This window comes from Burkholderia sp. AU31624, from assembly GCF_020420065.1.
Lineage (GTDB): Bacteria > Pseudomonadota > Gammaproteobacteria > Burkholderiales > Burkholderiaceae > Burkholderia.
Map to the genome: position 1 here is coordinate 1 of NZ_JAIZRT010000014.1, position 109,920 is coordinate 109,920.

Annotated in this window: 102 protein-coding genes and 1 tRNA gene; 50 read left to right on the forward strand and 53 right to left on the reverse strand. The window is 66.2% G+C overall.

The genetic code is table 11. The features are described 5' to 3' along the window. The 3 genes from LGM89_RS35255 to LGM89_RS35265 form a co-directional block, all read left to right on the forward strand. Nucleotides 1–377: hypothetical protein (locus LGM89_RS35255; RefSeq protein ID WP_226275563.1), on the forward strand; the 377-nt coding region annotated here is incomplete at its 5' end. A 4-nt stretch (nt 378–381) separates the two neighbouring features. Continuing rightward, nucleotides 382–1,050 carry a M35 family metallo-endopeptidase gene (locus tag LGM89_RS35260; RefSeq protein ID WP_226275564.1) on the forward strand — a complete coding sequence of 223 codons (669 nt, stop codon included), beginning with the start codon at nt 382–384 and terminating at the stop codon, nt 1,048–1,050. Then, entirely contained in the window at nt 1,010–1,453 is a 444-nt protein-coding gene (locus LGM89_RS35265) for a hypothetical protein (RefSeq protein WP_226275565.1), read from the forward strand. The genes LGM89_RS35260 and LGM89_RS35265 overlap by 41 nt, the downstream gene beginning before the upstream one ends. 216 nt (nt 1,454–1,669) lie before the next feature. Here LGM89_RS35265 and LGM89_RS35270 read toward each other — a convergent pair whose 3' ends face one another. The 4 genes from LGM89_RS35270 to hemE form a co-directional block, all read right to left on the reverse strand. Next, complete coding sequence (locus tag LGM89_RS35270) at nt 1,670–2,809, reverse strand: branched-chain amino acid ABC transporter substrate-binding protein (protein ID WP_089493821.1); 1,140 nt, start codon at nt 2,807–2,809, stop codon at nt 1,670–1,672. Nucleotides 2,810–2,893: 84 nt separating this feature from the next. After that, entirely contained in the window at nt 2,894–6,826 is a 3,933-nt protein-coding gene (gene putA, locus LGM89_RS35275; protein ID WP_226275566.1) for a trifunctional transcriptional regulator/proline dehydrogenase/L-glutamate gamma-semialdehyde dehydrogenase, read from the reverse strand. Between the two features lie 397 nt (nt 6,827–7,223). Further along, nucleotides 7,224–9,485 (reverse strand): primosomal protein N', encoded by a 2,262-nt coding sequence (locus LGM89_RS35280; RefSeq protein ID WP_226275567.1) that lies wholly within the window; start codon nt 9,483–9,485, stop codon nt 7,224–7,226. A gap of 454 nt (nt 9,486–9,939) precedes the next feature. Further along, the gene (gene hemE / locus LGM89_RS35285) at nt 9,940–11,034 is read right to left on the reverse strand and encodes a uroporphyrinogen decarboxylase (RefSeq protein ID WP_319001531.1); all 1,095 of its coding nucleotides are present in this window, start codon (nt 11,032–11,034) and stop codon (nt 9,940–9,942) included. Nucleotides 11,035–11,183: 149 nt separating this feature from the next. On the opposite strand from hemE, the gene LGM89_RS35290 reads away from it, so the two are divergent. Then, the gene (locus tag LGM89_RS35290; protein WP_226275569.1) at nt 11,184–11,984 is read left to right on the forward strand and encodes a transporter substrate-binding domain-containing protein; all 801 of its coding nucleotides are present in this window, start codon (nt 11,184–11,186) and stop codon (nt 11,982–11,984) included. Between the two features lie 722 nt (nt 11,985–12,706). Here LGM89_RS35290 and LGM89_RS35295 read toward each other — a convergent pair. The 19 genes from LGM89_RS35295 to LGM89_RS35385 all read right to left on the reverse strand — a co-directional run bounded on the left by LGM89_RS35295 (nt 12,707) and on the right by LGM89_RS35385 (nt 33,907). Next, nucleotides 12,707–14,434, reverse strand: coding sequence for an AMP-binding protein (locus LGM89_RS35295; protein WP_226275570.1), 1,728 nt, complete (start codon nt 14,432–14,434; stop codon nt 12,707–12,709). A gap of 254 nt (nt 14,435–14,688) precedes the next feature. Next, a complete protein-coding gene (locus LGM89_RS35300; RefSeq protein ID WP_006477288.1) occupies nt 14,689–15,114 on the reverse strand; it encodes a F0F1 ATP synthase subunit epsilon in 426 nt (141 codons plus the stop codon). A 151-nt stretch (nt 15,115–15,265) separates the two neighbouring features. Continuing rightward, nucleotides 15,266–16,660: a F0F1 ATP synthase subunit beta gene (atpD, locus tag LGM89_RS35305; protein WP_011350527.1), complete on the reverse strand. Its 1,395-nt coding sequence runs from the start codon at nt 16,658–16,660 to the stop codon at nt 15,266–15,268. Nucleotides 16,661–16,726: 66 nt separating this feature from the next. Continuing rightward, entirely contained in the window at nt 16,727–17,602 is an 876-nt protein-coding gene (gene atpG, locus LGM89_RS35310; RefSeq protein ID WP_069246774.1) for a F0F1 ATP synthase subunit gamma, read from the reverse strand. Nucleotides 17,603–17,671: 69 nt separating this feature from the next. After that, nucleotides 17,672–19,213: a F0F1 ATP synthase subunit alpha gene (gene atpA / locus LGM89_RS35315; RefSeq protein WP_021160444.1), complete on the reverse strand. Its 1,542-nt coding sequence runs from the start codon at nt 19,211–19,213 to the stop codon at nt 17,672–17,674. A gap of 44 nt (nt 19,214–19,257) precedes the next feature. Next, nucleotides 19,258–19,797 (reverse strand): F0F1 ATP synthase subunit delta, encoded by a 540-nt coding sequence (locus tag LGM89_RS35320; protein WP_011350524.1) that lies wholly within the window; start codon nt 19,795–19,797, stop codon nt 19,258–19,260. 2 nt (nt 19,798–19,799) lie between these two features. Then, a complete protein-coding gene (locus LGM89_RS35325) occupies nt 19,800–20,270 on the reverse strand; it encodes a F0F1 ATP synthase subunit B (RefSeq protein WP_039351436.1) in 471 nt (156 codons plus the stop codon). Nucleotides 20,271–20,399: 129 nt separating this feature from the next. After that, nucleotides 20,400–20,669 (reverse strand): F0F1 ATP synthase subunit C, encoded by a 270-nt coding sequence (atpE, locus tag LGM89_RS35330; protein WP_006482730.1) that lies wholly within the window; start codon nt 20,667–20,669, stop codon nt 20,400–20,402. A gap of 75 nt (nt 20,670–20,744) precedes the next feature. Further along, entirely contained in the window at nt 20,745–21,596 is an 852-nt protein-coding gene (gene atpB / locus LGM89_RS35335) for a F0F1 ATP synthase subunit A (protein WP_011350522.1), read from the reverse strand. A 109-nt stretch (nt 21,597–21,705) separates the two neighbouring features. Next, nucleotides 21,706–22,230 carry an ATP synthase subunit I gene (locus tag LGM89_RS35340; protein WP_089424151.1) on the reverse strand — a complete coding sequence of 175 codons (525 nt, stop codon included), beginning with the start codon at nt 22,228–22,230 and terminating at the stop codon, nt 21,706–21,708. 567 nt (nt 22,231–22,797) lie between these two features. After that, nucleotides 22,798–23,928 (reverse strand): SLC13 family permease, encoded by a 1,131-nt coding sequence (locus tag LGM89_RS35345; protein ID WP_226275571.1) that lies wholly within the window; start codon nt 23,926–23,928, stop codon nt 22,798–22,800. A 10-nt stretch (nt 23,929–23,938) separates the two neighbouring features. Beyond that, nucleotides 23,939–24,832 (reverse strand): ParB/RepB/Spo0J family partition protein, encoded by an 894-nt coding sequence (locus LGM89_RS35350; RefSeq protein WP_027788713.1) that lies wholly within the window; start codon nt 24,830–24,832, stop codon nt 23,939–23,941. 31 nt (nt 24,833–24,863) lie between these two features. Continuing rightward, a complete protein-coding gene (locus LGM89_RS35355) occupies nt 24,864–25,643 on the reverse strand; it encodes a ParA family protein (protein ID WP_089424149.1) in 780 nt (259 codons plus the stop codon). A gap of 56 nt (nt 25,644–25,699) precedes the next feature. After that, a complete protein-coding gene (gene rsmG, locus LGM89_RS35360) occupies nt 25,700–26,386 on the reverse strand; it encodes a 16S rRNA (guanine(527)-N(7))-methyltransferase RsmG (protein ID WP_089424148.1) in 687 nt (228 codons plus the stop codon). Then, nucleotides 26,383–28,353 (reverse strand): tRNA uridine-5-carboxymethylaminomethyl(34) synthesis enzyme MnmG, encoded by a 1,971-nt coding sequence (gene mnmG / locus LGM89_RS35365; RefSeq protein ID WP_089483179.1) that lies wholly within the window; start codon nt 28,351–28,353, stop codon nt 26,383–26,385. The genes rsmG and mnmG overlap by 4 nt, the downstream gene beginning before the upstream one ends. Before the next feature lie 589 nt (nt 28,354–28,942). Further along, nucleotides 28,943–29,698: an ABC transporter ATP-binding protein gene (locus LGM89_RS35370; RefSeq protein WP_175237702.1), complete on the reverse strand. Its 756-nt coding sequence runs from the start codon at nt 29,696–29,698 to the stop codon at nt 28,943–28,945. Further along, entirely contained in the window at nt 29,698–31,482 is a 1,785-nt protein-coding gene (locus LGM89_RS35375; protein WP_226275573.1) for an ABC transporter permease subunit, read from the reverse strand. The genes LGM89_RS35370 and LGM89_RS35375 overlap by 1 nt, the downstream gene beginning before the upstream one ends. 4 nt (nt 31,483–31,486) lie before the next feature. Continuing rightward, on the reverse strand, nt 31,487–32,542 hold the full coding sequence (locus LGM89_RS35380) for a branched-chain amino acid ABC transporter permease (protein ID WP_089424144.1): 1,056 nt from the start codon (nt 32,540–32,542) through the stop codon (nt 31,487–31,489). 207 nt (nt 32,543–32,749) lie between these two features. Continuing rightward, nucleotides 32,750–33,907, reverse strand: coding sequence for an ABC transporter substrate-binding protein (locus LGM89_RS35385; RefSeq protein ID WP_089493810.1), 1,158 nt, complete (start codon nt 33,905–33,907; stop codon nt 32,750–32,752). A 116-nt stretch (nt 33,908–34,023) separates the two neighbouring features. Between LGM89_RS35385 and LGM89_RS35390 the strand changes: the two genes are divergently transcribed. Next, nucleotides 34,024–34,527 carry a hypothetical protein gene (locus LGM89_RS35390; RefSeq protein WP_226275575.1) on the forward strand — a complete coding sequence of 168 codons (504 nt, stop codon included), beginning with the start codon at nt 34,024–34,026 and terminating at the stop codon, nt 34,525–34,527. 503 nt (nt 34,528–35,030) lie between these two features. On the opposite strand, the gene LGM89_RS35395 is transcribed toward LGM89_RS35390, so the two are convergent. The 6 genes from LGM89_RS35395 to LGM89_RS35420 form a co-directional block, all read right to left on the reverse strand. Beyond that, entirely contained in the window at nt 35,031–36,005 is a 975-nt protein-coding gene (locus tag LGM89_RS35395; protein ID WP_039351467.1) for a branched-chain amino acid ABC transporter permease, read from the reverse strand. Further along, a complete protein-coding gene (locus tag LGM89_RS35400; RefSeq protein WP_011350508.1) occupies nt 36,005–36,889 on the reverse strand; it encodes a branched-chain amino acid ABC transporter permease in 885 nt (294 codons plus the stop codon). The genes LGM89_RS35395 and LGM89_RS35400 overlap by 1 nt, the downstream gene beginning before the upstream one ends. 128 nt (nt 36,890–37,017) lie before the next feature. Further along, entirely contained in the window at nt 37,018–38,217 is a 1,200-nt protein-coding gene (locus tag LGM89_RS35405; protein WP_089493806.1) for an ABC transporter substrate-binding protein, read from the reverse strand. Nucleotides 38,218–38,294: 77 nt separating this feature from the next. Continuing rightward, nucleotides 38,295–39,050 carry an ABC transporter ATP-binding protein gene (locus LGM89_RS35410; protein WP_089493805.1) on the reverse strand — a complete coding sequence of 252 codons (756 nt, stop codon included), beginning with the start codon at nt 39,048–39,050 and terminating at the stop codon, nt 38,295–38,297. Next, nucleotides 39,047–39,826, reverse strand: coding sequence for an ABC transporter ATP-binding protein (locus LGM89_RS35415; protein ID WP_021160426.1), 780 nt, complete (start codon nt 39,824–39,826; stop codon nt 39,047–39,049). Before LGM89_RS35415 ends, LGM89_RS35410 begins: the two co-directional genes overlap by 4 nt. A gap of 468 nt (nt 39,827–40,294) precedes the next feature. Next, a complete protein-coding gene (locus LGM89_RS35420; RefSeq protein WP_226275577.1) occupies nt 40,295–41,980 on the reverse strand; it encodes a GMC family oxidoreductase in 1,686 nt (561 codons plus the stop codon). 169 nt (nt 41,981–42,149) lie between these two features. On the opposite strand from LGM89_RS35420, the gene LGM89_RS35425 reads away from it, so the two are divergent. Together LGM89_RS35425 and LGM89_RS35430 are read left to right on the forward strand one after the other, a co-directional pair. After that, entirely contained in the window at nt 42,150–43,049 is a 900-nt protein-coding gene (locus tag LGM89_RS35425; protein WP_089424136.1) for a LysR family transcriptional regulator, read from the forward strand. 229 nt (nt 43,050–43,278) lie between these two features. Continuing rightward, a complete protein-coding gene (locus LGM89_RS35430) occupies nt 43,279–43,812 on the forward strand; it encodes a class IV adenylate cyclase (protein WP_069246759.1) in 534 nt (177 codons plus the stop codon). A gap of 66 nt (nt 43,813–43,878) precedes the next feature. On the opposite strand, the gene LGM89_RS35435 is transcribed toward LGM89_RS35430, so the two are convergent. Further along, entirely contained in the window at nt 43,879–44,364 is a 486-nt protein-coding gene (locus LGM89_RS35435; RefSeq protein WP_006408082.1) for an Lrp/AsnC family transcriptional regulator, read from the reverse strand. A 139-nt stretch (nt 44,365–44,503) separates the two neighbouring features. Here LGM89_RS35435 and phhA point away from each other — a divergent pair, with 139 nt between their 5' ends. Next, the gene (phhA, locus tag LGM89_RS35440; protein WP_226275580.1) at nt 44,504–45,397 is read left to right on the forward strand and encodes a phenylalanine 4-monooxygenase; all 894 of its coding nucleotides are present in this window, start codon (nt 44,504–44,506) and stop codon (nt 45,395–45,397) included. 175 nt (nt 45,398–45,572) lie between these two features. Continuing rightward, nucleotides 45,573–45,881 carry a 4a-hydroxytetrahydrobiopterin dehydratase gene (locus LGM89_RS35445; RefSeq protein ID WP_011350499.1) on the forward strand — a complete coding sequence of 103 codons (309 nt, stop codon included), beginning with the start codon at nt 45,573–45,575 and terminating at the stop codon, nt 45,879–45,881. Between the two features lie 92 nt (nt 45,882–45,973). Here LGM89_RS35445 and LGM89_RS35450 read toward each other — a convergent pair whose 3' ends face one another. After that, the gene (locus LGM89_RS35450) at nt 45,974–46,204 is read right to left on the reverse strand and encodes a DUF3717 domain-containing protein (protein ID WP_089438903.1); all 231 of its coding nucleotides are present in this window, start codon (nt 46,202–46,204) and stop codon (nt 45,974–45,976) included. Between the two features lie 122 nt (nt 46,205–46,326). Between LGM89_RS35450 and LGM89_RS35455 the strand changes: the two genes are divergently transcribed. Both LGM89_RS35455 and LGM89_RS35460 read left to right on the forward strand, forming a co-directional pair. After that, complete coding sequence (locus LGM89_RS35455; RefSeq protein ID WP_006401494.1) at nt 46,327–47,019, forward strand: response regulator transcription factor; 693 nt, start codon at nt 46,327–46,329, stop codon at nt 47,017–47,019. 118 nt (nt 47,020–47,137) lie between these two features. Next, nucleotides 47,138–48,622, forward strand: coding sequence for a sensor histidine kinase (locus LGM89_RS35460; protein WP_089424135.1), 1,485 nt, complete (start codon nt 47,138–47,140; stop codon nt 48,620–48,622). A 147-nt stretch (nt 48,623–48,769) separates the two neighbouring features. Here LGM89_RS35460 and LGM89_RS35465 read toward each other — a convergent pair whose 3' ends face one another. From LGM89_RS35465 to mnmC, 7 genes are all read right to left on the reverse strand, one after another. Then, nucleotides 48,770–49,300 carry an SET domain-containing protein gene (locus tag LGM89_RS35465; protein ID WP_089424134.1) on the reverse strand — a complete coding sequence of 177 codons (531 nt, stop codon included), beginning with the start codon at nt 49,298–49,300 and terminating at the stop codon, nt 48,770–48,772. 180 nt (nt 49,301–49,480) lie between these two features. Beyond that, nucleotides 49,481–50,593 (reverse strand): NADH:flavin oxidoreductase/NADH oxidase, encoded by a 1,113-nt coding sequence (locus LGM89_RS35470; protein WP_226275582.1) that lies wholly within the window; start codon nt 50,591–50,593, stop codon nt 49,481–49,483. A gap of 215 nt (nt 50,594–50,808) precedes the next feature. Then, a complete protein-coding gene (locus LGM89_RS35475; protein WP_226275583.1) occupies nt 50,809–51,519 on the reverse strand; it encodes a glutamine amidotransferase in 711 nt (236 codons plus the stop codon). Nucleotides 51,520–51,547: 28 nt separating this feature from the next. Further along, a complete protein-coding gene (locus LGM89_RS35480) occupies nt 51,548–52,186 on the reverse strand; it encodes a MarR family winged helix-turn-helix transcriptional regulator (protein WP_027788730.1) in 639 nt (212 codons plus the stop codon). 508 nt (nt 52,187–52,694) lie between these two features. Beyond that, nucleotides 52,695–53,810 (reverse strand): YbdK family carboxylate-amine ligase, encoded by a 1,116-nt coding sequence (locus tag LGM89_RS35485; protein ID WP_006490006.1) that lies wholly within the window; start codon nt 53,808–53,810, stop codon nt 52,695–52,697. A 14-nt stretch (nt 53,811–53,824) separates the two neighbouring features. Beyond that, nucleotides 53,825–55,039, reverse strand: a complete 1,215-nt coding sequence (locus tag LGM89_RS35490) for a cation:proton antiporter (protein ID WP_089424132.1) — start codon at nt 55,037–55,039, stop codon at nt 53,825–53,827. 671 nt (nt 55,040–55,710) lie between these two features. Next, nucleotides 55,711–57,657: a bifunctional tRNA (5-methylaminomethyl-2-thiouridine)(34)-methyltransferase MnmD/FAD-dependent 5-carboxymethylaminomethyl-2-thiouridine(34) oxidoreductase MnmC gene (gene mnmC, locus LGM89_RS35495; RefSeq protein WP_226275584.1), complete on the reverse strand. Its 1,947-nt coding sequence runs from the start codon at nt 57,655–57,657 to the stop codon at nt 55,711–55,713. A gap of 388 nt (nt 57,658–58,045) precedes the next feature. On the opposite strand from mnmC, the gene LGM89_RS35500 reads away from it, so the two are divergent. Further along, nucleotides 58,046–58,324 carry an HU family DNA-binding protein gene (locus tag LGM89_RS35500; protein WP_006401505.1) on the forward strand — a complete coding sequence of 93 codons (279 nt, stop codon included), beginning with the start codon at nt 58,046–58,048 and terminating at the stop codon, nt 58,322–58,324. A 118-nt stretch (nt 58,325–58,442) separates the two neighbouring features. On the opposite strand, the gene LGM89_RS35505 is transcribed toward LGM89_RS35500, so the two are convergent. Both LGM89_RS35505 and LGM89_RS35510 read right to left on the reverse strand, forming a co-directional pair. After that, nucleotides 58,443–59,756 carry a GTP-binding protein gene (locus LGM89_RS35505; RefSeq protein ID WP_226275585.1) on the reverse strand — a complete coding sequence of 438 codons (1,314 nt, stop codon included), beginning with the start codon at nt 59,754–59,756 and terminating at the stop codon, nt 58,443–58,445. Between the two features lie 159 nt (nt 59,757–59,915). Beyond that, the gene (locus tag LGM89_RS35510; RefSeq protein WP_089483164.1) at nt 59,916–60,365 is read right to left on the reverse strand and encodes a lytic transglycosylase domain-containing protein; all 450 of its coding nucleotides are present in this window, start codon (nt 60,363–60,365) and stop codon (nt 59,916–59,918) included. Between the two features lie 366 nt (nt 60,366–60,731). Here LGM89_RS35510 and gspD point away from each other — a divergent pair, with 366 nt between their 5' ends. The 3 genes from gspD to gspF are packed head-to-tail and all read left to right on the forward strand — an operon-like array spanning nt 60,732 to nt 65,792. Then, nucleotides 60,732–63,074, forward strand: coding sequence for a type II secretion system secretin GspD (gspD, locus tag LGM89_RS35515; RefSeq protein ID WP_226275586.1), 2,343 nt, complete (start codon nt 60,732–60,734; stop codon nt 63,072–63,074). After that, nucleotides 63,071–64,570, forward strand: coding sequence for a type II secretion system ATPase GspE (gene gspE, locus LGM89_RS35520; protein WP_089438895.1), 1,500 nt, complete (start codon nt 63,071–63,073; stop codon nt 64,568–64,570). The genes gspD and gspE overlap by 4 nt, the downstream gene beginning before the upstream one ends. Nucleotides 64,571–64,574: 4 nt before the next feature. Beyond that, nucleotides 64,575–65,792 carry a type II secretion system inner membrane protein GspF gene (gene gspF / locus LGM89_RS35525; protein ID WP_039351519.1) on the forward strand — a complete coding sequence of 406 codons (1,218 nt, stop codon included), beginning with the start codon at nt 64,575–64,577 and terminating at the stop codon, nt 65,790–65,792. Nucleotides 65,793–65,827: 35 nt separating this feature from the next. Here gspF and LGM89_RS35530 read toward each other — a convergent pair whose 3' ends face one another. Then, nucleotides 65,828–66,238 carry a type II secretion system protein N gene (locus tag LGM89_RS35530; RefSeq protein WP_039351532.1) on the reverse strand — a complete coding sequence of 137 codons (411 nt, stop codon included), beginning with the start codon at nt 66,236–66,238 and terminating at the stop codon, nt 65,828–65,830. Nucleotides 66,239–66,412: 174 nt separating this feature from the next. On the opposite strand from LGM89_RS35530, the gene gspG reads away from it, so the two are divergent. Genes gspG through LGM89_RS35570 form a run of 8 tightly spaced genes read left to right on the forward strand, consistent with a single transcriptional unit; the run spans nt 66,413 to nt 72,389 of the window. Continuing rightward, the gene (gene gspG / locus LGM89_RS35535) at nt 66,413–66,865 is read left to right on the forward strand and encodes a type II secretion system major pseudopilin GspG (RefSeq protein WP_011350483.1); all 453 of its coding nucleotides are present in this window, start codon (nt 66,413–66,415) and stop codon (nt 66,863–66,865) included. Nucleotides 66,866–66,903: 38 nt separating this feature from the next. Further along, a complete protein-coding gene (locus LGM89_RS35540; protein ID WP_226207608.1) occupies nt 66,904–67,473 on the forward strand; it encodes a GspH/FimT family pseudopilin in 570 nt (189 codons plus the stop codon). Continuing rightward, nucleotides 67,470–67,877: a type II secretion system minor pseudopilin GspI gene (gene gspI, locus LGM89_RS35545; RefSeq protein WP_413226810.1), complete on the forward strand. Its 408-nt coding sequence runs from the start codon at nt 67,470–67,472 to the stop codon at nt 67,875–67,877. The genes LGM89_RS35540 and gspI overlap by 4 nt, the downstream gene beginning before the upstream one ends. A gap of 7 nt (nt 67,878–67,884) precedes the next feature. Continuing rightward, the gene (locus LGM89_RS35550; protein ID WP_039351910.1) at nt 67,885–68,544 is read left to right on the forward strand and encodes a type II secretion system protein J; all 660 of its coding nucleotides are present in this window, start codon (nt 67,885–67,887) and stop codon (nt 68,542–68,544) included. A gap of 2 nt (nt 68,545–68,546) precedes the next feature. Continuing rightward, nucleotides 68,547–69,677: a type II secretion system minor pseudopilin GspK gene (gene gspK, locus LGM89_RS35555; RefSeq protein ID WP_226275587.1), complete on the forward strand. Its 1,131-nt coding sequence runs from the start codon at nt 68,547–68,549 to the stop codon at nt 69,675–69,677. Nucleotides 69,678–69,703: 26 nt separating this feature from the next. Next, nucleotides 69,704–71,065: a type II secretion system protein GspL gene (gene gspL, locus LGM89_RS35560; RefSeq protein WP_226207610.1), complete on the forward strand. Its 1,362-nt coding sequence runs from the start codon at nt 69,704–69,706 to the stop codon at nt 71,063–71,065. After that, nucleotides 71,062–71,568, forward strand: a complete 507-nt coding sequence (gene gspM / locus LGM89_RS35565; protein WP_069249188.1) for a type II secretion system protein GspM — start codon at nt 71,062–71,064, stop codon at nt 71,566–71,568. Before gspL ends, gspM begins: the two co-directional genes overlap by 4 nt. Before the next feature lie 32 nt (nt 71,569–71,600). After that, nucleotides 71,601–72,389, forward strand: a complete 789-nt coding sequence (locus LGM89_RS35570; protein WP_226275588.1) for a type II secretion system protein N — start codon at nt 71,601–71,603, stop codon at nt 72,387–72,389. Nucleotides 72,390–72,411: 22 nt separating this feature from the next. Here LGM89_RS35570 and LGM89_RS35575 read toward each other — a convergent pair whose 3' ends face one another. Further along, a complete protein-coding gene (locus LGM89_RS35575) occupies nt 72,412–73,962 on the reverse strand; it encodes an efflux transporter outer membrane subunit (protein ID WP_226207612.1) in 1,551 nt (516 codons plus the stop codon). A gap of 276 nt (nt 73,963–74,238) precedes the next feature. Further along, nucleotides 74,239–74,523, reverse strand: coding sequence for a multidrug ABC transporter ATPase (locus LGM89_RS35580; protein ID WP_011350474.1), 285 nt, complete (start codon nt 74,521–74,523; stop codon nt 74,239–74,241). A 174-nt stretch (nt 74,524–74,697) separates the two neighbouring features. On the opposite strand from LGM89_RS35580, the gene LGM89_RS35585 reads away from it, so the two are divergent. After that, nucleotides 74,698–75,189, forward strand: a complete 492-nt coding sequence (locus LGM89_RS35585; RefSeq protein WP_089493793.1) for a MarR family winged helix-turn-helix transcriptional regulator — start codon at nt 74,698–74,700, stop codon at nt 75,187–75,189. Nucleotides 75,190–75,366: 177 nt separating this feature from the next. Further along, the gene (locus tag LGM89_RS35590; RefSeq protein ID WP_226275589.1) at nt 75,367–76,926 is read left to right on the forward strand and encodes a DHA2 family efflux MFS transporter permease subunit; all 1,560 of its coding nucleotides are present in this window, start codon (nt 75,367–75,369) and stop codon (nt 76,924–76,926) included. Between the two features lie 60 nt (nt 76,927–76,986). Here the strand turns inward: LGM89_RS35590 and LGM89_RS35595 are convergent, their stop codons facing one another. Further along, nucleotides 76,987–77,913, reverse strand: coding sequence for a LysR family transcriptional regulator (locus tag LGM89_RS35595; RefSeq protein ID WP_085041246.1), 927 nt, complete (start codon nt 77,911–77,913; stop codon nt 76,987–76,989). Nucleotides 77,914–78,053: 140 nt separating this feature from the next. Here LGM89_RS35595 and LGM89_RS35600 point away from each other — a divergent pair, with 140 nt between their 5' ends. The 17 genes from LGM89_RS35600 to LGM89_RS35680 all read left to right on the forward strand — a co-directional run bounded on the left by LGM89_RS35600 (nt 78,054) and on the right by LGM89_RS35680 (nt 95,939). Next, nucleotides 78,054–78,530, forward strand: coding sequence for a CidA/LrgA family protein (locus LGM89_RS35600; protein ID WP_226275590.1), 477 nt, complete (start codon nt 78,054–78,056; stop codon nt 78,528–78,530). Nucleotides 78,531–78,543: 13 nt separating this feature from the next. Next, the gene (locus tag LGM89_RS35605; RefSeq protein WP_039351943.1) at nt 78,544–79,266 is read left to right on the forward strand and encodes an LrgB family protein; all 723 of its coding nucleotides are present in this window, start codon (nt 78,544–78,546) and stop codon (nt 79,264–79,266) included. A 248-nt stretch (nt 79,267–79,514) separates the two neighbouring features. Then, nucleotides 79,515–80,051 (forward strand): flagellar basal body-associated protein FliL, encoded by a 537-nt coding sequence (fliL, locus tag LGM89_RS35610; RefSeq protein WP_089424119.1) that lies wholly within the window; start codon nt 79,515–79,517, stop codon nt 80,049–80,051. Between the two features lie 22 nt (nt 80,052–80,073). Next, nucleotides 80,074–81,072, forward strand: coding sequence for a flagellar motor switch protein FliM (gene fliM, locus LGM89_RS35615; protein WP_069246733.1), 999 nt, complete (start codon nt 80,074–80,076; stop codon nt 81,070–81,072). Continuing rightward, entirely contained in the window at nt 81,065–81,556 is a 492-nt protein-coding gene (gene fliN / locus LGM89_RS35620; RefSeq protein ID WP_069246732.1) for a flagellar motor switch protein FliN, read from the forward strand. The genes fliM and fliN overlap by 8 nt, the downstream gene beginning before the upstream one ends. Then, nucleotides 81,553–82,116: a flagellar biosynthetic protein FliO gene (fliO, locus tag LGM89_RS35625; protein WP_226275591.1), complete on the forward strand. Its 564-nt coding sequence runs from the start codon at nt 81,553–81,555 to the stop codon at nt 82,114–82,116. Before fliN ends, fliO begins: the two co-directional genes overlap by 4 nt. A gap of 36 nt (nt 82,117–82,152) precedes the next feature. Continuing rightward, complete coding sequence (fliP, locus tag LGM89_RS35630) at nt 82,153–82,914, forward strand: flagellar type III secretion system pore protein FliP (RefSeq protein WP_089455315.1); 762 nt, start codon at nt 82,153–82,155, stop codon at nt 82,912–82,914. Between the two features lie 20 nt (nt 82,915–82,934). After that, nucleotides 82,935–83,207, forward strand: coding sequence for a flagellar biosynthesis protein FliQ (gene fliQ / locus LGM89_RS35635; RefSeq protein ID WP_039351961.1), 273 nt, complete (start codon nt 82,935–82,937; stop codon nt 83,205–83,207). A gap of 23 nt (nt 83,208–83,230) precedes the next feature. Then, nucleotides 83,231–84,013 (forward strand): flagellar biosynthetic protein FliR, encoded by a 783-nt coding sequence (gene fliR / locus LGM89_RS35640; protein WP_226207615.1) that lies wholly within the window; start codon nt 83,231–83,233, stop codon nt 84,011–84,013. A gap of 166 nt (nt 84,014–84,179) precedes the next feature. Next, nucleotides 84,180–85,184 (forward strand): ABC transporter substrate-binding protein, encoded by a 1,005-nt coding sequence (locus tag LGM89_RS35645; RefSeq protein ID WP_089493789.1) that lies wholly within the window; start codon nt 84,180–84,182, stop codon nt 85,182–85,184. A 121-nt stretch (nt 85,185–85,305) separates the two neighbouring features. Continuing rightward, on the forward strand, nt 85,306–86,103 hold the full coding sequence (locus tag LGM89_RS35650; RefSeq protein ID WP_226207616.1) for an ABC transporter ATP-binding protein: 798 nt from the start codon (nt 85,306–85,308) through the stop codon (nt 86,101–86,103). 37 nt (nt 86,104–86,140) lie between these two features. Continuing rightward, on the forward strand, nt 86,141–86,998 hold the full coding sequence (locus tag LGM89_RS35655) for an ABC transporter permease (RefSeq protein WP_089438879.1): 858 nt from the start codon (nt 86,141–86,143) through the stop codon (nt 86,996–86,998). A gap of 88 nt (nt 86,999–87,086) precedes the next feature. Next, nucleotides 87,087–88,454, forward strand: coding sequence for a sensor histidine kinase (locus LGM89_RS35660; RefSeq protein ID WP_226275623.1), 1,368 nt, complete (start codon nt 87,087–87,089; stop codon nt 88,452–88,454). Between the two features lie 13 nt (nt 88,455–88,467). Then, on the forward strand, nt 88,468–89,145 hold the full coding sequence (locus LGM89_RS35665) for a response regulator (RefSeq protein ID WP_175237685.1): 678 nt from the start codon (nt 88,468–88,470) through the stop codon (nt 89,143–89,145). Nucleotides 89,146–89,426: 281 nt separating this feature from the next. After that, complete coding sequence (locus tag LGM89_RS35670; RefSeq protein ID WP_226275593.1) at nt 89,427–90,557, forward strand: porin; 1,131 nt, start codon at nt 89,427–89,429, stop codon at nt 90,555–90,557. A 337-nt stretch (nt 90,558–90,894) separates the two neighbouring features. Then, complete coding sequence (locus LGM89_RS35675) at nt 90,895–92,913, forward strand: site-specific DNA-methyltransferase (protein ID WP_226275595.1); 2,019 nt, start codon at nt 90,895–90,897, stop codon at nt 92,911–92,913. Further along, nucleotides 92,913–95,939 carry a type III restriction-modification system endonuclease gene (locus tag LGM89_RS35680; RefSeq protein ID WP_226275597.1) on the forward strand — a complete coding sequence of 1,009 codons (3,027 nt, stop codon included), beginning with the start codon at nt 92,913–92,915 and terminating at the stop codon, nt 95,937–95,939. The genes LGM89_RS35675 and LGM89_RS35680 overlap by 1 nt, the downstream gene beginning before the upstream one ends. 256 nt (nt 95,940–96,195) lie before the next feature. Here the strand turns inward: LGM89_RS35680 and LGM89_RS35685 are convergent, their stop codons facing one another. The 5 genes from LGM89_RS35685 to egtB all read right to left on the reverse strand — a co-directional run bounded on the left by LGM89_RS35685 (nt 96,196) and on the right by egtB (nt 99,882). Next, entirely contained in the window at nt 96,196–96,576 is a 381-nt protein-coding gene (locus LGM89_RS35685) for a hypothetical protein (RefSeq protein WP_089493784.1), read from the reverse strand. A gap of 188 nt (nt 96,577–96,764) precedes the next feature. Next, a complete protein-coding gene (locus LGM89_RS35690) occupies nt 96,765–97,019 on the reverse strand; it encodes a hypothetical protein (RefSeq protein ID WP_226275599.1) in 255 nt (84 codons plus the stop codon). Between the two features lie 43 nt (nt 97,020–97,062). Then, nucleotides 97,063–97,365, reverse strand: coding sequence for a hypothetical protein (locus LGM89_RS35695; RefSeq protein ID WP_089471846.1), 303 nt, complete (start codon nt 97,363–97,365; stop codon nt 97,063–97,065). 296 nt (nt 97,366–97,661) lie between these two features. Beyond that, on the reverse strand, nt 97,662–98,675 hold the full coding sequence (gene egtD / locus LGM89_RS35700) for an L-histidine N(alpha)-methyltransferase (protein ID WP_226275601.1): 1,014 nt from the start codon (nt 98,673–98,675) through the stop codon (nt 97,662–97,664). Continuing rightward, nucleotides 98,659–99,882, reverse strand: a complete 1,224-nt coding sequence (gene egtB / locus LGM89_RS35705; RefSeq protein WP_226275604.1) for an ergothioneine biosynthesis protein EgtB — start codon at nt 99,880–99,882, stop codon at nt 98,659–98,661. The genes egtD and egtB overlap by 17 nt, the downstream gene beginning before the upstream one ends. Nucleotides 99,883–100,442: 560 nt before the next feature. Here egtB and LGM89_RS35710 point away from each other — a divergent pair. After that, nucleotides 100,443–100,919 carry a carboxymuconolactone decarboxylase family protein gene (locus LGM89_RS35710; RefSeq protein WP_226275605.1) on the forward strand — a complete coding sequence of 159 codons (477 nt, stop codon included), beginning with the start codon at nt 100,443–100,445 and terminating at the stop codon, nt 100,917–100,919. Further along, a complete protein-coding gene (locus LGM89_RS35715) occupies nt 100,919–101,800 on the forward strand; it encodes a sigma-70 family RNA polymerase sigma factor (protein ID WP_226275607.1) in 882 nt (293 codons plus the stop codon). The genes LGM89_RS35710 and LGM89_RS35715 overlap by 1 nt, the downstream gene beginning before the upstream one ends. A gap of 102 nt (nt 101,801–101,902) precedes the next feature. Here LGM89_RS35715 and LGM89_RS35720 read toward each other — a convergent pair whose 3' ends face one another. Next, on the reverse strand, nt 101,903–102,406 hold the full coding sequence (locus tag LGM89_RS35720) for a DUF2628 domain-containing protein (protein ID WP_226275609.1): 504 nt from the start codon (nt 102,404–102,406) through the stop codon (nt 101,903–101,905). Nucleotides 102,407–102,714: 308 nt separating this feature from the next. Next, nucleotides 102,715–102,791: transfer RNA gene (locus LGM89_RS35725), tRNA-Val, on the reverse strand. Nucleotides 102,792–103,394: 603 nt separating this feature from the next. Here LGM89_RS35725 and LGM89_RS35730 point away from each other — a divergent pair. The 4 genes from LGM89_RS35730 to LGM89_RS35745 all read left to right on the forward strand — a co-directional run bounded on the left by LGM89_RS35730 (nt 103,395) and on the right by LGM89_RS35745 (nt 106,123). Beyond that, nucleotides 103,395–103,772: a hypothetical protein gene (locus tag LGM89_RS35730; protein WP_226275611.1), complete on the forward strand. Its 378-nt coding sequence runs from the start codon at nt 103,395–103,397 to the stop codon at nt 103,770–103,772. Continuing rightward, nucleotides 103,772–104,488, forward strand: coding sequence for a hypothetical protein (locus LGM89_RS35735; protein WP_226275613.1), 717 nt, complete (start codon nt 103,772–103,774; stop codon nt 104,486–104,488). Before LGM89_RS35730 ends, LGM89_RS35735 begins: the two co-directional genes overlap by 1 nt. Nucleotides 104,489–104,564: 76 nt before the next feature. After that, complete coding sequence (locus LGM89_RS35740; RefSeq protein WP_226275615.1) at nt 104,565–104,882, forward strand: hypothetical protein; 318 nt, start codon at nt 104,565–104,567, stop codon at nt 104,880–104,882. A 680-nt stretch (nt 104,883–105,562) separates the two neighbouring features. Continuing rightward, a complete protein-coding gene (locus tag LGM89_RS35745; protein ID WP_226275617.1) occupies nt 105,563–106,123 on the forward strand; it encodes a hypothetical protein in 561 nt (186 codons plus the stop codon). Nucleotides 106,124–106,370: 247 nt separating this feature from the next. Here LGM89_RS35745 and LGM89_RS35750 read toward each other — a convergent pair whose 3' ends face one another. Next, complete coding sequence (locus LGM89_RS35750; RefSeq protein WP_226275619.1) at nt 106,371–107,129, reverse strand: anti-sigma factor family protein; 759 nt, start codon at nt 107,127–107,129, stop codon at nt 106,371–106,373. Next, the gene (locus LGM89_RS35755; protein WP_089493773.1) at nt 107,126–107,647 is read right to left on the reverse strand and encodes a sigma-70 family RNA polymerase sigma factor; all 522 of its coding nucleotides are present in this window, start codon (nt 107,645–107,647) and stop codon (nt 107,126–107,128) included. The genes LGM89_RS35750 and LGM89_RS35755 overlap by 4 nt, the downstream gene beginning before the upstream one ends. A gap of 156 nt (nt 107,648–107,803) precedes the next feature. Here LGM89_RS35755 and LGM89_RS35760 point away from each other — a divergent pair, with 156 nt between their 5' ends. Next, a complete protein-coding gene (locus tag LGM89_RS35760) occupies nt 107,804–108,898 on the forward strand; it encodes a catalase family peroxidase (protein WP_226275621.1) in 1,095 nt (364 codons plus the stop codon). Next, nucleotides 108,898–109,428 (forward strand): cytochrome b, encoded by a 531-nt coding sequence (locus LGM89_RS35765; protein ID WP_171026769.1) that lies wholly within the window; start codon nt 108,898–108,900, stop codon nt 109,426–109,428. Before LGM89_RS35760 ends, LGM89_RS35765 begins: the two co-directional genes overlap by 1 nt. The last annotated feature ends 492 nt before the right edge of the window (nt 109,429–109,920 follow it).

Genomic DNA, 109,920 nt, shown 5'->3' on the forward strand with positions numbered 1-109,920 from the left:
GGCCGCGCTGGCCAGGCACCGGCCCGAACGGCAAACAGTGGGCATTGAGCGGGGATATCAATGTCTGCGGATGCAACCCACCGCCGATCTTCTACGCTGAGCGCGGCATGCGGATGACTTTTACTGCAGGAGAGACTGCGACGCTGACTGGGCGCCAACCTGATGCAGCCAAGCGGTCATTTGCTCGATCGAATGCCGTACACGACGAGCAATTCACGTTGCTGGATGGCTCCCACCGTCCGCTCGTGAGCATCCGCTACCGAATCGTTACCGACACCGGGCAGATTTTTACCGGCACTACGGATACGGCCGGGCAAACACATCGGATCGCCACCCGCGGCTCGGCAACGCTGAAAATCTATACGATGGAACATTGAAGCAATGAAAAATTTTGATGTGAACGACGGCGGAGAATGGTTCCTCGTACATTCAGGTGCAGTCACCAACACCAATCCTGGGTCGATGGTGGAGATAACAATCAATACCGAAAGAATATGTCACAACATGACAAACAAGGAATTCCGGGAAATGGTATTGAGTAAGCGCGATCGTGCCGTTTCTCTTGTCGAAAAAAGAATCGAGGATTTGCAGCGCTGGTCCCACGCTGATAGGGCACGTGTATTACAGTGGTTCGGCAGGGCCGATGAGAGCACCCGCATAGCGCTATTAGCAGGTCTAGCTGCAATCGCTCGCGTACTAAAATCACTCACAGGCTACAATTTCACGCGATGGGATAGCGAGCGATTCAAACACATTGGATGCGTTCCAAATCCGAACAAATCGGGAGTTGCAGCATCAGTGTGCTCACCAGATACTGCAACTCATACGATTGCAATACATCCCGACTTTTGCACAATACGAGATTTTTCATGGGAAAAGGATTCCGTAGTTTCCACGCTGATTCATGAGGTGAGTCATTTCGACGATACAATGGGAACCAAGGATCACAGATATTTCATGGAGGAATGCTTGACGCTTGGAGCCGAAAATCCCAATCAAGCAATCAACAATGCCGACAGTATTTCAGGATACGTCATTTACAATACTTAAGTTTATTCTTGGCATAAGCCTTCTCACCTCCAATCCGGTATTCGCATGCATCGCCAGCGAGAATTTCGACATCTACTTTTCGAGAGATAGCTCACACATATCGAATTCCGAGATCGTCCGCATCGCAAAATGGGTAGCCGACCAAAAAATCAATTATGCAAATCACCTAACCAAAGAAACGACGCTGATCAGCGGCCATGCCGAGGAAAGTGAACCGGAAGCACCGGCCCTTGCGCAATCGAGATTGCAAGCCGCGTATGCGCTGTTGGAGGAATTAGGTTTTTTGCGCGGAACCATCCAGAAGAGCGCCCGCGTTTATTCGCATGGCGACGTGGACAACGGACGGCGTGTGGAAATTTCGTTCCTGCCCGACTGCCCTAACAAGTGCTGCGACGGCAAGTAACGTCATACTGCCGCCGGCCGCGGCGATGCGGTATCGACGTACGCATGCGGCGCCCCCTCTGCACCACCGTGGCCTGCAAGATCCCTATGCCCTACCAGCCGTAGCTCGCCAAAGAAAAAGCCACCAGACCCAACGGGCCCAGTGGCTCTTTCGCATGACGCGCGGGACGACGCATTGCGCCGCCGCCCCGCGCGTCAGAACATCAAGACCGGCTGCTTACTTCCCGCCGATGCTCTTCAGCGGCTTCCACTCGCCCTTCTCGACCTTGTACATCGTGATGCCGCCGTTCTTCAGGTCGCCCTTCGCGTCATACGCGACGTGCGTCGACGTCACGCCGGCCATGTCGGTCTTCGCGAGCACCGGCAGGTACTTCGCCGGATCGGTCGAATCGGCCTTCTTCATCGCGTTGAACAGCGCCATCGCGCCGTCGTACGCGTACGGCGAGTACGTCTGCACGTCTTCGCCGAAGCGCTTCTTGTACTTGTCGGCGTACGTCTTGCCGCCCGGCATTTCTTCCAGCGGGAGGCCTGCCAGCGAAGCGATCGTGCCGTCGGCCGCGTTGCCCGCGATCTTCAGGAACGTCGGCGTCTTCACCATTTCGCCGCTCATCAGCGGGGCGGTGATGCCGAGCGCCTTCATCTGCTTGACCATCGGTGCCGCCTGCGAATCCGCGCCGCCGTAGTAGACGAGATCCGGCTTCGCCGCCTTCAGCTTGGTCAGGATCGCCTTGAAGTCGACCGCCTTGTCGTTCGTGAATTCACGGTCGACGATCGATGCGCCGCCGGCCTTCGCGGCCTTCTCGAATTGGTCGGCGAGACCCTGGCCGTAGGCCGTGCGGTCGTCGACGATCGCGATCTTCTTCATGCCGAGATCCTTCGACGCGAACGTGCCGGCCACCGAGCCCTGCTGCGTGTCGGACGTCATCATGCGGAAGGTCGTCTTGTAGCCCTGCTGCGTGTATTCCGGTGCGGTCGCCATCGCGATCTGCGGAATGCCGGCGTTCGCGTAGATGCGCGAAGCCGGAATCGTCGTGCCCGAGTTGAAGTGGCCGAGCATGCCCTTGATGCCGTCGTCGACGAGCTTCTGCGCGACCGTCGTGCCGGTGCGCGGGTCAGCCTGGTCGTCCTGCGTGTCGAGCACGAACTTCACCGGCTTGCCGCCGATCTTCGGGCTCGTCGCGTTGAAATCCTCGATCGCGAGCGCGATCCCGTTCTGCATATCCTTGCCGTAGTGCGCCTGCGCGCCCGTCATCGGCCCTGCATAACCGATCTTCACGTCATCCGCATGGGCCGTCCCCGCCAGCGACATGACCGCGACAAACGTCGCGCCTGCCAGCTTTTTCATCGTGTGTTGCATAGCATCTCCTTGGTACCAGGGTAAATGGAGCGGCTTCGGGATCGCCTTGCCGCTTCCTATGTTTGATCCGAACGGCAAGGATGGTCAGCCGATCGTCATCAAATTCGCATTGCCACCCGCCGCGGCCGTGTTCACGCTCACCGAGCGCTCCGTCAGCAGCCGTTCCAGCGCGTAATCTTCCGCATCGCCGTTCTCGAACGCGCCCACCGACACGCCCTGCACCGACACGATCGGGCCCGGCCGCTGCGCGACGTCCTTCACGAGCGTCTGCAGTTCGTCGCTGTCGCCTTCGAACAGCACCGCGTCGAACGGCGCGTCGGCCTGCTTGCGCACGGTCGCATGCGCCTTCAGCGATGCCGGCAGCGCGGCCACCAGCGCCTCGCCGGCCGCACCCGCGAACAGCGCGCGGTTACCGGTCGCCAGCACCGCCGCGAACTGCGCGCGCGCACCGCCCGGCGTCGCCGCGACACACAACACCGTGCCGCGCGGGCCGAGTGTATACGTGTTTCGCTCGCCCGTCGGACCCGTCAGCACCGCGGTCGCACCGGCCGGCACCTGGGCCAGATAGCCGTCGCAACGCGCGGCCAGCGCCGGCTCGCGCTGCTCGATCAGCCAGTCGCGCAGCGTCGTGAGCGCCGCCGCCGGGTTGCCGCGTGCGTCGCCTTCCACCGCGCCGTCCGCGATCAGCGACTGCGCGAGCGAACGCGGCAGGCCCGACGGACGCGTCGCGAGCAGGCGCTGCAGGTACAGCGCGCCGCCGGCCTTCGGGCCGGTGCCCGACAGCCCTTCGCCGCCGAACGGCTGCACGCCGACCACCGCGCCGATCACGTTGCGGTTCACGTAGATGTTGCCGACGTGCGCGTTCGAGATCACGTGCGCGATCGTCTCGTCGATGCGCGTGTGGATGCCGAGCGTCAGCCCGTAGCCGGTCGCGCGGATCTGCTCCAGCAGCTTGTCGAGCTGGCTGCGGCGGTAACGCACCACGTGCAGCACCGGGCCGAACACCTCGCGCTTCAGCTCGTCGATGCTGCCGATCTCGATCAGCGTCGGCGGCACGAACGTGCCGTGCGCGCATGCGTCGGGCATCGGCAGCTGCGTGACGCCGTGGCCCTTGTCCTTCATCGCCGCGACGTGCGCGTCGATCGTCTGCTTCGCTTCGCCGTCGATCACCGGGCCGACGTCCGTCGACAACCGGTCGGGATTGCCGAGCGCCAGTTCGTGCATCGCGCCCTTGAGCATCGTCAGCGTGCGGTCCGCAACGTCGTCCTGCAGACACAGAACGCGCAGCGCCGAACACCGTTGACCGGCCGAGTCGAACGACGACTGCATCACGTCCGCGACGACCTGCTCCGCGAGCGCCGACGAGTCGACGATCATCGCGTTCTGGCCGCCCGTTTCGGCGATCAGCGGAATCGGCTTGCCGTCCGGGTCGAGACGCGCGGACAGCGTCTTGTTGATCAGGCGCGCGACTTCGGTCGAGCCGGTGAACATCACCGCACGCGTACGCGCGTCGGCCACCAGCGCCGCGCCGACCGTCTCGCCGGTGCCCGGCAGCAGCTGCACCGCACCGGCCGGCACGCCGGCCTCGCGCAGCAGGCGCACGGCCTGCGCGGCGATCAACGGCGTCTGTTCGGCCGGCTTCGCGAGCACCGTGTTGCCGGCGGCGAGTGCCGCGGCGACCTGGCCCATGAAGATCGCGAGCGGGAAGTTCCACGGGCTGATACAGACCACGGGGCCCAGCGGGCGGTGCGTGTCGTTCGAGAACTCGTCGCGGATCTGCGCGGCGTAGTAGCGCAGGAAGTCGACTGCTTCGCGGATCTCGGCGATCGCGTTCGGCAGCGACTTGCCGGCTTCGCGCACGATCAGGCCCATCAGCGTGTGCATCTGCGCTTCGAGCAGGTCGGCCGCGCGCACCAGGCAATCGGCACGCGCATCGACCGGCGTCGCCTGCCAGATCGGCGCGGCGGCCACCGCGTGCGCGAGCGCCGCGCTCACGTGTTCGGCCGTCGCTTCGCTGACCGTGCCGACCAGGTCGCGCTGGTCGGCCGGATTGCGCACGTCGCGGGCCGGCGCGTCGGCGAGCGTGTCGTCGGCGAGCATCGGCGCGGCGCGCCACGGGAAATGCGCGCTCGCGAGCAGCGCGGACGACAGCGACGCGAGACGGTGTTCGTTCGACAGGTCGAGGCCCATCGAGTTGGGACGCTCGTCGCCGTACAGGTTGCGCGGCAGCGGGATCTTCGTGTGCGGCGCGCCGAGCGGCACGACCTTCGATGCCTCGTCGACCGGATCGGCGACCAGTTCCTTCACCGACACGGTTTTATCCGCGATGCGGTTCACGAACGACGTGTTCGCGCCGTTCTCGAGCAGGCGGCGCACCAGGTACGCGAGCAGCGTCTCGTGCGTGCCGACCGGCGCGTACACGCGGCACGGGCGATTCAGCTTGTCGCGGCCGGTGACTTCCTCGTACAGCGGCTCGCCCATCCCGTGCAGGCACTGGAATTCGTACTGGCCCGGGTAGTAGTTCTGGCCCGCGAGCTGGTAGATCGCGGCCAGCGTGTACGCGTTGTGCGTGGCGAACTGCGGGTACACGGCGTCCGGCGCCGCGAGCAGCTTCTTCGCGCACGCGAGGTACGACACGTCCGTGTAGATCTTGCGCGTATAGACCGGATAGCCTTCGAGGCCGTCGACCTGCGCACGCTTGATCTCGGTATCCCAGTACGCGCCCTTCACGAGGCGGATCATCAGGCGATGGCGGCTGCGGCGCGCGAGATCGATCAGGTAGTCGATCACGAACGGGCAGCGCTTCTGGTAGCCCTGCACGACGAAGCCGATGCCGTTCCAGCCCGCGAGATCCGGATCGAAGCACAGCGCCTCGAGCAGGTCGAGCGACAGTTCGAGGCGGTCGGCCTCTTCGGCGTCGATGTTCAGGCCGATGTCGTAGCGGCGCGCGAGCAGCGCGAGCGCGCGCACGCGCGGCAGCAGCTCGCTCATCGTGCGGTCCTGCTGCGAGCGCGAGTAGCGTGCGTGCAGCGCGGACAGCTTGATCGAGATGCCCGGGCCTTCGTAGATGCCGCGGCCGCCGGCCGCCTTGCCGATCGCGTGGATCGCCTGTTCGTACGACGCGTAGTAGCGCTGCGCGTCCTCTTCGGTCGTCGCCGCTTCGCCGAGCATGTCGTACGAGTAGCGGAAGCCGCGCGCTTCGTACTTGCGGCTGTTCGCGAGCGCTTCGGAAATCGTCTCGCCGGTGACGAACTGCTCGCCCATCAGGCGCATCGCCATGTCGACGCCCTTGCGGATCAGCGGCTCGCCGCCGCGGCCGATCAGGCGCGTCAGCGCCGACGACAGCCCGGCTTCGCTGTTGGTCGTCACGAGCTTGCCGGTGATCATCAGCCCCCACGTCGCCGCGTTCACGAACAGCGACGGCGCGTGGCCGACGTGCGAGCGCCAGTCGCCCTTGCTGATCTTGTCGCGGATCAGCGCATCGCGGGTTGCGCGATCGGGAATGCGCAGCAGCGCTTCGGCGAGGCACATCAGCGCGACGCCTTCCTGGCTCGACAGCGAGAATTCGTGGATCAGCCCTTCGACGCCGCCGCCCGAGCTCTTCTCGCGCAGCGCCTCGACGAGCTTCGTCGCGAGCGCCTGCACGTCCGCCTGCAGGTTCGCGGGCAGGCGCGCCTGGCCGAGCAGGAACGGCACGCATTCCGGCTCGGGGCGGCGGTACGCCGCCGTGATCGCCGCGCGCAGCACCGATTGCGGTTGCACGTTCTGCGCGAACTCGAGGAACGGATGCGGCGAGTTGTCGTCGTCGCCGTCCGCGGACTGACCGTCGGCAAGCTCCGTCACGCCGCTGTGGCCCGATAGCTCGGGCGGCAACTGGCCGTGCTCGATCCGCTCGAGATACGCGAAGATCGCCTGCTTGATCAGCCAGTGGGGAGTGCGCTCGAGACGCGCGGCGGCGTCCTTGAGGCGCGAGCGAAGAAGGTCGTCGACTTTGACGCCGAGAGTCGTGCTTGCCATGGTGGGTTCGTGCGCCGGTGCGAGCCCGGCAATGTGGTGTGAGAGGATGCGCGAAATCCTACGGCACGCAATAAAAAGGTGCAACCAAATTACGAGACGGGTTGCACCCATAGGTTACTCAATATAATCAGCCACTTATGCGGTTGCAACCTAGGAGTTGCCCGTGGTCGGAGGATCGGTGTTTTCCCTGAGCGGGCCGGTTTGACAGGCGTGCGCAACCGTCCGCACGCGTCGCGGCGGACGAAAACGGGTTGCACTGGGTGCGACGGAAGGTGTGAGACGCCAGGGCGCGGCCGGGCGGCAAGAGACGATTCAGGGGCACCCGGCCCGGTGGCCGGGGGGGGGTGCAACGCAGCGGCACGCAGCACGACGGCCGCATACCGCGCCGCCGCTCAGCTCAGATATCCAGCGGATCGACCTCGACGCTCCACCGCAGCACGCCTTTCAACGCGCGCAGCTCCGGCTGCCATGCACGCAGCGCATGCTGCAGCGCCGCCCGCGATGCGCTTTCGAGCAGCAACTGCGCGCGATGCACGTTCGCGACCTTGACGATCGTCATCGGCACCGCGTCGTAGACGGTCACGCGATCGGCGCCCGGCAGCCCCGGCAACGCGGCCGCCGCTTGCAGCAGGAACGCGAGCGCGGCGTCCAGCGTGCGCCCTTCGGCGCGCAACAACGCCTGGTAGACGAACGGCGGCAGGTGCGCGTCGCGGCGCTCGCCGAGCGTCGAATTCGCGAAGCCGACGTAGTCTTGCCGCCCGAGCGCGTGGTACAGCGCGTGGCGTGGGTAACGCGTCTGCACGAGCACTTCACCCGGCAGCCCGGCGCGCCCCGCACGGCCGCTCACCTGCATCAGCTGCGCGAACAGTCGTTCGCTCGCGCGGAAGTCATGCGAGAACAGCGCGGTGTCGGCATTGAGCACGCCGACGAGCGACACGCGCTGAAAGTCGTGCCCCTTCGCGATCATCTGCGTGCCGACGAGGATATCGACCTCACCCGCATGCACATCGGAAAAGAGCGCCTGCGCGCTGCCCTTGCGACGCGTGCTGTCCGCGTCGATCCGCAGCACGCGCGCGCCCGGCACGGCCTCGGCGAGCGCCTCCTCGATCCGTTGCGTGCCGCGCCCGAGCGGCGCGATGTCGACGTTCCCGCACTCGGGGCACGACCGCGGAATCCGCGCTTCCCAGCCGCAGTGATGGCAGCGCAACGCGTGCTCGGGCTTGTGCAGCACGACGTACGCGCTGCAGCGCGGGCAGCCGGCGACCCAGCCGCAGGCATCGCACGCGAGCTGCGGCGCATAACCGCGCCGGTTCAGGAACACCAGGCTCTGTTCGCCGCGCTCGAGCCGCGCCTTCAGCGCCGCGACGAGCGGCCCCGACAGCCCGCCCATCGACGCGCGCCCGCGCCGCCGCTCCTCTTCGAGATCGATCAGCCGCACGGTCGGCAGCGTCGCGTCGGCCACCGCGCGGCGCGACAGCGTGAGCCGCGTGTAGCGGCCCTGCTCGGCCTGCCACCAGCTTTCGAGCGACGGCGTCGCCGAGCCGAGCACGACCGTGATGGCGAGCTGCTTCGCGCGCCACACGGCGAGATCGCGCGCCGAATAGCGCAGCCCTTCCTGCTGCTTGTACGCGGGCTCGTGCTCCTCGTCGACGACGATCAGCGCGAGCGTCGGCATCGACGCGAGCACCGCGAGGCGCGTGCCGAGCACGATCCGCGCGCGGCCCGTATGCGCGGCGAGCCAGTTGCGCGCACGCTCGCCCTCCGCGAGCCCGCTGTGCAGCGTGACGATTGCGTCGTCGGCGAGCGCCCCCGCGAAGCGCGCGCGAAACGCGGCCTCGAACTGCGGCGTCAGGTTGATTTCGGGAACGAGCACGAGCGCCTGCGCATCCGGCCGCGCGTCGAGCAGCGACGCGAGCGCATGCAGATAGACCTCGGTCTTGCCGCTGCCCGTCACGCCGTGCAGCAGGAACGGCGCGAAGCCCTGCGCGGCGCGGATCGCGTCGAGCGCCTCGGCCTGCTGGTCCGTGAGCGCCGGCGGCACAGTTCTTCCACCGGCTGCCAACAGGTTATCCACAGCTTTGGGCACAGGCGCATCGGCCCAGCCGATCTCCTCGACGTCGACCCAGCCGAGCGCCGCCCAGTCGTCGAGCGTGGCCGCGGCCTTCGGGTGCAGCGCGCGCGCGTCGGGCAGCGCCAGCGAGCCGGTGTCGACCAGCGCCTGCGCGAGCCGACGCAGCGCGGCGCCGCGCGCGGGCAATGTATCGGGCAGCGCCGCGCGGCCCGCTTCCGTCGGCCGGTAACGCACCTCGGGCGCGAGCAGCCGCCCCCAGCGCCCGGCATCGCGCAGCGCCTGCGGCAGCGCCGGCAGCGCGACCTCGCCACGTCCGCGCTGGTAGTAATCCGCGGCGAACGACACGAGCGCGAGCCAGTCCGGCGACAACGGCGGCAGGTCGGTGCAGATCGCGTCGATCGCGCGCAGCCGCGACGGCGGCACGTCGGTGTGAGTCGTCACTTCGCAGACGAGCCCGACGGCCTGCCGCTTGCCGAACGGCACCTGGACGAGCGTGCCGGGCCCGGGCGCCGGTTGCGCGTCGCAGCGGTAATCGAACAGGGTCGCGAGCGGATGGTCGAGCGCGACGCGCAGATAGGTGCCGTTCATCCCGGCGCTCCGGTGGCCGGATGCGCCGCATGGGCATGGACGGCCGACATCCGCGCCCGCATCGGGGCAGCGAACTTAAAGTAAAACTTCAGATTCGGCGCTAAGTTTTGGATTCGCATTAGGAATCGCCGTATACCCTGCCCAGCCTGTGGATAACTTTGTTGAGAACTCGCCGCTCGATGGCCGCAACGCGCGCGGGGCCGCGCTTTGCGCTGATTTTCGCCGCGTGTTGCGGTGCCCCGCGGAGCCTTATGCCATAAGGCTGCTATTCAAATTACCGAACCATAGCGAGACAAATTGACCGATACAGGGCTCTACCGCGCTGCAACGTGGAAAATGTGTATAAGTCAAGTCTTGACAAGCACTGAATCGGCAACCGGTGGGGGGTTGCGCCCTGTTTAGTGACAATAGCGAAACGCTGTCACGCCGCAACGCAGCATGACAGCGCTTGCGTTCAGCCGGCGGCTCCGCTACGGATCGCGCGGCTGTGGCGATGCACTTCGTCGACGAGTTCGGCGACGTGATCGGGCGACGTGAATTGCGAAATGCCGTGCCCGAGGTTGAATACGTGGCCCGGATGGTTGCCATAGCTGTCGAGCACCGCGCGCGCCTGCTCGCGCACCGCGGCCGGCGGCGCAAACAGGATCGTCGGGTCGAGGTTGCCCTGCAGCGCGACCTTGCCCGCGACGCGCTCGCGCGCCTGGCCGAGATTGACCGTCCAGTCGAGCCCCACCGCGTCGACGCCGGTCGCCGCGATCTCCTCGAGCCACAGCCCGCCGCCCTTCGTGAACGTGATCACCGGCACGCGTTCGCCGTCGTGCTCGCGCTTGAGCTGCGAGACCACGCGGCGGATGTAGTCCAGCGAGAAGCGCTGGTACACGCCGTCCGCCAGCGCGCCGCCCCACGTATCGAAGATCATCACGGCCTGCGCGCCGGCTTCGATCTGCGCGTTCAGGTACGCGGCCACCGCCTGCGCGTTCACGTCGAGGATCCGGTGCATCAGGTCGGGGCGCGAATACGCCATCGACTTCACCGTGCGGAAATCGTCCGACCCGCCGCCTTCGACCATGTAGCACGCGAGCGTCCACGGGCTGCCCGAAAAACCGATCAGCGGCACGCGCTGGCGGCCCTGGCCGTCGGTGAGCGCGCGACGGATTTCGCGCACGGCGCCCGTCACGTAGCCGAGCGTTTCCTCGATGTCCGGCACCGCGAGCTTCGCGACGTCGGCCTCGGTACGCACCGGATGCGCGAACTTCGGCCCTTCGCCGGCCTGGAAGTCGAGGCCGAGCCCCATCGCGTCCGGAATCGTCAGGATGTCCGAGAACAGGATCGCGGCGTCGAGCGGAAAGCGCTCGAGCGGCTGCAGCGTCACTTCGGTCGCGTAGTCGGGATGCTTCGCGAGACCGAGGAAGCTGCCGGCGCGGGCGCGCGTCGCGTTGTATTCGGGCAGGTAGCGGCCGGCCTGGCGCATCAGCCAGATCGGCGTGTAGTCGGTCGGCTCGCGCAGAAGCGCACGCAGGAAGGTGTCGTTGAGCAGGGTATGGGCCACGGTAGGAGCGACGATGCGAGGGCAAACCGGCATTTTACCGGACAGCCGCCCTCAGGCTGCGCATGCCGACGCGATGGCGGCCATATGACGCGCGCGATGGCTCCGTTATGATCGGACGCTCATATCGAACGAAACGAAGGAGGAGACCGATGAAGACATTCGCCACGCTCGCCTCGGCCGCGCTGCTTTGCTGCGCCGCCGCGCACGCGCAGACCGGCGCGCTCGCCGCTGCCGCCGCACCGGGCACCGGCTCGCGGCTCGACGACGTGCTCGCGCGCGGCGCGCTGCGCGTGTGCACGACGGGCGACTACAAGCCGTATTCGTACTACCGCGCGGACGGCCGCTTCGAGGGCATCGACATCGACATGGCCGAATCGCTCGCGAAGTCGCTCGGCGTGAAGACCGATTACGTGAAGACGAGCTGGCCGAACCTGACCGGCGATTTCGTCGCGAAATGCGACATCGCGGTGGGTGGCGTGTCGACGACGCTCGAGCGCCAGAAGCGCGTGTTCTTCACGCAGCCGTACGTGGTCGACGGCAAAACGCCGATCGTGCGCTGCGCGGACGCCGACAAATACCAGACCGTCGCGCAGATCGACCGGCCGGAAACGCGCGTGATCGTGAACCCGGGCGGCACCAACGAGCGTTTCGCGAAGCAGTATTTCACGCACGCGAACCTCACCGTCTATCCGGACAACGTAACGATCTTCAAGCAGATCCTCGCCGGCAAGGCGGACGTGATGGTGACGGATGCATCCGAGACGCTGCTGCAGCAAAAGCTGAATCCGGGCCTGTGCTCGGTGCATCCGGACAAGCCGTTCCAATTCGGCGAGAAGGCGTACATGGTGCCGCGCGGCGACGTCGCGTTCCAGCAGTATGTCGACCAGTGGCTGCATCTCGCGCTGTCGACCGGCGAATACCAGGCGATTTCGGATAAATGGCTGAAGTAAGCAGGCTCGCGCGCGGCGGCCGATAGCGGGCACCGACCCCGCCTCCGCCGCCCGCAAAAGTCGCTGCGCGGCGGTGGCCCCATCCCCGCCGTTACACTTCGCTGCGGTGTGCCGACGCCCGGAAAATCGGCGCGAGGCCACCGAATTGGCCGAACGGCCGACTTCCGCGCCTGCCGATCACGTTTCAAAATCTTTCTGACGAATGAATCGTCATGCGCGGTATCGGCCGCACGGCGCATTTTCTCGCGTGCAAATCGGCAATTCGTCGAGCCTGATACGCGTGAAAAACGCATCGTGCGCATGCGCTGAAAACGCTGCGGAAAATATGGGTAAAAATGACCTTTTTCAGGCCCTCAAAAACAGCAAAAAATCCCGGAAAGCCTTATCTGGCGGGCGTTACAACCTGAAACACTTTGTTACCGCGACGGGTCATTAATTCGCCCACAATGGCCTCAACGGTTTCAACACGGATGCGGTCTCGTGTGCCAAGTGTGAGCGGACGCGAAGCGCTGCGAGCCAGTCGGTCACGTACCGAAGCCCTTCCGAGGGGCATCCCTGTTGGAGTCGTTTCCGGCCCCCCGCCGGACTCGGTTTCATCTTTGGTCTCCTCGCGCTAACCCCGTAGCGTGTGGTTTTTAGCGGGCTAATAAGCCCGCTTTTTTTCGTCCATCGAAAACGCAACGGCCCGCAGGCCGCCGCGTTTTTCCCGCCTTCATGCCGCGCTACGCGGTCTTCTGCACGTCGAGCTTCAGTTCCTCGATCATCCGGTCGCGCATCACGAACTTCTGCACCTTGCCCGTCACCGTCATCGGCAGCTCGTCGACGAAGCGAATGTAGCGCGGGATCTTGTAGTGCGCGATCTGCCCGTTGCAGAACGCACGCACGTCGTCCTCCGTCATCTGCTCGTCCGCGCGCAGCACGATCCACGCGCACAGCTCCTCGCCGTACTTCGCATCGGGCACGCCGAATACCTGCGCGCTCTGAATCTTCGGATGCCGAAACAGGAATTCCTCGATCTCGCGCGGATAGACGTTCTCGCCGCCACGAATCACCATGTCCTTCAGCCGGCCGACGATGTTGCAATAGCCGTCCGCATCGAGCGTCGCGAGGTCGCCCGTATGCATCCAGCCGTCCACCAGCACCTCGCGCGTCTTCGCGTCGTCGTCCCAGTAGCCGAGCATCACCGAATAGCCCTTCGTGCACAGCTCGCCCGTCACGCCGACCGGCACGATGGCGCCGCTCGGATCGACGATCTTCACTTCCAGATGCGGCTGGATGCGTCCGACCGTCGTCGTGCGCTTCTCGAGCGGATCGTCGGTCGAGCTCTGGAACGACACGGGGCTCGTTTCCGTCATCCCGTACGCGATCGTGATCTCCGACAGGTGCATCTGCGACACGACGCGCTTCATCGTCTCGATCGGGCACGGCGAGCCGGCCATGATCCCGGTGCGCAGCGTCGACAGGTCGAATTTCGCGAACTCGGGGTGATCGAGCTCGGCGATGAACATCGTCGGCACGCCGTGCAGCGCGGTGCAACGCTCGTCGGCCACCGCCGCGAGCGTCGCGACCGGGTCGAACGCTTCGCCGGGGAACACCATCGTCGCGCCCTTCGACACGCATGCGAGCACCGCGAGCACCATCCCGAAGCAGTGATACAGCGGCACCGGGATGCACAGCGTGTCCTGCTCGGTGAAACGCATCGCCGTCGCGATCGAGCGCCCGTTGTTGACGACGTTGCGGTGCGTGAGCGTCGCGCCCTTCGGGCTGCCGGTCGTGCCGCTCGTGAACTGGATGTTGATCGGCTCGCTGGCCGAGAGCGTCGCGCCGATCGCATCGAGCAATGCGGAATCGACGGCCTGACGGCCGCGCCCCATCAGGTCCGCGAAGCGGAACATGCCGGCCGGCGCGACGTCGCCCATCGACACGACCGTGCGCAGGCTCGGCACGCGCGCTGCATGGAGATCGCCCGGCGTCGCGGTCGCGAGCTCCGGCGCGATGGTCTGCAGCATCTCGACGTACGCAGACGTCTTGAAGCGCTCGGCGGCGATCACGGCCTTGCAGCCGACCTTGTTGAGCGCGTATTCGAGCTCCGACAGCCGGTAGGCCGGATTGATGTTGACGAGCACCGCGCCGATCCGCGCGGTGGCGAACTGCGTGAGCAGCCATTCGCTGCGGTTCGGCGACCAGATGCCGACGCGATCGCCCTTCACGATGCCGAGCGAGGCCAAGCCCGCGGCCAGCACGTCGACCTCGTTCGCGAACTCGCGCCAGGTCCAGCGCACCCGCTGCTCGCGGAACACGACGGCCGGACGATCGGGAAAGCGCCCGGCCGTGTCGAGCAGGAATCGCCCAATCGTCGCTTCGGAGAGCGGCACATCGGTCGTGCCGCGCACATACGACAAGCCGTTTTCGGGCGCAATCAGCGCGCCCACGCCAAGGTCTGCTGCCATGAATGTCTCCGTCCTTTTTGTCTGATCGGCCTGCGCGCTTCCTGCGCCCACCTCCGCCGCGCACTCGCGACGAACGGCCGCCACCCGGATGATGACGGGCGCGGCTGACGATACTCTGACAGCAAATCACGGCGAACGGATGAAATAGCACGACCGGACGGAATGATCCGGCCCGCAAAAAATCAGACGAACACGACGGACGAAAAAAAAGCAGCCCGAAGGCTGCTTTTCTTTCGCGGGATACGCGGCGCGGCTCAGTGCCGGCTGCGAATCTTCGCCAGACGCTGGATCGCCTCGAGCTGCGCCATCGCGGTCGCGAGCTCGGATTGCGCCTTCGCGAGGTCGAGATCCGACTTCGCGTTCTGCAGCGTTTCCTCGGCACGCTTGCGTGCTTCCTCGGCTTTCGCCGCGTCGAGGTCCTTGCCGCGGATCGCGGTATCGGCGAGCACCGTCACGGCGCCCGGCTGCACTTCGAGAATGCCGCCCGCGACGAACACGAATTCGTCGTTGCCGCCCTCGACTTCGATGCGCACCGCACCCGGACGAATCCGCGTGATCAGCGGCGTGTGGCCCGGCAGAATGCCCAGCTCACCCGTTTCGCCCGGCAGCGCGACGAATTTCGCCTCGCCCGAGAAGATCTGCTCTTCCGCGCTGACGACGTCTACTTTGATGGTTGCCATATCGACTCCTGTCGATCGGAGCGGGCGCTAAAACGCCCACTTCGATCCCATGCACGGCGGATTGAGCATAGTGCGTGGGTGCCGTGTCCCCTATCGCCAGTGCTATAGGAGAATCAACGGCCAACGGCACCCGCTGCGTTACACCCGATCCTTACGAGATCTTCTTGGCCTTTTCGAAGGCTTCGTCGATCGTGCCGACCATGTAGAACGCCTGTTCCGGCAGGTGGTCGCACTCGCCGTCGACGATCATCTTGAAGCCGCGGATCGTTTCCTTCAGCGGCACGTACTTGCCCGGCGAGCCCGTGAACACTTCAGCAACGTGGAACGGCTGCGACAGGAAACGCTGGATCTTACGCGCGCGCGCGACCGACAGCTTGTCTTCCGGCGACAGTTCGTCCATGCCCAGAATCGCGATGATGTCGCGCAGTTCCTTGTAGCGCTGCAGCGTCTGCTGAACGCGACGGGTGATCGAGTAGTGCTCTTCACCGATCACGTTCGGGTCGATCTGGCGCGACGTCGAGTCGAGCGGGTCGACCGCCGGGTAGATACCCAGCGAAGCGATGTCACGCGACAGAACGACGGTTGCGTCCAGGTGGCCGAAGGTCGTAGCCGGCGACGGGTCGGTCAAGTCATCCGCAGGGACGTACACGGCCTGGACCGACGTAATCGAGCCCTTCTTGGTCGACGTGATGCGCTCTTGCAGCTTGCCCATTTCTTCAGCCAGCGTCGGCTGATAGCCCACTGCCGACGGCATACGGCCGAGCAGTGCCGACACTTCGGTACCGGCCAGCGTGAAACGGTAGATGTTGTCGACGAAGAACAGCACGTCGAGGCCTTCGTCACGGAAGTGCTCGGCCATCGTCAGGCCGGTCAGCGCGACGCGCAGACGGTTGCCCGGCGGCTCGTTCATCTGGCCGTACACCAGCGCGACCTTGTCGAGAACGTTCGAGTCCTTCATTTCGTGGTAGAAGTCGTTCCCTTCACGGGTACGCTCGCCCACGCCCGCGAACACGGAGTAACCGCCGTGTTCCTTCGCGATGTTGTTGATGAGCTCCATCATGTTGACGGTCTTGCCCACGCCAGCACCGCCGAACAGGCCAACCTTGCCGCCCTTTGCGAACGGGCAGATCAGGTCGATGACCTTGATACCCGTTTCGAGCAGTTCGGTCGACGGCGACAGTTCGTCGAACGCCGGCGCCTTCTGGTGGATCGAACGCGTCGTTTCGCTTTCGATCGGGCCAGCTTCGTCGATCGGACGGCCAAGCACGTCCATGATTCGGCCGAGGGTCGGCTTGCCGACCGGCACCGAGATCGGCTTTGCCGTGTTCTTCACGGTCAGGCCGCGGCGCAGGCCGTCGGATGCACCCAGACAGATGGTACGGACAACGCCGTCGCCCAGCTGCTGCTGGACTTCGAGGGTCAGTTCCGAGCCATCGAGAATGAGCGCGTCGTAGATCTTCGGCATGCTGTCGCGCGGGAATTCCACGTCGATAACGGCGCCGATGCACTGTACGATCTTGCCTTCTACCAAAGCAGCAGTACTCATCGCTTTTCCTTTAAATACCTGATTCTTTACTCGCGCAAAGGCGCAGTTGTCGTCCCGGGCGCGCGCTTAAACAGCGGCTGCGCCGCCGACGATCTCCGACAGTTCTTTCGTGATCGCGGCCTGACGGCTCTTGTTGTATACGAGCTGCAGTTCGCTGATCACCGTCTTCGCGTTGTCGGACGCGGCCTTCATCGCGACCATGCGCGCCGATTGCTCGGACGCCATATTTTCCGCGACGGCCTGGTACACCAGCGCCTCGACGTAACGCACGAGCAGTTCGTCGACGACTGCCTGCGCGTCCGGCTCGTAGATGTAGTCCCACGACGTGGCCGGCGTACCATCATCGGCTTCGAAGTGTTCCGACGACAGCGGCAGCAGCTGCTCGATCACGGCTTCCTGCTTCATCGTGTTGACGAAGCGCGTGTAAGCGATATAAACCGCCGACAGCTTGCCTTCCGAGTACAGGTCGAGCTGCGTCTTCACGGCGCCGATCAGCTTGTCCAGATGCGGGGTGTCGCCGAGGTGCACGACCTGCGACATCACCTTCGCGCCGAAGCGGTTCAGGAACCCGAGGCCCTTGCTACCGATCGCGGTGGCTTCGACCTTCTGGCCCTTCTCTTCCAGCTCCTTGAACTTCTGCACCGTCGCACGCAGCACGTTGGTGTTCAGACCACCGCACAGCCCCTTGTCCGTCGTGACGAGGATGATGCCGGCCGTCGTCGCGCCTTCGTTCGCCACCATGAACGGGTGGCGGTACTCCGGGTTCGCGCGGCTCATGTGCGCGGCGATGGCACGGACCTTGTCCGCATACGGACGAGCGGCGCGCATGCGTTCCTGCGCGCGGCGCATCTTCGATGCGGCCACCATTTCCATCGCCTTCGTGATCTTGCGCGTGTTCTGCACGCTCTTGATCTTGCCGCGAATTTCCTTCATTCCAGCCATAGCTTGCTCCTTGACCGAAGCGGCGCGGGCGCATCAGCACCCGCGCGGCCTCAGTGTGTCACTCGCGGATCAATAGGCACCGGACTTCTTGAAGGATTCGATCGCCGAGCGCAGTGCGCCTTCGTCGTCCTTCGAGAGATCCTTGGTGTCTTCGATGCGCTTGATGAGGTCAGCGTGGCTGGTCTTCAGGTTTTCGCGCAGGCCCTTCTCGAACGACAGCACTTGCTTGACGTCGAGGTCGTCGAGGTAGCCGTTGTTTGCGGCGTACAGCGACACGGCCAGTTCCCACACCTGCAGCGGCTGGTACTGCGGCTGCTTCAGCAGTTCCGTCACGCGGCGGCCGCGCTCGAGCTGCTTGCGGGTCGCTTCGTCGAGGTCCGATGCGAACTGCGCGAATGCCGCCAGTTCACGATACTGCGCGAGGTCGGTACGGATACCGCCCGACAGCTTCTTCACGACCTTCGTCTGAGCGGCGCCACCGACTCGCGACACCGACACGCCGGCGTTGATTGCCGGGCGGATGCCTGCGTTGAACAGGTCGGTTTCCAGGAAGATCTGGCCGTCGGTAATCGAGATCACGTTCGTCGGAACGAACGCGGTCACGTCGCCAGCCTGCGTTTCGATGACCGGCAGTGCCGTCAGCGAGCCGCTCTTGCCCTTCACTTCGCCGTTCGTGAACTTCTCGACGTACTCTTCCGACACGCGAGCAGCACGCTCGAGCAGACGCGAGTGGAGATAGAACACGTCGCCCGGGTACGCTTCACGGCCCGGCGGGCGGCGCAGCAGCAGCGAGATCTGACGGTATGCCCAGGCTTGCTTGGTCAAGTCGTCATAGATGATCAGCGCGTCTTGGCCACGATCGCGGAAGTATTCGCCCATCGTGCAGCCGGCGTACGGTGCGAGGTACTGCATCGCTGCCGAATCCGAAGCCGAAGCGGCGACGACGATCGTGTATTCCATCGCGCCCGTTTCTTCGAGCTTGCGAACCACGTTCATGATCGACGAAGCCTTCTGGCCGATCGCGACGTAGATACAGATCAGGTCCTTGCCCTTCTGGTTGATGATCGCGTCGAGCGCCACCGCGGTCTTGCCGCACTGACGGTCGCCGATGATCAGCTCACGCTGGCCACGGCCGATCGGCACCATTGCGTCGATCGACTTGATGCCCGTCTGCACCGGCTGCGACACCGACTTACGCCAGATCACGCCCGGGGCGATCTTTTCGATCGCGTCGGTCAGCTTGGCGTTGACCGGGCCCTTGCCGTCGATCGGGTTGCCGAGCGCATCGACCACGCGGCCGACGAGTTCCGGACCAACCGGGACTTCGAGAATGCGGCCCGTCGTCTTGACGATGTCGCCTTCCGAGATGTGTTCGTATTCGCCAAGAATCACCGCGCCGACCGAGTCGCGCTCGAGGTTCAGCGCGAGGCCGAACGTGTTGCCCGGAAACTCGAGCATTTCGCCCTGCATCACGTCCGACAGGCCGTGGATACGCACGATACCGTCGGTCACGGAGATCACGGTGCCCTGGTTGCGAACGTCTGCGCTCGCTTCAAGGCCCTGGATCCGGCTCTTGATCAGCTCGCTGATCTCAGAGGGATTGAGTTGCATTATTCGCTCCTGATAGTCAATTCTGTTGCGTGCCGGCGTGGCGCTCAGGCGGTCAACGCAGCCTGCATCGATGCGAGGCGCGCGCGAACCGAGGTGTCGAGCACTTCGTCGCCGACCGTCACGCGCACGCCGCCAATCAGCGACGAATCGACTGCGACCGTCGGTTTCAGCTTGCGCTTGAACTTGCGTTCGAGGCCCGAGACGAGACTCTCGAGATCCGCGCCGTTCAGCGGGAACGCGCTCACGATCTCGGCGTCGGCTGCACCTTCACGTTCGTTCTTGAGCGCCTCGAACTGCTCGGCGATTTCCGGCAGCAGCGCGATGCGATGATTGTCGACCAGCATCTGCACGAAGTTCTTCGCTTCGGCGCCAGCTCCGAGCGGCGACTTCACCGCAGCAAGCAGCAACTCGGCTACTTGCGTGCGCGTCACCTTCGGGCTCGACGCGACCGACAGGACTTCCGGCAGACGCGCAACCTGGGCCAGCTCTTGCACGAGCGTGGACCAGGCGGCGATGTCACCGCCCTCGGCCACGCGGAACAGCGCTTCTGCGTAAGGGCGGGCGATGGTTGCAAGTTCGGCCATGATCAGAGCTCGGCTTTCAGTTGATTCAGCAGTTGGGCGTGGGCCGTTTGATCGACTTCGCGCTTCAGGATCTGCTCGGCGCCCTTCACGGCCAGCGTAGCGACTTCACCACGCAGCGCTTCGCGCGCCTTCACGATTTGCTGTTCTGCTTCCGCCTTCGCCTGGGCGATGATGCGGGCGGCTTCAGCCTGGGCGTTGGCCTTGATTTCCTCGGCGACCGCCTGGGCACGCTTTTCAGCGTCGGCGATGCGCTGCTGGCCGTCATTGCGGGCCTGCGCGAGTTCCTGGTCCACGCGCTTGTGCGCTGCGTCGAGTTCTGCCTTGCCCTTCTCGGCGGCGGCGAGGCCGTCGGCGATCTTCTTCGAACGTTCGTCGAGGGCGTTGATCAACGGCGGCCACACGAATTTCATCGTGAACCACGCGAGGACCAGGAACACGACCATTTGCGCAAACAGAGTTGCGTTGAGATTCACGGTGTTTCCTTATCTGCTATTCCGGAAAAATGAAACGGTAAGGCGCTCATCGAGTTGCATTCGATCAGCGCCCCAAGTCTCCGTTCCGCCCTGCGCCGGCTTGCGCCGGACGCATATTTCCGAGGAACCTTAGCCTGCGAGCTTCGACAGGAGCGGGTTCGCGAACGCGAACAGCATTGCAACACCCACGCCGATCAGGAATGCCGCGTCGATCAGACCAGCCAGCAGGAACATCTTCGTTTGCAGCGGGTTGATGAGTTCCGGCTGACGTGCGCAGGCTTCGATGTACTTACCACCCATCAGCGCGATACCGATACAGGCGCCGATTGCACCCAGGCCGATGATGATGCCGATACCGATGGCGGTCAGACCCTGGATGTTGGCGATGTAAGCTTGCATGATCACTCCTTTGTGAAAAGACTTGGAACTGAGATTTAAAAAACTAAAACGGAAACTCTTTGTTGCACGCCGCGCTTAGTGCTTGTCGTGCGCCTGGCCGAGATACACCAGCGTCAGCATCATGAAAATGAATGCCTGCAACAGAACAATCAGGATGTGGAAGATTGCCCAGACGCTACCCGCGATCACATGACCAACGAAGCCGAGGAACGTTGCGTCGCCACCAAAGCTCCACATGCTGCCGAGCAGGGCGATCAACAGGAACAACAGCTCACCCGCGTACATGTTGCCGAACAGCCGCATACCGAGGGAGACGGTCTTCGCGAGATATTCGACGATGTTGAGCGCGAGGTTCGGGATCCACAGCAGCGGGTGGGCGCCAAACGGTGCCGACAGCAGCTCATGCACAAAGCCGCCCGCGCCCTTGATCTTGATGCTGTAGTAGATCATCAGGACGAACACGCCGAGCGCGATGCCGAGCGTGCCGTTCAGGTCGGCCGTCGGGACGATGCGATGGTGGGAAATCACGTCCGACAGACCGAGCAGGCCGATCACGCGGCCCGGCAGGTCGACCGGGAGGAAGTCGAGGGAGTTCATCAGCGCGACCCACACGAACACCGTGAGCGCGAGCGGAGCGATGAAGGTACGATTGCCGTGAACGATGGCCTTCGATTGGTCTTCGACCATCTCGACGAGCATCTCGATCGCGCACTGGAAACGGCCCGGCACGCCCGACGTCGCCTTGCGGGCGGCCAGACGCAGCACGAGGATCGTCACGATGCCGCAAACGATCGACCAGAACAGCGTGTCGAGATTCCAGACGTGGATGTCGAAAATCGACGTCTGATGCGAGGTGGAGAAATTCTGCAAGTGGTGCGCAATGTACTCGGACGGATCCGGACCGCGCGTGCCTTCGCTAGCTGCCATATCGTTAATGCCACCCAAATTGTCGAAAATCGTTTTGCCCGTTCCGCAACACGCTATTGCGGGAACGGGCTGGTGCGGTTCGTTGTCGAAACCGCACGCTGCTTGTTCCTTACCGCCACGCCAGCGCGATCCAGTACGTCTTCAGCACGACGAGGTACGTGACGAGGAACGGCACCCAGTGCACGCCGGACCAGCCGAACGCCACTGCAGTGAACATCCCGATCGTCAGAGCGAGCTTCAGGGCTTCGCCCATCACCCAGCTCATCACGGTGGCCGAGCCACCTGCCTTCAGTCGTGCCACGAATACCGCACTGGGCACCCAGCCGATCGCTCCGCCCAGAAACGCGGATTGCGCAGCGGCGCCCGGCGACTTTGAAAACAGCCACCACGCCAGCGTTGCAACCAGGGACAGAACCACTTGCGCGAATACCACCTTATAGGGGGTCACGCGCGAGGGCTTGCTCACGTTCGGGCCGAACAGCTTTTCGGCGTCTGCCCGCGTGAGCGGAACGATGTTGTTATCTTGCTGCTCGGCATCCCAGTCATCGTCGAATTCGCGCCGCTCGCCGGCCGCTGAAGCGGTGCGTTGCGTGCGCTGATCATCGTGCCTGTCGTCCGGCGCCTGACCCGCCATCGCAATCTTCCGCAAAATCCTTGAACCCGGCCCCAAGCTTTCTGAAAGCTTTCAGGGGTGCCTAGCTAACAAATCCGGGCGATTGTAAGCGATAGTTGCAAGTGATTCAAGGCTTTAGACGCGACAAAAACCTGCGTAAAACGACGCCTCATCATGTGAAAAAACGGGCGATTCGACGACGTACGATGACAGTTGTAAGGTCGCCTTTTTGCACCGGTATTTCTTGCTCGAAAAAATTCCGGTGACGAGGGAATAGCGAGGAAACGATGCCCGGCGCGGGCGCCGTCGGGGCGGCACGATCACCACCCAGCGCCCACGCTGTGACGCGGTTCCGGGCTCGAGTTCAGCACGAAGCCCCGAACAGACGAAACACTGTGGTCACCCGGCCGCGCCGGATACGCGAAATCCGGACTGATGCTGACGCAACGAATTATCCAATCAGTTGTCATGCCACCACAGTCGATCGACTGTGGATTGCGGCACTTATCAACAGCCCGCACCAGCGCGAATGCTGTGCGCCCTCCCCACCACCCGAATGGCACGCCTGTGCCACACGCATCACGTCGTTCAACCGTGAACGAGCAGCCACGCGCCGAGTGCCGCGCTCACGAGCGCGAACGGAATCGAGACCAGGTGGAACGGCAACCACATGCGCGGCTCCTTCGCGAGACGCACCGCGATCAGGTTCGCCAGCGAGCCGATCGCGAAACCAAAGCCGCCGACCGATACGCCGAACGCGAGCGCGCGCCAGTCATGCGTGAACTCCGACAGCAGGATCGCGGCCGGCACGTTGCTGATGCCCTGCGACAGCACGGCACCGGCCGCAAAGATGCGCAGCGGTGAATCGAGATTCGCATGCGCAATCGCGTCATGAATGACGGGCAGCGCAGCCGCGCTGCGCAGCACGACGAACATCAGTACGAAGATCAGCAGCAGCAGCCAGTCGATCTTCAGGACTGCGTCACGTTTGACGACGAGCAGCACGATCGCGACGGCAAGCAGGCCCGGCAGCGGATGGTGTGCATCGGCGAGCAGCACGAAGGCCGCGAACAGCCCCGCCGCGATCAGCGCGTGCAGGCGTTGTACGGGAATGGTGGCGACGTCGCCGGACAGATCGAGCGGTTTCGCGCGAAACGCGCACGCGGTCAGCACGAGCAGCAGCGCCATCAGCGCGATCGCGAGCGGCCCGAGCGTGACCACGAAGCGGCCGAACGACACGCCGCTCAACTGCCACAGGAAAAGATTCTGGGGATTGCCGAGCGGCGTCGCGACGGACCCCGCGTTGACGGCCAGCGCGACGACGATCACGAGCCGCCGGAACGGCAGCGGCGTCAGCGCACGCAGCGACACCATCAGCGGCACGACGACGAACAGCGCGACGTCGTTGGTGAGCCACATCGACAGCAACGCGGCGAACCCGACGAGCAGCATCGCGAGCCCGCGTTCGGAATGCACGTGATGCACGATGCGGTGGGCGAGCCACATCAGGCAGCCGGACAACTCGAGCGCCTTGGTCAACATCAGCAGGCCCGCGAGCGTCGCGACCGTCTGCCAGTCCACGCGATCGGCCAATACGGAAAATGGTTGCGGACGCACCCATTGCAGCACAATCAGGCCAAGCACGAGCACCGATAGCACGGGCTCCTGCGCAAGCCACCCCCACCACCGGCGCGGCGCCGGTGCGTCCGTCTCCGTCATGCGCCGCCCTTTACTCTTCGGTTGCGACGTTGCCGCGCAGTCGCACGAGAATGCCCTCGAGCGCGTCGAGGTTGCCGAAGTCGATCGTCACCTGCCCTCGCCCGCGGCGGCCAAGCTTGATCTTCACCGTCGACGCGAGCAGATCGGACAACTCCTCCTCGAGACGGCGCGTATCGCGACCGCCATCGTCCTTCGCGCGCGCCTTCACCGCCGGCGCTTCCTTCGTCGTGTGCGTGACGAGCTTCTCGGTCTCGCGCACCGACATGCGCTTGTTGACGACCTGATGGGCAAGCGTGATCTGCGTGGCCGCATCGACAGCGAGCAGCGCGCGCGCGTGCCCCATGTCGAGATCACCGGCCAGCAGCATCGTCTGCACCGGCGAAGCCAGGTTCAGCAGGCGCAGCAGGTTCGATACCGCGCTGCGCGAACGGCCGACCGATTCGGCCGCCTGTTCGTGCGTGAAACCGAACTCGTCGAGCAGGCGCTGGATGCCGTGCGCTTCTTCAAGCGGGTTCAGATCCTCGCGCTGGATGTTCTCGATCAGCGCCATCGCCGCGGCGGCCTGATCCGATACGTCCTTCACGAGCACCGGCACTTCATCGAGACCTGCCAGGCGCGCCGCACGGAAACGCCGCTCACCCGCGATGATCTCGTATTTGTCTGATGAAATGGGCCGTACCAGGATCGGCTGCATCACGCCCTGCGCGCGAATGCTTGCCGCGAGCTCCTGCAGGCTGCCTTCGTCCATCCGCGTACGCGGCTGGTACTTGCCGGCCTGCAGCTTGCCGAGCGCGAGCGTGTTCGGTGCCCCTTCGATCTTCACCGCTTCGGTGATATCGGCACTGCCGCCGAGCAGCGCTTCGAGGCCACGTCCCAAGCCCTTCTTCTTTGGTACCGCGTTCATGTCTTTCTTCCTCGCTTCGCTCATGTCCGGATCACGACACCTCGAACGCGCGAACGCGGTCGATCATCTCGGCACCGAACTGGAGATACGCTTGCGCACCACGCGAGCTGCGGTCGAACACGACGCCCGGCAGCCCGTAACTCGGCGCTTCCGCCAGGCGCACGTTACGCGGAATCACCGCGTCGAACACCTTGTCGCCGAAGTGCGCTTTCAGTTGATCGGAAACTTGCTGCTGCAGCGTGATACGCGGATCGAACATCACGCGCAGCAAGCCGATGATCTTCAGGTCGCGATTCATGTTCGCGTGGACCTGCTTGATCGTGTTGACGAGGTCCGACAACCCTTCCAGTGCGAAGTACTCGCACTGCATCGGAATCACGACGCCGTGCGCCGCGCACAGCCCGTTCAGCGTCAGCAGCGACAGCGTCGGCGGACAATCGATCAGCACGAAATCGTAGTCGTCGGACACGCGCTCGAGCGCAGCCTTCAGCCGGCGCTCCCGGTTGTCGATGCTGATCAGTTCGATCTCGGCACCGGACAGCTCGCGATTCGCGGGCAGCACGTCGTAGGTGACGCCGTCCGGACGGATGCGCGCGTCGGTCACCGATACGCCGTCGACCAGCACCTCGTACACGGTCGCTTCGCAAGCAGCCTTGTCGATCCCACTGCCCATCGTCGCATTACCCTGCGGGTCGAGATCGATCAGCAGGACTCGTTGCTCCTGCGCTGCAAGGCTTGCGGCGAGATTGACCGATGTCGTCGTCTTGCCGACGCCCCCCTTCTGGTTCGCAACGCAGAAGATCTTTGCCATCGTTGGTGTGTTCCCTTTACCTTCAAACAAACGGCGCGCTACTGCGCGCCTGCCCTTCAATTCGCCTCGTCGACGGCCACTTCGATCAGATGCCGTTCGGCATCGAGCATCGGCACCGCCAGCCGTATCGTCTGCTTCACGCGGCTGCCTTCCGGCAATCGCGCAATCTCGTCGTCCGGATGGACGCCCTTCATCGCCCAGATCGATCCGCCCGGCGCGACCAGATGTCGAGCAAGTTTAACGAAGTCGGATAGATCCGCGAAAGCGCGGGATACGATCATGTCGAATTTTTCCGGCACTTCGACACCCGGCTGCAGCGATTCGACCCGGCCAGTGACCACCGACAGGTTCGCGAGCTTCAGCTCCGCGCGCATCTGAGTCTGGAAGGCAGACTTCTTCTGCACGATATCGTTCAGCGTGACCTGCCAATCCGGCTCGACGATCGCCAGCACGATACCGGGCAACCCGCCGCCCGAACCGACGTCGAGCACGCGGGCCGATGCACGGCCGCGCAGATGCGGGACGATGGAAAGCGAATCGAGGATGTGCTGGATCAGCATCTGCTTCGGGTCGCGGATCGCGGTCAGGTTGTAGACCGCGTTCCACTTGCCGAGCAGCGCGACGTAGTCGAGCAGCTGGTTGAGTTGTGCATCCGTCAGGGTGAGGTCGAGCGCCGTCGTGCCTTCGACGAGCATCTGCTCCAATACGTCCCGATTAACCGCCGGCGCGCGACGCGCCGTCATTGTTGCGTCGGGACGGCGCCGTCCCCCTGCTCCGTTGCCTCTGCGGCAGTGCCATTACGGCGCCCGAGGCCGCGGCGCTTTAGGTGCACCATCAGCAGCGAGATCGCTGCCGGCGTGACACCCGAGATGCGCGATGCCTGCCCGATCGTCTCCGGCCGGAACTCGTTGAGCTTCTGGCTCACCTCGAACGACAGGCCGCGGACTTCGCGGTAATCGATACCGTCCGGCAGGCGCGTATTCTCGTTCGCGTCGTTGCGTTCGATCTCCGAGGCCTGGCGCTCGATATAGCCCTGATACTTGATGCCGATCTCGACCTGCTCCTTGATCTGCTCGAGCATCACCGGATCGTCGGCCAGCGGCTCTGCGGGGCCGCATTCGCCGCCCTTCAGCCCACACACGCCGTCGTAGCTGATACCCGGGCGGCGCAGCAGCTCGGCGAGGCTGTATTCGTGGTCGATCGCCTTGCCGAGGAGCGCGGTCGCCTCTTCCGCCGGCAACGTCTTCGGCGTGACCCACGTCGACTTCAGGCGTTCGGTTTCACGTGAAACAGCGTCGCGCTTCCGGCTGAATGCGTCCCAGCGCGCATCGTCGACGAGCCCAAGTTCGCGGCCGATCTCGGTCAGGCGCATGTCGGCATTGTCTTCACGCAGGCTGAGGCGATACTCGGCGCGGCTCGTGAACATCCGGTACGGCTCTGCCACGCCACGCGTCACGAGATCGTCGACCAGCACGCCGAGGTAGGCTTGGTCACGGCGCGGGCACCAGGCGTCCTTCTCCTGCACGTAGCGGCCCGCATTGAGGCCGGCCAACAGACCCTGCGCGGCCGCTTCTTCATAGCCGGTCGTCCCGTTGATCTGACCCGCAAAGAACAGCCCGTTGATCGCCTTCGTCTCGAGCGACGCCTTCAGCGCACGCGGATCGAAGTAGTCGTACTCGATCGCGTAGCCGGGGCGCAGGATATGCGCGTTCTCGAGGCCGCGCATCGAATGCACGAGCTCGAGCTGGACATCGAACGGCAGGCTCGTCGAGATCCCGTTCGGGTAGAACTCGTTGGTCGTCAGCCCTTCCGGCTCCAGGAAGATCTGATGCGATTCCTTCGACGCGAACCGGTGAATCTTGTCCTCGATCGACGGGCAATAGCGCGGCCCGACGCCTTCGATCACGCCTGTATACATAGGCGAACGGTCGAGACCACCGCGAATGATGTCGTGCGTGCGCTCGTTCGTGTGCGTGACCCAGCACGGCAGCTGCTGCGGATGCTGCTCCGCGCGGCCCAGGAACGAGAAGACGGGGATCGGATCGAGGTCGCCCGGCTGTTCGGTCAGCTGCGAGAAATCGATCGAGCGGCCATCGATACGCGGCGGCGTACCGGTCTTCAGGCGGCCCTGCGGCAGCTTCAGCTCCTTCAGGCGCGACGACAGCGACACGGCCGCCGGATCGCCCGCGCGGCCGCCCGTGTAGTTGTTCAGGCCGACGTGGATCTTGCCGTCAAGGAACGTGCCGGCGGTCAGCACGACCGCGCGGGCGCGGAAGCGAATGCCGATCTGCGTGACGGCGCCCACCACACGGTCGCCTTCGACCATCAGGTCGTCGACGGCCTGCTGGAACAGCCAGAGGTTCGGCTGGTTCTCGAGCCGGTGGCGGATCGCGGCCTTGTACAGGATACGGTCGGCCTGCGCACGCGTCGCGCGCACAGCCGGACCCTTCGACGAATTGAGGATCCGGAACTGGATACCGCTCTCGTCCGTCGCGGCTGCCATTGCGCCGCCCAGCGCATCGACTTCCTTGACCAGATGGCCCTTGCCAATACCGCCGATCGACGGATTGCAACTCATCTGCCCAAGCGTTTCGATGTTGTGGGTCAGCAGCAGTGTCTTTGCGCCCATGCGGGCGGACGCCAGCGCGGCTTCGGTGCCGGCATGACCGCCACCGACGACGATGACGTCAAATTCTGTGGGAAAAAGCATGGTGGATTTCGCACGCAGGGCTGCGCACGAACCTATCAGAGAAATGTATGGGGCGAATTATAGCGGGTTCGCTTTTCACCCGAATGCCGTCCGAATGGTAGGGTCTGTGCATTTCGGCGATTTTTCGGCGTTGGGCCGATGAATCTGTGGTTCCGCGCCCATGCCTGCGAATAATCCGGCCCGCCCGGCACACATCGTTACGCCTGTGCAGGGATCCATGTGTCGAGAAATTTCACGTGGAACATATAACCCGTTCGAGGCCTGTGTCCCGCCCGACACCCAGGCGAAACACCCTGTGCCCCCTTCCTCACAGAATTTCCGTCGGAACGCTCGACACTTATCCCCTGTGACCCGGCACATCATCATTCTGTGGAACGAGTGGCAGCCAACTCCGATCGACAAACCGGATTGCCATCTGCACGGTAAATATCTCCCCCACCGCCGCTGCACAGCACTTTTGATTGTTCCTCCGGTACTTATCCCCTAGTTGTTAACCGCCGATGCATGGGAGTCAGACCTCGACCCCAAGACAAAAACGGCGTGTTTCACGTGAAACACGCCGCCCGTTTCCCACCCACCGAGCCTCCGATCAAGCCGTTTTCTTCGCCAACCCGAGGTAGGTTTCGATCACGCGTGGATTCTGCGCGAGTTCCGCGGCCGCCCCTTCCAGCGCAAACTCGCCCGTCTCCAGCACGTAGCCGTAGTCGGAGATCTGCAGCGCCGCCCGCGCGTTCTGTTCGATCAGCAGCGTCGCCACGCCCGTCCCGCGCAACGCGCTGATGATATGAAAGATCTCCTTCACGATCAGCGGCGCCAGCCCAAGGCTCGGCTCGTCAAGCATCAGCAGGTCGGGCTTGCCCATCAGCGCGCGGCCAACCGCGAGCATCTGCCGCTCGCCGCCGGACAGCGTGCCGGCCGCCTGCTTGCGCCGCTCCTTCAGGCGCGGAAACAGCGCGAACACGTGATCGAGCTGGTCGAGGAAGTTCGCTTCACCCGCCAGCTTGCGCCGATACGCGCCCAGCACGAGGTTGTCTTCGACCGTCATCGTGCTGAACAGCTCACGCTTTTCCGGCACGAGACACATCCCGCGTGCGACGCGCTGCTCGACCGGCAATGCCCCCACATCGTGACCGCGATACACGACCGCGCCCGACGCATGTCCGGTCACCGGCAGCGCGCCCATGATCGCGTTCAGCAGCGTCGATTTGCCGGCCCCGTTCGGCCCGATCACGCTGACGATCTGTCCCGCACCAACCTTGATCGCCGCGCCGTGCAGCGCTTCCACCTTCCCGTACCGGACCGCCAGCCCGCGCACGTCGAGAATCGGCATCGTCGTGTCCGTCATCACTCCACCCCGCCCAGATACGCTTCGAGCACCGCCGGATCCTGCTGCACGTCCAGCGGCAGCCCTTCCGCGATCCGCGTGCCGAATTCCATCACCACCAGCCGGTCGGTGAGATTCATCACGAAATCCATGTCGTGCTCCACAAGCAACACGCTCATGCCTTCCGCCTTCAGCCGCCGCAGCAGGTCGGCGAGTTGCTGCTTCTCCTGGTAACGCAGCCCGGCGGCCGGCTCGTCGAGCAGCAGCAGCGTCGGGTCGCAGCACAGCGCTCGTGCGATTTCGAGAATCCGCTGCTGGCCCAGCGCGAGGCTGCCCGCTTCGTCGTACATGTGCTTTTCGAGCCCGACGCGGCGGATCTGCTGGGCTGCCTCGGCCAGCAACTGCGCTTCCTCGTGGGCATTGAGCCGCGCGACGCTGCGCCACACGCCCGTATGGCCGCGCAGGTGCGCGCCGATCGCGACGTTCTCGAGCACCGTCATCGCCGGCAACAGCTTCACGTGCTGGAACGTCCGGCCGATGCCGCGGCGGACGATCTGGCGCGATGTGAGCCCGTCGATGCGCTCGCCACGGAACGTGATCGTGCCGCCCGTCGGCTTCAGCACGCCCGTCACAAGGTTGAACGTGGTCGACTTGCCGGCGCCGTTCGGGCCGATCAGCCCGATGATCTGCCCCGCTTTCACGTCGAAGCTGACGTCGTTGACGGCCACGAGGCCGCCGAACTGCTTGCGCGCGTTGTCGACGACGAGCAGCGGCTCGCCGGCCGCGGGCTTCGCGCGTTGCGGCAACGGGTCGGCGTGCTCGGGCACATGCGCACGCGGCCCGCGCGGGAACAGCCTGGCGACGAACGGCCACACGCCCTGGCGGGCGTACTGCAGCAGCAGCACCATCAGCACGCCGAACACGATGATCTCGAAGTTGCCTTCAGAGCCGAGCAGCTTCGGCAGCAGCGTCTGCAGGTAGTCCTGCAGCACGGTCAGGATCGCCGCGCCGAGCACGGCGCCCCACACGTGCGACACGCCGCCGACCACGGCCATGAACAGGAACTCGATCCCGTGGTTCAGCCCGAACGGTGTCGGGTTCACCGCACGCTGCAGGTGGGCGTACAGGAAGCCCGAGATGGCCGCGAGAACGGCCGCATAGACGAAGATCACGACGCGCATCCACGCGGTGTTCACGCCCATCGCCTCGGCCATCACGCCGCCGCCGCGCAGCGCACGGATCGCGCGGCCCGGGCGGCTGTTCAGCAGGTTCTGCACCGACACGATCGCGGCCAGCACGACGGCCCAGATCAGGAAATACAGGCTGCGGCCGCTGTCGAGCGTGATGCCGAACAGGTTCAGCGCCGGAATCCCGTTGATCCCGTCGTACTTGCCGAGCAGTTCGAGGTTGCCGAACAGGTAGAACAGCGCGAGGCCCCACGCGATCGTGCCGAGCGGCAGGAAGTGGCCGGACAGCCGCATCGTCACCGCGCCAAGCACGAGCGCGACGAGCGCCGTCAGCACGACACCGACGATCAGCGCGAGCCACGGTGACACGCCGTAGCGCGTCGTCAGGAGCGCGGTCGCGTAGGCGCCGATGCCGACGAACGCGGCCTGCCCGAAGCTCGTCATCCCGCCGACGCCCGTGAGCAGCACGAGCCCGATCGCGACGATCGCGTAGAGGCCGATGTAGTTCAGCAGCGTGATCCAGTATTCGGGTACCTGCAGCGCGCCGGGCAGCACCGGCAGCGCGAACAGCACCACGAGAAACACCCAGAAGGTCTTGTTGCGTACCATCGTCTTCATCGTGTCACTCCTCTTCCTCTTCCGCGTGCGGCGTGGCGAAGCTCCGCCACAACAGCACCGGAATGATCAGCGTGAACACGATCACCTCCTTGTACGCGCTCGCCCAGAACGACGAATACGATTCGAGCACGCCGACGAGCAGCGAGCCGGCGGCCGCGAGCGGATAGCTGACGAGCCCGCCGATGATCGCGCCGACGAAACCCTTCAGGCCGATCAGGAAGCCCGAGTCGTAGTAGATCGTCGTCAGCGGGCCGACGAGGATCCCGGACAGCACGCCGAGCCCCGCCGCGAACGTGAACGCGAGCCGCCCGGCCTCGGTCGTGCCGATGCCGACGAGCCGCGCGCCGAGCCGGTTCACCGACGTCGCGCGCAGCGCCTTGCCGGCGATCGTGCGGCCGAAGTACACGTAGAGCGCGCCGATCAGCACGAGCGCCGTCACGACGACCAGGATGCTCTGCACGGATACCGTCATGCTGCCGATCGACAGCGACGCATCCGAGAAGCCGTTGGTACGCGAGCCTTCCGCGCCGAACATCACGAGCCCGAGGCCGACCATCGCGAAGTGGACGGCGACCGATACGATCAGCAGCAGCAGCGTCGTGCCTTCGGCGATCGGCTGGTAGACGAGCCGGTAGACGAACGGCCCCATCGGCACGACGATCGCGAGCGTCAGTGCGATCTGCGCGAGCATCGGCAGCGGCTGCACGGCGAAGCTGCGCGTGATCGCGAACACCGCGAGCGGCAGCAGGATGTAGCGGCTGCCGAGTGTCGCGAGCGTGCGGCCGAGCTGATGGCGCCGTTCGCGATGCCGGATCAGGCCGCCGACTTCGAGCAGGAAGCACGCGATGCCCATCACGAACAGCAGCCAGCAGGTGGCGGGAAATTTCTGCGCCTGCAACGCGGCAAGCGTCAGCGCACCGTAGGCGACGAATTCGCCCTGGGGAATGAAGATCACCCGCGTGACGGAAAACACCAGCACGAGCGCCAGCGACAGCAATGCATATATGGCGCCGGTCGTGATGCCGTCTTGCGCGAGGATCGCTGCAATCGAGAGATCCATACGTTTCGTGTATCGAGAATGCTGCGGAGAAACGAAAGACAGGAACGGCCGGGGCGCACGGGCCGCAAGATCGGCGCGTCGGGCGCCACGCAGCGAGCCCCTGCGGTTCCACACGACATGGGCATGGTCGCGGCCCGTCGGGCCCGGCGCCCTGCCGACGGCATGCACGGCGCCAGTCGCGCCGCGCACGCCGGTTTCACGTGATGCTTACTCGGCCTGCAGCTTCCACTTGCCGTCGACGATCTGCACCATCACGCGCGCACGCGTGTCGAAGCCGTTGTGGTCGGTCGGCGTCATGTTGATCACGCCGTGCGACACGGGCAGGTCCTTCACGTTCTCGATCGACGCGCGCAGCGCCTCGCGGAACGCCTCGGTGCCCGGCTGGCCCTTCTTCAGCGCCTCCGGAATCGCACGCTGCAGCAGCAGCCCCGCATCCCACGCATGGCCGCCGAACGTCGCCAGCGAGCCCGCGCCGTACGCCTTCTCGTACGCGGCCTTGTAGCCGAGCGCCGGCTTCTTCACCGGGTTCGAATCGGGCAGCTGGTCGGTCACGAGCACCGGGCCGGCGGGCAGGATCTCGCCTTCGCAATCCTTGCCGCACACGCGCAGGAAGTCGTTGTTCGCGACGCCGTGCGTCTGGTACACCTTGCCCTTGTAGCCGCGCTCCTTCAGCGTCTTCGCCGGCAGCGCCGCCGGCGTGCCCGAGCCGGCGATCAGCACCGCATCGGGATTCGAGCCCATCAGCTTCAGCACCTGCCCCATCACCGACGCGTCGGTGCGGTTGTAGCGCTCGTTCGACACCAGCTTCAGCCCGTTCTTCGCGGCCGCCGCATCGAACGTCTTGTACCAGCTGTCGCCGTACGCGTCCGCAAAGCCGATGAAGCCGACCGTCTTCACGCCGTGCTTCGCCATGTAGCCGGCGATCGCGTCGGCCATCAGCTGGTCGTTCTGCGGCACCTTGAACATCCATGCGCGTTTGGCGTCCATCGGCGAGATGATCTGGGCACTCGCCGCGAGCGAGATCGTCGGCGTCTTGCCCTGCGACACGGGGTCGAGCATTGCCAGCGAGTTCGGCGTGACGGATGAGCCGATGATCGCGTCGACGTGATCTTCATCGATCAGCTTGCGCACGTTCTGCACCGCGCGGCTCGTGTCGGAGGCGTCGTCGAGCACGATGTACTGCACGCTCTTGCCGGCGATTTCCTTCGGCAGCAGCGCGATCGTGTTCTTTTCCGGGATCCCGAGCGACGCGGCCGGCCCGGTGGCCGACAGCGTCACGCCGATCTTCACCTGCGCCGACGCCGTTGCCGCCGCGCACACGAGGCCCGCGGCGAGCACGGCCTCCATCCATCGATTCATCTTCATTTACGTTGTCTCCAAACGCTGCTCGAAAAAGCCTCGGGTCGCTCGGGCGGCTCCCGGTCCCCAAACAAGTTAATAAATTAACTATCTCGCCATACCGCGTCTACGCTCGTTTTCCCGTGAAACACCTCGTCTTCAACGGCACCCGGACGGAACCACGCACGGACGCACCGGCCGGCGGTCGAAACGGTCGTTCGACCGTCACGATGCGCAGCGGCGGTATCGTCTGGATGAAGAAAGCGGAGAAAGGCATAACCGTGTGCGCAATCGATGCATGCACAACGATCAAGGAAAGGCACGTCGATTCGGCCAGATGCGGCCAAATCCGCGCGCGTCGCATGATCGGGAAACCGGCTGCTCATGCGAATACGGATGCGAATGTCGACACGGATGCGCACGCAACGACCGGCGATGACGCCGGAACGCGCCTACAGGCCGCAAAACGGCTCGGGAAGGCCGCGGCGACAGCAGCCCAACCCCACGACGAACGAACGGCACCCGCCGCCCTTCCTGCCCCGATCCATCGTCCTGCGCTGCTCATCCAACCGTACTCCCTCTTCTGCATTCTGCTTGTAGGAGAACTGCCGACCTATTTTCCCGACCGCGCGGTCGGCGAAAGCTGAGTGTAACGGACGCGTTTTGCGCACGCCAACCGGGTTAGCCCGAACGGCCGGCGCACGGCTGAGCATCGTCTGCGAACGACTCGAGGGAAAACGGAAACGGGAAAACGGAGGACGCGCGAAGCGCGGAAGAAGCGCGGTGCGAACGCAAGCGCGGAATACGGCCGCCGCGCAGGCCGATGCACCAACAGCGGAAATCCGTGCACGCAAATGAAAAAGCGCTGTTGGATTCCGTCCAACAGCGCTTTGGGGTCCGGGCACTTTGTGCCTCGATTGTCTCCTCGTTCTCCACCTGCAAATTCGTTTCGCGGTGCATCAGAACTAAAGTGAATCTTAAAGAGGCTTAAGCACCACGGCAACTTAGCATTTACCCCTATGGTGCATCGCCGCACGAAAATGGGGCACCAGCTTGCCGCGCGGCGCCGGCCCGAGCCCGTTGCGACGCCCTTCCGGAGCATGCCGGATGGTGCTTCGCATCAACGCCCGGTAACGCACGCCGCCCGCATTCAGGACGCCCTGAGCGGCTTGATCCGCGCGACCATTTCACCGACGATGCCGCGCCGGAATGCGAGCACGCATGCGATGAAGATCAGCCCAGTGACGATCGTCGCCGATTCGCCGAGCGAATGGAACCACGCGACGCCCGTCGTCGACGCGAGCCATTCGCCGATGTCGCCGAGCCGGTCTTCCAGCGCGACGATCAGCGCCGCGCCCAGCAGCGGCCCGAACAACGTGCCCATCCCGCCGACGAGCGTCATCAGCACGACGAGACCCGACATCGTCCAGTAAGCGTCCGACAGCGTCTCGAAGCCGAGCACGAGCACCTTCAGCGAGCCGGCCAGCCCCGCGATGCCCGCCGACAGGATGAACGCGAGCAGCTTGAAGCGGTCGGTGTCGTAGCCGAGCGAGATCGCGCGCGCTTCGTTCTCCTTGATCGCGACGAGCACCTGGCCGAACGGCGAATGCACGACCCGCACGATGAACGCGCACGCGGCGACCACCACGGCCAGCACGACGTAGTACAGCGCGACATCGTTCGACAGGTCGAGCAGCCCGAACAGATGGCCACGCGGCACGCCCTGCAGCCCGTCCTCGCCGTGCGTGAACGGCGCCTGCAGGTAGATGAAGTAGACCATCTGCGCGAACGCGAGCGTGATCATCGCGAAGTAGATGCCCTGCCGCCGGATCGCGAACAGCCCGACGACGAGCCCGAGCAGCGTCGCGGCAACGGTGCCGACCAGCACGCCGAGCTCCGGCGTGAAACCGAGCGTCTGCATCGAATAACCGGTCGCATAGCCGGCGGTCGCGAGGAACATCGCATGGCCGAAGGACAGCAGCCCGGTATAGCCGATCAGCAGGTTGAACGCGGCCGCGAACAGCGCGAACGTGAGCACCTTCATCACGAACACCGGATACGCGCCGATGAACGGCGCGGCGAGCAGTGCGGCGAGCAGCACGCCGTAGAGCACTTTTCTCTGCATCATTTTTCCTTGCCGAAGAGGCCCGCCGGGCGGAACAGCAGCACGATCGCCATGATCACGAACACGACCGTGGCCGACGCTTCGGGGTAGAACACGCGCGTGAAGCCCTCGATCACGCCGAGCAGCAGGCCCGTGACGATCGAGCCGAGGATCGAGCCCATCCCGCCGATCACGACCACCGCGAACACGGTGATGATCATCGGCTGACCCATCAGCGGCGACACCTGGATCACCGGCGCGGCCAGCACGCCCGCGAACGCGGCGAGCGCGACGCCGAAGCCGTAGGTGAGCGTGATCATCATCGGCACGTTGACGCCGAACGCCTCGACGAGCTTCGGGTTCTCGGTGCCCGCCCGCAGGTACGCGCCCAAGCGCGTCTTCTCGATCACGAACCACGTCGCGAGACACACCGCGAGCGACGCGACCACCACCCACGCGCGGTAGTTCGGCAGGAACATGAAGCCGAGGTTGGTGGCGCCGGACAGCTGCGACGGCACGTCGTACGGCTGGCCGGACGAGCCGTAGATCGACCGGAACACGCCTTCGACGACCAGCGTGAGCCCGAACGTGAGCAGCAGCCCGTACAGGTGATCGAGCTTGTACAGCCAGCGCAGCATCGAGCGTTCGATCAGGATTCCGAACGCGCCGACGACGAGGGGCGCGATCACGAGCATCGCCCAGTACGGCAGCCCGAAATACGACAGGCCCATCCACGCGAGCATCGCGCCCAGCATGAACAGCGCGCCGTGCGCGAAGTTGATCACGTTGAGCAGCCCGAAGATCACCGCGAGCCCAAGGCTCAGGATCGCGTAGAACGAGCCGTTGACGAGCCCGAGCAGCAACTGGCTCAGCATCGCCGGCAACGGAATGCCAAAGATTTCCATCGACTTAGCCGTCAGAATGAGTTTCGTTGCGCGCGCAACCTTCATGCAGCGCGTGCGCGGGCGGCGCAGCGGGCACATCGCCGCGGCCGCCACCGAGCGGCGCGCCCGCGCGCGCCGCTACGCCCTGCCTACTTCCACAACGCGCAGCGCGTTTCCTGCTTGGTCCCGAACGCCTGCTCGCCCGGAATCGTCGCGAGCACCTTGTAGTAATCCCACGGCTCCTTCGATTCCGCCGGCTTCTTCACTTCCATCAGGTACATGTCGTGGATCATGCTGCCATCCGTGCGGATATAGCCCTTTGCATAGAAGTCGTTGATCTTGATCTTCTTCAGCTCGGCCATCACCTTGTCGGAATCGGTCGTGCCGGCGGCCTGGACCGCCTTCAGGTAGGTCGTCACCGACGAGTAGTCGGCCGCCTGCAGGCTCGACGGCATCTTCTTCATCTTGCCGAAGTAGCGCTGCGCCCACTGGCGCGACGCCGCATCGCGGTTCCAGTACCAGCTGTCGGTCAGCACCAGGCCCTGCGTCGTCTCGAGGCCGAGGCTGTGCACGTCGTCGATGAACATCAGCAGCGCGGCGAGCTTCATCGTCTTCGTGATGCCGAACTCCTTCGCGGCCTTGATCGAGTTGATCGTGTCGCCGCCCGCGTTCGCGAGGCCGAGGATCTGCGCCTTCGACGCTTGCGCCTGCAGCAGGAACGACGAGAAATCCGATGCCGACAGCGGGTGGCGCACCGCGCCGAGCACCTGGCCGCCGTTCGCCTTCACGACATCCGACGTGTTCTTCTCGAGCGCCTTGCCGAACGCATAGTCGGCCGTCAGGAAGAACCACGACTTGCCGCCTTGCTTCACCACCGCCGAACCGGTGCCCTTCGCGAGCGCCATCGTGTCGTACGCGTAGTGGACCGTGTACGGCGTGCACTGCTCGTTGGTCAGCGTGTCGGCGCCCGCGCCGATGTTGATGTAGACCTTCTTCTTCTCGGCCGCGACCTGGTTCATCGACAGCGCGGTGGCGGAGTTCGTGCCGCCGACCAGCAGGTCGAGGCCGCCGCGGTCCATCCATTCGCGCGCCTTCGACGCGGCGATGTCGGCCTTGTTCTGGTGATCGGCATAGACGACCTCGATCGGCTTGCCGAGCACCTTGCCGCCGAAGTCGGCCACTGCCATGCGGATCGCCTCGAGGCCGCCCTGCCCGTCGATATCCGCGTAAAGCCCCGACATGTCGGTGATGAAGCCGATCTTCACGGTATCCGCCGCGTGTGCGGCGCCGGCGGTGAACGCGGCAGTCGCGAGCGCGAGACACGCCTGTGCGAGGGTCTTCATTTTCATTGACGTCTCCTGTTGTTCTGATGCGTTGTGGTTGTTCGAGGGCCGCCACGGCTAGCGGCAAGGGAAACGGGGCGGCGTCACACCCCCAGCAGGTCGTGCAGGGTCGGCATCTTGCTTTCCAGTTCGGCCGCCTGGAAATGCTCGACGATGCTGCCGTGCTCCATCACGTAGAAGCGGTCGGCGAGCGGCGCGGCGAAGCGGAAATTCTGTTCGACCATCACGATCGTGTAGCCGCGCGCCTTCAGCGCGACGATCATCCGCGCGAGCGCCTGCACGATCACCGGGGCGAGGCCTTCGGAAATCTCGTCGAGCAGCAGCAGGTTCGCGCCGGTGCGCAGGATCCGCGCGACCGCGAGCATCTGCTGCTCGCCGCCCGACAGCCGCGTGCCCTGGCTCTGCCGGCGCGACGCGAGGTTCGGGAACATCGCGTAGATCTCGTCGATCGGCATCGCGTGCTCGCGCGGCCCGATCAGCGGCGGCAGCATCAGGTTCTCCTCGCACGACAGGCTCGAGAAGATCCCGCGCTCCTCCGGGCAGTAGCCGATGCCGTAATGCGCGATGCGGTGCGTCGGGAGGCCGATCGTCTCGTTGCCCGCGACCTTGATCGACCCGCTGCGGCGGCCCGTGAGACCCATGATCGCGCGCAGCGTCGTCGTGCGGCCCGCGCCGTTGCGGCCGAGCAGCGTGACGACTTCACCGCGGTGCACCGTCAGGTCGACACCGTGCAATATGTGGGATTCCCCGTACCAGGCCTCCAGGCCCGTGATCTCCAGCGCGGGCGTACCGCTTTCGACGCCGCTCAATTCGCGTTCCTCCCGTTCGCTGTGCTTCATGCGTGCGCCCCCGCGAGCGCCGCGTCGGCACTGCCCATGTAGGCCTCGATGACGAGCGGATTCTTCGACACTTCCGCATACGAGCCTTCGGCCAGCACCTCGCCGCGTTGCAGGACGGTGATCGTGTCGGAGATGCCCGCGATCACGTTCATGTTGTGCTCGACCATCAGGATCGTGCGGCCGCTCGCGACCTTCTTGATCAGCGCGGTCACGCGATCGACGTCCTCGTGGCCCATCCCCTGCGTGGGCTCGTCGAGCAGCATCAGTTCGGGCTCCATCGCGAGCGTGGTCGCGATCTCCAGCGCGCGCTTGCGGCCGTACGCGAGCTCGACGGTCGGCACCTGCGCGAAATCGGTGAGGCCGACCTGCGTGAGCAGGTCCATCGCACGATCGTCGAGGCGCTTCAGCGTGCGTTCGCTGCGCCAGAAATGGAATTCGGTGCCGAGCGCGCGCTGCAGGCCAATGCGCACGTTCTGCAGCGCGGTCAGGTGCGGGAACACCGCCGAGATCTGGAACGAGCGGATGATGCCGCGCCGCGCGACCTGCGCGGGCCGCTCGTCGGTGATGTCGATGCCGTTGAAGACGATCTGGCCGGCCGTCGGCGTCAGGAATTTGGTGAGGAGGTTGAAGCAGGTGGTCTTGCCCGCGCCGTTCGGTCCGATCAGCGCATGGATCGCACCGCGACGCACACGCAGGTTCACGCCGTTGACGGCCGTGAAACCCCTGAATTCCTTGGTCAGTCCGCGTGTTTCCAGAATCGTGTCGCCGAGAATCATGTTCCCTTCCGTACGAAGTCAGGCGAAGCACCGGGAAGATTCGCGAGAAGCGTCCGCGAAACAGGTCAGCGGATGAGCGGGCTGCCCCGGGCGCCGTGTTACGCCTCGAGGGTGGTCTCCCGCGCCGACGCGTATGCACACTGCGCCACATTGTCTCGCCGTTGGTGCAGTGCAATCATCGGGATTTGCACTTATAGGGCTGACGCCCTGTCGCACGCGGCTGTGCACGGTTTTGCACGCCGTTTTTTTGACACGTGCATCATCGACCGTTGCCCTCCTCCCGGCCCCGGCAGGCACGCAACAAAAAGGCCGTGCGACGGCACGGCTTGCATGGATCTTGCCGGATGAACCGGCGTGATTCGCTGCTATCGCCACCATCGGCACCGCTGCTGCAACAGCAGCTTGTTTCGCAGATCGAATCAGCGGGCGTCATCATGACGGCCCGCTGTCGTGCGTGTCAGCGTTCCGTCACGCGGCTGTCACCGCCTGCTCCGTGTGCACCGGTGTCGCTTCGCGCGCCGCGCGGCGATCGGCACGAATCATGTCGCTCGCACGCTCGGCGATCATCAGCGTCGGCGAATTGGTGTTGCCCGATGTAATGAACGGCATCACCGATGCATCGACGATTCGCAGCCCGGCGATGCCGCGTACGCGCAGCCGGCTATCGACCACCGCGCGCTCATCGTCGGCACGCCCCATCCGGCAGGTGCCGACCGGATGGAAGATCGTCGTGCCGACGGCGCCGGCCGCCTCGATCAGCTCGGCTTCGCTTCGATACTGCAGGCCCGGCAGGATTTCCTCGGGCCGATAGCGCGCGAGCGCCGGCGCGGACGCGATCCGGCGCGTGAGCCGCAGCGCGTTCGCGGCGACGTGGCGATCGTGATCGGTCGACAGATAGTTCGGTGCGATCGCGGGCGCCGCGCCCGGATCGGCGCTCGCGATATGCACGCTGCCGCGCGACGTCGGCCGCAGATGGCACACGGACGCCGTGAACGCGTTGAAGCTGTGCAGCGGCTCGCCGAAGCGCTCGAGCGACAACGGCTGCACGTGGTATTCGAGATCGGGGCGCGTGAGCGCGGGATCGTCGGGATCGGATTTTGCGAACGCGCCGAGCTGCGACGGCGCCATCGACATCGGCCCGCGCTGCAGCAACGCATATTCGGCGCCGATCATCAACTTGCCCCACCAGTGCGCGGACAGCGTGTTGAGCGTGCGCACGCCTTCGACGCGAAACGCCATCCGCAATTGCAGGTGATCCTGCAGGTTTTCGCCGACGCCCGGCAGATCGTGCACGACGTCGATGCCGAGCGCCTGCAGCCGCCGGCCATCGCCGACACCCGACAGTTCGAGCAACTGCGGCGAATTCACCGCGCCGGACGTCAGCAGCACCTCCGAACGCGCCCGCGCGACGTAATCGGTGCCGCCGCCGTGGTATTCGACGCCGACCGCGCGCCGACCGTCGAAGATCACGCGCTGCGCCTGCGCGCCGGTGATCACGGTCAGGTTCGGGCGCGCCATCGCGGGCCGCAGGAACGCCTTCGACGTATTCCAGCGCACGCCGCGCTTCTGGTTCACCTCGAAATAGCCGACCCCGGAATTGTCGCCGCGGTTGAAATCGTCGGTTGCCGGGATGCCTGTCTGCTGCGCGGCCTGCGCGAACGATTCGAGGATCTCCCAGCGCAGCCGCTGCTTCTCGACACGCCAGTAGCCGCCCGCGCCGTGCGCGTCGCTCGCGCCCGCATGGTGATCCTCGCTGCGCTTGAAGATCGGCAGCACGCTGTCCCACGACCAGCCGGCGTCGCCGGTTTCCTGCGCCCAGCTGTCGTAATCCTCGCGCTGGCCGCGCATGTAGATCATCCCGTTGATCGACGAGCAGCCGCCGAGCACCCGGCCGCGCGGGTATGACAGCGCCCGCCCGTTGAGCGCGGCTTCGGGTTGCGTCTTGTACAGCCAGTCGGTGCGCGGGTTGCCGATGCAATACAGATAGCCGACCGGGATGTGGATCCAGTGATAGTCGTCCTTGCCGCCCGCTTCGAGCAGCAGCACGTGGATATCGGGATCCTCGGTCAGGCGGTTCGCGAGCACGCAGCCCGCGGTGCCCGCGCCGACGATCACGTAATCGAATTCGCCTTCTAGCGTGCGTTGGGTAGTCACGGTTTGTCTCCTGTCACGCGGGGCAACGCCGCGCGTCGTTTTCAGCATAGTGCGTCGCGAACCGCGCTTGCGGCCCCGCGCCACGACCGATGAAGCGTACTCCGGCCGCCGGCCGCCGATCCAATGAGTTATGCTGAACTGCGTTATAAGCCGCGCTCATATCACGACGATGGATCTCACCCTGCTGCGCGCGTTCGCGACGGTCGCGCGCGAAGGCAACCTGACGCGCGCCGCCGCGCAGCTGCACCTGACGCAGCCGGCGGTCAGCCTGCAGATCAAGCATCTGCAGGAAACGCTCGGCGTCACGTTGTTCACGCGCACGTCGCGCGGCCTCGCGCTCACGCGCGACGGCCAGACGCTGCTGCCGCATGCGGAACGCGCGCTCGCCGCGGCCGCCGACGTGCAGCGCGCCGCTGCTGCGCTGCGGCACGAGGTACGCGGCCGGCTGCGGATCGGCACGATCCTCGACCCGGGCTTCCTGCGGCTCGGCGGCTTCCTGCGCGCGCTCGTCGAAACGCATCCGCAGATCGAGACGGCGCTGCGGCACGGGATGTCGGGCTGGGTAATCGAACAGGTGCGCACGCAGGCGCTCGACGTCGGCTACTACATCGGCCGGCCGGGCGAGGACGATCCGCTCGACGGCGCACTGTTCCACACCGTCACGCTCACGCATTTCCAGTACCGCGTGCTTGCGCCGGCCGGCTGGAAGGAGCGCGTGCAGCGCGCACACGACTGGCGCGCGCTTGCCACGCTGCCGTGGATCTGGACGCCACCGGCGTCCGCGCACCACCGGCTGCTGTCGCGGCGCTTCGCGGAGGCCGGCGCGCAGCCGCTCAAGGTGGCCGAGGTCGACCAGGAGCAGTCGATGCTCGACCTCGTCAAATCGGGGATCGGATTGACGCTCGCGCGCGACTCGACCGCGCTGGCCGAAGCGCACGCGCATGCGCTGACGATCGTCGAGCCCGTGACGGTGCCGACCGAACTGACGTTCGTGACGCTCGCCGAGCGGCGCGACGAACCGGCGATCGCGGCCGCGCTGCGGCTGATCGAAGCGCAGTGGGCGATATGAGTGCCGCTGATAGCGCTGGGGCTGACCGCGCACCGGGCGTCAACGCCTGACACGTCGTCGGTCGGCGACCGTGCGGGCCCTCACGCGCGCGGGAATGGGGAAATCACGGGAGCCGAACCTCCCGGCCGCGGCGTGTCGCCGCGTCCCGCCGGTCGTCACGCCACCTTCGCGGGCTTTTTGCTAGATTGTGCGTTCGCACACCGCGAGACCCCGATTGAAGGAGACCCGCATGGCCCGCAACATCGAGATCAAAGCCCGCGCCCGCGAATTCGACCAGCTGCGCGAACAGGCGGCCAGGCTCGCGACCGAAGCGCCGCTGTTCTATCGCCAGCAGGATTTCTTCTATGACGTGCCGCGCGGCCGGCTCAAGCTGCGCCGCTTCGAGGATGGCACGCCGGCCGAACTGATCTTCTACCAGCGCGACGACCGCGACGGCCCGAAGGCGTCGTACTACACGCGCAGCCCGGTGACGAACCCCGACGCGATGCACGCGCTGCTCGCCACCGCGCTGACCACGCGCGGCATCGTGACGAAGGAGCGGCACGTGTACCTCGCGGGCCGCACGCGCATCCACCTCGACCGCGTCGACGGCCTCGGCGATTTCATCGAACTGGAAGTCGTGCTCGGCCCCGATGACGACGAAGCCGGTGGCGAAGCAGAAGCACACGACGTGTTCGCGAAGCTCGGCGTGTCGCAGGACGACCTCGTCGCCGTCGCGTATGTCGACCTGCTGAACGCCGACACGCCGCACGAAGCGGCCTGATCCGGCCCTGCCCCGAGGCGGCGCAACCCGCGCCGCCTTCACCCTTGCCGCCGCGCGGTGGCCGCGTCAGGCGGCGCCGGGCGCCAGGTGCGCGAGCGGCAGCGCGCCGTTGCGCTTGAAGGTCGTCAGCACGATGTTCGAGCGCACGCTGTCGACACCTGGCACGCGCATCAGCTTCTTCATCACGAACTGCGACAGCGCGTTCAGGTCGGGCGCGACGATCCGCAGCAGATAGTCGGCATCGCCCACCACCGCATGGCATTCGAGTACCTCGGGCAGCACGTCGATCTGCTGCTGGAACTGCTCGATGATCGAGTCGCCGTGGTGCTTGAGCTTGAGGCTCGTGAACGCGGTGACGCCGAGCCCGAGTTTTTCCGGGCGCAACATCACGCGGTAGCCTTCGATCACGCCGGCCGCCTCGAGCCGCTGCAGCCGCCGGCCGATCTGCGACGGCGACAGCGGCACCTCCTCGCCGAGCTGCTGATGCGTCGCGCGGCCGAAGCGCTGCAGCACGTCCAGCAGCGCGAGATCGAAGTGATCGAGTTCCAGCATGAGCATTCTCCGCATTGATTCGTGATTTGATGCGCGATTATCGCATCATCGAGCAAATCAACGCCAACTATGCGCCCATTCCGCGCGCAGCCCGCTCTACACTTGCATGGTTCCCAACCGCCACGTGCAGAGCCAGATCATGTCCACCGTCGTCACCGCGAAACTGCAGGAGCAGTTCGATGCGGGCCTCGAAACCCGCGCCGATTTCACCATCGACCAGCCGCTCGCGCGTTACGGCCAGGTCGACCACGCGGTGTGGAAGCAGCTCTATGCACGCCAGTCGGCGCTGCTGCGCGGGCGCGCCTGCGACGCGTTCGTCGCGGGGCTCGGGAAGATCGACCTGCCGGCCGATCGCGTGCCGTCGTTCGCCGACGTGAACCGCCAGTTGAAGCCGGCAACGGGCTGGGAGATCGTCGCGGTGCCGGGCCTCGTGCCCGACCGCGTGTTCTTCGAGCATCTCGCGAACCGGCGCTTCCCCGTCACCTGGTGGATGCGCCGTCCCGACCAGCTCGACTACCTGCAGGAACCCGACTGCTTCCACGACCTGTTCGGCCACGTGCCGCTGCTGATCGATCCGGTGTTCGCCGACTACATGCAGGCGTACGGCCGCACCGCGCTCGCGGTCGCCGACGATGAAGCGGCGCTGGCGCGCCTCGCGCGGCTCTACTGGTATACGGTGGAATTCGGGCTGATCCGCGATGCGCGCGGCACGAACGGGCTGTCGATCTATGGCGCCGGGATCGTGTCGAGCAAGGGCGAAAGCCTGTACAGCCTCGAAAGCGTGGCGCCGAACCGGCTCGGCTTCGACCTCGAGCGCGTGATGCGCACGAAGTACCGGATCGACACGTTCCAGAAGACCTACTTCGTGATCGACGATTTCGCGCAGCTGTTCGCGCTCGCCGACGTCGACGGCCGTGCGCTGGCCGACCGGCTGGCGGCGCTGCCCGAGTTCGCGGCCGGCGCGGTGCTCGATACCGATCGCGTGCTGCATCGCGGCACGGGCGACGGCTGGCCCGAGGACGCGGACGCGTGACGCTCGAGGGGGCCGGGACGCACCGCTGGCGGTCTCCCGATGGCCGTCCCCGGATGGCCGTCCCCGGATGCCCGTCGCCGGATGGCCGTCCCACAACTATGAAACAATGACCGATGCCGGCTGCGCCGCGCGGCGCAGCCGCGCGCGGGCGCCGTTACCGACCGAGAGGTGCAAGATGATCCACAAGCTCACATCAGAAGAACGCAAGACCCGGCTCGAAGGCCTGCCGCTCTGGACGGCCGTCCCGGGCCGCGATGCGATCCAGCGCAGCCTGCGCTTCGCCGATTTCAACGAAGCGTTCGGCTTCATGACGCGCGTCGCGATCAAGGCGCAGGAAATGAACCACCATCCGGAATGGTTCAACGTGTACAACCGCGTCGACATCACGCTGTCGACCCACGATGCCGACGGCCTGACCGAACGCGACATCGAACTGGCGCTGTTCATCGACCGTGCCGGCGCGCACGCGCAACCGGCCGCCTGAGGCCTTCCTCTACCGCCGCGCGTCTTTCGATGCGCGGCGCGTCAACTTTTCATTTCGATGAACGTTTTCTAGGATGTAGTCAGCGAAAGCCTTCAGCTTTCCAAGCCATCCTTAAGGCGCACGTAAGTCTCGTACGCATTCCGTGCCTTGGGGTCCAATCCTTCCAGTTGTAGCGCGCTTTGGCGCTGTACAATCAGCAGCGCATACGGCTTGGAAAGCGCGCTGGCCTCTTCGCAGAGTTTGAGTTCGTCGCCGCTCGACGGCGAGCGGGCGCGCCAGAAATTGATCGCGGCTTCTAGGTCGTTGATCGAAATATCGGACATGTTTGGATTTAAACGTTCGCTGGCCGCCATGCTTGATGTCAGGTGTTGCGGCGCCCCTGTGGAAACGGCGTCGTGCTGTCCGCGTGCCTGAACCGCCAACCCATTGTACTTGAGCGAACTTCATGCGACTCCTTCTGATCGAAGACGACCGCCCCATCGCACGCGGTATCCAGAGCAGCCTCGAGCAGGCTGGCTTCACCGTCGACATGGTGCATGACGGCATCTTTGCCGAACAGGCGCTGGCACAGAACCGCCACGAACTCGTGATCCTCGACCTCGGCCTGCCGGGCATCGACGGGATGACGCTGCTCACGCGCTTTCGCCAGACCAACCGCCACACGCCCGTCATCGTGCTGACCGCACGCGACGAGCTGAACGACCGGATCCAGGGCCTGAACTCCGGCGCCGACGACTACATGCTCAAGCCGTTCGAACCGGCCGAGCTCGAAGCGCGCATCCGTGCGGTGATGCGCCGCAGCGGCCCGCACAGCGACATGCCGCGTCCGGAAGTGTCGCTCGGTGGCGTCCGCCTGTCGGGTGTCGACCGTCGCATCTTCAACGACGACAAGCCGCTCGAACTGTCGCCGCGTGAATTCGCGGTGCTCGAGATGCTGCTGCTGCGTCACGGCCGCGTGGTCAGCAAGGCGCAGCTGCAGGATCACCTCACGCACTTCGGCGGCGATCTCGGCGACACCGCGATCGAAGTCTACGTCCACCGCGTGCGCAAGAAACTCGAGCAGTGCCGTGTCGAAATCGTCACGGTGCGCGGCTTCGGCTACCTGCTGCAGGAAATCCGCCAGACGGCGAGCGTCTGAGCAGCACCGCACGCCGGGCGGCCGCGTGCCGCCCGCGTGTGCGCGCTGCTCCGCGTCGCCGCCCGGCGCACGACCGCGCCGCTCCCCGTGAGCGGCGCTTATCCATTTGCCCGTCGAAATGTCTCCTGATCCGGCTGTGACCACCAGCCTGCGCCGCTCGCTGCTACGGCGCCTCGCCGCCCCGCTGTCGATGCTCGCGCTGATGAGCGGCCTGATCGCCTACTGGCTCGCGTGGCAATACACGCAGCACGTGATCGACCGCTCGCTCGCCGATCTCGCGACCGCCATCTCCAAACAGATCCAGATCGCGGGCCCCGACGCGCCATTCACGGTGCCGCCCCTCGCGCAGGCGATGTTCTCCGATCCCGCCGAAGCGCTGATCTACCGGATCAGCGACGGCGAACAGGAACTCGCCGGCGATCCCAAGCTGCCGCTGCAGGGGATCAACGTGCGTCGCATGCACCACGCGTACGTGTTCGAGGCCGAATACGACAACCGCGCGGTGCGGGTGGCGCAGGTGCGCGTCGACGACGTCGAAGGCGGCAAGCCGATGGTCGTCGAGGTCGCGCAGCCGGTGCGGCACCGCTACCGGATCGCGGCCGAATTCCTCGTCGCGATCATGATGCCGCTGCTGCTGCTGCTGCTCGCGGGCTGGGGCATCGTATGGCGCGTCGTCAACCAGCAGCTCGGCCCGCTCACGCACCTGGCCGATTCGCTGAACCGGCAGACCCACACGTCGCTGGAACCGGTCGACGAAACCGAGGTGCCGCTGGAAATCCGGCCGCTGACGAGCGCGATGAACGCGCTGCTCGGCCGCCTGAAGACCGCGCTCGACGCGCAGCGCAAGTTCATCGCCGATGCCGCGCACCAGTTGCGCACGCCGCTCACCGCCGTGAAGCTGCACGCGGAGCAGGCAGCCGTCGCGCGCGACCCGCACCAGACCTTCGCCGCGGTGCGCGAACTGCGCGCCGCCGCCGACCGCGCGGTGCGGCTGTCCAACCAGTTGCTGTCGCTCGCCCGTGCGGAGCCAGGCGAACAGGCCGCACGATTCGTCGACGTCGACCTCGCGGCGATGGCGTTCGAGACGGGTGCCGAGTGGGTGCCGCGCGCGCTTGCGTCGCATGTCGACCTCGGCTTCCAGCGCACCGACGATCCGGGTGACGACGAGAAGCTGGTCGTGCGCGGCAACCCGGTGCTGTTGCGCGAGGTGATCGCGAACCTGCTCGACAATGCGCTGAAGTACGTGCCGCTCGCGCGGCCGGACGGCGCACGGATCACGGTGAACGTCGCGCGTGGCGCACTCGAGGACGGCCAGCCGGCCGCCGAGATCGTCGTCGAGGACAACGGCCCCGGCGTGCCCGCCAACCAGCAGGCCGACCTGTTCAAGCGCTTCTTCCGCGGCGACGCGCAAAGCGGCAACGGTGTCGAGACGGGCGCCGGGCTCGGCCTCGCGATCGTGCACGACATCATCGCGATGCACGGCGGCACCGTCTCATACGAGGATGCATCGGAAGGCGGCTCGCGCTTCGTAGTGAGGGTGCCGCTGGTTGCGCACACCGAGAAGCCGGCCAGCGAAACACCGGCCGCCGCGTCGACGCACTGAGGAACTGAGAGACTCGCGGCGGGCGGCCGCTGATTGGGCCGCGCGCCGGATGAGGAAGGCGGAAAGCACGGCTGCACGATGCGGCAGCCGTTTGCTGCAACGGCAGCGGCAGCGGCAGCGGCAGCGCACGATGCGCCGCCGCCTGCATCACTTCTTGCTTTTCTTGTCCTTCGACCGGGACTCGGACTTGCCGTCCTTCTTGTCCTTCTTCTTTTTCTTCTTGCCGCCCTCGTCGGACGTCGCGAGCAGCGTGCCGCGGCACGACGCCGCGCCGCAATGGCACGCGTACTCGCGCTTGAGCGTCTTCGTCAGCTTCGCGTCGATCACGAGGCCGTAGTCGTAGAACAATTCCTCTTCCGGCCCGATGTCGCGCAGCGCGTGGATGTACACGCGGCCTTTGACTTCCTCGGCTTCGCAGTTCGGCGCGCACGAGTGGTTGATCCAGCGCGCGCTGTTGCCGTCGATCTTGCCGTCGATCACCCCGCCCTCGTCCAGTGCGAAGTAAAACGTATGGTTCGGTTCGCTCGGGTCGTGCGGGTGGCGGCGCAGCGCTTCCTTCCACGAAATTCGCTCGCCCTTGTATTCCACTACGCGCTCGCCGGCCTTGATCGGCGCCACGGCGAACACGCCCTTGCCGTGTACTCCCGAGCGGCGCACCGCGATCCTGCGTGAACTCATCGAACGAATCCTTGTGAAGACGACTTGAATGGAAGACGGCCGTGGTCACGGCCTGGCGTCGCGCAAAACGAAAACGCGGCACCGGTGGGTGCCGCGTCGGGGCATGCGGCGAATCACCCGCATCCTACACGTTCACGATTGCTTCGTTCAACATCACACGCAATATTGCGCGCGCGGCGCTCAACGCTGGCCGAATGCGATGTCGCCGAACAACGCCTTGTGCTCGCGCGGCTGCGAGCGCCAGTATTGCGGTGGCGCCGTCACCTGCGCGCCGAGCTCGGCCGCCGCATGCCACGGCCAGCGCGGGTCGTACAGCATCGCACGCGCCATCGCGACGAAATCGGCATCGCCGGCCTCGATGAGCCGGTTCGCATGCGCGGGCTCGTTGATCAGGCCGACGGCGATCGTCGGCATGCCGACCGCGCGCTTCACCGCCTGCGCGAACGGCACCTGGTAGCCGGGCGACGGCGGAATCTTCTGCAGCGGCGACACGCCGCCGGACGACACGTCGATCCAGTCGCAGCCGCGGCGCTTCAGTTCGTGCGCGAACGCGATCGTATCGTCGAGCTCCCAGCCGCCTTCGACCCAGTCGGTCGCGGACACGCGCACACCGACCGGCCGGTCTTCCGGAAACGCCGCGCGCACGATCTCGAAGATCTCGAGCGGAAAGCGCATGCGGTTTTCGAGCGAGCCGCCGTATTCGTCGGTGCGCTGGTTCGCGAGCGGCGACAGGAACTGGTGCAGCAGGTAGCCGTGGGCCGCGTGCACCTCGATCGCGTCGATGCCGAGCCGTGCGGCCCGCTTCGCCGACGCCGCGAACGCTTCGCGGATCCGGTTCAGGCCCGCGGCATCGAGTGCGAGCGGCGGCGTCTCGCCATCCTTGTGCGGCACGGCAGACGGCGCATGCGGCAACCAGCCGCCGTCGGCGACGGACACGAGCTGACCGCCCTGCCACGGCACGTTGCTCGACGCCTTGCGCCCCGCATGCGACAACTGCATCGCGATACGGACCGGCGAATGCTTGCGGATCGCGGCCAGCACGGGCTTCAACGCGGCTTCGGTCGCGTCGTCCCAGAGGCCGAGGTCGCCATGCGTGATGCGCCCGTCGGGTTCCACCGCGGTCGCCTCGATGCAGAGCAGCCCCGCGCCCGACAGCGCGAGATGGCCGAGGTGAATCATGTGCCAGTCGGTCGCTTCACCGCGGTCGGCCGAATACTGGCACATCGGGGAGATCACGATCCGGTTCGGAAGGGTCACGCCGCGCAGCGTGAACGGGGAAAACAGCGCAGTCATGGAAGCCGCTCGCCAGGAAGGGAAAGAGCGAACGAGCGTAGCACGCAGGCGACAAGCGTGCAGATGGCGCGTTCGGCAGTAAGCGGATGGTCAGGTACGGCGCGCGGCAGGTTGCCGGCAATGGAGAAAAGGCGGCGCATACGGCGAGGCGCCGGCCTGCAACGAATGCGGGCCGGGCATCCTGTTCGCGGCGAGCGGCGGCGCCGCTGGCGGCGTCATAGTCCGACGCTGTCGAGCCACTCCGCGAACATGCGTCGCGCGGCCGCCTCGAGCGCGGGGCCGTGTTGAGCGGTATCGGCGCGCAACTGGCACGCGTCGATGCCGGGCGTCGCCGCGATTTCGCCGGCGTTCGCGATCAGCCACGGTTCGAAACGGTCGGTGCGGATTTCCGGATGGCATTGCAGCGCCAGCACGTGCCGGCCCCAGGCGAATGCCTGGTGACGGCAGGCCGGGGTCGACGCAAGATGAATCGCGCCGCCCGGCAGGTCGAACGTGTCGCCATGCCAGTGCAGCATCGACGTCGCCGCACCATCGAGATGGCGCAGCGGCGACGCGCGACCGGCATCGGTGAGCGTCAGCGGCGTCCAGCCGAGTTCGTGCTGGGCTGCCGGATAGACGCGCGCACCGAGCGCCCGGGCGATGAACTGCGAACCGAGACAGATCCCGAGGATCGGCAACCCGGCATCGATGCGCTTGCGCACGAGCGCCGCGAGCGGCGCGATCGTCGGATACTGCGCATCGTCGTACACGCTGAGCGGCCCGCCGAGTACGACGAGGAGCGACGGCTCGAGTACGTCGAGCACTTCGACCCGCGACGACCCGACGTCGACGTAGCGCACCCGCCGGCCCCGTTCGCCGAGCACCTGCTCGAAGCTCCCGAGATCCTCGAAATGCACGTGGCGGATCGCCACGACTTCAGCGTTCATCATCGGCCTCCCGGTCGATCGACGGACGTCAGCCGGCGAAAATCTTCCAGGTCTTCTTCTGCGTCGCCGCGTCGGCCTCTTCCTGCACCGAGCAGTCGAGACGCAGATCGCTGTCGGACATCGAGATGTCAAGCGCCGCGCAGTGATGCACGGTCTTCTTCGACAGCTTGCCCGGCTGGAAGTGAGCGCACGTCAGGCACATGCGCTGCGGCGGCGTCGCACCGGCCACCTGCAGTTCGCGCAGCGTCTTCAGCAGTGCGCGATACAGTGCGCCCTGCTCGTCCGCGCCGAGCTTGCCGACCGCTTTCGTCAGGAATTCAGGCCATTGCAGCGCCTTCTTCGCGGCCGTCCGGCCACGGGCCGACAGGCGCACGGCCAGTGCGCGGCCGTCGTCCAGCGCACGGCGCTTCTCGACGAGACCCTTCGTTTCGAGCGTGCTCACCGCATCGCTCGTGGTCGCCGCGGTCAGCTGCGTCTCGCGCGCGATCTCGCCGAGCCGCATCGGGCCCTTGCGCTGCAGCAGCAGCACGAGAATCTCGCCCTGCGTCGGCGTGAGGCCTGCGCCTTCCGCCCAATCCCATGCCTGGCTTCGCATGGCCGTACTCAACCGCAGCAGGCTGTGGGTCACACGTCCCGAAGCCTGATTCCCGTAAACGCCTTCGCTCATAGTCTTTTCGCTTTGCCGCCGCCCGGTTTGCCGAGCGGCCGTAGTGTGGAGATCGAATGTCTATCTCAAAACAGACATGCTCTTGCGAGTATGTCAGCACGGCCGTCGCGAGGGCACACGCGGCGGTCGCGTTCGCGGCGACCGGTAAGACACTCGACGTTCCGGTGTCCGCAAAGCCGACATTCTAAGCGAGAGCGGAAAATCGCACAGCTAAGTTATCCCCTTCATTCTGTGGAAAATCACTGGATAACCAAGATTTTTCGTTGTGCCAGCAATGTCGAACGACCGCCAAGCGGTGCGCCGGGGCATTTTCCTGTTCGGATCGGCCATCGGGTCAACCGCAATGATCCACCGGGTTATCCCGTGCACAGATCGTTGACTTTGCAGCGGAATATCAGGTTATCCACAGATTTTCAGGACAACCGGCAACGATTTCGGCGGCAATCGGGGCCGCCGGCCGTTCAGTGAATCGCGACTCGGTCGACCCCGTAATCTGCAAAACATTTTTTCACTCGCGCCAACGTAAGCACTGCTGGCGGACCGTCTCATTGAGCGATTTTTCCTGTTTGAAAACGGTTCTCAACCACGATGCGTCGTTCACGCGCGCCTTCGCGAGCGCGCCGATCTCGTCGAGCGCCGCGCGCGAACCGAGCGCGGCCGCATGCGGCGCGATCCGGTCGAGCGTGTCGAGGATGTCTTCGGCGATCGTGCGGCGCTCACCCGTCTGAGGATTCACGCAGGTGCCCTCGAGCCCGAAGCGGCACGCCTCGAAACGGTTGAACGTGTACACGAGGTAGTCGTCCTCGGACAGCTTCAGCGGCCGGTCGGTCAGCAGGTAGCGCGCGAGCGTCTGGATGTAGCAGGCGATCGCCGCCGCGCGGTCGACCGACAGCGGCGTGTCCATCACGCGCACCTCGATCGTCCCGTAGCCGGGCTTCGGCCGGATGTCCCAGTAGAAGTCCTTCATCGAGTTGACGACGCCGGTGTTCACCATCTTCGTGAAGTACTCCTCGAAGCTGTCCCAGGTCAGCACGAACGGCGCGCGGCCCGACAGCGGGAACGCGAACACCGAATTCAGGCGTGCCGAATGGAAGCCGGTGTCGACGTTCTGCACGAACGGCGACGACGCGGACAGCGCGATGAAGTGCGGAATGAAGCGCGACATCGAGTGCAGCAGGAACAACGCGCTGTCGGGATCGGGGCAGCCGATGTGCACGTGCTGGCCGAACACGGTGAACTGCTTGGCGAGATAGCCGTACAGCTCGGAGATGTACTGGAAGCGCGGCGCATCGTAGATCTGCCGGTCGCTCCATTGCTGGAACGCATGCGTGCCGCCGCCGGCCAGCCCGACGTTGAGCTGGTCGGCCGCCTTCACGAGCACGTCGCGGATCGCATGCAGCTCGCTCACCGCCTGCTCGTGCGAATGGCAGATGCCGGTCGACAGCTCGATCATGCTCTCGGTGATTTCCGGCGTGATGTTGCCCGGGAAGGTCTCGCCCTGGATCAGGCGCATCAGGTCGGAGGCCGCTTTGGTCAGGTCGTAGTTGTGCGTGTTGACGACCTGGATCTCCAGTTCGACGCCGAACGTAAACGGCTCGGAATTGACGAAGGTTTCGAGTGCCATGGCAGGTTCCGGAATCAGTTGCCGTCGCTGCGTTCACCGACCGCCGACAGGCAGCGGTATACGATGAACGGGCTGACGAGCTGCAGGATCACGATCGTGCACATCACGATCGCGCGCAGGTGCGGGTCGAAATTCGGATAGAGCTGGTACGTGTCGTCGACGAGCAGGTACGACAGCGCGGACATCGGCGTGAGCGCGATGCCGAGCGCGACGCCCTGCTTCATGCCGATGCCGCTCGGCTTCGCGAACGCGACGACGCCGGCCAGCTTCGCGACGAGCCGCGTGACGATCAGCACGATCGCGAGCAGCCCGCCGAGCGCGATGTCGCCCCACGTGAACGACGTGAGCGTGAGCACGAACAGCGTGACCGTCAGCAGCCAGCCGGCCGTGCCGAAGTGCTCGGGCCACAGTTGCGGGCGCGCCTCGAGGTTCTTCACGATGATGCCCGCGAGCAGCAGCGTGAGCAGCGTCGACAGCTTCAGCGCCTGGGCGACGGCGATCGCGAGCATCACGAGCCCGAACAACGCGACGAACGAATGCTCGTCGCGCATCGTCGCGGTCATGTGGCGGAACAGGTAGTTGCACGAACGCGCGACGACATACGCGACGATGAACGACCCCGCGAGCAGGTAGAGCGGCTGCAGGATCGTCGCGAAAACGTTGCCGTACGCTTCCTGGTGGAGCCAGCTCGTCACGAGCTTGGTCAGCACGATCGCATAGACGCTGTTGAGCGCGGTGAGCGTGATGAGGCGTTGCGACACCTGCCCTTCCGCGCGCAGTTCGGTCTTCAACTGGATCACCATCGATGGCGACGTCGCGATCGCGATCGCCGACAGCACCAACGCGACCATCCCCGACACCCCGAGCGCGAGCATCACGAACAGCACCAGCACGAACGTCAGCGTGGCTTCGGCGAGGCTCGACGCGACGAGCCACGGATTGCGCCGGATCCAGCGCAGGTCGAGACGGCTGCCGAGCTCGAACAGCAAGAGGCCGAGCGCGACGTCGATCAGCAACCGCGAGGTTTCGTCGGTGCTTGCATCGATCACGCCGAAGCCGAACGACCCGGCGATGAGACCGATTACCGCATAGCCGGTGATGCGGGGCAGACGCCATGCGCGATAGCAAAGCTCGCCACACAGGCCGGCCGCGAACAACGCGAGCCCGGCCCAGAACACGGCATCCGGCGTGAGCGGCCAGTTGGGCAGGAATGAGAACGCCGACTTCATCGTGGTGACTTCTCCTTTGGAAGCGACCGCCAGCGACGCGGGGTCAAGCGTCAGAAATGGATGCGCGCCGGCTGGGTATCGCCCCGAATGTGATTGTTGTGTCGACGACGGCGGGACATGGGATCCGCCTTTTCCACCACAGGGCGGAAAGTCGTTCAGGTTGCCGATCTGGATTGTCGGCCTGGTGTGTGAACGGACTGCGCAGTCTCGAAGATTCAGATTCGAAATCGTGCCGACCGTTCCATTGAAGCATGTCCGGCGCCTGGCCGGATGAACGCGAAGGAAACCGATTGTGCCACAGCTTTTTCGGTCTGGAACCCATTGAATCGACTCGCGGCGCTGTGCGGCACCACAGGTCTTTGGTTTCAAAGGTTTACTTGTATATATACGTAGTAGAAGTTAACAAAGGGCGCGCAGTTCTGTGGATAACTTCGATTTACGTCGATAGATCAAGGTGTTGCAGAGCCCATAACCCGTTGCACAGGCTGTTCGTGCACAGAGGTTTGAGTTGAGCAACTTTTGGGCCGCCTCACAGCTGTGCCGAGTTGCCCAGTTTACGTCCACTGTGATTGCACACGAAGTGCGCGCGGATTTCGCGCGGTTATCCACAGCGTCGAGTGGATAACCTTGCGCGAAAAAATCGGGAAACTGTGAGCGGCTCGGCTGAGCGGTCAGCCGGCCTGGCCGACGCGGCGCGCGCGCAATGCGCGGATCAGGAAGCGTGCGGGGTCGACGGCATCGGCAAGTTCGCGTTCGAGCGGCCAAGGCTCGCCTTCGAGTTGCGAGGCGATCAGTTCCGCGCCGAGCGCCGCCCATACGAGGCCGCGCGAGCCGAAGCCGAATGCGCCGTAGAGTCCGGGCATGCGCGGCAGGTCGCGCGCCTGCGCACCGCTCAGCGCGCGGGCATTGGCGATGGCGCCTGCTTCGTCCGCGAGCGGGCCGAGCAGCGGCAGGCGGTCGCCGACGACCCAGCGGAACGCAACGCGGCCGCGCAGTGTGTCGGGATCCGGCAGGTCGCCGATCAGGCCCGGTAGCAGATGCCGTACGCGCTCGATGTTTTCGAGGTGACCGGCCGCACGCATCGCGGGATCGACGTCGTCGGGTTCGAACGTGGCGCCGATCAGCAGCGTGCCGTCGTCGAGCGGCACCGCGTAACCGTCGCCGATCGTCGGGCACGGCAGCGGTGCCGTGCTGCCCGCCGGCAGCAACGTGAGCTGGCCGCGCACCGGCTGCAGCGCGACATGCTGCAGCCCGGCGAGACGCGCGGCATCGCCGGCATTCGCGAGCACGACGACGGGCGCTTCTGCCAGCGTGCCGCCCGCATCGTCGAGTGCATGCCATGCGTTGCCCCGCCGTTCGAGTTTGGCAACGCGGGTGGACGCGAGCAAGCGCACGCGCTCGCCAGCCGCCGCATGTTGGGCCGCGCACAGGCCGGCCGGCCAGACGGCGCCGCCATGCGGAAACAGCAGGCCGCCCTGCGCGACCGGCAGCTTCAGATGCGCGCGCGCGGCCTCGACGTCGAGCAGCGAGACATAGTCGGACGGCGCGCCGAACGCATCGAATGCCTCGCGCATCCGTTCGAAGTCGCCGGCCGATTCGGCGAGATGGATCATCCCGTGCGTGCTGCGCGCGAATGCATGGCCTGCGCGTTCGAGTGCCTGCCAGCGTGCGATCGCGTGCAGGAAGCCGCCGCGCGTGAGCCGGCTCGCGACGTTGTCGTCACGTGTCATCAGCGGATGGAATACACCGGCCGGATTGCCCGACGCGTCGCTCGCGATCCGGTCATGTCGCTCGATCAGCGTGACTTCCCAGCCGCGCGCGGCCAGACGTTCGACGACCGCGCAGCCCGCCAGCCCCGCGCCGATCACGATTGCGTGGCGCGTCGCAACGGGCAGTGCGAGCGGCGGCTCGTGCCGGCGCGCGCGCCAGCGCGGCGCATATTCGCCGACGAGCAGATCGTCGACTTCGCGATACGTGAAACCCGATTTGTCGAGCGCATGTTTCAACGCGTCCGAACGCGCATGCGCTGCAAAGGTGGCGTGTTCGCCGGCGATTTTCGAGAGCATGCGGACCACGTCGGCCGATGGGAGCTCCGTGTCGTTCGATGATGCGAGGCCGTCGAGACAGAACGCATCGGCGCGCGCGACGATCTTCCCCAGCATGTCGATCGCATCGCCGAACGCCAGCGTGAGCACCACGCGCCCTTCGTCGAATTCGAGCCGATGAAGGCCCGGCACGCGCATCGGCCACGCGTCGGCAAGGGCATCGACATCCGCCGATATGGTTGTGTCCGCAACGATATGCGAAGCGGCGCGGCGCAGGTCGTCGCGTGAGAACGGATGCGGTTCGACTGCGACGAAATGCAGCCGCTCGCAGCGCGCGGGATCGTCGCGCCAGGCGGCCCAGGCCGCGAGAAAGCTGCCGCCCGCGCCGAATCCGGTCGCCACGATCGTGAACGTGCGGCGGCCCTGCCAGCGCGCCGGCAGCCCGTTGCCCGCGACGAACACGCGATGCGCGAGCGCGCCGGACGCGCCGCGATGGAGCTCGCCGAACTCGGGCGAGACGAGCGTGCCGTCGTCGCGGCGCGCGAGCGTGGCGGGAACAAGTCGGTCGGTCATGCGAAACAAAAAACGTGGCAGCCAAGCCTGGCAAGGGATTGCGCGGGGCCGTCCGACCGGTCGTTGGAAAAAGCCAACGGCGCGGCGCACGGGCGGACCGCGCTGCGTATCCTGTCCGGTTGGCGCTGGTCAAAAAACGGGCAGTCGATGATTCATTCGGCGAAATACCGATGAAAATCTTTGAAACCCTTGTCGTTATTGGGTTTGCGCTGCGCTATCATAGCAACGCCGTACCGCGGGGTGGCCACCGGCTCACCGGAGGGCGCGTCGCGCGGGCCAGGATTCGGCGCTGTGTCGTCGGAGTCTGACTCTCGACGGCACGGTTCGCGCACGTATAATCGGCGCGTTCGCGCTGTTCGTGTCAACCTAACCTGATAAAGGAACCTTAATGAACAAACAGGAACTGATCGACGCCGTCGCCGCCCAAACGGGCGCCAGCAAGGCTCAAACCGGCGAAACGCTGGACACGCTGCTCGAAGTCATCAAGAAGGCCGTGTCGAAGGGTGATGCGGTTCAGCTGATCGGCTTCGGCAGCTTCGGTTCGGGCAAGCGCGCAGCACGTACGGGCCGCAACCCGAAGACCGGCGAAACCATCAAGATCCCGGCAGCCAAGACGGTCAAGTTCACGGCTGGCAAGGCGTTCAAGGACGCCGTCAACAAGCGTTAAACCAGCGCCTGTTCCAAGAAAAACCCGCCTTTCGGCGGGTTTTTTGTTGGGCGCGCGCGGCATTTTCGCCACAGTCCGCGCCCCTCTTGCAAGATTTAACGGTTGTTTTTACAACGCGTTACGCGTGCACGATCTGCGTGTCGCCGTGATCGTCGTCGTCGTGCGAATCGACATCCCACGCCGGGAACGGATCGTCGAACGCGTGCCATCCGGCCGCGCCGAGCGCGAATTCCGCATCGGTCAGCAGGCACGCATCGAGCTTCGCGCGCCAGGCATCCGCGTCGAGCGCGATGCCGATCAGCACGAGTTCCTGCCGGCGATCGCCCACCGCGCGATCGTCGATGTCGCCGTGCCATTCGGCGCGGATTTCACCGAGCAGCTCGTCGTCGTCCGGCCATTCCGCGCGATCCTGCGCCGCCCACCAAAGCCCCGCCGGGCCATGCCGGCATACGCCGCCCGCCTGCGACAGCGAACCCGCGATGTCGTTGCGCGTCGCGAGCCAGAAGAAGCCCTTGCTGCGCAGCACGCCCGGCCACTCCTGATGCAGCAGCGCCCAGAGTCGCGCCGGATGAAACGGCCGGCGCGCGCGGTAAACAAAATTGCCGATCCCGAATTCGTCGGCTTCGCCGTGCACGTGCGCATGATGTTCGTCATGGCAGTCGGGGTCGTCGCAATGCGTGTGATCGTGATCGAGCGACGCGAGCCAGCCCGGAGCGTTCGCGGCCTCGTCGAAATCGAAGCGGCCCGTGTTCAGCACTTCGTCGAGCGGCACGCTGCCGAACGTCGACACGACCTGGTGCGCGCGCGGGTTGAGTCGCGCGAGGATGTGCTGCAGGCGGGCAAGGTCGTCCGCGGCGACGAGGTCGGCCTTGTTGATCACCAGCACGTCGCAGAATTCGATCTGCTCGATCAGCAGCTCGACGAGCGTGCGGTCGTCCTCTTCCGATGCGGCGATGCCGCGCGTCGCGAGCGCATCGTCCGAGCCGTAGTCGCGCAGGAAGTTGTACGCGTCGACCACGGTGACGAGCGTGTCGAGCCGCGCGATGGTCGACAGCGACGTGCCGTCATCGTCGACGAACGTGAAGGTTTCGGCGATCGGCATCGGCTCCGCGATGCCGGTCGATTCGATCATGATCGCGTCGAAGCGCCCTTCGGACGCAAGCGTGCGGATCTCGACGAGCAGGTCGTCGCGCAGCGTGCAGCAGATGCACCCGTTCGACATCTCGACGAGGCGTTCCTCGACGTGCGACAGCGCCTGCGCGTCGCGCACGAGCGACGCATCGATGTTGACCGCCGCGAGATCGTTGACGATCACGGCGACTTTCAGGCCCGCGCGATTCGCGAGGATGTGATTGAGCAGCGTGGTCTTGCCGGCGCCGAGGAAGCCGGACAGCACGGTGACGGGCAACGGCTGGTTCATTGCCGGATTCATAGCGATATGCACCAACGGAAAAATTGAAAAAGCGGCCGCGACGCCCTTCCGGGGCGCGATCGGCCCGCGGACGGGCGAAATTGCGGCGTGAGATCCGCATTGTGCATCAAACGCGCGCCGGCCGGCCGGTACGGCGTCAGGCCGCGCTGCGGCGCGGCGTCACTGCACGGGCGGCAGCAGCTTCCACTGCGTCAGGATGCCGGCGATCTGCCGTGCATACTTGTCGCGCAGCGACGGGGTTTCCGAATGATAGGCGCCGACCGCCTGCCACGTGTTGCCGTAACGGTTCATCTTCTGCTTGAGATGCCACGCGGCAATGTAGACGTTCTTGCACGGCTCCATCAGTGTGTCGCGGCCGATTCCATAGCGCGACAGCGTCGGCAGGTGGATCGAATTGATCTGCATCAGGCCGTAGTCGACCGAGCCGTTCGTGTTCTTGTTCAGCGCGCCGGGCCGGTTGCGCGACTCCTGCCACGCGATTGCACGCAGGATCAGCGGATTGACCTGCTGATATTTAGCGGCCTCGTCGAAACAGTCCGCGCGAGCGTTCGCGCTGGCGAAACATCCGCCGGCGGCGATCAACACGATCGAAACGAACCGTCTGTTCATGGTGCGAAATCGACAAGAAAATGCGTGAAGGTCGGGAAAACCCGTGCCTGTTATTCGTGCGACGAGAATCGTGCCGCCCGTATCATACCGACAGTCCGTCAGCTTGCGACAGTCAGGAATACGGCCGCCCGGTTATACCGCATTTCCGTGTCGGTTCATCGTGAAACGGAAGCGATGGCCGCATGCCGAGAATAATGCCGAATCTTACAGATTGCATACGGTTCGCCGGACACATGTCGTATGTGAGACAGTCCTCGGATCAATGTGATATTTCGGACATGAAAAACTGCTAATGTCGCCTCTTTCGGACTTGGATCCCAGCACTACCGCCGGAAGTGGCCTGAGCCGGCATCGACCCATTCATCCATGACAAGAAATCGCTTCGTTATGCGGCGTGTCGCCACGACTCTGCTCGTCGCCGGCATCATCGTCTCCCAGGCCGCCTACGCTCAGGTCACGCTCAATTTCGTGAATGCGGATATCGACCAGGTCGCCAAGGCGATCGGCGCCGCAACCGGCAAGACCATCATCGTCGACCCTCGTGTGAAGGGGCAGCTCAACCTCGTGGCCGAACGGCCGGTGCCGGAAGACCAGGCGCTGAAGACGCTGCAGTCGGCGCTGCGCATGCAGGGCTTCGCACTCGTGCAGGATCACGGCGTGCTGAAGGTCGTGCCCGAGGCCGACGCGAAACTGCAGGGCGTGCCGACCTACGTCGGCAATGCGCCGCAGGCGCGCGGCGACCAGGTGATCACGCAGGTGTTCGAGCTGCACAACGAATCGGCGAACAACCTGCTGCCCGTGCTGCGGCCGCTGATCTCGCCGAACAACACGGTCACCGCCTACCCGGCGAACAACACGATCGTCGTGACCGACTACGCGGACAACGTGCGGCGCATCGCGCAGATCATCGCCGGCGTGGACAGCGCCGCGGGCGCGCAGGTGCAGGTCGTTGCGCTGCGCAACGCGAACGCGATCGACCTCGCCCAGCAGTTGCAGAAAATGCTTGACCCCGGCGCGATCGGCAACAGCGACGCGACGCTGAAGGTGTCGGTCACGGCCGACCCGCGCACCAACTCGCTGATGCTGCGCGCGTCGAGCGCGTCGCGCCTCGCGGCCGCGAAGCGGCTCGTGCAGCAGCTCGACGCACCGAGCGCGGTGCCCGGCAACATGCACGTCGTGCCGCTGCGCAACGCCGATGCGGTGAAGCTCGCGAAGACGCTGCGCGGGATGCTCGGCAAGGGCAGCGGCAGCGACAGCGGTTCGTCGGCGTCGTCCAACGATGCGAACAGCTTCAACCAGAACGGCGGCTCGTCATCGAGCGGCAACTTCTCGACCGGTACCTCCGGCACCCCGCCGCTGCCGTCGGGCGGCCTCGGCGGCTCGTCTTCGTCGTCATCGTACGGCGGCACGTCCAGCAGCGGCGGGCTCGGCAGTGGCGGCCTGCTCGGCGGCGACAAGGACAAGGGCGACGACAACCAGCCCGGCGGGATGATCCAGGCCGATGCGGCAACCAACTCGCTGATCATCACCGCGTCGGATCCGGTTTACCGGAACCTGCGCTCGGTGATCGACCAGCTCGACGCGCGGCGCGCGCAGGTCTATATCGAGGCGCTGATCGTCGAGCTGAACTCGACGACGCAGGGCAACCTTGGCATCCAGTGGCAGGTGGCGAGCGGCCAGTTTCTCGGCGGCACGAACCTGAACCCCGGGCTGGGCCTGGGCAACAGCATCATCAACCTGACGGCGGGCGGCGTGACCAACGCCGCCGGCGGCATCACCGGTGGCGGGCTGGCCAACAATCTCGGGGCGCTGAGCCAGGGGCTCAACATCGGCTGGCTGCACAACATGTTCGGCGTGCAAGGGCTCGGTGCACTGCTGCAGTATTTCGCGGGCGTAAGCGACGCGAACGTGCTGTCGACACCGAACCTGATCACGCTCGACAACGAGGAAGCGAAGATCGTCGTCGGCCAGAACGTGCCGATCGCGACCGGTTCGTATTCGAACCTGACGAGCGGCAACACGAACAACGCGTTCAATACCTACGATCGCCGCGACGTCGGCCTGACGCTGCACGTGAAGCCGCAGATTACCGACGGCGGGATCCTGAAGCTGCAGCTCTACACCGAGGATTCGGCGGTCGTCGCGGGCACCACGAGCGCGCAGACCGGCCCGACCTTCACGAAGCGCTCGATCCAGTCGACGATCCTGGCCGATAACGGCGAGATCATCGTGCTCGGCGGCCTGATGCAGGACAACTACCAGGTGTCGAACAGCAAGGTGCCGCTGCTCGGCGACATCCCGTGGATCGGCCAGCTGTTCCGTTCCGAATCGAAAGTGCGCGCGAAAACCAACCTGATGGTGTTCCTGCGCCCGGTGATCATCTCCGATCGCAGTACCGCGCAGGAAGTCACGTCCAACCGCTACGACTACATCCAGGGCGTGACGGGGGCGTACAAGTCGGACAACAACGTGATCCGCGACAAGGACGATCCGGTCGTCCCGCCGATGCCGATCGGCCCGAGCCAGGGCGGCACGGCCGCCGGCAACCTGTTCGATCTCGACAAGATGCGTCGCCAGCAGCTGCAGCGCCAGGTGGCGCCGGTGCCGGCCCAGCCGTTGCCGGAAGCGACGCCCGCGCAGCCGCAGAGCGTGCCGCAGCAAGCCGTGCCGCAACAGCCGTTGACGGCCACGCCGGGAGCGTCGCAGTGAGCGACGTGCACGCCTCTTCCACCCACGACGGCGCGCCGGGCGAACGGCAGCCGCCGTCGCCGCTCGCCGCGCGACTGTTGCCGTACGGCTTCGCGAAGAGCGGCCAGGTGCTGATCGCGCACCAGCTCGACGACACGCTCGAGGTGTGGATCAGCGAACGCACGAGTGACGCCGCGCTCGCGGAAATCGCACGCAACTTCGGCTCGATCGCCGTGCATCGCGTGCCGGCCGACGAGCTCGCGCAGGCGATCAACCATGCGTACGCACGCCAGGACGGCAGCGCCGCGCAGGTGGTCGGCGAAGTCGAGGGCGAAGTCGACCTGTCGCGGCTGATGCAGGACATCCCCGAAGTCGAGGATCTGCTCGAATCGGAAGACGACGCGCCGATCATCCGGATGATCAACGCGCTGCTCACGCAAGCGGCACGCGAACAGGCGTCGGACATCCACATCGAGCCGTTCGAGAACGCGTCGGTCGTGCGCTTTCGCGTCGACGGCACGCTGCGCGACGTCGTGCGGCCGAAGAAGGCGCTGCACGGCGCGCTGATCTCGCGGATCAAGATCATGGCGCAGCTCGACATCGCCGAGAAGCGCCTGCCGCAGGACGGCCGCATCACGCTGCGCGTCGGCGGGCGGCCGGTCGACGTCCGGGTATCGACGCTGCCGACCGGGCACGGCGAGCGCGCGGTGCTGCGTCTGCTGGAAAAGGATGCGCAGCGGCTGAACCTCGAGGCGCTCGGGATGGGCCGCGACACGCTCGTGCAGTTCGACAAGCTGATCGCGCGCCCGCACGGCATCGTGCTGGTCACGGGCCCGACGGGTTCGGGCAAGACGACCACGCTGTATGCGTCGATGTCGCGGCTCGAAACCGCGACGACGAACATCATGACCGTCGAGGACCCGATCGAATACGACCTCGGCGGCATCGGCCAGACGCAGGTGAACGAGCGGATCGGGATGACCTTTGCCCGTGCGCTGCGCTCGATCCTGCGCCAGGATCCGGACGTGATCATGATCGGCGAAATCCGCGACCTCGAAACCGCGCAGATCGCGGTGCAGGCGTCGCTGACGGGCCACCTCGTGCTCGCGACGCTGCACACGAACGATGCGGCCTCGGCCGTCACGCGTCTGACCGACATGGGCGTCGAGCCCTACCTGCTCGCGTCGTCGCTGCTCGGCGTGCTCGCGCAGCGGCTGGTGCGGCAGCTCTGCCCCGTCTGCAAGGAAGAGCGCCAGGAAGAAGGCCGCACCGTGTGGCATCCGGTCGGCTGCGACAAGTGCGGGCATTCGGGGTATTCGGGCCGGCGCGGGGTATACGAACTGCTGCTGGTCGACGAGTCGATCCGCTCGCTGATCCACCGCAACGCGGCCGATGCGGAGATCCTCGCCGCGGGCCGGGCGGAAGGGATGCGCACGCTGCGCGACGACGCCGAGCGCTGGCTCGCGTCGGGCGCGACGTCGCTCGAGGAAGTGCTGCGCGTGACGGGAGGCGCATAGCGCGATGCCGGCATTCCGTTTCGAAGCAATCGATTCGGCGGGACGCGCGCAGAAAGGCGTCATCGATGCCGACAGCGCACGCGCCGCGCGCGGGCAGCTGCGTACGCAGGGGCTCACGCCGCTCGTCGTCGAGCCGGCCGCCAGCGCGACGCGCGGGGCGCGGTCGCAGCGGCTCGCGTTCGGCCGCAAGCTGTCGCAGCGCGAACAGGCGATCCTCACGCGCCAGCTCGCGAGCCTGCTGATCGCCGGGCTGCCGCTCGACGAGGCGCTCGGCGTGCTGACCGAGCAGGCCGAGCGCGACTACATCCGTGAACTGATGGCCGCGATCCGCGCCGAGGTGCTCGGTGGTCATTCGCTCGCGAATGCGCTGGGCCAGCATCCGCGCGACTTCCCCGAAATCTACCGCGCGCTCGTCGCCGCGGGCGAGCACACCGGCAAGCTCGGCATCGTGCTGTCGCGCCTGGCCGACTACATCGAGCAGAGCAACGCGTTGAAGCAGAAGATCCTGCTCGCGTTCACGTATCCGGGGATCGTCACGCTGATCGCATTCGGCATCGTCACGTTCCTGCTGAGCTACGTCGTGCCGCAGGTCGTCAACGTGTTCGCGAGCACGAAGCAGCAGCTGCCCGTGCTGACGATCGTGATGATGGCACTGTCGGATTTCGTGCGGCACTGGTGGTGGGCGATCCTGATCGCGGTCGTGCTGATCGTGTGGTTCGTGAAGTCGACACTGTCGCGCGACGGGCCGCGCCTCGCGTTCGACCGCTGGGTGCTCACCGCACCGCTCGCGGGCAAGCTCGTGCGCGGCTACAACACGGTGCGCTTCGCGAGCACGCTCGGCATCCTCACCGCGGCGGGCGTGCCGATCCTGCGCGCGTTGCAGGCGGCCGGCGAGACGCTGTCGAACCGCGCGATGCGCGCGAACATCGACGACGCGATCGTGCGCGTGCGCGAAGGCTCCGCGCTGTCGCGCGCGCTGAACAACGTGAAGACGTTTCCGCCGGTGCTCGTGCACCTGATCCGTTCCGGTGAAGCGACGGGTGACGTGACGACGATGCTGGATCGCGCGGCCGAAGGTGAAGCGCGCGAGCTCGAGCGTCGCACGATGTTCCTGACGAGCCTGCTCGAGCCGCTGTTGATCCTGGCGATGGGGGGCATCGTGCTCGTGATCGTGCTGGCCGTGATGCTGCCGATCATCGAACTGAACAACATGGTGCAATGACGGCCTGACCGCGGGTCGGGCCGTCGCCTTCGGCTTCAGCGCACGTAGATCGCCGGGGACGGCGTGTTGGCGGGCAGCTGGACTTCGGTGCGGGCGCCGTTGCGCTCGACGATGATCGAGCGGGGGCGGACTTCGGCGAGCTTCGCGCCGGACGTGACGTCCGCGCCGAGCGACACGGCACGCGGCGGTTCGCCACCGACACCGATGATCGCGGCACCGCCGTGGTCGAGCGCGAGGATGCCGAACAGGTGGATGTCCTGCACGGCATTCTTGTCGAGCTGACCGCCGAAGAGCGCCGCGGCGTCCTCGGTGCGGATCGGCAGCCGCGCGGCGGCGGCGGGCAGCGGCGCTTCGCGGGCGGACAGCGTGACGACCCAGTAGGTGGCCGTCGCGCACAAACCCGCGAAGAGGGCTAGGGAGAGGATCCGGATCGAGAGCGCGTTCATGCGCGCTATTGTACGGATGTATATGAAATTTGCGTTGGGTGAAAGCCCTCGGCAATGCGCGCCTTACAATGCGTGCTCCGCGCCCGCGGGTTCGGAAGGTTGCCGTCAGGCAATCGTCCGGTGCGCGGGTGCGTCACCCGACCAACGACATTTTTTGGAAAGAGGTAGTCAGTCATGCAAACGTGGATCACTCGCCGCAACGCGGCCGTGCGTCGCCAGCGCGGTTTCACGCTGATCGAGATCATGGTGGTGGTCGCGATCCTCGGGATCCTGGCGGCGCTCATCGTGCCGAAGATCATGAGCCGCCCGGACGAGGCACGCCGCATCGCCGCGAAGCAGGACATCGGCACGATCATGCAGGCGCTCAAGCTGTACCGTCTCGACAACGGCCGCTACCCGACCCAGGATCAGGGCCTGAACGCGCTGATCCAGAAGCCGTCCACCGATCCGATCCCGAACAACTGGAAGGACGGCGGCTATCTCGAGCGCCTGCCGAACGATCCGTGGGGTAACGGCTACAAGTACCTGAACCCGGGCGTGCACGGCGAGATCGACGTGTTCAGCTACGGCGCCGACGGCAAGGAAGGCGGCGAAGGCAACGACACCGACATCGGTTCGTGGCAATAAGCGCTCGCTGACCGGCCCGACGTTTCGTTCCCTTCTTCATGCTCGCCACTCGCACGACCTTCCGCTGCGGCCGCGATTGCCGTGTGCGTCGCGGCGCGGTTTCGTCCGCGCCGGTGCGTGCCGACGGCGGGCAAGCAGAGCACGGCGCGCGGCGTCATCGCGCGCGCGGCTTCACGCTGCTCGAAATGCTGGTCGTGCTCGTGATCGCGGGGCTGCTCGTGTCGCTCGCGTCGCTGTCGCTCACGCGCAATCCGCGTACCGACCTGCGCGAGGAAGCGCAGCGCATCGCGCTGCTGTTCGAGACGGCCGGCGACGAAGCGCAGGTGCGTGCCCGGCCGATCGCGTGGCAGCCGACCGCGCACGGCTTCCGTTTCGACGTGAGCTCGCCCGACGGCTGGCGCACGCTGCGCGACGACCTGCTGCGCCCGCGCGACTGGGACGGTGGCGTCACCGGGGCCGACATCGATTATCCGGGAGCCGACACGCATGCGAACCGCGTCGTGTTCGGCACCGAGAGCATCGACACGCCGGTGCGCGTGACGCTGCATTCGGCGGTCGGCAGCGCGACGATCGTCGGCACCGGCAACGGCCGCTACGAGGTGCAATGACGATGCGTCGTCGCCTGCCCTCTTCCGTTTCTTCATCGCGCGGTTTCACGATGATCGAGGTGCTGGTCGCACTCGCGATCATCGCGGTCGCGCTCGCCGCGTCGATCCGCGCGGTCGGCACGATGGCGAACAACGCGTCCGACCTTCATCACCGCCTGCTCGCCGGCTGGAGCGCCGACAACGCGCTCGCGCAGATGCGGCTCACGCATGCGTGGCCGGAGATCGGCGAACAGAGTTTCGACTGCTCGCAAGGCAACGTGCAGCTCGTCTGCACGCAGCGCGTGAGCACCACGCCCAACCCGGTGTTCCGGCGCGTGCGGATTTCGGTGAGCATGCCCGGGCACACCGGCGTGCTCGCGCAAATGGTGACGGTGGTCGCGAATGAAACCAGCCGTCCGCTCTGACGCGCCGATGCGACGCCCGCTCGCCCGCCCCGCCCGCGGCTTCACGCTGATCGAGCTGATGATCGCGATCGCGATCCTCGCGGTGGTCGCGATCCTCGCGTGGCGCGGGCTCGACCAGATCATGCGCGGTCGCGACAAGGTCGCGGCCGCGATGGAAGACGAGCGCGTGTTCGCGCAGATGTTCGACCAGATGCGCATCGACGCGCGGCTCGCCGCGACCGACGACGAAGCCGGCCAGCCGGCGATCGGCGTGGCAGGCAATACGCTGCAGATCGTCCGCGAACTCGAGGTGCCGGGCGTCGCGCCGCGGCTGCAGGTGGTGCGCTACCGGATCGCCGGCGGGCGCGTCGTGCGCTATGCATCGCCGCCGATCGACGACGCGAACCGGCTGCGCAACATGCTGAAGGACAGCAGCGTCGAAGGCTGGAGCTGGGTCGCGCTGATGGGCGGCGTCGGCGCGATCGACGCGAAGCTGTACGTGCCGCGCGTGGGCTGGACCACCAACCTGCAGACGGCCAACGACGCGCTCGCGCAGAACAACGATGCGCTCAAGGTGCCGCAGATCGGCAACGCGCCGCCTGCACGCGCGGTGACGGGGCTGCAGGTCAGCATCGGCGCGACGTCGCTGCGTGTGCCGGTCACGCGCATCTTCCTCGTCGGGGAATGACGATGCGCGCGCGCCCTCTCCGCTCATTATTGGTTGCCCGTGCCGCCGGTCACGCACAGGCACGCGGCCGCCAGCGCGGCGCGGCGATCATCACCGCGCTGCTGGTCGTCGCGCTGTCGGCGATCCTCGTCTCGGGGATGCTGTGGCGCCAGCAGGTGCAGATCCGCCGGATCGAGAACCAGCGCGTGATAGCGCAGGCGCAGTGGGTCGCGCGCGGCGCGCTCGACTGGACCCGGATGATCCTGCGTTCCGAAGGCGATACGGCGCCCGGCATCACGTACCTCGGCGGCATCTGGGGCGTGCCGATCGCGAAGACGAAACTGTCGGACTTCCTCGGCCGGATCGGTGCGCCCAACGACGCCGGCGGCGAAGACACCTATCTCTCCGGCTCGATCGAGGACGCGCAGGCGAAGTTCAACCTGCGCAACCTCGTGGCGTCGCCGGCGCCCGGCGTGCTGCAGTTGAACGTCACGCAGGTCCAGGCGTTCCAGCGCCTGCTGACGACGCTCGGCTACGACGGCGCGTTCGCGAAGCGCATCGCGCTGCAGGTGCGCGCGAGCCTGCTGAATTCGGCGACGCGTTTCCAGATGCCGACGCTGCCGGGCGGCGGCACGGCGCCGCCGGTCACCGCGCCGGTGACGACCGATCAGCAAGGCGGCGGCGGCTTCACCGACGATCCCGGCATGACGGGCGGCGATCGCGGGCCCGCGCCGCTGATGATGACGGGCGTCGACAGCCTGCTCGACGTCGACGGCGTGACGCCCGAGATGGTCGCGCGGTTGCGCCCGTTCGTCACCGTGCTGCCGACCACGACGCCCGTGAACATGAACACGGCGCCGGCCGAGGTGATCGCGGCGCTGATGCCGGGGATGAGCGTGTCGTCCGCGCAGGCGCTCGTGTCGCGCCGCGAGACCGTGTTCTTCCGCAACGTCGGCGACGTGCAGCTCGCGCTGCGCGGCGCCGGTGCGCCGAACGTGACGCTCGACTCGAGCGTCATCGACGTCAATTCGAGCTATTTCATCGTGCATGGCCGGATCCAGCATGACCGGGCGGAGGTTGATCGCACCTCGCTCGTGTATCGTGATCCGACCACGCACTCGACACGGGTCGTGCGCATTCGCGACCAGCTATAACGACGCCAATCGGGAGAGGAGCTCTTGTGAGCACGTTGATTGTTTCTTTGCCGCCGCGCGAGCCTGCCGTGCCGTTGCAGGAATGGCAGTGGCCCGAGCTGCCGTTCACGCTCGTCGACAAGGCCGGCCACGTGCAGCGCGCCGGCCGCGCCGCGCTTGCGTTGCTGCCGCGCGCGAATGCGACCGTGCTGATCGTCGCCGCGCGCGACGTGCTGCTGCTGGCCGCGACCGTGCCGCCGCTGAAGGGACCGAAGCTGCGCCAGGCGCTGCCCAACATCGTCGAGGATCAGCTGATCCAGGATCCGCTCGGCTGCCATATCGCGCTCGATCCGGATGCGCTGCCCGACGGGCGCCGTGTGCTGGCGGTCGTCGATCGCGCGTGGTTCCGCACGATCTGCGAAGCGTTCACGGCGGCCGGCCACCGGCACCTGAGCGCGGTGCCCGCGACCCGCTGCCTGCCGGCGCCGCACGTCACCGCCGCGCCGGCCGACAGCGAGGTCGATGCCGCCGCGGTTGCTGCGGACGCCGTCGAGGCGCCGCCCGCCCGTCCGGCGACGGTGGCCGCGGTGCTCGGCCTTGCGGCATCGGTCGAACCGGTACTCGTCGAAGCCGGCGCGCTGCCGGCTGCAGCCGGTGCGCCGCGCCTCGAACTCGCGGTCGCGCGCGGTGCGCTCGGTGAAGGCTTCGCGGCGCCCGCGTCGCGTGCGGCCGGCACACTGGCCGCGCTGGCGGGCGGCGGCGACGTCGAACTGTACGAACTCGGCGAACCGGGCGCGGAGCCGCGGCTCGCATCGGTCGGCCGCACCGACGGCGGCCCGCTGCTGCCGGGCGCCGCGCCGCTGTCGTTCGACGCGTTCGCGCGGCGCGCGCTGACCGAGAAATTCGACCTGTGCCAGTTCGAATTCGAATCGCAGCCGTGGCGCTTCGACCGCGCGACGGTGAAGCGCCTGCGCGTGCCGCTCGCCCTCGTCGCGGCGACGCTCGGCGTGGCGGTGATCGGGATGAACCTGCACTGGTGGAAGCTGTCGCGCGAGCGCGATGCGCTGTCCGCGCAGATCACCGAGACGCTGCTGTCCGCGTTCCCGAAAACGACGACGGTGCTCGATCCGCCCGCGCAGATGCAGCGCCAGCTCGACCAGTTGCGTCTCGCGGCCGGCGAACTGTCGCCGAACGATTTCCTCGCGCTGGCGAGCGGGCTGTCGCGTTCGATGGGCGCGCTGCCGCTGAACGGCATCGCGTCGCTCGACTATCACGACCGGCGGCTCGACGTCGGCTTCAAGCCCGAGGTCAAGGTCGATCCCGATTTCACGCAGCGCCTCGCGCGTAACGGACTGTCCGGCGAAGTCGACAGCAACACGGGCAAATGGACGATCCGGAGCCGCTCATGAAGACGGAACAACTGAACCAGACGCTGGCCCAGTTCTGGGGCGAGCGCTCCCAGCGCGAAAAGATGCTGCTCGGCTGGGGCGGTGCCGTGCTGGCGGTCGCGATCGCGTATTCGGTGCTGTGGTCGCCCGCGCAGGAAGGCCGCGCGCGGATCCAGCGCGAGCTGCCGACGATGCGCCGCGAGCTGGCGCAGATGACCGCGCAGGCGAACGAGGCGAAGTCGCTGACGGCCGCCGCGCAGGGCGTCGCGCCGACCGGCCTCGCGCTGAAGGACGCGCTGACCGCGTCGCTGTCCGATCACGGGCTGCAGGGCGCGCAGGTGCAGATCGTCGGCAACGGCGTGCAGATCCAGATGAAGAACGTGTCGTTCCCGGCGTGGACGCAGTGGCTCGACGATGCGCGCCGGCAGTTCAAGGTGCAGGTCGGCGAAGCGCATGCCACGGCGCTGAAGGACGATGGCCAGGTCGACCTGACGGCCGTGATGCAACCGTCCACGCAGAAATGACGCAGCTGGACGATGCAAGTGGCAGTCGGCCGATGAGGCCGGGATTGAGGCGGCTCGCCACCGCATTGCCGTGGGTACTGGCGGGCGGCCTGGCGACGACGTTGACGCTCGTCGCACTTGCGCCGGCCGCGTGGATCGCGCCGCAGTTCGCGCGTGCGACCGGCGGGCACGTGAATCTCGTCGATCCCGACGGGTCGCTGTGGCACGGCTCGGGCACGCTGATGCTCGCGCCGGGGGCCGACCAGAGCGCGGCGACGCTGCTGCCCGGCCGGGTCGAATGGACCACGCGCTTCTGGCCGCTGCTGACCGGGCGCGTGCAGATGCGCATGCGGCAGACCGAGGCGATGCCCGACGCGGTCACGCTCGATGCGACGTGGCGCGGCGCGGTGCTGTCGGCGGGCACGATGGCCGTGCCCGCGTCGCTGCTCGCGGGGCTCGGCACGCCGTTCAACACGCTCGACCTGCAGGGCGACGTGCGGCTCGGCTGGAGCGACTGGCGCCTGATCGGCAACAACGCGTTCGGGCAGCTGACGGTGACGATCGACTCGATGAGTTCGCGCGTCTCGCGCGTGAAGCCGCTCGGTTCGTACCGCGCGGTGCTGCAGGCGAAGGGGGCCGGCGCCGATCTCGACCTGTCGACGACGCAGGGCCCGCTGTTCCTCGACGGCCACGGCACCTTCGGCCCGGGCCAGGGCTCGTTCCGCGGCACCGCGCACTCGGCGCCCGAGCAGCAGGCGAACCTCGCGGGGCTGCTGAACCTGCTTGGCCACCCGATCGGCAACAACGAGGTGTCGCTGATCTTCGGCGACGCGCAGCGCTGACGCGCGCGTCGCCCTTTCCTTCCTACTTCTGCGCGAGCGGTGCGGTGGCCGCGGGCGCGGCCGCACCGGACGCCGGCACGGGCGCCGCGACGTCGCCGTTCTCGCGCGTCATCTCAGCCACGTTCCAGCCGCCGCCGAGCGCCTTCACGAGCCCGACCGAAGACGTCATCCGCTGCCCGGCGATCGTCGCGAGCTTCTGCTGCGCGGTGAACGCGGTGGTCTGCGCGGTCAGCACGTTCAGGTAGGCGACCGTGCCGGCCTTGTACTGGTTCGTGACGATCGCGAGCGAATGCTCGGCGCTGTCGACGGCCTGCCGCTGCACGTCGATTTCCTGCGCGAGGATGCGCTGCGACGCGAGGTTGTCCTCGACGTCCTGGAACGCGGTGAGCACCGCGAGGCGGTACGCGGCGACGTCCTGGTCGTAGGTCGCGCGCGCGGCGTCGGTCTGCGCGGCGCGCAGCCCGGCGTCGAACAGCGTGGCCGCGAGCTGCGGGCCGACCGTCCAGAAGCGTGCCGGCAGCGTGAACAGCTGCGACCACACCGAGCTCTGGAAGCCGCCGGTGGCCGACAGCGTGAGCGTCGGGAAGAACGCGGCGATCGCGACGCCGATCTGTTCGTTCGCGGCCGCCGCACGACGCTCGGCCGCCGCGATGTCGGGGCGGCGCTCGAGGATCGCCGACGGCACGTCGACCGGCGTGATCGGCGGCTCGGCCGTGAGCGGATTCGGCGGCAGCGAGAAAGTGGACGCCGGTTCGCCGATCAGCGTCGCGATCGCATGCTCGTACTGCGCGCGGGCCACGCCGTTGTCGATCGATGCGGCCTGCGCGCTCTGCAGCTGCGTTTGCGCCTGGATCACGTCCGCACGTGCGGCAACGCCCTGCGCGTACTGGTTCTGCGTGAGCTTCAACGACTGTTCGTACGACTTCACGGTGTCGTCGAGCAGCTTCTGCAGCGCATCGGACGTGCGCAGCTGGAAATAGGTTTGCGCGAGCAGTGCCTGCTGCGACAGCCGCGCGTTCGCGAGATCGGCCGCGGCGGCCGCTTCGCCGGCGCGCTGCGCGCTGACGGTGCGACTCACCTTGCCCCACAGGTCCGGTTCCCAGCTCGCGTCGAGGCCGACGCTGTAGCTGTTGTTGATCGAGCCGGACGAACCGCTGCCGAAGCTCGACGACGAACCCGACGACACCGACGTGCGCGGCGTGCGGGCGCGCGAGCCCGACGCGGTCAGCCCGACGGTCGGGAAATACGCGGCACGCGCCTCGGTGACGAGCGCGCGCGCCTGCCGGTACGCGGCCGCCGATTGCGCGATGGTCTGGTTCGACGCGTTGAGCCTGCCGATCAGCGCATCGAGCTGCGGATCGTTGTAGACCGTCCACCACGCGCCGCGGTCGGTGCGGTCGGCGGGCTGCGCGACCTTCCAGCCGGCCGGCGCTTCCTTGTAGGCGGCGGGGATCGACGTGTCGGGCCGGTGATAGTCGGGCCCGACGGCGCAGCCGGCGAGCAGCACGGCCGTCGCGACGGCGACGGCGGCGCTCAGCGGGCGAGGGGCGCGCGGGAGGGAGGCGTACGGCATGGTGGTTTTCCTGTCTGGGCGCGACGTCCGGCGAGCGGCGTCGCGCGATGCGGTCGTCGTGCCGCTGGCGGACAAATGGTAACTGACGGCGGGAAAGCTGCGCAGCCCCAAGGGTACGGTGCGCGGGGACAGGAATGTGTTACCGGCGCGAGCGGCCGGTTTACCGGCCATTACGGCCAGCTGACGGGAAGACGGGGATGCGACGCCGGCCGTGCGGGGCGCGGCCGGCGCTCAGTCGGAGCAGCCAGGAAGGCGGGAGACGCGCGCGGTCAGCGGTCAGTGGCAGCGCGCGGGCAGCGGGAGCGGTTCGGCGGCGGACCGCCATGTCGACGGCTCCGTCGCGGCCGGCTGGCCCGTGCGGCGGGCGCCGTCTTTCGCGTTGCGCTGCCGGCGATGATCGAACCATGCGAACCCGAGCGCCGCGAGCGAGCCGCCCGGGACCACCAGCATCGTCACGTACAGCGCGATCTTCCAGCCGCGGTGCGGCCCGGAAAACGCATGATGAGCGGTATCGGTCAGGTTGCGGCGCAGCGCGCCGGCGGCATTTTTCAGGAACAGCATCGCGAACATCCTCGGGGTGCCCGCAGCGCGGGCGCATCGGTCAGAACATAGTCTCCGGCAGTGCAACATGCACGTCGTAACTGGTTGCCTCAAATAATATTGACTATGCAATCAATTTTCAAGATACTGGGCGCGTTTAAATCCGAAACGCACTATTGCTGCGTGCGCAATCGCATGACCGGCGGCCTCTACGATCCCGAGAACATCGCGCTGGAAACGAGCCTCGGCTATTACCTGTCGAAGGCGAAGCAGGCGCTCGTCGAGCGGATGGACCGTGCGCTCGAGCCGCTCGACCTCACCGCGCAGCAGATCGGCGTGATCCTGCTGCTGTCGCGCGGCTATGCGCGCACGCCGTTCGAGCTGTCCCGCAAGATGTCGTACGACAGCGGGTCGATGACGCGGATGCTCGACCGCCTCGAACGCAAGGGGCTGGTCGCCCGCTCGCGCAGCGAGCAGGATCGCCGGATGATCGAGCTGACGCTGACCGAACGCGGTGCCGACGCCGCCCGTGCGCTGCCGTCGCTGATCGCGAACGCGCTCAACGCGCAACTCGACGGTTTCTCGGCCGACGAGCTCGTGACGCTCACCGGCCTGTTGCAGCGCTTCATCGCCAACGGGCCCGGTTCGACCGGTTGCCCGAACCCCGACGAAGAAGCGGACGGCTGAGGCGCGCGGAGGCCCCATGTCTAGGTTAAGCACTCGCTTATTTATCTGTCTGGGCAGAAGATGACAAGGCACGCGCTCCCCTTTTCCCTTTATCCGTTCCACCCGGCCGGGTTGCGCTGCGGCGCACACCCGTGCGTTGCGCCGGCGCGTCGCGCGCGCCGCGTCTAGGAGATTCCGATGTCCGACACCACGGCATCCGCCGCCCCCGCCGCCGAACCCGCGCCGTTGTCCGGCGGTGCGCTCGCGCTGCTCACCGTCGGGCTCGCGCTCGGCACCTTCATGGAAGTGCTCGACACGTCGATCGCGAACGTCGCGGTGCCGACCATTTCCGGCAGCCTCGGCGTCGCGACGAGCGAAGGCACCTGGGTGATCTCGTCGTACTCGGTGGCGTCCGCGATCGCGGTGCCGCTCACCGGCTGGCTCGCGCGGCGGGTCGGCGAGGTGCGGCTGTTCACGCTGTCGGTGCTCGCGTTCACCGTCGCATCGGCGCTGTGCGGCCTCGCGACCAACTTCGAGACGCTGATCGCGTTCCGGCTGCTGCAGGGCCTCGTGTCGGGGCCGATGGTGCCGCTGTCGCAGACGATCCTGATGCGCAGCTACCCGCCCGCGAAGCGCGGGCTCGCGCTCGGGCTATGGGCGATGACGGTGATCGTCGCACCGATCTTCGGCCCGTTGCTGGGCGGCTGGATCAGCGACAACTACACATGGCCGTGGATCTTCTACATCAACCTGCCGATCGGCATCTTCTCGGCGACCTGCGCGTATTTCCTGCTGCGCGGCCGCGAGACGAAGACGTCGAAGCAGCGGATCGACGCGATCGGCCTCGCGCTGCTCGTGATCGGCGTGTCGTGCCTGCAGATGATGCTCGACCTCGGCAAGGACCGCGACTGGTTCAACTCGACGTTCATCGTCGCGCTGGCGCTGATCGCGGTCGTGTCGCTCGCGTTCATGCTCGTGTGGGAGGCGACCGAGAAGGAGCCGGTGGTCGACCTGTCGCTCTTCAAGGACCGCAACTTCGCGCTCGGCGCGATGATCATCTCGTTCGGCTTCATGGCGTTCTTCGGCTCGGTCGTGATCTTCCCGCTGTGGCTGCAGACGGTGATGGGCTACACGGCCGGCAAGGCCGGCCTCGCGACCGCGCCGGTCGGGCTGCTCGCGCTCGTGCTGTCGCCGCTGATCGGCCGCAACATGCACCGGCTCGACCTGCGGATGGTCGCGAGCTTCGCGTTCATCGTGTTCGCCGGCGTGTCGATCTGGAACTCGACGTTTACGCTAGACGTGCCGTTCAACCACGTGATCCTGCCGCGGCTCGTGCAGGGGATCGGCGTCGCGTGCTTCTTCGTGCCGATGACGACGATCACGCTGTCGAGCATCTCCGACGACCGGCTCGCGAGCGCGTCGGGGCTGTCGAACTTCCTGCGCACGCTGTCCGGCGCGATCGGCACGGCGGCCAGCTCGACGTTCTGGGAAAACGACGCGATCTACCACCACGCGCGGCTGTCGGAATCGGTGAGCGTGTATGCGCAGAACACGACCGACTACCAGGGCGCGCTGTCGCAGCTCGGCATCGTCGGCCAGACGGCCAATGCGCAGCTCAACCAGCTCGTCACGCAGCAGGGCTTCATGATGGCGACCAACGACTTCTTCCTGCTATCGGCGTTCATGTTCGGCGCGCTCGCGGCGCTCGTGTGGGTCACGAAGCCGAGGAAGGGCGCGGGGCCGGCGATGGGGCATTGACCGCGCGGCGGGCGGCTGTTGCGCCCGCCTCGTTCGCTTGACCACCCGCTTCGGCGGGCCTCACTCCCTCGCCCGCAACCCACCAAACGCCAGATCGTCACCCGGCGCGATCGGCAGCGTCGCCCGCGCCACGTCGAGCCACGCGCGCGCCGCGTGCGACAGATACCCCTTCTTCAGCCAGCCGAGCGCGATCGCCCACGTGATCTCCGGCTCGACGATCGGCCGGCACGTGAACTGGCCCGCGTCGAGCCGCCGGCAATACGGCTCGGGCAGCAGCGCGATGCCGACCCCCGCATGCACGAGCGCGGCCATGAAATCCCAGTGGCCGCTGCGGCTCACGATCGACGGCGTGAAGCCGGCCTGCCGGCACGCATCCAGCACCGCGTCGTGCAGCGCGAGACTTTCCGCGTAGAACACGAACGACTCGCGCGCGAGATCCGCGAGCGGCACGGCCGCGTGATCCTCCCAGCGCGATTCGCGCGGCGCGACGAGCCACAGCGGCGCGCGCACCATCGGCAGCCGCTCGAAGGTGCCGGGATCGACCGGCTCCAGCAGCCCGCCGAGTTCCAGCTCACCCGACGTCAGCGCGGCCTCGATCATCCGCGCGCCCTGCTCGAACAGCTTCAGCTCGATGTTCGGATAGCGCTGCTTGTAGGCAGCGATGATCGGCGTGAACAGCGAGCCGCCGAGCGGCGGGATGCCGATCGTCAGCTCGCCGCGCCCGAGCGTGCCGAGATCGTTCAGCTCCGACTGCAGCTGCGCCTGCGCGGCGAGCACGTCCTGGCCGCGCTGGAACACGATCCGCCCCGCGTCGGTCAGCACCATCTGCCGACCGTCGCGCAGCAGCAGCGGCGAGCCGATCTCGTCCTCGAGCGCCTTCACCATCTTGCTGATGGTCGGCTGGGTCACGAACAGCTTGTCGGCGGCCGCCGTGAAACTCTGCTGGCGAACCACCTCGACGAAGTACCGCAACGCGCGCAATTCCATCGATGACTCCCCAAAGTGGTGCGGCGATCAGAAAACGAATTCCGAATTGGAATGACAAGGATAGAGACAAGTCATTTTATTTATGGTTAGGGGAAACCCTATACTCCCACCATCAACGGAATATCTGTAGGGAGCCCGCCATGACCAAGCCGACCGCCGCATTCGCCGCCCGCCCCGCCGCTTCGGGCAGCCTGGCCCGCACGGGCCGGATCGCGCTGCAGGCCGCCGCGCTCGGCGTGCTGTGGATGGCGGTCGACTGGGCCGTGCGCAAGATCGGGCTGCCGATTCCGTCGGGCGTGATCGGCCTTGCGGTGCTCCTCGTGCTGCTGTTCTCGGGCCGCGTCGCGCCCGCCTGGGTGAAGGACGGCGCGAACTGGCTGCTGTCCGACATGCTGCTGTTCTTCGTGCCGGCCGCCGTCGCGGCCGTGCAGTACGGCGGGCTGTTCCGCGAGGACGGCTGGCGCATCGCGCTGGTGATGCTCGCCGGCACCGCATTCGTGATGGTCGCGGTGGCCGTTGCGGTCGACCTCGCCGCGAAGCTCGAGCGCCGGCTCGCCGTGCAGCGCGTGTTCGCCGAACGCCGCCGCACGCGCCTCACCGCCGCGTCCGCCCACTGAGCCGGAGCCTGCCATGCTTGCCGCATTGTCGAACCTGTCCGCCGATCAGGCGAACACCGCGATCTCGTTCGGCTGCTTCGTGCTGACGGTCGTGCTGTATTTCGCGTCGAAGCGGCTCTACGCGTACAAGAAGACGCTGCTGTTCTCGCCGCTCGTGTTCGTGCCGGGCGTGCTGGTGCTGCTCGTCCTGCTGACCGGCATCCCCTATTCGGTCTACTTCCACGACACGCGCTGGCTGATGTGGCTGCTCGGCCCGGCGACGATCGCGTTCGCGGTGCCGATCTACGACTATCGCGACCTGATCCGCCGCCACTGGCTGTCGCTGTCGGTCGGCGTCGCGGTCGGGATCTGTGCCGGCGTGTGCGGGTCGCTGCTGCTCGCGAAGCTGCTGCACCTGTCGCCCGAGCTGCAGCGCTCGCTGATGACGCGCTCGGTGTCGACGCCGTTCGCGCTCGCCGTATCGGACAAGATCCACGCGCCGAAGGATCTCACCGCGCTGTTCGTGATCGCGACCGGCATCTGCGGGATGCTGCTCGGCGAGCTGGTGCTCGCGCTGGTGCCGATGCGCACGCGGCTCGCGCGCGGCGCGCTGTTCGGCGCGGCCGCCCACGGCGTGGGCACCGCGAAGGCGCGCGAGATCGGCAGCGAGGAAGGCGTCGTGTCGAGCCTGACGATGATGATCGCGGGCGTCGCGATGGTGCTGATCGCGCCGCTCCTGACACTGCTGCCGATCTGACCGGGCGGCGGACGCCCGCCAGGCACCGGCCCGGCCTGGCGCAATCGTGCCTGCCGCCAGCGGCGCGGGAGTTCCGCGCGGCGGGTACGGCGCTCACGCCTCACCCCACACGCTTCAGCCGCCAGCCCCGGCGGCCCTTTCCGCCCCCGCTTACCCTGCATCCGGCCGACACCCGGCCGACAATCGGCTGAGATAGCCGCAAATCCCCCCTCTTTTCCACCCATCGGGCTCGGCCCGGATGCCGAACAATGCATGCTACGAGACATCACGCACGCATTCACATGGCCTCCACGACCGCAAACCCGACCGCCGACAAGCCGGCTTCCTCCGGCAAGTTCAAGCGCATCGCGCTGATCGCCGTCATCGCGCTGGGCGCGGCAGCCGCCGCAGCCGGCGGCATGTACGTGTTCCTGAGCAAGGAAGGCGTCGGCCATGCGAGCAAGCCCGCCGAGCCGGCGCCGCTGGCCGCGCCGGTGTTCTTCCCGCTCGACCCGCTGACCGTGAACCTGCAGTCCGACGACGGCGCGCAGCACTACCTGCGCGTCGGCCTGTCGCTGAAGCTCACCGACTCGAAGGCGCAGGAGCAACTGACCGCGCGGATGCCGGAGATCCGCAGCCGGATCCTGCTCGCGCTGTCGAACAAGCATCCCGAGGAACTCGCGACGCCGGACGGCAAACGTTCGCTCGCGAAGGAACTGCGGGAGCTGATCGAGCAGCCGACGCAGCCGGGCAACCAGCGCGCGAAGGTCGACGACGTGCTGTTCACCGAGTTCGTCGTCCAGTAACGCGGCCGAGAAAGGAGCGCGTATGGGTCACCAGGAGTTCATGTCCCAGGAGGAGGTCGATGCCCTCCTCAAGGGCGTCACGGGCGAAGCCGATTCAGTCGACGAACAGCGCGACACGTCGGGCGTCCGCCCCTACAACATTGCGACGCAGGAGCGGATCGTCCGCGGCCGGATGCCCGGCCTCGAGATCATCAACGACCGCTTCGCGCGCCTGCTGCGGATCGGCATCTTCAACTTCATGCGGCGCACGGCGGAAATCTCCGTCAGCCAGGTGAAGGTGCAGAAGTACAGCGAGTTCACCCGCAACCTGCCGATTCCGACGAACCTGAACCTGGTGCACGTGAAGCCGCTGCGCGGCACGTCGCTGTTCGTGTTCGACCCGAACCTCGTGTTCTTCGTCGTCGACAACCTGTTCGGCGGCGACGGGCGCTTTCACACGCGCGTCGAGGGCCGCGACTTCACGGCCACCGAGCAGCGGATCATCGGCAAGCTGCTGAACCTCGTGTTCGAGCACTACACGACCGCGTGGAAGAGCGTGCGGCCGCTGCAGTTCGAATTCGTGCGCTCGGAAATGCACACGCAGTTCGCGAACGTCGCGACGCCGAACGAGATCGTCATCGTCACGCAGTTCTCGATCGAGTTCGGGCCGACGGGCGGCACGCTGCACATCTGCATGCCGTACTCGATGGTCGAGCCGATCCGCGACGTGCTCGCGTCGCCGATCCAGGGCGAGGCGCTCGAAGTCGACCGCCGCTGGGTGCGCGTGCTGTCGCAGCAGGTGCAGTCCGCCGAGGTCGAGCTGACCGCGAACCTCGCCGAGATCTCGTCGAACTTCGAGAAGATCCTGAACCTGCGCGCGGGCGACGTGCTGCCGCTGGAGATCGAGGACACGATCACCGCGAAGGTCGACGGCGTGCCGGTGATGGAATGCGGCTACGGAATTTTCAATGGTCAATATGCGTTGCGCGTGCAGAAGATGATCAGCGCGGGCGATTCGATGAAGGAAGGTGGATATGAGTGAGCTGAACCAGACGCCCGAGGACGACGCACAAGCGATGGCCGACGCGGCCCTCGCGGCATCGGCCGCCGCCGCGCAGGCGGCACCGGCCGCGGCGGAAGAAGATCCGGGCATGGACGACTGGGCGGCCGCGCTGGCCGAGCAAAACGAGCAGCCGGTGCCGGCCGGTGCGACGGGCGCCGGCGTGTTCCAGCCGCTGTCGAAGGCCGCGGCAAACACGACGCACAACGACATCGAGATGATCCTCGACATCCCGGTCAAGATGACCGTGGAGCTCGGCCGCACGAAGATCGCGATCCGCAACCTGCTGCAGCTCGCGCAGGGTTCGGTCGTCGAGCTGGACGGCATGGCCGGCGAGCCGATGGACGTGCTCGTGAACGGCTGCCTGATCGCGCAGGGCGAGGTCGTGGTGGTCAACGACAAGTTCGGCATCCGCCTGACCGACATCATCACGCCGGCCGAACGCATCCGGAAGCTGAACCGGTGAACGTAGTGATGCCCGGCCGCCGCGCGCGCAGCGTGATAGCGACGGCGGCTGCCGCGGCCATTGCGGCGTCGCTCGCCACCGCGCCGGCAAGCGCCGCCGACATGAACGCGGTGAACCACCCCGGGTCGATCGCATCGGGCGTGATGGTCGGCTCGGCCGCACCGTCGCTCGGCTTCGGCGCGGTGCTGCAGACGCTGGTCGGGCTCGCGGTCGTGATCGGTCTCGTGTTCGCGTGTGCCTGGCTCGCGCGCCGCTTCGGCTTCCAGCATGCACGCCGCGGCGGCCCGCTGAAGGTCGTGTCGAGCGTCGCGGTCGGCGCGAAGGAAAGCGCGACGATCGTCGAGATCGGCGATACCTGGCTCGTGCTCGGCGTCGCGCCGGGCAACGTGCGATTGCTGCACACGCTGCCGGCCGGTGCGGCGGCGGCCCCGGCTTCCGCCGACGCGCCCGCCGGCGCCGCCCCGTCCGACGGCGGCCTGCCCGGCACGTTCGGCTCGCGGTTTCGCGACGCGCTCGCGGGCGAAGCCGCGAAGCGCCTCGGTCGCGGCACGGACCGCTGACATGGCAACGCGCCCTCTTTCCGACCCCGCATTCCGATGAAACACGCCTTCCTGCATCGCGCGGCGCGCCTCGCGCCCGTGCTGATCCTCTGCCTCGCCCCCGCGCTCGCGTATGCGCAGGCGAACGGCCTGCCCGCGTTCAACGCGAGCCCGGGCCCGCATGGCGGCACCACGTATTCGCTGAGCGTGCAGACGATGCTGCTGCTCACGATGCTGTCGTTCCTGCCGGCGATGCTGCTGATGATGACGAGCTTCACGCGCATCATCATCGTGCTGTCGCTGCTGCGCCAGGCGCTCGGCACCGCGACGACGCCGCCGAACCAGGTGCTCGTCGGCCTCGCGATGTTCCTCACCTTCTTCGTGATGTCGCCGGTGCTCGACCGGGCGTACAACGACGGCTACAAGCCGTTCTCCGACGGCTCGATGCCGATGGAGCAGGCCGTGCAGCGCGGCGTCGCGCCGTTCAAGACCTTCATGCTGAAGCAGACCCGCGAGACCGATCTCGCGCTGTTCGCGAAGATCTCGAAGGCCGCGCCGATGCAGGGGCCCGAGGACGTGCCGCTGTCGCTGCTGGTGCCGGCGTTCGTCACGAGCGAGCTGAAGACCGGCTTCCAGATCGGCTTCACGGTGTTCATCCCGTTCCTGATCATCGACATGGTCGTCGCGAGCGTGCTGATGTCGATGGGGATGATGATGGTGTCGCCGTCCACCGTGTCGCTGCCGTTCAAGCTGATGCTGTTCGTGCTGGTCGACGGCTGGCAGCTGCTGATCGGCTCGCTCGCGCAGAGCTTTACGTAAGCCGCGGAGGAACACGCACGATGACGCCCGAACAAGTGATGACGCTCGCGCACCACGCGATGATGGTCGGCCTGCTGCTGGCCGCCCCGCTGCTGCTGGTCGCGCTCGCGGTTGGCCTGGTCGTGAGCCTGTTCCAGGCCGCGACGCAGATCAACGAGGCGACGCTGTCGTTCATCCCGAAGCTGCTCGCGGTCGCCGCGACGCTCGTGATCGCCGGCCCGTGGATGATGACGACGATGCTCGACTACCTGCGGCAGACGCTGCTGCACGTCGCGACCCTCGGCGTCGGCTGAGCCGCGCGCACCACCCGGCGGCGATGTTCTCGGTTACCTACGCGCAGCTCAACGGCTGGCTCACGGCGTTCCTGTGGCCGTTCGTGCGGATGCTCGCGCTCGTCGCGACCGCGCCCGTCGTCGGCCATGCGGCGGTGCCCATTCGCGTGAAGATCGGCCTCGCCGCGTTCATGGCGCTGGTCGTCGCCCCCACGCTCGGCGCGATGCCGGACGTCACCGTGTTCTCCGCGCAGGGCATCTGGATCGTCGTCATGCAGTTCCTGATCGGCATCGCGATGGGCTTCACGATGCAGATCGTGTTCGCGGCCGTCGGGGCGGCCGGCGATTTCATCGGGCTGTCGATGGGGCTCGGCTTCGCCACCTTCTTCGATCCGCACACGAGCGGCGCGACGCCCGCGATGGGCCGCTTCCTGAACGCGATCGCGATGCTCGCGTTCCTCGCGGTGGACGGCCACCTGCAGGTGTTCGCCGCGCTCACCGCGTCGTTCCAGTCGCTGCCGGTGTCGGCCGACCTGCTGCACGCGCCCGGCTGGCGCACGCTCGCGGGGTTCGGCACGACGGTGTTCGAGATGGGGCTGCTGCTCGCGCTGCCGGTGGTCGCGGCGCTGCTGATCGCGAACCTCGCGCTCGGCATCCTGAACCGCGCGGCGCCGCAGATCGGCGTGTTCCAGGTCGGCTTTCCCGTCACGATGCTCGTCGGGCTGTTGCTCGTGCAACTGATGATCCCGAACCTCGTGCCGTTCGTGGCGCACCTGTTCGACATGGGGCTCGACGCGATGGGGCGGGTGCTGACCGGCTGGCGCTGAGCGCCTGCCGCCCCCGTTTCCCACCGGTTCCGGCCCTCCGTTGCTGGAAAACCCCTAAAGGAACCGCCAACCCGCGAAAGGTTGCAGAAGGTTTCGCCTCCCTATACTCGTCGTGACGATGCAGCAAGCATCGCGCCATACGAATACAACGAAGGAGACGATCCCGATGCGACCCATCCTGCGCACCCTCGCCGTTGCAGCCAGCCTCAGCTGCGCGCTCGCCGCTCACCCCGCTTTCGCCGACGACGGCGGCAAGATCACGATCATGGTCGGCGGGATCGCGAAGCTCATCTACCTGCCCGCACGGCTCACGCAGGAGCTCGGCAACTTCAAGGCCGAAGGGCTCGACGTCGAGCTGCTGTCGCAGCCGGCCGGCGTCGACGCCGAGAACGAACTGCTGGCAGGCGCCGTGCAGGGCGTCGTCGGCTTCTACGACCACACGGTCGACCTGCAGAGCAAGGGCAAGGACGTGAAGGCGATCGCCGTGCTCTGCCAGGTGCCGGGCGAAGTCGAGATGGTGTCGACCAAGGCCGCGCCGACCTTCAAGTCGATGGCCGACTCGAAGGGCAAGACGCTCGGCGTGACGGGCCTCGGCTCGTCGACCAGCTTCCTCACCCAATACCTTGCGCTCCAGCACGGCGTGCAGTCGACCCAGTACACGATGCTGCCGGTCGGCGCCGACGCGAGCTTCATCGCCGCGATCAAGCAGGGCCGTATCGACGCCGGCATGACGACCGAGCCGACGGTGTCCGCGCTCGAGAAGATGGGCGACGCGAAGGTGCTGGTCGACCTGCGCACGCTGGAAGGCACGCGCGCCGCGCTCGGCGGTACCTATCCGGCCGCGAGCCTGTACGTGCAGTCGGCCTGGGCCGATTCGCACAAGGATCAGGCGACCAAGCTCGCGCACGCGTTCGCGAAGACGATGCAGTTCATCCACACGCACAGCGCCGATGAAATCGCCGCGAAGATGCCGGCCGACTACCAGAAGGACAAGGCGCTGTACGTGAGCGCGCTGAAGGCGTCGCTGCCGATGTACACGGCCGACGGCAAGATGCCGGCCGACGGCCCGGCCACCGTGCTGAAGGTGCTGTCGGCGTTCAACCCGTCGGTGAAGGGCAAGCACATCGACCTGGCGCGCACCTTCACGAACGATTTCGTGAACGCGAAGTAATCGAACTCGGCAGTCGCGCCGGCGGCGGCGATCCCGCCGCCGTGCGCTCCCCGTTCCGGCCCGGTTGACCGGCCCGGCGCCGCCACGCTGCGACGCTCTCCTCACCCGCAGGATCAATGCGATGAATCAGGCAGTTTCCCCGAGCACACCGGCGATCGAGTTTCGCAATGTGTCGTGCCGCTTCATTTCGCCGGAAGGCAAGGCTACCGTCGCGCTGCGCGACTTCAGCATGAGCGTCGCGCGCGGCGAGTTCATCGCGATCGTCGGCCCGACCGGCTGCGGCAAGTCGACCACGCTGAACCTGATCACCGGGCTGCTCAAGCCCGCGTCGGGCGAAGTCCGTGTGATGGGCCGGCCGGTCGACGGGATCGACCCGCGCATCGGCTTCGTGTTCCAGGCCGACGCCGTATTTCCGTGGCGCAACGTGATCGACAACGTCGCAGCGGGCCCGCTGTTTCGCGGCCGCTCGAAGGACGTCGCGTACGCGCAGGCCGAGGAATGGATCCGCAAGGTCGGCCTCGACAAGTTCACGAAGCACTACCCGCACCAGCTCTCCGGCGGGATGAGAAAGCGCGTCGCGCTCGCGCAGACCTTCATCAACCAGCCGGAAATCCTGCTGATGGACGAGCCGTTCTCCGCGCTCGACATGCAGACGCGCACGCTGATGCAGGACGAGCTGCTGCAGCTCTGGTCAGCGAACAAGGGCTCGGTGGTGTTCGTCACGCACGATCTCGAGGAGGCGATCGCGCTGGCCGACCGCGTGTTCGTGCTGACCGCGCGGCCCGCCACGCTCAAGCGCGTGGTCGAGATCGACCTGCCGCGCCCGCGCGTCACGTCGGAGATCCGCTACGACACGCGCTTCATCGAAATTTCCAAGGACATCTGGCACGACCTGCGCGAAGAAGTGCAGATCGGCTGACGCATACGCTCAAGGCAAGGACCGCAAGGACAGGAGCATGACCGACATGACGCTTCCCCCCACCGCCATTCCGGCAACGTCGCTCGAGGACGAGTCGCGCGCCGCTCAAACCCGCCTGCGCCGCCGCCGGCAACTGATCATCGGCCTGCGGATCGCCGTACTCGTGATCGTGCTGGGCGGGTGGGAACTCGCCGCACGGCTGAAGTGGATCGATCCGTTCTTCTTCTCGCAACCGACGCTGATCTTCGCGCAGATCCAGGACTGGTTCGTGAACGGCACGTCGCAGGGCCCGCTGCTCACGCAGGTGTGGGTCACGCTCGAGGAAACCGGCATCGGCTTCGTGATCGGCTCGGTGGCCGGCGTGATCTGCGGGATCGTGCTCGGCCGCAACAAGCTGATGGCCGACGTGTTCGGCCTGTACATCCAGATCGCGAACTCGATCCCGCGCGTCGTGCTCGGCTCGATCTTCGTGATCGCGCTGGGCCTCGGGATGGCGTCGAAGATCGCGCTGGCCGTCGTGATGGTGTTCTTCGTCGTGTTCGGCAACGCGTTCCAGGGCGTGCGCGAAGCCGACCGCTACCTGATCGCGAACGCGCAGATCCTCGGCGCGTCGCGCCGGCAGATCACCACGTCGGTCGTGATCCCGTCCGCGCTGAGCTGGATTCTCGCCAGCCTGCACGTGAGCTTCGGCTTCGCGCTGGTCGGCGCGGTGGTCGGCGAATTCCTGGGTTCCAAGCAGGGCATCGGCCTGCTAATCTCCACCGCCCAGGGCGCGTTCAACGCGAGCGGCGTGTTCGCGGCGATGATCGTGCTGGCGGTGGTTGCGCTGGCCGCCGACTACCTGCTGACGTGGCTCGAGAAGCGGCTGCTGAAGTGGCGCCCCGCGGCGTTCTGAACGCCGCAGACGGACGCCTGACATGACACACCCGACCGCGCCGGCGCTCCCGGCGCGGTTCGGCATTTCGGAGAAGGAGCGCAACGGGATGGCGCACAGCCTGCGCGGACGGCTGCTGTGGTGGCTGCTGCTGCCGCTCGCGGTGTTCGTGCTGATCGCCGGCGCGATGTCATACGACACCGCGCGGACCACGGCCGCGCTCGTGCAGGACAGCGCGCTCGTCGCGTCGGCGCGCACGATCGGCGAGGACATCGAATGGCGCGACGGGCGGCCGGCGGCCGACGTGCCGCCCGCCGCGCTGGAGATCTTCGAATCGCCGTCGCGCGACTCGGTGTTCTACAAGGTGATCGACGGCCACGACGGCCTGCTCGCCGGCAATCCTGCGCTCGACCTGCCGGCACGGCACGGCGTCGAGCCGACGCTGTACGACACGTCGCTCGACGGCGTGCCGCTGCGCGCGGTGGCCTATGACCGTCAGCTGTACGACGAGGGGCAGATCGAGACGGTGACGGTGGTCGTCGCGAAGACGACGCGTTCTTACGGCGCGATGGTCGCGACGATCTGGCGGCCGCAGCTCGTGCGTCTGTCGCTGATGCTGGTGCTCGCGGTGGTGCTCGTCTATCTCGGCCTCACGCTCGAGCTGCGCCCGCTGATGAAGCTGAAGGACGACGTGGCCGACCGCGGCCCGATGGAGCTGGAGCCGATCCGCCCCGAGCGGCTGCAGCACGAGTTGCGGCCGATCGTCGACGCGATCAACCAGTGCATCGCGCGGCTCAACACGCACACGGCCACGCAGCGCCGTTTCATCGCGGATGCCGCGCATCAGCTGCGCACGCCGATCGCGGTGCTCGATACGCAGATTCAGTACGCGCAGCAGCGCGGCAACGACGATCGTGAACTCGCATCGGTGCTCGACAGCATGCAGCGCAGCAGCCGCAAGATGGCCGACGTGACCGACAAGCTGCTGCTGCTCGCGCATGCGGAAGCGACGCCGTCGACGCTGCTGACCCATCGCGTCGATCTCGCGGCCGTGGTATCGAGCGTGCTGGAGGAAACGATCGTGCTCGCGCAGCAGCGCAATATCGATCTCGGCGCCGACCTCGGCGAACGGCTCGACGTCGCCGGCAGCGACAGCCTGCTGACCGCGCTGGTGATGAACCTCGTCGACAACGCGGTGCGCTATACGCAGCCGGGCGGCTGCGTGACGGTCTGCGGCCGCCGCGATGGCGACGCGATCGTGCTCGACGTCGTCGACAACGGCCCCGGTATCCCGGCCGAAGCGCGGCCGCACGTGTTCAAGCGGTTCTACCGCGTGTCGGCCGACACCGAAGGCTCGGGCCTCGGGCTCGCGATCGTCCGCGAGATCGCGCAGGCGCACGGCGGCAGCGTGTCGCTCGCGCCGGGAGCCGGCAATCGCGGTATCGTCGTAACCGTCCGGCTGCCCGCCTACGAATGAAGAGAAGGCCGTCATGAAACTCCTGCTGGTCGAAGACAACGCCGAACTCGCGCACTGGATCGTGAACCTGCTGCGCGGCGAGGATTTCGCGGTCGATGCCGTCGGCGACGGCGAGCGCGCCGACACGGTGCTGAAGACCGAACGCTACGACGCGGTGCTGCTCGACATGCGCCTGCCCGGCATCAGCGGCAAGGAAGTGCTCGCGCGGCTGCGGCGCCGCAACGACAACGTGCCGGTGCTGATGCTGACCGCGCACGGCTCGGTCGACGACAAGGTCGACTGCTTCGGCGCGGGCGCCGACGACTACGTCGTGAAGCCGTTCGAATCGCGCGAGCTGGTGGCCCGCATCCGCGCACTGATCCGCCGGCAGGCCGGCGTCGGCACGACGCAGCTCGTGTGCGGCGATCTCGTCTACGCATTCGGCACGCGCGAATTCCGCTGCGGCGACACGGTGCTCGCGCTGCGCCGGCGCGAGCATGCGATCCTCGAAACGCTGATGCTGCAGCAGAACAAGACGGTGTCGAAGGCCCGCCTGATGGACAGCGTGTTCGCGCTCGACGACGAGCCGAGCGCCGACGCGATCGACATCTACATCCACCGGCTGCGCAAGCATCTCGCGGGCAGCACGGCCGAGATCATCACGCTGCGCGGGCTCGGTTACATCCTGCGCATGAAGAGCACGCAGGACTGACGGGCCGCTTCGCGCGCCCTGAATACCGATTCGTAGCACGAAACGTCATCGATGCATGCCGGCGCCCCCGGCTTGCCTGCTTCCGTCCGCCTGCCCGATCCGCGATTGTTGCGCGTTCGGTGTTTTCACCGATCCGATTCTTGCGGCCGGGAAAGCGTCGTGAAGGATTGCACCCTCTACGATGCTACGCGTCGGCCCTCTCGCTGTGGCCGGCAAGAGTCGGCATACATTGCGTACTGCCAACGACCAGATTCCAATGCGGCAGCTCGGAGGAGACGATCTTGAAACGAAAAACCCTTGCCCTTTCCATCGCGGCGGCTGGCCTGTGCGCCGGCACCCACGCGCATGCGCAGTCGAGCGTGCAGCTCTACGGCCTGATGGACCTGAGCTTTCCGACCTACCGGACCCACGCCGACGCGAACGGCAATCACGTGATCGGGATGGGCAACGCAGGCGAGCCGTGGTTCAGCGGCAGCCGCTGGGGCCTGAAGGGCGCTGAAGACATCGGCGGCGGCACGAAGATCATCTTCCGCCTCGAAAGCGAATTCGTGGTCGCGAACGGCCAGATGGAAGACGAAGGCCAGATCTTCGACCGCGACGCATGGGTGGGCGTCGAGGACGAGCGCTTCGGCAAGCTGACGGCCGGCTTCCAGAACACGATCGCCCGCGATGCGTCCACGATCTACGGCGATGCGTACGGTTCCTCGAAGCTGTCGACCGAGGAAGGCGGCTGGACCAACTCGAACAACTTCAAGCAGATGATCTTCTACGCGGCCGGCCCGACCGGCACGCGCTACAACAACGGCGTCGCGTGGAAGAAGCTGTTCAGCAACGGCATCTTCGCGAGCGCCGGCTACCAGTTCAGCAACTCGACCGCGTTCGCGACCGGCTCCGCGTACCAGGTCGCGCTCGGCTACAACGGCGGGCCGTTCAACGTGTCGGGCTTCTACAACCACGTGAACCACGACGGTTACCGGAACCAGACGTTCTCGGTCGGCGGCAACTACACGTTCGACATCGTGCGCCTGAACGCCGGCTACTTCCGCTACAACGGCGACCAGGGCTCGCTCGGCCAGCGTCACGACGATTCGTGGACGGTGTCGATGAAGATCGCGCCGAAGGGCGCGCTCGACTACGAGCTCGGCTACCAGCAGATGCGCATCAAGAACGCCGCGAACAACGCGGACGGCTTCACGCCGAACGCCAACCTCGGCGCGTTCAGCCTGACCAACGGCGTCGCCAACGGCTTCAAGGAGACGATCTACGGGTCGGTGTTCTACCACCTGAGCAAGCGCACCGAGGTCTACCTGGCCGGCGACTACATGAAGCTGCATGGCGGCTACACGGTGTCGTCGACGTTCGGCGCGAAGAACCAGCTCGAACTGACGTCGGGCATCCGCACGCGCTTCTGACCCGAAACGGGGCCCGACGGGCCCCGTCCCACCCTCCGTCCGGGATTCTCCATGCGGGCACGCCGGCGCTGGGCGCCGACCGTGCCCTTTTTTTCGTCCTTTCCGGCGGGCTCCGGCGGATACCCTCCAGGCGGCCGCCGGCCGACCTTGCGACAACCCGCCCGAAGCCGCTTGCGGCCCGTCCGGCGGGCAATCGCGGCCGATGCCCGCACGATCGCCTCACATCGGCGCTTGACCTCGGCCGGGTGACTCGATAGCGTTTCGGGTTTGCCCGGGTGGCCGTTGCCGCCGCTGCCGTGAGTGCGCCCGATGTCCTGGCGCGCGCGGCCGGGCTCCGATGGAAAAGACGATGCAGAAACTCGATGCGGCCAGCCCGCAGGCGATGTCGACGGATTTCACCGCCGACAACGTCGCGCGCCTGAAGGCGCTGTTCCCCGAACTCGTGACCGAAGGCCCCGACGGCGCGTCGGTCGATGTCGACGTGCTGAAGGCGCTGGTCGGCGACCGCACGGTCGGCGACGCCGACGAGCGCTACGGCTTCCACTGGCACGGCAAGCGCAGCGCGCGCCAGGCCGCGCTCACGCCGTCGACGGGCACGCTGCGGCCCTGCCCCGACGACAGCGTCGCGTGGGACGACACGCGCCATCTCGTGATCGAGGGCGACAACCTCGACGTGATGAAGCTGCTGCACAAGAGCTACGCGGGCAAGGTGAAGCTCTTCTACATCGACCCGCCGTACAACACCGGCAGCGATTTCGTCTATCCGGACGACTTCAGCGACAGCATCCGCCACTACCTGGCGATGACCGGACAGACCCAGGGCGGCGTGAAGCGCAGCACCAACACCGAGGCGAACGGCCGGTTCCACACCGACTGGCTGAACATGATGTATCCGCGCCTGAAGCTCGCGCACGCGCTGCTGTCCGACGAAGGGCTGATCGCCGTGCACATCGACGAGCATGAAGTGCATGCGCTGGTGCTGATGCTGCGCGAGATCTTCGGCGAGGAGAACGAGCTCGGCGTGGCCGTGTGGGACAAGCGCAACCCGAAGGGCGACGCGCGCGGCGTCGCGTACCAGCACGAATCGCTGGTGCTGTTCGCGCGCAACGCCGAGACGCTGCTCGAACAGGCGCCGCTCAAGCGCCCGAAACGCAATGCGCAGCGCATGCTCGACGCCGCGCACGACGCCGTGTACCGCAGCGGCAACGCGAAGGACGCGCAGAAGGCGTACCGCGCATGGATGAAGGCGCAGACCAACCTGTCCGGCGGCGAGGTGATGTACGACCGGCTGTCGCCGGAAGGCCGCGTGTACCGCCTCGTGTCGATGGCCTGGCCGAACAAGAAGAAGGCGCCGGACGAGTATTTCACGCCGCTGATCCACCCGGTCACCGGCAAGCCGTGCGCGATGCCGGCGCGCGGCTGGCGCAACCCGCCCGCGACGATGCAGGCGCTGATCGAGCGCGGCCAGATCGAATTCGGCGCGGATGAAACCACGCAGCCGCAGCGGATCTACTACCTCGACGAGAACATGTACGAGAACGTGCCGTCGGTGCTGCCGTTCGCCGGCTCCGACGACGCGCTGCTGAAGACGCTCGGCATCCCGTTCGACCTGCCGAAGCCGGTCGATTTCGCGGCGGCCGTGATCGGCTGGTGCACGCGCGGCGACGACATCGTGCTCGACTGCTTCGCCGGTTCCGGCTCGACCGGCCACGCGGTGATGCAGGTGAACGCGACCGACGGCGGCGCGCGCCGCTACATCCTCGTGCAGCTGCCCGAGGCGCTCGACCGCCGCGACAAGACGCAGACGGCAGCCGCCGACTTCTGCGCGAAGCTGAAGAAGCCGCTGACGCTCGCCGAAATCACGAAGGAGCGCCTGCGCCGCGCCGCGCAACAGGTCGCGCGCGACTATCCGGAAAGCTATGGCGACCTCGGCTTTCGCGTGTACCGGCTCGACACGACCAACGTGATCGAGTGGGACCCGCGCCGCGACGACTTCGACCACGCGCTCTTCGCGTCCGTCGAGCACGTGAAGACCGGCCGCACCGAGGACGACCTGCTCGCCGAGCTGACGCTGAAGCTCGGCCTCGACCTGTGTACGCCGGTCGAGCATCACCCGGTGGCGGGCAAGACCGTGCACCTCATCGGGCGCTCGATCGTCGCGTGCTTCGATGCACGCATTTCGCGCGACGACGCGGGGCCGCTGGCCGACGGCATCGTCGACCTGCTCGATGCGACCGGCACGACGCACGACGTCACGTGCCTGTTCCGCGACAGCGGTTTCGTCGACGACGTCGCGAAGCTCAATCTCGCCGCGCTGCTCGAACAGCACGGCGTGAAGCGCGTGCGGAGCCTGTGATGCGGCTGCATTTCGAAGCGGATCTCGACTACCAGCGTGAGGCGATCGACGCCGTCTGCGACCTGTTTCGCGGCCAGGAATCGTATCGTGGCGACTTCAGCGTGCTCGCGAACGCCGCGCCCGGCACGACGGCCGCCGCGCAAGGCTCGCTCGGCTTCGCGGTGTCGGAACAGGGCGTCGGCAACCGGCTGTCGCTGACAGACGACGCGCTCGCGCGCAATCTCGCCGACGTGCAGCTGCGCGGCGGGCTGCCGCCGTCCGGCCTGCCCGGCTCGCGCGACTTCACCGTCGAGATGGAAACCGGCACCGGCAAGACCTACGTGTACCTGCGCACGATCTTCGAGCTGAACCGCCGCTACGGCTTCACGAAGTTCGTGATCGTCGTGCCGTCGATCGCGATCAAGGAAGGCGTGCACAAGACGCTCGCGATCACCGAGGATCACTTCCGCGCGCTGTATGCGGGCGTGCCGTACGACTACTTCCTGTACGACTCCGCGAAGCTCGGCCAGGTGCGCCACTTCGCGGCGAGCGCGGCGATCCAGATCATGGTGATGACGGTCGCGGCGATCAACAAGAAGGAAATCAACAACCTCTACAAGGACAGCGAGAAGACCGGCGGCGAGAAGCCGATCGACCTGATCCGCGCGACGCGGCCGATCGTGATCGTCGACGAGCCGCAAAGCGTCGACGGCGGGCTCGAAGGCCGCGGCCGCGAAGCGCTCGCCGCGATGGCGCCGCTCTGCACGCTGCGCTATTCGGCCACGCACGTCGACCGTCACCACATGGTGTACCGGCTCGACGCGGTCGACGCGTACGAGCGCAAGCTGGTCAAGCAGATCGAGATCGCGTCGGCGATCGTCGAGGATGCGCACAACAAGCCGTACGTGCGGCTCGTCGGCGTGTCGAACCGGCGCGGCGCGATCAGCGCGCGCATCGAGCTCGACGTCGCGACGACGGCCGGCGTGAAACGCCAGATCGTGTCGGCCACCGACGGCGACGATCTCGAACGCCTGACCAAGCGCGCGCTGTACGCGGGGCTGCGGATCGGCGAAGTCCATGCGGTGAAGGGCGCCGAATACGTCGAGCTGCGCCATCCGGAAGGCGAGGCGTTCCTGTCGCTCGGCGAGGCGTTCGGCGACATCGACACGCTCGCCGTGCAGCGCGAGATGATCCGCCGCACGATTCGCGAGCATCTCGACAAGGAGCTGCGCCTGGCCGAACGCGGCGTGAAGGTGCTGTCGCTGTTCTTCGTCGATTCGGTCGAGCGCTATCGCCGCTACGACGAGAACGGCATGCCCGCGAAGGGCGACTACGCGCTGATCTTCGAAGAGGAATACGCACGTGCGGCACGCGTGCCGGCCTATCGCGCACTGTTCGACGGCGTCGACGTCGCGCTCGAAGTCGGCCGCGCGCACAACGGCTACTTCTCGATCGACCGCAAGGGCGGCTGGACCGATACGAGCGAAAGCAGCGCCGCGGCGCGCGAGAACGCGGAGCGTGCGTACGGCCTGATCATGCGCGAGAAGGAAGCGCTGCTGTCGTTCGACACGCCGCTGAAGTTCATCTTCTCGCACTCGGCGCTGAAGGAAGGCTGGGACAACCCGAACGTGTTCCAGATCTGCACGTTGCGCGACATCCAGACCGAACGCGAGCGCCGCCAGACGCTCGGCCGCGGGCTGCGCCTCGCCGTCGACCAGGACGGCGAACGCGTGCGCGATCCGGGCGTGAACACGCTCACTGTGATCGCGACCGAGCGCTACGAGTCGTTCGCGGAGAACCTGCAGAAGGAAATCGAGGCCGATACGGGCATCCGGTTCGGGATCGTCGAGGAACACCAGTTCGCGGCGCTGCCCGTGCAGGAAGGCGACGGGCCCGCGCATGCGCTCGGCGTCGAGCTGTCGCGCGTGCTGTGGAACCACCTGCACGAGCAAGGCTACGTCGACGCGCAGGGCAAGGTGCTCGACCGGCTGAAGGATGCGCTGCGCCAGAGCGCGCTGGTGCTGCCGGAGGCGTTCGAGATGCTGCGCGCGCCGATCGTCGCGACGCTGCGCAAGCTGTCGGGCCGCTTTGCGGTGCGCAACGCGGACGAGCGCCGTGCGATCGCGCTGCGGCGCGATGCGTCGGGCAAGGCCGTCGTGTTCGGCGAGGATTTCCGCGCGTTGTGGGACCGCATCCGCCATCGCACCGTGTACCGCGTCGAGTTCGACAACGCGAAGCTCGTGCGCGACTGCGCGGCCGCGCTGCACGACGCGCCGGACATCGCGCGCGCCCGGCTGCAATGGCGCAAGGCCGAGATCGACATCGGCAAGGCCGGCATCGAGGCGATCGAGGTGGCCGGCGCCGGCACGGTGCTGCTCGACGAAGGCGAGCTGCCGCTGCCCGACCTGCTCACCGAACTGCAGGACCGCACGCAGCTCACGCGCCGTTCGCTCGCGACGATCCTGGCCGACAGCGGCCGGCTCGAGGATTTCCGCGTGAATCCGCAGCAGTTCATCGCGGTCGCGGCCGATGCGATCAACCGCTGCAAGCGGCTCGCGCTCGTCGCGGGCATCGCGTACCACAAGCTCGGCGAGCGTCATGTGCATGCGCTTGAATCGTTCGAGAGCGAGGCGCTGACCGGCTACCTGCGCAACCTGCGGCCCGATGCGCAGAAGTCGATCCACGAGGCGGTCGTGTGCGAGACGGACGCGGAGCGTGCGTTCGCCGATGCGCTCGAGGCGCACGACGGCGTGAAGCTGTACGCGAAGCTGCCTGCGTGGTTCCGCGTGCAGACGCCGCTCGGCAGCTATCACCCGGACTGGGCGGTGCTCGCGGAACAGGACGGCGGCGAACGGCTGTACTTCGTCGTCGATACGCCGAATGCGGACGGCCACGTGCCGAGCGAGCACGAGCGGGCGAAGCTCGCGTGCGGCGAGGCGCATTTCCGGGCGCTGGTGGACGGCGACGATGCGGCGCGCTTCGTGCGCGTCAGACAGGCGGACGCGTTGTTTGAACCTGCAGTGCCCCTGGCGAGCGCCGGGCGCTGAAACGAAGGGCGGCGATGAGCCGCCCTTTTTTATCGGCTTTCTCGACGCGGCCTGGCGCGCTCGTCATGCGCGCGCCTTGCGCCGATTTCCGGTCTGTTACACGCGTGTAAGCGATCCGTATTCGCGCCCGTTCGCGGCGCGGTTACCGCTGGTTGCAAATCGGGTCGGCACGATGTTTTCGCGCGACAGCCGCGTTGCATTCCCGCCATGAAAAAAGGGCGCCGAAGCGCCCTTCCGTCACGATTGCGCGCCGCGCTTAAAGCGTGCGGCCCAATGCGTGGCGATGCGAATGATGCGTGGACGTCGACACGTGCGTCGTGTGGCCATGCGCATGGGCGTGCGTGTGACCGCGGCCCGGCTGCGCGCCGGCGCGATCGGCGATCGTGTCTGAGCGGTCGGCCGCGCGCGACAGGCCCTTGTCGCGGTCGCCCGCGTGCATGCCGTTCGAGTTGCTCAGCGCCTGGCCGCTCATGTGGCCAGCGGACATGCCGCCTGCATTCCCGCCCAGGCCACCTGCACCATGACCGCCACCACCACCGTTTCCACCGCCATTGCCGCCGGCTGCGGCATACGCGGACACTGTGCCGAGCGCGAGCAGCGCGGCCGTCAGTACGGACAGATATCGTTGCTGTTTCATCTTGTGCTCCCTGGAGCGCGTTCGTGTGACTGCATTCTATGAACGCGCCGGATTCGCGCCACACGACGTTGTAAATGATCGTAACGACGCGCGCGACGCGCATTCGTCAGATCAATCCGGATCGTGCTTGAGCGGGGAACGAGGCAGGTGGGCGCGGCGCCGCAGCGCCGCCCCGGTGACGTTGACGCTTACTGCGCCGGCTGCATGCCCTGCGCGGCGGCCCTGTGTTGCGCGGCCTGCTCCTGCGCCTGCTTCTTCGCCATGTGGTGGCCGACGATACAACCGCCCACCGCGCCGACGACCGCATGGTGCCCCGCATAGTGGCCGGCCACACCGCCGACCACCGCGCCCTTCATGCAGCCCGCCGCGTGCGCGCTGCCGATGGTGGCAAGCGCAACGACGGCCGCGGTGGCATACAGCCTGATGTGTCGAATGGGCGTCATGTTTTCATTCTCCTCATGTGGCGATCAAGTCGAGCCGCTTCGCTCAATCCCAGCGGCCGCCACGCCAGCCGCCGCGATCGCGCCACTCGTGCTCGCGCCATTCACGGCGGCGCCACTCGTGTTCGCGCCATTCGCGCTGACGCCAGCCGTCGCCACGCCAACCGTCGTCGCGATAGCCGACCGGCGCGTACATGACGGGCGGAGGCGGCGCCACGTAGACGGGCGCCGGCGCCACATAGGTGGGTACACCGATGCCGACCGACAGGTCGACGTGGGCCGATGCGACGCCCGAAGCTGCCAGCGCCGCTACACCGAGAACTGCACCGAGAATGAGTTTCTTGTTCATCTCGCAACTCCCTGCACGTGTCGTGCGTCATGTGAATACGGTTCGGAGTCTAGGCACCGGACACAGACACAGGTGAAACGGGTATGCGAGACAGGTAACGGACGTTTACAGGCGCCCACCAAGCCTTGCAGGACAAGGAAGAGGCGGCATTCCAAACACCGTTGCAGCGGTGCATCGGGCCGGTAAAAAAGGGGGGTTCGGCACGAAACCGGGTGATCGGCACGCGCAGGCGTGAACTGGAAAACACCGAAAGCGAACCGCCCGCACTATCCGCGGGCGGTTCGCAAGCACGTGCATCACGCGCGGATATCGTCGACGCTGCGCAGCCAGTGCACGCTGAACAGGTTGTCCGCGTCGGTCCACACGGTATCGGGCACGAATCCGGCGCGGCGTGCGATCGCATGGAAGCCGTCGATCGTGAACTTGTGCGAATTCTCCGTGTGGATGCGCTCGCCGGCGTCGAAGCGGAATGCGTGGCCACGCACGTGCACCGTCTGCGCGACGTCGCTGACGAGATGCATCTCGATGCGCTGTCGCACGGGGTCGTAGAACGCGCAATGCGAGAACGCGTCGACGTTGAAATCCGCACCAAGCTCGGTATTCGCGCGCACCAGCAGGTTCAGGTTGAACTGCGCGGTCACGCCCTGCGCATCGTTGTACGCGTCGTGCAGCGTGCGCTCGTCCTTCACGAGATCCGCGCCGACCAGCAAGCCGCCGCCACGCAGCAGCCGCGCGGCATCGCGCAGGAACGTATCGGCTTCTTCCGGCGCGAAGTTGCCGATCGTCGAACCGGGAAAGAAGCCGATGCGCCGCGCCGGTGTCGCGGTCAGCTCGGCCAGTTGCTCGGCCTTCGTGTAGTCGGCCGCGATCGGCGCGACGTCGAGCCACGGATACGCGGCACGCAGCCGGGCGGCGGCATCGTGCAGGTAGTCGGCCGAGATATCGACCGGCACGTAGCGCGCCGGCGCATTCGCGTAGTTGCCCGCGAACGCGTCGAGCAGCACGCGGATCTTCTCGAGCGAGCCCGCGCCGAATTCGACGAGTTCCGCATGCGGGCCGACGCGCCGCACGATCTCGGCCGCGCGATCGCGCAGGATGCCGAGTTCGGTGCGGGTCGGGTAATACTCGGGCAGCTCGCAGATGCGATCGAACAACGTGGAGCCGGCCGCATCGTAGAAGTATTTCGGCGGAATGCTGCGCGGCGTACGCGACAGCCCGTCGATCAGGTCGCGCTCGAACGCGCTCGGCCGCGAATCGCGGGCGGGTTGCTGGCCACCGCTCGTGGCCGTCCGGTCAGACGTCTCGCGCAAGTCGCACCCCCGTGAATTGCCAGCGCGCGGCCGGCGGAAAGAAATTGCGGTACGTCGGCCGTTCGTGTCCGGGCGGCGTCGCGATGCTGCTGCCGCGCAGGACTTGCTGGCCGACCATGAACTTGCCGTTGTATTCGGCCGCCACCCCGACGAGCGGCCGAAAGCCCGGATACGGCTCGTAGGACGAGCGCGTCCATTGCCACACGTGCCCGAGCATCTGCCGGATGCCTTCGGCGGGGAACGCGGCTTCCCATTCGAATTCGGTCGGCAGGCGCGCGCCGGCCCATTCCGCGTACGCGGCCGCTTCGTAGAAGCTCACGTGGCACACCGGTGCGTCGGGTGCGAGCGGCTCGACGCCGTGCAGGCCGAACGTGCGCCGCACGCGCGTGGCGGCCGCATCGTCGTCGTCGGGCATCCAGTACGCGGGCCCTTGCCACCCTTCCCGCTGCACCGTCGCCCAGCCGTCCGACAGCCAGAACTCGGGGCGCGTATAGCCGCCGTCCGCGACGAACGCCGCGAATTCCGCATTCGTCACCAGGCGGTTCGCGATCTCGTATGGCCGCACGAGCGCGGTATGACGCGGCCGTTCGTTGTCGAACGAGAACGCCTCGCCGTCGTGACCGATCTCGACAAGCCCGCCCGGCTGATGCAGCCAGCGCTGCGCGCCGGCGTCGCCCGCGGCCATCGCGCCAGCGTCCGTCCCGTTGCGCGGCCGGAACGCCGGCTTCAGCGGGTTGCACGAGAACGCATGCAGCATGTCGGTGACGATCAGCTCCTGATGCTGCTGCTCGTGATGCAGGCCAAGCACGACCTCGGGCGCGATCGTCTCGAGCAACGCCGCGTCGGCGCCGGCCAGCGCGCGCAGCATCGCGTCGTCGACGTATTGCCGGTACGCATGCACCTCGTCGAGCGACGGGCGCGAGAGCAGCCCGCGTTGCGGCCGCGGATGGCGCGGGCCGAGCGCTTCGTAATAGGAATTGAAGAGGAACTGGAAGGTCGCGTCGAACGGCGCGTAGCCGGGCACGCGGCGCATCAGCACGACGGTTTCGAAGAACCAGGTCGTATGCGCGAGGTGCCATTTCGTCGGACTGGCGTCGGGCATCGACTGCACGGCCTGGTCCTCGGCGGACAACGTCGCGGTCAACGCGACGCTATGGGCGCGCACGTCCTGGTAACGGCGCTGAAGCTGTGAGGCAAGGAGGCTCATCGGTTTACCGTCCACGTCGCGGTTCGCTGCGTTGCGTGTTGCCGGAAAAAGGAAAGCCTTGCGCGTGATGCGCGCGGCTGACGTGCGACCTGCTGCTGCGTCGTCGGGCAGCCGGCGCGCGCGCCGGGCCGCGGATGCGGCGTCACTTCATCTGCCCGTGCAGAACAGTATGGGCCAGAAATGTGAATGTTGCTGACCGAGATGCGGATGAAACGGCAGATAAATGTAAATGAAAGCAACCGATCAGTTGCCAATTGCTGACATCAGCGCGTATCGAGGGGCGTGCGGAAGGGCATGCGTCGGCCGTTGTGATCGACGCACGCCGCGGGCGTTCGCGCGGCCGTGATCGTTTCCCTGATGTAAATGCGAAATCGTCTGACCTGCGTGGGCGCGCGAAGCATGCTCGCCGCGTTTGCGTTCGACGAGCACCTGCCCGCCCTTCCCCCGCGGCCTTCCACGCCGACCTGCTCACCGGCTTCAAAAAAAATTTTGCGTCGATGTCACATACGCGGGGGGCTCGCTCGTCATGTCACCGGAACCCACACGAAAGGAGAAGGACCATGACTGAGAAACTCAACCCGTTTGCCGCCGCGCCCGCCCTGATGAAGCACTGGATGACCGTCTCGGTCGCCGCCGCGCAGAGCCTCGAGCCGACGCTGGTCGAGCTGGTCAAGATCCGCGCATCGCAGATCAACGCATGCGCGAACTGCATTAACATGCACGCGGCCGAAGCCCGCGAGCAAGGCGAGACCGAGCAGCGCATCTACCTGCTGTCCGCGTGGCGCGAAGCGCCCTGCTACACCGAACGCGAACGCGCGGCGCTCGGCTGGACCGACGCGCTCACGCGGCTGTCGGAGGACCACGCGGCGCACGAAGCGGCCTACGCGGCGCTGAACGACCACTTCAGCCAGGAGGAACAGGTGAAACTCACGCTGATGATCAACGTGATCAACGGCTGGAACCGGCTCGCGGTCGGCTTCGGGCTGTGGATCGAACCGGCCGAAGCAAAGGCCGCCGCCGCGAAGATGGTGGCCTGATGCCGAACCTCGACCCGGCCAACGGCAGCGTCGATGCACGGGCCGATGCGGCGGCGAGCTTCGACCCGCTGCGCCGCACGCTGATCCGCGTCGCATACCGGATGCTCGGTTCCGTCGCGGATGCCGAGGACATGGTGCAGGAGGCGTTCATCCGCTGGATGGACGTCGACCGCACCGAGGTGCGCGTGCCTGAAGCGTTCCTGCGCCGCATGGTGATGCGCATGTGCCTCGACCAGCTGAAGTCCGCGCGGCACCAGCGCGAGACCTATGTCGGCCCGTGGCTGCCCGAGCCGGTCGTCGAGGAAGACGAACAGGAAGACGTCACGCTGCCGCTGCTGCTCGCGCTCGAACGGCTCTCCCCGCTCGAACGCGCGGCGTTCCTGCTGCACGACGTGTTCGGCCTCGAGTTCGACGAAGTGGCCACGACGATCCAGCGCGACCCGGCCGCGTGCCGCCAGCTCGCTGCGCGGGCCCGCACGCATGTGCGCGAGGCGCGGCCGCGCTTCCATGTCGAGAAGCAACGCGGAATCGAATTGGCGGAAGCGTTTTTTGCGGCGTCACGCAGCGGCGACATGCGCGCGCTCGGCGCGATGCTCGCCGAGGACGTGAGCCTGCACGCGGATGGCGGCGGCAAACGCCCGGCCGCGGGCATCCCGGTGCTCGGCTTCGAGCGTGTGATGAAGGTGCACGAGTACCTGGCCAGGCTGTTCGCCACGCATGCGTCGAAGCTCGTGCGTGCGGGGTTCATCAACGGGCTGCCGGGTTTCGTGACGCAGGAAGCGGACGGCGAGCTGCAGACCACGGCGCTCGAGATCGAGGACGGGAAAATCGTCGCGGTCTATGTCGTGCGGAATCCTGACAAGTTGAAGCACCTGCATTGAGGGTGGCGGGATCACGCGTCGGGTGCCGTGCGCATGCGCGGCCGCGATGCGACCTTTTTCTTCGCCCTGCCGCCCTGCTTTACCGGCCGCCGGCTCCTGCGCTCAATACGTTCCGGCCACGAGGTAGATCAAGACGCCGAGCAACGGCGTCGCGATCGCGAAACCGGCTGCCGCGAGCCAGTTCGTGCCGCCCTGCGCTTCCAGCAACGCGAGCAACGATTCGCGGGACGTCGCGCTCGAGCGTAGTTTTTCGATCCTGCGTTCGACGTGCGTCCTGTAGAGGCTGTTCCCGCACCAGCCGAGCGTGACCGCGATCCCGATGGTGACCGGGTCGAACGTGGTCGATTCGAAGTAACGCGGGAAGAACAGCAGCTCGACCAGCGTGGTCGCGAGCGTCACGCCAAGGACGGCCGCCGCCTGCCAGTACATGCAGCGATACGCCATCCACACCGGGCCGAGGAAACAGGCTGCCCAGTTCCACGACTGCCGGTTCTTTCGCGACGCGGCGATCTCCCACTTCCTTTCGAACCAGGCGGCTTTCTTGCCGACGTAAGCGGCGATCTCGTCGTTGCTCGCGAATGACGTGGCGGTCGTGACGTCGGACATGGTCGTGTGCTCTCAGTCGCGCGGATCGCGCGTCGTTGTTTTGATGTGTGGGAGATCGGACGACGGTCGGAGCCGCCGCGTCGATGCGCACACGATTCTACGCGCGGCGTAGTGGCCGTTGTATGGCGGATCGAGGTGTCGGCGAGGAAGGATGCGATGCCGTGGATCGCGCCACGCATCGGGGCGACATGCGTCGTTTCGGCCGGAAAAAGAAAAACGCCACGCGATGTTGCCGCGTGGCGTTTGTATGTTGGCGAGCCGCATTGCCTGTAGGCAAGTTGTGCTGCCAGACCCCTTCATTTGTTCGTTGGTAGGCTCGATTGGATTCGAACCAACGACCCCCACCATGTCAAGGTGGTGCTCTAACCAACTGAGCTACGAGCCTAAGAAGCCGCGAATTATAGAGAGGGTTTTTGAGGAGCACAAGCCCCTTCGTGAAAATTTTTTGAATCGGCGTGCGCGGAGGCCGACGATCGATGTTGCGTGGCGATGCCGCGAACGCTGCCTTCACCTGTTCGCATCACAGCAAAACGCGTCGATGCGCTGTGGTGTTATCCACATTGCCCTCTGGATAACCATCCGGCAAGCCTCTGGATTCACAGTGGAACGATTGAGGATATGTCGCCGCGGCTGTGAATCGACGAAAAGTTGTTCTGTGCTGCCGGGAGCTGTTCACGTCGCGCACCCAGGGTTATGCATTCCGCTTCCCGTCGAGAATTCATGGGGTTAGGGACGTTATCCACTGTGAGGCACAGGGTTTGTTAACTATCACTACGTATGTATACGAACTCTGTTAACACCTTTGGATAAGCACAGTCCGTCGACTGTGATCCGTGCAGGATATGCACTGCGTGCGGTGATCGGATGAACGAAGCGGCAAGCTGTGAGACGCATCGGACGATGCGCGAGCCGCTGTGTCTGTAGAATCGCCGGCATTCAGGATGCGAAGGACTGGCGCACAGGCTCGCGACAGATGAGCGATTCTTCGTTGGCCCGGCTCGACGCACTCGAGATCGATGCCGTCGTACGCCGGTTGCAGCAACATCCGGGCGACATCGTGCTCGAGCAGCGCGCGTCGATGCCGGAGGCCAATGTCCTGTGTTGCCGCTACCAAGGCGAGCGATTCAACGTGAAGTTCGATCTCGACTATCGGGTGTTCGTCGATCGTGTCGGGAAGCTGTCCGGCGAGGACGTTGCAAAGATCGTCGGATGGCTTGCGAAGGAAGCAGGGCGATCACCGTATATTTCTCGTCGCGACATGCGACGGTCGAGTTCGAACCCTGAGCCATCGAAGATGACGACCGACACGATGAAACCGAAGCAAGACTTGGGCAACGCGAGCGCTGCCCGCAACCGGAGCGGGTAATGGGCCCCATTCACTGCGGTCGGCACGGACACGACAACGGCATCACGACATCGAAGGGCATTGCCGCGCGCATCCGGCAGCGCGGGCAGTTCATGTCCGGCGAGCTCGTGAAGGTTTCGCTCGACCGACGGAAATACAGCCTGGAAAGGTGGATGCTGCGTGCTGAACTTGCCGAGCACGAGGTCGATGCGACCTTTATCGACAACGTTGCGCACGTGACGGCGTTTCCGAAGATCGCGGCGCTGGAGCGCTTGCGGGAGCGTCTGTGTTCGGCATGCCTGGACGAGCTGCTCGTGCGTTCCGGCGAGGCGCCCTATAAACCGACGACGAAAGAGCAAGCGTTCGACACGTCCGTCGTCGCGGCGAATGCGAAGTGGTCGAGCGGGGACGCGCGCTGCGAGTTGCACGGCTTGATCCGACCGACGCGAACCTCACCGGATATCGAGGCCGCTATCTTGTCGATCGACGTGATCCGCGATTGTCACGTCGTGCGGGTGACCAATGCCAGCGTGGAGCATGGGGCCACGCATTGGTTTGACGAAGCGTTCTTGCGGAAGGTGCTCGGGCCGGACATCGACATCGTTGAATCGACGTTTCGCATCGGTGATCGGGCCACGTTCGTGCAGATGTGGGACGCCGGTGAGCTCGTGTGTCCGGTGTGCCTGCGAGAGGTGCTGGAACGTAGCGGTCTGCGCAAGGACGACACGCGGACGTGAACGCAACGGAGCAATCGTGATGGGCATGATCGCGCAGTACGACATCGGTCCTAACCAGTAATATCCGGAGAACACCATGAGCAAGCTGAATTTCGGCAGGATCGATCGTTGTTCCGTCTGGCTCAATACCTCGACGTTGCTCGGCCTGAAGTCCGCCTATGAGGAATTTGCGAAGACCGGGCAAGACCTGCGCAACTTCGAGATCTGCATCGAGGATGCAAGTGCCGCCAAGGTCGATCCGAAGCCCGAGGACGCCGTCATCCGCGTGACGTTCTCGGCGAAGATGCCGCCGGGCATGCGCGGGCTCGGTAACGCGAGTCCGCTCGGGACGTCGATCCAGTACGTCGTTTCTCCGGAAACTGGCGAGATTCTCAGGGTTTATCTGACCAAGTGACTTCGGAGGTGGTGAAGGTCGTCAGCCTTCACGTGTGGACAACTGCGGCACAAAACGATGCGAAACGCTGTGCTGACACAAGGTGAGCGTTTGCCCGGATCACCAGTTGGGTGCGGATCTCGGCGAATGTTGACCTCGACAAGCCGATCAGAATGTTCGAGCACGCGACTGAACGGAGAGAAGCAAGCGCTGAGAACGGGGTGCATGCGGAACGTGCAACGTGTTCGTGCGCTTGTCCACAGCGTGTATGTGGACAACTCACACACCCAACCAGTCGAATCGCTGTGCGTCGGACAGGTGAGCGCCATGCATTCGACCATGCGAATCAGCCCGAACGCCTCGTCTGACAGGGATTTTCCGGAATAGCGCAGGCGATGTGGAGCCTGCTGGCGCGATCCGTCGTGATGGAATGCCTTGTGGATATCGAGCAGCCAACGCACTCGAAATCCTGTGCATTCAACGGGTGAGGGTACGCGAATTCGGCGAGGATGTTCGCATTACCTCACGGGTCGTGGATATCGCGCTTTCATACAAGTCGACTCCACGATTCCCGACGCGCTTCAGGCACCGACTCGGCGAGCGTCGCGAGAGAAGGCGGCATATGCCAGGACAAAGTCGCCCAGCGAGGATGACCGTTCGCTATGCTGCCCGTGACAACGCACCGATTCCCTCCGATACACATGAGCGCAACTGCACGGACCATTCTCAAAGCCATTCTGAGCATCCCCATTGCCTTTGGGCTTGCCTATCCCCTTGTCCATCCCTCCGTAGACGGGGGCGTTCTCGGCGAAATAGCGGTGCTTGGGGCGATCGGCAGCATCGTCGTCATCGCGGTTTTCCTGGCGCTGGTCTATGCCTACGCGAGCGACCTCAGGACGACCCTGAAATCGGTCAACCGAGAATCGCGTGCGGCCGAACCCAACAGCGTCTGGCTGATGTTCCTCTTGCCCTACAACTTCATCGAGGACTTCTTCATTATTTCCAACGTGGCGAAGTCCCTGGAAGCGGAGTCTCGTATCAATCCGGCTCTGTCGGGGTTGCGCTCGTTCGGCCGGACCAGCGGCATCGGGTGGTGTCTCGCGCAGGTTCTTTCGTTGATACCCAATGCCATTGGCTCCATCGCGGGTGGTGTCGCGGTTTTCCTCTGGGTTTGGCACTGGGTGTTCGTACGCCGGACGAACAAGATGCTTGCCGGCAGCCAGGTCTCCGTGGCGACGCTACCTGGACGGACAGGATCGTAGCCCTCGCTGGAAGCCGGATCGCTTACCCGTGATCGATGTGGATATCCTGTTCCGCAGCAACTCGAAACCCTGTGATTCCAAAGGTGAGGGCGCGGGCGTGGCGCGATGTGCATAACAGCCAGGGAGAGTCACTCGAAACGCTGTGCAGGCGAATGGTGAGCGGGCGCCCGTTCAAGCCCGCCGGGCCGCCCCACCAAAGGCGCCGGCGGCCGCCACCAACAGCCAGCCGGGCGCGCATCCTGCCACTTCAAGTCTGCTGGTCGAGCGCCTGCACGACTGCCTTTTCGCCAAGACTCCCCGTCGGCCCGACCACCGCGTAGTTGAGCCCGTTCACCGATCCATACCGCGCGAGCAGCGCACCGTCCACCCGTTGCCCGGCCGGCAGCAGCCGATGTTTCGATTCCGCCGGCCGGAGATAGAAGCTCAGCGCCCGTCCGGCCTCGTCCTCATAGAGCACCATCGCGGCAGTCGCCCCGCTGTCCGTCGTGAACAACCGCCCACCGACCGGCCTGAACCCCGCCGCGCTCAAATCCGGCAGCTTCGCCGACGCGCCCACGCCTTTGGTGAGCCATCCCTGCAAATCGCCCGCACCGGTCGGCCGGTAATCGACCTTGGCCGTCCGATCGACCACCATCATCTGGTAAGCCTTGACCGCATCGCTCATCGGCGCGATGGGCGGCGGCGCGTTCCACCCGCGCGCCTGCCAGCCGCCGAACGTCCCGAGCCCGATGCAGAACACGAACGAAGCCGCCATCGCGAACCGCATGCGCGCGCGATCGGCCCGCCGGCCACGAATCGCCGCCGGATCCAGCGCGGGATTGTCCGCCGGCATCCGCACGCTTTCGAGCGCGGCCCGCAACCGCTGCGCATCCTGCTGCCATTGCTTCACCTGTTCCGCGCGCGCCGGATGCAGCGCGAGATAGCGCTCGACCGCGGCACGCGCATCGTCGTCGAGCTGGCCGTCGACATAGGCCTGAAGGTCATGTTCGTTCGGAGGCGTGTTCATTTCTTCATCAACCGGAGAGAAGGAGCGGGAAGTTCGCCGTCGCTGAGCTGACGCAGCGCCTGGCGCGCGCGGGAGAGCCGCGACATCACGGTGCCGATCGGAATGTCGAGCAGGTCGGCGACTTCCTGATAGGTGAAGCCCTCGACCGCGACGAGCAGCAGCAGGCTGCGCTGCTCGTCGGAGAGCCGGCCGAATGCTTCGAGCGTCGCGCGCGCCGCGAATTCGCGTTCGGCGGACGGCCAGTGCGCTTCATCGTCGTCGCGAATGCGCCCAAGCAGCCACGCATAGCGCTTCGCGCTGCGTTTGCCGTCGAGAAACTGCCGGTACAGGATCGTGAAGAGCCAGCTGCGCAGCGACGCGTCGTCGCGGCGGCTCGTCCAGCGCGACAGCGCGCGCTCGAGCGTCGACTGGACGAGATCGTCGGCCGCATGGACGTCGCGGGCCAGCCAGAGTGCGAAGCGTCGCAGCCTGGGGAGGAGTTCGCGTAGTGCTTCGTCGTCGAGGGCGGTGGAGGGCATGGCCGGGCCGGTTGCCGAATGGGTCGAGATGCCACGTAGGACGCCGGTTGGCGCCGCTTATTCCACCAGCATACGAAAAAACTTTTCGTGGAATAAAGCGGTGCGGGCGGCGTCCTACGCGGGTTCGACAATGACCTGACGGTCGGGAGCCTATCTATGGAGCGATCTTCTTCCTCTTCTTCGCCGCAGCGCGAGCCCGGACGCGGGTGGTGGCGCTGGGCCGCGATCGGCGGCGCGGTGGCCGGCGTGGCCGTGGCGTTCGGGTATGTCGGCGGCTGGCTCGCGCCGGCGCGTCTGACCCCACACCGGATCGTCGACGCGTTGCAGACGGCCGGCGGCGGCATTCACCCGGGCTTCCGGCGCAATCACGCGAAGGGCGTGTGCGTGACCGGTTACTTCGAAGGCAACGGTGCGGCGAGCGCGTATTCGGTCGCGCCGTTCTTCAAGGCGGTGCGCACGCCGGTGGTCGGGCGGTTCGCGTTGCCGGGCGGGAATCCGTATGCACCCGACAGCAGCGTGCCGATCCGCAGCCTCGCGCTGAGGCTCACCGCGCCGGACGGCGAGCAATGGCGCACCGGGATGAACGCGATGCCCGTGTTTCCGGTCGCGACGCCGCAGGCGTTCTACGCGCAATTGATAGCAACCCGGCCCGATCCGAAGACGGGCAAGCCCGACCCGGCGAAGGTGAAGGCGTTTTTCGGCGCGCATCCGGAGACGGCCGCGTTCCTGCGGTGGATCAAAGGTGCGAAGCCGAGCGCGAGTTACGTCACCGAGAGCTATTACGGGTTGAACGCGTTCTACTTCGTCGACGCGGCGGGCAAGCGTCAGGCGGTGCGGTGGCGCGTCGTGCCGGAGCAGACGGCCGGCGCCGGCGACGTCGCGACGGCCGCGGACCCGAACGTGCTGCAGCAGGACGTGACGCAGCGGATCGCGGCCGGTGCGCAGAAGTGGAAGCTGCTGGTCACGCTGGCGGAGCCTGGCGACCCGGTGGACGACGCGACGAAGGTCTGGCCCGCGCAGCGCACGACGATCGATGCGGGCACGCTCGTGCTCGACCACGTGGAGGCGCAGGACAGCGGGCCGTGCCGCGACGTGAATTACGACCCGACGGTGCTGCCGCAGGGGATTCAGGTGTCGGGAGATCCGTTGCTGCCGGCGCGGTCGGCGGCTTACGCGGATTCATATCTGCGCAGGACGAGTGAAGAGGCCGGGGTAGCGGGCGTGGCGCGATTGAGTGGGGAGGGACGGTGATGAAGGCTTCGACGACGTTTGGCTTGCCGGCGCGGGTGCTGCACTGGGTGATGGCCGCGATGATCATCGCGATGCTGTTCATCGGGGTGGGGATGGTGGCGTCAGTTTCCGAGCGGCATGCGCTTCTGGTGGCGATCCACAAGCCGCTGGGTATTGCCGTGCTGGTGCTCGTGTGCGTGCGGATCGTGGTGCGGGTTCTGTCGAAGCCGCCGGCATTGCCCGAGGATCTGCCGTGGTGGCAGAAGGTTGCCGCGCACGGGTCGCATCTCGTGCTGTATGCACTGATGCTCGCGATGCCGCTGATCGGATGGGCGATGCTGTCGGCGGGCGGGTATCCGGTGACGCTGGGCGGTGGTGTGCAGCTGCCGGCGCTGGTGTCGGCTGATCCGGTGACGTTTGCCTGGCTCCGGGTCGCGCACCGGGTGCTGGCCTATCTGTTCTTCGCGACCTTCCTCGCGCACTTTGCCGCGGCGCTGTATCACGGGCTGATTCGGCGGGACGGCGTGGTGAGGGCGATGGTGGGGCGGTGAGCGACGGTGGGTTGCGTTCGATGCGGCGGGGCGGTTCACGGGCAACCGAGGCTGCTCCTGCCGTGTCGCTTCTATATGACTAATAGAGCGGTTCAGCGCCTCCGGCACCCCATGTCAAAATAATTTCACAAAAGGGGTTGCGGAGACTGGGGCAGGTGCTTAGAATCACGCCTCTTTCGCGCTAACGGAAACGCAGCGCGGGGGAAAGAAGGGAAGCGGTGCTGTTGATGTCGGTTTTAACGACTCCAGCGCAAACGGAATAAAACCGCAGTCGTCGCAACGAAGTAGTTAAAAAAGTTGTTGACGGATTTAAAAAAACGGTTGATAATCTCGCTTCTCTGCTGCTGAAAACGCAGCGCTGCCGGGAAACACGAAGTTCCTCGCAGAATGCTCTTTAAAAATTAACAGCCGATAAGTGTGGGCGCTTGATGGAAGCGAGCTGATCCTCGGATCAGATAGCGAAAGTATCAAGAGTCTCACACTAAAGTAAGT

Bases quoted from the DNA above. Each gene is read 5' to 3' on its own strand.
- mnmG (WP_089483179.1), bottom strand. From the start codon at position 28,353: ATGCTTTTTCCCACAGAATTTGACGTCATCGTCGTCGGTGGCGGTCAT.
- LGM89_RS35590 (WP_226275589.1), top strand. From the start codon at position 75,367: ATGTCCGACACCACGGCATCCGCCGCCCCCGCCGCCGAACCCGCGCCG.
- LGM89_RS35455 (WP_006401494.1), top strand. From the start codon at position 46,327: ATGCGACTCCTTCTGATCGAAGACGACCGCCCCATCGCACGCGGTATC.
- LGM89_RS35405 (WP_089493806.1), bottom strand. From the start codon at position 38,217: ATGAAAATGAAGACCCTCGCACAGGCGTGTCTCGCGCTCGCGACTGCC.
- LGM89_RS35345 (WP_226275571.1), bottom strand. From the start codon at position 23,928: ATGACGGAGACGGACGCACCGGCGCCGCGCCGGTGGTGGGGGTGGCTT.
- putA (WP_226275566.1), bottom strand. From the start codon at position 6,826: ATGGCAAGCACGACTCTCGGCGTCAAAGTCGACGACCTTCTTCGCTCG.
- LGM89_RS35765 (WP_171026769.1), top strand. From the start codon at position 108,898: ATGAAGGCTTCGACGACGTTTGGCTTGCCGGCGCGGGTGCTGCACTGG.
- gspD (WP_226275586.1), top strand. From the start codon at position 60,732: ATGACAAGAAATCGCTTCGTTATGCGGCGTGTCGCCACGACTCTGCTC.
- LGM89_RS35265 (WP_226275565.1), top strand. From the start codon at position 1,010: ATGCCGACAGTATTTCAGGATACGTCATTTACAATACTTAAGTTTATT.
- LGM89_RS35490 (WP_089424132.1), bottom strand. From the start codon at position 55,039: ATGAAGTCGGCGTTCTCATTCCTGCCCAACTGGCCGCTCACGCCGGAT.
- LGM89_RS35735 (WP_226275613.1), top strand. From the start codon at position 103,772: ATGGGCCCCATTCACTGCGGTCGGCACGGACACGACAACGGCATCACG.
- LGM89_RS35710 (WP_226275605.1), top strand. From the start codon at position 100,443: ATGACTGAGAAACTCAACCCGTTTGCCGCCGCGCCCGCCCTGATGAAG.
- gspM (WP_069249188.1), top strand. From the start codon at position 71,062: ATGAAGACGGAACAACTGAACCAGACGCTGGCCCAGTTCTGGGGCGAG.
- LGM89_RS35720 (WP_226275609.1), bottom strand. From the start codon at position 102,406: ATGTCCGACGTCACGACCGCCACGTCATTCGCGAGCAACGACGAGATC.
- LGM89_RS35470 (WP_226275582.1), bottom strand. From the start codon at position 50,593: ATGACTGCGCTGTTTTCCCCGTTCACGCTGCGCGGCGTGACCCTTCCG.
- LGM89_RS35340 (WP_089424151.1), bottom strand. From the start codon at position 22,230: ATGGCGGGTCAGGCGCCGGACGACAGGCACGATGATCAGCGCACGCAA.
- LGM89_RS35745 (WP_226275617.1), top strand. From the start codon at position 105,563: ATGAGCGCAACTGCACGGACCATTCTCAAAGCCATTCTGAGCATCCCC.
- LGM89_RS35675 (WP_226275595.1), top strand. From the start codon at position 90,895: ATGGAAAAGACGATGCAGAAACTCGATGCGGCCAGCCCGCAGGCGATG.
- LGM89_RS35295 (WP_226275570.1), bottom strand. From the start codon at position 14,434: ATGGCAGCAGACCTTGGCGTGGGCGCGCTGATTGCGCCCGAAAACGGC.
- LGM89_RS35260 (WP_226275564.1), top strand. From the start codon at position 382: ATGAAAAATTTTGATGTGAACGACGGCGGAGAATGGTTCCTCGTACAT.
- fliN (WP_069246732.1), top strand. From the start codon at position 81,065: ATGAGTGAGCTGAACCAGACGCCCGAGGACGACGCACAAGCGATGGCC.
- LGM89_RS35475 (WP_226275583.1), bottom strand. From the start codon at position 51,519: ATGAACGCTGAAGTCGTGGCGATCCGCCACGTGCATTTCGAGGATCTC.
- LGM89_RS35280 (WP_226275567.1), bottom strand. From the start codon at position 9,485: ATGAACGGCACCTATCTGCGCGTCGCGCTCGACCATCCGCTCGCGACC.
- atpB (WP_011350522.1), bottom strand. From the start codon at position 21,596: ATGGCAGCTAGCGAAGGCACGCGCGGTCCGGATCCGTCCGAGTACATT.
- LGM89_RS35425 (WP_089424136.1), top strand. From the start codon at position 42,150: ATGGATCTCACCCTGCTGCGCGCGTTCGCGACGGTCGCGCGCGAAGGC.
- LGM89_RS35660 (WP_226275623.1), top strand. From the start codon at position 87,087: ATGGCGCACAGCCTGCGCGGACGGCTGCTGTGGTGGCTGCTGCTGCCG.
- LGM89_RS35605 (WP_039351943.1), top strand. From the start codon at position 78,544: ATGCTTGCCGCATTGTCGAACCTGTCCGCCGATCAGGCGAACACCGCG.
- LGM89_RS35300 (WP_006477288.1), bottom strand. From the start codon at position 15,114: ATGGCAACCATCAAAGTAGACGTCGTCAGCGCGGAAGAGCAGATCTTC.
- LGM89_RS35400 (WP_011350508.1), bottom strand. From the start codon at position 36,889: ATGGAAATCTTTGGCATTCCGTTGCCGGCGATGCTGAGCCAGTTGCTG.
- gspG (WP_011350483.1), top strand. From the start codon at position 66,413: ATGCAAACGTGGATCACTCGCCGCAACGCGGCCGTGCGTCGCCAGCGC.
- atpA (WP_021160444.1), bottom strand. From the start codon at position 19,213: ATGCAACTCAATCCCTCTGAGATCAGCGAGCTGATCAAGAGCCGGATC.
- LGM89_RS35350 (WP_027788713.1), bottom strand. From the start codon at position 24,832: ATGAACGCGGTACCAAAGAAGAAGGGCTTGGGACGTGGCCTCGAAGCG.
- fliL (WP_089424119.1), top strand. From the start codon at position 79,515: ATGCATGCTACGAGACATCACGCACGCATTCACATGGCCTCCACGACC.
- LGM89_RS35290 (WP_226275569.1), top strand. From the start codon at position 11,184: ATGAAGACATTCGCCACGCTCGCCTCGGCCGCGCTGCTTTGCTGCGCC.
- fliM (WP_069246733.1), top strand. From the start codon at position 80,074: ATGGGTCACCAGGAGTTCATGTCCCAGGAGGAGGTCGATGCCCTCCTC.
- rsmG (WP_089424148.1), bottom strand. From the start codon at position 26,386: ATGACGGCGCGTCGCGCGCCGGCGGTTAATCGGGACGTATTGGAGCAG.
- gspI (WP_413226810.1), top strand. From the start codon at position 67,470: ATGACGATGCGTCGTCGCCTGCCCTCTTCCGTTTCTTCATCGCGCGGT.
- LGM89_RS35680 (WP_226275597.1), top strand. From the start codon at position 92,913: ATGCGGCTGCATTTCGAAGCGGATCTCGACTACCAGCGTGAGGCGATC.
- LGM89_RS35690 (WP_226275599.1), bottom strand. From the start codon at position 97,019: ATGACGCCCATTCGACACATCAGGCTGTATGCCACCGCGGCCGTCGTT.
- LGM89_RS35695 (WP_089471846.1), bottom strand. From the start codon at position 97,365: ATGAACAAGAAACTCATTCTCGGTGCAGTTCTCGGTGTAGCGGCGCTG.
- LGM89_RS35370 (WP_175237702.1), bottom strand. From the start codon at position 29,698: ATGACGGACACGACGATGCCGATTCTCGACGTGCGCGGGCTGGCGGTC.
- LGM89_RS35645 (WP_089493789.1), top strand. From the start codon at position 84,180: ATGCGACCCATCCTGCGCACCCTCGCCGTTGCAGCCAGCCTCAGCTGC.
- LGM89_RS35415 (WP_021160426.1), bottom strand. From the start codon at position 39,826: ATGATTCTCGGCGACACGATTCTGGAAACACGCGGACTGACCAAGGAA.
- LGM89_RS35530 (WP_039351532.1), bottom strand. From the start codon at position 66,238: ATGAACGCGCTCTCGATCCGGATCCTCTCCCTAGCCCTCTTCGCGGGT.
- LGM89_RS35500 (WP_006401505.1), top strand. From the start codon at position 58,046: ATGAACAAACAGGAACTGATCGACGCCGTCGCCGCCCAAACGGGCGCC.
- LGM89_RS35320 (WP_011350524.1), bottom strand. From the start codon at position 19,797: ATGGCCGAACTTGCAACCATCGCCCGCCCTTACGCAGAAGCGCTGTTC.
- LGM89_RS35485 (WP_006490006.1), bottom strand. From the start codon at position 53,810: ATGGCACTCGAAACCTTCGTCAATTCCGAGCCGTTTACGTTCGGCGTC.
- LGM89_RS35465 (WP_089424134.1), bottom strand. From the start codon at position 49,300: ATGAGTTCACGCAGGATCGCGGTGCGCCGCTCGGGAGTACACGGCAAG.
- LGM89_RS35715 (WP_226275607.1), top strand. From the start codon at position 100,919: ATGCCGAACCTCGACCCGGCCAACGGCAGCGTCGATGCACGGGCCGAT.
- LGM89_RS35585 (WP_089493793.1), top strand. From the start codon at position 74,698: ATGACCGGCGGCCTCTACGATCCCGAGAACATCGCGCTGGAAACGAGC.
- LGM89_RS35600 (WP_226275590.1), top strand. From the start codon at position 78,054: ATGACCAAGCCGACCGCCGCATTCGCCGCCCGCCCCGCCGCTTCGGGC.
- LGM89_RS35375 (WP_226275573.1), bottom strand. From the start codon at position 31,482: ATGAAGACGATGGTACGCAACAAGACCTTCTGGGTGTTTCTCGTGGTG.
- LGM89_RS35550 (WP_039351910.1), top strand. From the start codon at position 67,885: ATGCGACGCCCGCTCGCCCGCCCCGCCCGCGGCTTCACGCTGATCGAG.
- fliQ (WP_039351961.1), top strand. From the start codon at position 82,935: ATGACGCCCGAACAAGTGATGACGCTCGCGCACCACGCGATGATGGTC.
- LGM89_RS35750 (WP_226275619.1), bottom strand. From the start codon at position 107,129: ATGAACACGCCTCCGAACGAACATGACCTTCAGGCCTATGTCGACGGC.
- LGM89_RS35685 (WP_089493784.1), bottom strand. From the start codon at position 96,576: ATGAAACAGCAACGATATCTGTCCGTACTGACGGCCGCGCTGCTCGCG.
- LGM89_RS35435 (WP_006408082.1), bottom strand. From the start codon at position 44,364: ATGCTGGAACTCGATCACTTCGATCTCGCGCTGCTGGACGTGCTGCAG.
- LGM89_RS35755 (WP_089493773.1), bottom strand. From the start codon at position 107,647: ATGCCCTCCACCGCCCTCGACGACGAAGCACTACGCGAACTCCTCCCC.
- atpD (WP_011350527.1), bottom strand. From the start codon at position 16,660: ATGAGTACTGCTGCTTTGGTAGAAGGCAAGATCGTACAGTGCATCGGC.
- LGM89_RS35385 (WP_089493810.1), bottom strand. From the start codon at position 33,907: ATGAAGATGAATCGATGGATGGAGGCCGTGCTCGCCGCGGGCCTCGTG.
- LGM89_RS35540 (WP_226207608.1), top strand. From the start codon at position 66,904: ATGCTCGCCACTCGCACGACCTTCCGCTGCGGCCGCGATTGCCGTGTG.
- LGM89_RS35595 (WP_085041246.1), bottom strand. From the start codon at position 77,913: ATGGAATTGCGCGCGTTGCGGTACTTCGTCGAGGTGGTTCGCCAGCAG.
- LGM89_RS35380 (WP_089424144.1), bottom strand. From the start codon at position 32,542: ATGGATCTCTCGATTGCAGCGATCCTCGCGCAAGACGGCATCACGACC.
- LGM89_RS35430 (WP_069246759.1), top strand. From the start codon at position 43,279: ATGGCCCGCAACATCGAGATCAAAGCCCGCGCCCGCGAATTCGACCAG.
- phhA (WP_226275580.1), top strand. From the start codon at position 44,504: ATGTCCACCGTCGTCACCGCGAAACTGCAGGAGCAGTTCGATGCGGGC.
- LGM89_RS35410 (WP_089493805.1), bottom strand. From the start codon at position 39,050: ATGAAGCACAGCGAACGGGAGGAACGCGAATTGAGCGGCGTCGAAAGC.
- LGM89_RS35395 (WP_039351467.1), bottom strand. From the start codon at position 36,005: ATGCAGAGAAAAGTGCTCTACGGCGTGCTGCTCGCCGCACTGCTCGCC.
- LGM89_RS35270 (WP_089493821.1), bottom strand. From the start codon at position 2,809: ATGCAACACACGATGAAAAAGCTGGCAGGCGCGACGTTTGTCGCGGTC.
- gspF (WP_039351519.1), top strand. From the start codon at position 64,575: ATGCCGGCATTCCGTTTCGAAGCAATCGATTCGGCGGGACGCGCGCAG.
- LGM89_RS35510 (WP_089483164.1), bottom strand. From the start codon at position 60,365: ATGAACAGACGGTTCGTTTCGATCGTGTTGATCGCCGCCGGCGGATGT.
- egtB (WP_226275604.1), bottom strand. From the start codon at position 99,882: ATGAGCCTCCTTGCCTCACAGCTTCAGCGCCGTTACCAGGACGTGCGC.
- LGM89_RS35445 (WP_011350499.1), top strand. From the start codon at position 45,573: ATGATCCACAAGCTCACATCAGAAGAACGCAAGACCCGGCTCGAAGGC.
- LGM89_RS35580 (WP_011350474.1), bottom strand. From the start codon at position 74,523: ATGCTGTTCCTGAAAAATGCCGCCGGCGCGCTGCGCCGCAACCTGACC.
- fliR (WP_226207615.1), top strand. From the start codon at position 83,231: ATGTTCTCGGTTACCTACGCGCAGCTCAACGGCTGGCTCACGGCGTTC.
- LGM89_RS35665 (WP_175237685.1), top strand. From the start codon at position 88,468: ATGAAACTCCTGCTGGTCGAAGACAACGCCGAACTCGCGCACTGGATC.
- LGM89_RS35480 (WP_027788730.1), bottom strand. From the start codon at position 52,186: ATGAGCGAAGGCGTTTACGGGAATCAGGCTTCGGGACGTGTGACCCAC.
- LGM89_RS35740 (WP_226275615.1), top strand. From the start codon at position 104,565: ATGAGCAAGCTGAATTTCGGCAGGATCGATCGTTGTTCCGTCTGGCTC.
- LGM89_RS35505 (WP_226275585.1), bottom strand. From the start codon at position 59,756: ATGAATCCGGCAATGAACCAGCCGTTGCCCGTCACCGTGCTGTCCGGC.
- LGM89_RS35575 (WP_226207612.1), bottom strand. From the start codon at position 73,962: ATGCCGTACGCCTCCCTCCCGCGCGCCCCTCGCCCGCTGAGCGCCGCC.
- LGM89_RS35460 (WP_089424135.1), top strand. From the start codon at position 47,138: ATGTCTCCTGATCCGGCTGTGACCACCAGCCTGCGCCGCTCGCTGCTA.
- gspK (WP_226275587.1), top strand. From the start codon at position 68,547: ATGCGCGCGCGCCCTCTCCGCTCATTATTGGTTGCCCGTGCCGCCGGT.
- LGM89_RS35650 (WP_226207616.1), top strand. From the start codon at position 85,306: ATGAATCAGGCAGTTTCCCCGAGCACACCGGCGATCGAGTTTCGCAAT.
- LGM89_RS35655 (WP_089438879.1), top strand. From the start codon at position 86,141: ATGACCGACATGACGCTTCCCCCCACCGCCATTCCGGCAACGTCGCTC.
- fliP (WP_089455315.1), top strand. From the start codon at position 82,153: ATGAAACACGCCTTCCTGCATCGCGCGGCGCGCCTCGCGCCCGTGCTG.
- LGM89_RS35355 (WP_089424149.1), bottom strand. From the start codon at position 25,643: ATGGCAAAGATCTTCTGCGTTGCGAACCAGAAGGGGGGCGTCGGCAAG.
- atpG (WP_069246774.1), bottom strand. From the start codon at position 17,602: ATGGCTGGAATGAAGGAAATTCGCGGCAAGATCAAGAGCGTGCAGAAC.
- LGM89_RS35760 (WP_226275621.1), top strand. From the start codon at position 107,804: ATGGAGCGATCTTCTTCCTCTTCTTCGCCGCAGCGCGAGCCCGGACGC.
- atpE (WP_006482730.1), bottom strand. From the start codon at position 20,669: ATGCAAGCTTACATCGCCAACATCCAGGGTCTGACCGCCATCGGTATC.
- LGM89_RS35570 (WP_226275588.1), top strand. From the start codon at position 71,601: ATGAGGCCGGGATTGAGGCGGCTCGCCACCGCATTGCCGTGGGTACTG.
- mnmC (WP_226275584.1), bottom strand. From the start codon at position 57,657: ATGACCGACCGACTTGTTCCCGCCACGCTCGCGCGCCGCGACGACGGC.
- LGM89_RS35450 (WP_089438903.1), bottom strand. From the start codon at position 46,204: ATGTCCGATATTTCGATCAACGACCTAGAAGCCGCGATCAATTTCTGG.